Raw genomic sequence first — 93552 nt, 5'->3', positions numbered from 1 at the left:
AGGTCGATATTCTCACAGCGATTGTTGCCAATCGCCCGCAAGGACACCGCCGCCTACGCTTCTCTTCCCTCTCAACAATGTCAAAGAACAAGGGTCCGTCTCGAAAAAGACGAACACAGGAGTCTTGCCCACCCCGTCCGCTTGTCGCGCCAGGAGCAGGAAGGCCTCCATCCGGCCGCCACGTCAGTGGCCTGCCGTCGATGGGACTGATGTAGTCCCTGGCTCTGCCGCTGTCAACAGTCCCGCGAAAGATTTTCAAAGCTTTCGCGCGAGCCGCTCGAGATCTTCTTCGGCCTCTCCCAAGTAAAGGCAAAGCAATCCCGTTCGCAGAAACGCTGCCGCTTCTGCGCCGTCCGCGCCAAAGAGCCCAAAACTCTTCAGCCCATGCTGGAAAAAACCGCCAGAGGAGCCCAACGCACACGCCCGACACCCGCCGAACCCGCACCACGCTCATGGCCAAACCCAGACGATGCTAGGTCCATCCCGACACCGACGCACGACCCAGGCTAGGCATGTCTGCCTTACCCCGCACTCGCCAGATCTGTCTGGAAAACTGCTAACCGCTCACGCAAATCAGCAGAGAAGGCGCCGATATAAATGCTTCAAACCAAAATGCAAGAGGAGCTCGATCAAAGGCCGGCAAAATCCGCCGTTCACCCCGAGACGCCGCATTCGATTTCCGTACTGAGTCATATAGTTGCGTTCAGCGCGATTGCAAGGGCCGCCCATAGTCGGATGTGGCGCAATGCCAGGGTGGATTGCTAGGGTCCTGCACTGGTAGATCGTAGTCATCAATTGCTATGCTCTCCCGCCTACAGAGAGGTCTGAGTGTTACAAACTGGTTCCAAACCCGATCAAGGCTGCATCCAGGACAGGACTGCCGAGCTTCTCATCGACGCTGCCATGGACACTGCGTTCATCGTGCTCGACTCCAGCGGCGCGATCGCGAGCTGGAGCCGGGGCGCCGAGCACATCCATGGATGGAGCAGCGAGGAGGCGGTCGGTCGTTCCGCGTCCATTCTATACGTATCGGGCAATGGTCCCGACAGTCTTCGGCAGGATCTGCAATCCGCACGTGAAGGCGGGCGCCACGATGCTCAAGGTCTCCGCATGCGCAAGGACGGTTCGGCGTTCATGGCGAGGGTCACGATGACACCGCTCGCCGGCACGGACGCTGAGGCGGGCACTGCCATGATCATTCGGGACATCACCGAATGGGTCCTCGCCGAGGAGGCGCTGAGAACACGAGAGGCGCATCTAAGGTCGATCTTGGAAACCGTTCCCGACGCCATGGTGGTCATCGACGAGGAGGCGCGCATCCAGTCCTTCAGTGCGACGGCGGTGCGTCTCTTCGGCTACGAGCCGGATGAGGTGATCGGCGAGAATGTCAGGGTTCTCATGCCGCCTCCTTACCGCGAACAGCATGACGGCTACATGCTGCGCTACCGCAACACGGGCGAGCGACGGATCATCGGCGTTGGACGCGTGGTCGTCGGCCAGCGCAAGGACGGTTCGACTTTCCCGATGGAGCTGGCCGTGGGGGAGATGCATTCGGGAGGCATACGCTATTTCACTGGATTCATCCGCGATTTGACAGAGCGGCAAAGGACTGAAGCGCGCCTGCAGGAACTTCAATCCGAACTCGTTCACATGTCGCGTTTCACCGCTTTAGGAGAAATGGCCTCCACCCTGGCTCACGAGATCAACCAGCCTCTGACCGCGATCACCAATTATCTCAAGGGCTGCCGGAGAATTCTGGAGCGCATGGAAGGCGAAGCGGTTCCCATGCTCCGGGATGCAGTCAACGAGGCGGGCGAGCAGGCGCTGAGGGCCGGGCAGGTCATCCGTCACCTGCGCGAATTCGTTGCCCGCGGCGAGAGCGAGCGTCATATCGAAAATCTGCCCAAGCTCATCGAAGAAGCGAGCGCGCTCTCCCTCGTCGGGGCGAAGGAGCAAGGCGTCCGGGTCGTTTTCGACTTCGATCCGAATGCGCCCTTCGTGCTTGCCGATCGCATTCAGATCCAGCAGGTTCTGCTGAACCTCATTCGCAACGCCATCGAGGCTATGCAGGAAACATCGCGTCGGGAACTCAAAGTCGGTACCCGTACTGTGGATGACGGCCATGTGGAATTGTGCGTGGAAGATACCGGGCCTGGTCTCGCTCCTGAGGTGGCTGCTCAACTCTTCCAGCCGTTTGTGACCACCAAGAAGCATGGAATGGGCGTCGGCCTGTCGATCTGTCGGACCATCGTGGAGGCTCATGGCGGCAAGATCTGGGCCGAATCGAAGCAAGGCGTGGGAACCGCATTCCGGTTCACGTTGAGATCTGTCGGGCGGGAGGAGATAGCGCATGCAGAGTGAAGCTGCCGTGCATGTGGTTGATGACGACGTGGCGGTCCGGAAGTCGCTGGAGTTTCTGCTCGCTTCGGAAGGGCTCCCGGTTCGCCTGCACGAATCGGCCTTGGCTTTTCTCGACGATGCGGTCGGCATCGAGGCCGGCTGCATCGTGACCGACGTGCGCATGCCGGGCATCGACGGCATCGAACTGATCCGCCGTCTCAAGGTCCGCGGCATAACGCTCCCGGTCGTCGTGATGACCGGTCACGCGGATGTACCGATGGCCGTGGAGGCCATGAAGGAGGGAGCAGTCGATTTCCTCGAGAAGCCGTTCGGGGACGAAGCGTTTCTGGCGGCCGTGCGCTCGGCGTTAGCGCGTCAGGAAAGGAACAGTCATCATGGAAGTCAGATCGCAGAAGTTCAATGCCGTTTCGATGCCCTATCGGACCGCGAGCGGCAGGTTCTCGAGGGGCTCGTGGCCGGCAAAGCCAACAAAATGATTGCCTACGATCTCGGGATCAGTCCGCGAACCGTGGAGATCTACCGGGCCAATGTCATGACCAAGATGCAGGCCAAGAGCCTGTCGGAACTCGTCCGCCTCGCACTCCTGATCGAGACGAAATAGGCCTTTAAGGAATATTCCTGAGTAGGGGAATGGTGGCTTCGTGCATAATCCGCGGTGTCAGCCTGGGGCGCTTGCCTTTTGGCCAGGATCGAGGATTGCACAGGCTTTTGATGTCTCAGCCTCCGGGACCGGTCATCATCGTGGACGATGATGATGCGGTCAGGAACTCATTGAAGTTCGCTCTGGAACTTGAGGGGCTGACCGTGCGCCTGTTCAAGGATGGCGCCGAGCTTCTTGCTGTACAGCACCCGCCGCAGGATGCATGCTTCGTGATCGATTACAATATGCCTGGCATGACCGGAATCGAGCTGGTGGGTAAGTTGCGACAGCGCCGGATCGATTGCCCGGCTATCCTCATCGCGTCTCAGGTCAGCGATGATCTCTATGGCCGCACGGCTCAATCAGGCTTCCGGGGCGTTCTTGAGAAGCCGCTGCACGACAGCATTCACGCAGCCCTCGCGTAAGGTCGATTCCAAAGTGCCGTTGTGCCCTCTGTTGGCATTCTTTTCCTTTCAGATGCAACGAAACCCAATCGGCCCTGTCCGTGTAAGATGGCAGGGCTGATTGGGCAACAGGAACGAGTACTGCCAAGCAGACGATCGATGATCCTTAGCTACGCGTTCAGGCTTTCAAGGGCAACCCTGTTGCTCAGCACCACATGGCGAGCGGATGGAAGTTCGATAATTCCTTGCCGTTCAAGCTGTGTGAAGGAGCGCGAGACGGTCTCGATCGTCAGCCCAAGATGATCCGCGATATCCGTGCGCGACATGGGAAGGTCTAAGGCGCCGTCTTCGGCCGTCCGCTCGGCCATGTCGAGCAAGAAGGTCGCGATCTTCTCCAGGGCCGACTTGCGGCCGAGCAGCATCATGTGATTCTGGGCCCGGACCAGGGAGCGCATCATCCCCATGGTCATGTCCTGGGCGAGCTGGGCGTCGCTGCCGGTCATGGAGGCGAGATGGTTGCGGCGATAGGCTATGACGATGCAATCGCCGACGGATTCCGCGCTGAATCGATATTCCTCACCGGCCTCGATGCCGAAGATGTCGCCCGCCAGGTGGAAAGCGTCGATCTGCCGGCGTCCATCGCTCAGAAGCTTCGAGGTGCGCACCACACCCGAGTGGACCTTGTAGACGAAAGCGGCTCTGTCGCCCTCGGCGAAGATCTCCCCATCCTTGGCGAAGGACTGGACGGCGCCGACGCTCGGAGCGGCGGCATCCGTCGACTTGCGGAGCGGCGGGACTTCCAGAGAGAGCAAGGGAAGGGTCGAGGAAGAGGCTTTGGTGAGCAGCGCAGTATGCATCGGACCCTCGCGAATTCGTGAACATGACGATGGTCCATGGGTAGCGCTGCTGAGGCTGGGCTAAAATTCAGGTCTGATACCTAAGGGGTTTTCCTTAGGTCGCCTTTCAAGGGGCCTGGGGCAATTCCAGACCAGCCCGAGCGGCCTAGGCGAGGACGCCTGCTCCAACGGTCCCCAGGATCGCTCCGGTCAGCAATATGCCGTCATGGACAGCCAGGAGCCGTCGCGGAATTGGGCCGTTTCGATGGATCGAGAGCGTGGTGCCGAGCATGATCAGAGACCATCCGGCGCCGACGAAGGCGGCTCCGGCCGAGAAGCCGCCTACGGTGGCGGACAGCAGGAAGGCCGCCGCGCCAGCGACCAACAAAAGGCATCCTGCGGCGGATAGATGGCCCGGAAGGGCAAGCCGCGGAAAGAAAGCCACAACCAATGACGGAGCGTACATAGCCATGACATGCCATGCCACGGCGCCAACCGCAGCCTCCGATGACGCGCAGCCGATGATCGCCATGGGGGTTGCCCCCATCACGGCCGTCATCGTGACCCATCCAAGTGTCCCGATCGCGGTCGGCAGAAGGATGGAGCGCCATCTCAGTTCGCCTGTCGTCTTGGATTCCTGCCTTCCGCGCCTTCGGTAGGGGAGAGATGCCGTCGCAATGAGCGCTGTCACATGGGCCAGAGCGGCTGCGGCGGCCGTACCCGCAAAGACTCTCGGAGATGCCAGAGCCTCAGCCAAGCCGGCAATGGTCGGAGCGATCAGACCCGCCAGGGTTGCTGCGCCGAAGACGATCAGAACTGCGCTGGTTGCCTGGCCTCCCACCGGCCCCGCCGCATGACGATAGAACAGGCTGAAGCCGCCGGCGATCCCGAGCCAGAAGGCGCCGAGCACCAGGGCTCCAAAATGGAGGGATACGAGGGCCCAGACGAGGACAAGGCCGCCGGCGGCACCGAGGCTTGCCCCGAGGGAAAACGCCGCCCGGCGACCGAACGAGTCGAGCAGGAGCGACGCGGGAAGGCTCGCGAGAGCCGCGCCGATATAGAATGCCGCATAGGGAAGGGTGGCCAGGCCTCGGCCCGGTGCGAGCGCCAGCCCGGCCAGGGGCAGGATGCTGAGAGTCAGGACCTGGGCGAGAACGGAGAAGGCAAAGCCGGTTGCGAGGCACGTCGTTCCCCGGTTGTCGCCGGAGGCGTTGCCCAGCCCGCCCGATTCGCAGATGCACTCAAGTTGCCCCGCCCGGGGCATAGCGGCCAGAGTGATCATTTCCGGACGTCGTCGTCGGACAGGACGCGCACTGCGGCACCCTGCACATCGTCATATTGACCGCTCTTCAGCGACCACATGAAAGCCGCAAGCCCGGACAGGCCGAGCAGGAGGGCCATGGGGACGAGATAGATCAGAACTTCCATTGATCAGGCTCCTTGTGCCGCCGGAACGACGCGCGATGGGATTGGTTTGGCCTGCGGCATTGCCGGCGTGCGCCCGCGCGCGCGAAGGGCGTTGAGGGTCACGATGGTCGAGGAGCCCGACATGGCGAGGGCCGCAACCAGGGGCGTGACGTAGCCGAGGAAGGCGAGGGGCACCGCAATCAGGTTGTAGACGAGCGCGATGCTCAGGTTTTGGCGCATGAGCCTGTGCGCCCTGCGGGAAATCTCGATCGTGTCCTGCACGGGCTTCAATCGATCCCCGAGGAAGACCGCATCGGCATGAGCCTGGGTGAGGTCGGCTGCGCTGATCGGCGACAGGGACACGTGGGCTGCAGCCAGGGCTGGCGCATCGTTGAGGCCATCACCGACCATCAGCACCCTGCGGCCTTCGGCTTTGAGGGCATCAAGCGCTTCGATCTTGTCAGCAGGCTTGCAGCCGCCGCGCCAGGAGGCGATGTCAAGCGCCCGAGCGATAGGCGCTACGGCCTCCGGCCGATCCCCCGAAAGGATGCGGCAGTCGAAGCCCCGCTCGCGCAGGTCCGCGACGACGGCGACGGCATCCGGCCTCAGAGCTTGCCGCACGAGCAGAGCAGCCTGCTTGTCGGCCCAGGAAAAGGCGATGACGGATGCGTTCGGAGCGTCTGAGGTCGCCTTCTGGGCGAGGAACACAGCGTCGCAGAAGGTAGGACTGCCGAGACGCATCTCGCGGCCATCGACAATTGCCCGAACACCCCGACCGGGCTCCTCGATGACGTCGTCATAGGGACGCCGGTCCTGACCGATCTGCGCCACGGCAGCCGCGAGTGGGTGGTGGCTCGACAACGCCAAACGGCTCGCCGCCTCCAACAGGGCAGGCTCGATATCGCGGGCGTTGATGACGCTCATGGTCGGCAGCGTCAGGGTTCCGGTCTTGTCGAAGACGATCGTGTCCACCTTCGCCAGCCGCTCGAACACATCGCCTGTATTGAGAAACACGCCGGCGCGGAATAGGGCGCCGGAAGCGACCACCTGGACAACCGGAACGGCCAGCGCCAGCGCGCACGGGCAGGTGATGATCAGCACCGCGATGGCCGTGATCAAAGCGTCATGAACGGACGAGCCGTTCGCGATCCAGGTTAGAGCCGTGACTGCTGCTGCCGTATGCACGACCGGCGCATAGACCTTCGCCACCCGGTCGGCCAAACGCACGTAGCGCGATTTGGCTGCTGCGGCGTTCTCCAGCAGGCGCTCGACCTCGTCCAGGAGCGTACCCTTGCCGGCTGCGGTCACGAGGAGGGTCAGAGTACCATTGAAGTTCATGCTCCCCGCATAGACATGGCTGTCGGCTCTGACAGCGCGGTGAGCGGTCTCACCGGTCACGAGACTTTCGTCGAGCTCCGAAGAGCCGGAGATGACGAGCCCATCGACCGCGATGCGCTCGCCGGGGCGAACGAGAACCCGATCGCCGGCTTTCAGGGCAGCGGTGGGGACGAGGACAACCTCACCGTTATCCTCGACCCGATGAGCGACCTCGGCCCGGAACGAGGCCAGGTTGCTCGCCACCGCACGGGTCTTACGTCGCATGGCCTGGTCGAGATAGCGGCCGCAGAGCAGGAAGAAGAGCAGCATGACAACCGAGTCGAAATAGGTGTGCTCGGCTGAATTGATCGTCTCGGCCACCGACACGGTGAGCGCCAGCAGAACGCCGATGACGATCGGCACGTCCATGTTGGTGCGGCGGTTCCGCAAGGCATTCATGGCGCTCTGGAAGAAGGGCTGGCCGGCATAGGCCACAGCCGGCAGCGCAATGAGGGCAGCCAGCCAATGGAAGAAGTCGCGTGTCTCGGGCGTGATGTCGGTGACGTTGCCCGACCAGACGGACACCGCCAGCAGCATGATGTTCATGGAGGCAAAGCCTGCCACTGCGAGGCATTTCAGCAGCCACTGGGCCCGACGAGTCTCCTCTTCCTCCACCAGTCTGGACCGGAAGGGGTGCGCCCGGTAACCGAGCCGCTGCACTTCGTCCACGACCTGCGCCGGGGATAGGGTTCCGTCGCGCCATTCGACGGCAAGGCGATGGTTGGTATAGTTCAGCCGCGCATCCACGATGCCGGGCAGCCGGCACAAGCCGCCTTCGATCTCGTCGATGCAGGCGGCGCAGTCGATCCCCTCAATGGCGAGATCGAGATGAGACGTGCCATCGTCCTGACGTTTTACGAAGATGGACAGATCGAGCGCTTCGGTCATCGCGAATAGATCCTTAGAGCGAGATGCGGCTCTTGGAGCGGAAGACGGTTTCGGTCTCGCGCTTCAAAGCGATGACGAGATCCCACTGGCCCTCCGGCAGAGCGGTGAGACTTTTGAAATGGCCCGAATCCAGCTCGACGAATTCGAGCGGTACGTCCCGGCGTTTGTCGGTGGGGTGGGCTAATCGGATCTCGGGGGTGAGGCCTGAGAGGGCCTGACCCTGAGCGTCACGAGCCGTGATGGTCACACCGGCTGAATCGCCGCGCTGAAGGGAGGTCTCCACCGACCAGTGGCGCGCATCCTGAGCGTGAGCGGCCGCAACATCGTTCTTGAACGACAGGCCGGCCTTGTAGGCGCTCTCCGTCTCGACCCCGCTGAAGCTCGAGATGGCGACGCGCACCATATAGAAGTTCATGGCGAAGATGATGCCGAAAAACGAGACGAAGTAGAGCAGAACCGTACGTCCAGTGATCGGTCGTTCTGCCCGCTCTGAATGGGAGACTGTGGTGGACATGGCGCTTCTCCTCAAGGAGCCTTGAAATGGTCGTTCGTGGCGGCGGTATCCCCGTTGGCCAGATCGGTCAGCACGAACCGCAGTGGTGTCGAATCCTCGACTGTCGAGGTGGTGTCCGTGACGAGCACGCGGGCCTCCAGCGTCTGATCCGGCCCGACTGCGACGACGGAGCGGCCTTGCCCATCGACCTCTCCACCCACGACGTCGATTCCGGCCTCGGGAAGGCCTTCCACGCTGAGGGCATAGCGGCGCTCGTCGAGGTTCTTGTTGGAGACGCGGATCGTGAACCCGTTGCGGATCGAACCGTCGGAGAGGCGCACGAAGAGCGGGTTCCGGTCGTGCATGACGCTCAGGTAAAGGCTCTGGCGCATGGCAAGCGACGCGATCATGACTGAACCGACGACGGCGATGAGACCTGCATAGAAGAGGGTGCGCGGACGCACGATGCGGCGAACTTCAGGACGACCTTCCATGCGGGCTTGGACGTTCATGTCAGTATCGTATGCAATCAGACCTTGCGGGCGACCGATCTTGGTCATCACGCTGTCGCAAGCGTCCATGCACAGGCCGCATTGGATGCAATCGAGCTGCAGGCCCTTGCGGATGTCGACCCCAGTCGGACAGACGGCCACACATTGATCGCAGTCGATGCAATCGCCCGCCGGCAGGCCTTGCAGCTTCAGCGCCTCGTTCTTCTTTACCGAACCACGTGGCTCGCCGCGGTCGTAGCGATAGGTGACGTTCAGCGCGTATTCGTCGGTCAACGCCGCCTGAATGCGCGGCCAAGGGCACATATAGGTGCAGACCTGCTCGCGCATGAAGCCGGCGAGCGTATAGGTCGTGAAGGTCAGGATGCCGATCCAGAGATAGGCGATATACGAGGCCTGGAAGGTAGCCAACGCGTAAACCAAGCTCGGCGCATCGGCGAAATAGAGCACCCAGGCGCCGCCCGTCCACCAGGCGATCATGAGCCAGATCAAGTGCTTCAGCGCTTTCCGGCTGAAGACGGAGAGGGTGATCTTTTCCTTATCGTGGCGCATCCGCTCACGCCGGTCGCCCTCGACCCAGCGCTCGACGGCGTAGAATAGATCGGTCCAGACCGTCTGCGGGCAGAGATAGCCGCACCAGATCCGACCAGCGACCGCATTCATGAGAAAGAGCGCCAGAGCCGCCAAAACGAGGAGGCCGGTGATATAATAAACTTCCTGCGGCCAAATCTCGATGAAGAAGAAATAGAACCGGCTGTTCGCGAGGTCGACCAGGATGGCCTGATCCGGCGCGTTGGGGCCACGGTCCCAGCGAATGAAAGGCAGGAAATAATAGATGCCGAGGGTGACGGAGAGCACGACCCACTTGATCGTGCGGTAGCGGCCTTTCACGGCCTGAGGATAGATCTGCTTGCGCGGAGCGTAGAGCGGCGCGTCGTCGGCCGAGGCTCCAAGCGGATGAGGAAGGGGGGCATCAGCCATCGAATCTGTCGCAATCGTCTCGATCTGAATGACGATGGAATACGATGGGGTCAGCCAAGCCGCCTTGATCCAAATCAAGCAACGGCCGGAGGATGACAGCCGGCCGTTGCTCTGTCAGAGCAAGAGCAGTTTCAGGGCCTCTGATCGCCGCCCAGGGAATGGACGTAGAGGGTCAGGGCCTTGATCGTCGTATCATCGAGACGTCCATGCCAGGTCGGCATGACTCCGCCGCGCCCGTTCATGAGCCCCTCCACGATGGCCGCCTTGTCGGAACCGAAGAGCCAGATCTTGTCCGACAGGTTGGGCGCGCCGAGATCCTGGCTGCCTTGGCCTTTGTCGCCATGGCAGGCCGCGCAATTGTCCGCGTAGACCTTGGCGCCCGCGGCCGGATCAGCCCCCTTGTCCGTCGGCAGGCCCGACAGGGAGCGAACGTAGTCCGCCGCTTGGGAGATCTCCTCCCGCTTGAGCATCCCATCGCGTCCGAACGCTGGCATGGACCCGGAATGGCCCTGATCGCTCGTCGAGCGGGCGCCGTGGCGGATCGTCTGCTCGATCTGGGCGAGCGAGCCGCCCCAGAGCCAGTCGTCGTCGTTCAGGTTCGGATAGCCCTTGGCACCCGCGCCGCCGGCTCCATGGCAGGGGGCGCAGTTGTCGCCGAAGGCAGCCTTGCCCTGAGCCCGCGCGAAGGTGAACATTTCAGGATTCTGCCTGATCTCTTCCAGGGAGCTTCCAGCGAGCTTCGCCGTCATGCCCGAACGCTGCTGCTTGAGAGCGTCGAGGTCAACCACCACCGCATCCCGTGACTGCCAGCCGAGGGCGCCCTTCGTATAGGAGGACACCAGCGGCCAAGCCGGGTAGGCGATGCAATAGGCGATCGCCCAGGCGATGCTGGCATAGAAGGTCCACAGCCACCAGCGCGGCAGCGGATTGTTGAGCTCCTGGATGTCGTCCCAGCTGTGCCCGGTGGTGGCGACGCCCGAAATGGCATCGACCTGTTCATGCTTGTCATGGGCCATGGGATCAATCCTCCTGAAGAGGCATGCGGGAGGCCGCATCGAAGCGGTCTTTCCGCGAGGGAGCGAGGGCATAGATCTGCACCGCCAGGAAAACGGCGACGAAGTACAGGAGCCCCCAGGTCTGGGCAAATTCGGCGAAAAATTTGTATGCGGCTGGCATGATCTTGGTCCTCAGCGCACGTTGGCCTTGTTGTCGTAGAGCTTGAAGTCGACCTGCGTGCCCAGCATCTGCAGATAGGCGATCAGGGCATCGGCTTCCGTGACCTTCAGCGGATTGCCGTCGAAGGTGCGCGACTGGGCTTTCGGATAGCGTTTGGCCAGATCGACGGCATTCGGATCGTCGGCGTTGGCCTGGACGCGGATGTCGCTTTCTGCGTTCTTCAGCATTTCATCGCTGTAGGGCACGCCGAGCGTCGCCTGCACCTTCAGCTCCTGAGCGATGGAAGCCGTATCGAGCTCGGTCTTCTCGAGCCAGGGATAGCTCGGCATGATCGATCCGGGCACTACGGCGCGGGGATCCTTCAGGTGATCCTTGTGCCAGTCGTCGGAATACTTGTTGCCGAGGCGGGCGAGATCCGGGCCCGTGCGCTTGGAGCCCCACTGAAAAGGACGGTCGTACATGCTTTCGGCCGCCAGCGAGTAATGCCCATAACGCTCCACCTCGTCGCGCAGCGGACGAACCATCTGGCTATGGCAGTTGTAGCAGCCTTCGCGGACGTAGATGTTGCGCCCGGCGAGTTCGAGAGGGGTGTAGGGCCTGACGCCCTCCACCTTCTCGATGGTGCTCTTCAAGTAGAAGAGAGGCACGATCTCCACGAGGCCGCCGATGGAGATGACGATCAGCACGCCGAGGATGAGGATGATCGAGTTTGTCTCGAAGATCTTGTGGCGGGACCAGAATGACATGGTCGTTTCCTTTATTCCGCGGCGATGAGCACGGGCTGCATGGCTTGAGGAGCTTCCTCGACCGTCTCTCCGACGGAGATCGTCTTCCAGACGTTCCAGGCCATGATCAGGCTGCCGGCCACGAAGAACGCACCGCCGAGCGCGCGGATGACATAGAAGGGGTTCATCGCTTCCACGGTCTCGATGAAGGAGTATTCGAGGAAGCCGAGGCTGGTGTAGGCGCGCCACATGAGGCCCTGGAGTATGCCCGCGACCCACATGGAGGAGATGTACAGGACGATCCCGAGGGTGGAGATCCAGAAGTGCCAGGAGACGGCCTTCATGGAGTACAATTCCTTCTTGTTCCACAGCCACGGAACGAGGCAGTAGATCGCGCCGAAGGAGATGTAGGCGACCCAGCCCAGTGCGCCGGCATGGACGTGGCCGATGGTCCAGTCGGTGTAGTGCGACAAGGAATTCACGGCCTTCACGGACATGAGCGGGCCCTCGAACGTCGCCATGCCGTAGAAGGCGACCGACACGACCATGAGACGCAGGATTGGATCGGTGCGCAGCTTGTCCCAGGCCCCCGAAAGGGTCATGAGACCGTTGATCATGCCGCCCCAGGAGGGCATCCACAGCATGACCGAGAACACCATGCCGAGCGTTTGCGCCCAGTCGGGCAGAGCCGTGTAGTGCAGGTGGTGTGGGCCTGCCCAGATGTACATGAAGATCAGCGACCAGAAGTGGATGATCGACAAGCGGTAGGAATAGACCGGCCGCTCGGCCCTCTTAGGGATGAAGTAATACATGATGGCGAGAAAGCCCGCGGTAAGGAAGAAGCCGACCGCGTTATGGCCATACCACCACTGCACCAGGGCATCCTGCACGCCAGACCACACGATGTAGCTCTTGGGCGAGAAGAGCGAGACGGGAATCGATGCGTTGTTGCCGAGATGCAGGACCGCGATGGTCAGGATAAAGGCGAGGTAGAACCAGTTCGCCACATAGATATGGGGCTCCTTGCGGCGCATGACGGTGCCGAGAAAGACCAGGAAGTAGGTGACCCAGACGATGGTCAGGAAGAGGTCCGCATACCACTCGGGTTCGGCATATTCCTTGCCCTGCGTGATGCCGAGGAGATAGCCCGTGCCGGCGATCACGATGAAGAAGTTGTAGCCCAGCACCACGAACCACGGCGCGATGTCGCCGACCATCCTGGTGCGGCAGGTGCGTTGCACCACATAAAATGAGCTGGCGATGAGCACATTGCCGCCAAAGGCGAAGATCACCGCGGAGGTGTGCAGCGGCCGCATCCGGCCAAAGGATAGCCATGCGGTATCGAAGTTGAGTGCCGGAAAGGCAAGCTGGAGAGCGATCAGCAGGCCGATGGTGAAGCCGGCGATGCCCCAGACCACAGAGGCAATCGTGGCGAACTTCACCGGGCCCATGTTGTAGTTCGGCTTTCCGCCGATGGTCAGCGGGGGCAGGTCGGCTGGGCGTTCGTAGTACCGGTTCACGATGGCGAACACGGCAGCGACGCTGGCAGCGGCGAAGAGATAGGCATGAAAGGCGTATTCGGGCGTATAGGCCTTCGCCGCGATGATGATGCTGAGGAGAGCCAGTGCGGCGAAGGCAAGGGCTGAGCCCATTTCGCCGAAGGTCATTCCTTTTGAGGGTGCTACCGCTTGAGCCATAGGCTTCAACCTTTTGAGAACATCGGCGAGCCCGTGAGCTTCGCCGTCAGCAGACTCGTTTAAGAGGAGGGATGGGAAGGGGCATTGATGCAGATCAAACGGCCCCGGCCTGTCTGTCGCCTCACAAGGCACGGAAGTGGCGCTCGGCGCATGCGTTAAGGGTATAGGCGATGCCAACGGCCCATGTGCCGAAGCCGATCAGGGCCATAGCGTCCGTCCTGAAACGAGGCGCGGTGGGATAACTCGTGTAGCGTGGAACACGCTGGTCGTAGCGGGCGATGAGTTCCGGGAGCCTGCCCAGGCCTTGCATGGAAGTTCCGCGACCGGCGTTGACTTGAATCATAGGGCTGGCAGGTCTCTGGAATGAGATACCAAAAGAAGTGTCAACACCCTTCCATCAGGGCCAGGCGGCGTAGGAGTTTGTGTTGCCGACTCTCTGTGCCTTGGCACGACGGCGATAGCTGCCCGGCGGGACGCCTACATGCTTCTTGAAGAACCGATTGAAATAAGCCGGATCCTTGAAGCCGAGACTGAAAGCAATCTGTTCAATGGGCACGTCCATCTGCTGAAGACGCATGCAGGCATCCTGCACCATCCGGTCGAAGACGAGGGAGCGGGGAGGCCGGCCGGCATTGCGGACGCAGACGGCGTGAAGGCGATCTTCCGTAACGCCAAGAGCATCGGCATAGCGCTTGATGCTCCAGTGTTCACGGTACCGAAGCTCGACCAGCTGCCGGAACTGCTGAAGCACGTGATGGCCTGTGCCCCGGAGACCCGCTTCGGCGGATGCATCCGCCTGGGCCATGCGCCAGAGATGCAGGCAGATAAGCGTCACATGGGCCCCGATGATCGCCATGGAACCGCGGTCCGGGGCCCGCACCTCATGGGCGAGGGCCTGGAAGGAATGGCCGATTTCCTCGGCGCGACCCTGCAGGCGCTGGGCTGGAACAAGGGTGGTCCGGCTCGTGGTCGAGCGAAGCAGGGATCCTTCGGGGGTGCCGCTGACCGTTCGGTTCAGGAAATCGTCGTTCACCGACAGCATGTATCCCCTGGCCCCCGCATCAACCCGAACAGTCCATGCGCCGTGGCTTGGAAGCCAGAGGAGGGAGGGCGAGGGCAGCTCCGTGAGCTTCTCGCCCAGGAGGGTGCCTCCACGGGACAGGATGAGGAAGGCATGCGCGCGTTGCTCCTCCTGGCTTCGCGACAGGACCCATTCCCGCTCCGATAGGGAGGGAACGATCGGCTCGGCGTGAAGGGCGGCCGTCGGAGCAGACCACAGCATCTCCGGGCGGATAGAGGGCGGTTGGGCAGAAGCAGATTGGGGCTCGCGGCCTTTGGGCATGCCTGTCGAGTACAATCTTTCGCCAGATCTGTCCAATTTCCAGGATCGATGGCGGGCGTAAGCTTCGGCAATGAAGGGCCGGATCCAAACGAGAGCCCGATCACACTGCCTTGGAGGAAATCATGACCGTTCGTTTGACGCGGCGCCATGCCGCCGCCCTGCTGGCTGCCGCAGGCTGCCTTGTCGCCGGGGCCGCTGCCCAGGCCCAGAACTCGATCAAAATCGGATACGCGATCTCGAAGACCGGCCCGAATACGGGCGGGGCCAGCATCACGACGCTGCCGAACTACCAGCTCTGGGTGAAAGAGGTGAATGCGGCTGGTGGGATCATGCTGTCGGGCAAGCGGGTTCCAATCGAGATCGTCGAGTACGACGACCGCAGCAACTCGGAAGAGGCCGTGAAGGCGGTCGAGCGTCTCGCCACTCAGGACAAGGTCGACTTCATCCTGCCGCCCTGGAGCACCGGGCTCAACCTGGCGGTCGCCCCCATCATGAACCGCCTCGGGTATCCGCATCTCGCCGTCACGACCAATACCGACCGGGCGCCGGAGCTGGCCAAGCGGTGGCCGAACGCCTCGTTCTGGCTGGGGCTGCCGTCCGACATCTCCACCTCCTTCGTCGACCTGCTGACCAGGATGAAGGGCGAGGGCAAGATCGGCGCGAACGTGGCGATGATCAGCGTCTCCGACCAGTTCGGCATCGAACTGTCGACGGCGGCCCGCAACGCCCTCAAGAAGGGCGGCTTCAACCTCGTCTACGACAAGTCCTATCCCGCCGGCACCCAGGACGTGCAGCCGCTCCTAAAGGACGCGATGGCGGCCAATCCCGACACCTTCATCGCCTTCAGCTATCCGCCGGACACGCTCGGTGTGACGGACACCGCGAAGGTGCTCGGCTTCAACCCGAAGGTGTTCTTCGTCGGGGTCGGCACGGCGTTCCCGGTCTACAAGCAGCGCTTCGGCGCGAATGCCGACGGGGTTATGGGCATTGGCGGCTGGAACGCGGATTCACCGGCCCTCAAGGACTACTTCAAGCGCCATACCGACGCGGTCGGGCGGGAGCCGGACCGTTGGGCGAGTCCGATCACCTATGCCAGCCTGCAGGCCCTGCAGCAGGCCATCGAGCGCGTCGGCAAGATCGACCGCGCCGCCGTGATCAAGGAACTCCAGACCGGTACGTTCGACACCGTCATCGGCAAGGTGAAGCTCGAAGGCGGCCTGCTCAAGGACGTCTGGAGTGTCGGCCAGTGGCAGAACGGCGAGTTCTACGGCGTCGCGCCTGTGTCGAAGGAAGGGGCTCGCCCGGTCGTTGCTCCGAAGCCTGCCTGGAAGCAGTAACCGGCACCTCTGGAATCGTCATGCTGATCGTCGACATCATCCTCGGCGGGCTGATCCTTGGCGGCATGTATGCCCTTGTCGCCATGGGTCTCACGCTTCAATACGGCGTCGCGCGGATCATGAACCTCGCCTATGGCGAGGTTCTCATCGCCGCCGCCTTCGCGTCCTATGTGCTGTTCACGACCTTCGCGGTCAGTCCGCTCGTCGGGATGCTCCTGGTGCTGCCCGCGGGCTTCGCTGCCAGCTGGCTCATCTATCAGGGGCTGCTGATGCCTCTGGTTCGGCGCGCCAAGACGCGGGATGCCCTCGAGGTCGACTCCATCCTGGCGACGTTCGGCCTGCTCTTCGTCGTGCAGGGCATCGCCTTCGTGTTGTTCGGCGGGCAGTACTACAGCTATTCCTACCTTTCCGTCCCGATCACGATCGCCGGATCGACGATTGCCGTGAACCGGCTGATCGCCTTCGGTTTCGCGGTCGCCCTGAGCCTCATTCTCTACACGGTGCTGATGCGCACGCGGACGGGAACCGCGATCCGGGCCGTCGCCGTCGATCCCACGGCCGCGAGCCTCGTCGCCATCGATGTCCGCAGGATCGCCGGCCTCGCCTTCGCCCTCGGGGGCGCCATGTGCGCGGCCGGGGGCGTGCTGGTCAGCATGTTCCTGACCTTCAATGCGGCGATGGGCGTCGTCTTCACCATGAAGGCCCTGATCGTCGTCATCATGGGCGGGGTCGGCAATCTGCTCGGCGCTCTTGTCGCGGGCCTGCTGCTCGGCCTCGTCGAGACCGTCGTGGCGCGGCTCGTCGATCCCGGGCTGACGCTTGCCGCCACGTTCATCCTGTTCCTGACGGTGCTGCTCGTCTGGCCGACGGGCCTTTTCGGAAAGGCAGGCCGATGAAATCGAACACGATGCCCGTTCTCGTCGTTGCGGGCGCCCTGCTTGCGCTCGGCCTCGTGCCGTTCCTGGGCTCCAGCTATCATCTGGCCGTCGCCATCGGCATCCTGAGCCAGCTCGTGCTCGCGACCGCCTGGGCGCTCTTCTCCGGCACCACCCGCTATGTGTCGCTGGCGACCGTCGCCTTCTTCGGCATCGGCGCCTACACGGTCGCCGTGCTGGGCGAGGTGCTGCCCTGGGCGCTTGTCCTCGCCACCGCGACTGCCATCGGCACCGCGGTTGCCGTCCTGGTCGGCCTGTCGACCCTGCGGCTGTCGGGCGTCTACTTCGTCATCTTCAGCTTCGGCCTTGCCGAGCTCATCCGCCAGCTCGTCACCTGGTTCGAGGTGAATGTCAGCCAGTCCATGGGGCGCTACGTCTTCATCGATATCACGCAGGAATCGATCTTCTGGCACCTCTTTGCGCTGGCGGCACTCGTCTTCCTGGTCGGGTGGCTCATCCAGCGCTCGCGACTGGGCCTCGCCCTGCGCGTGATCGGCGACGACGAGACGGTCGCCCGTCATTGCGGCATCGACACGACCCGCGCCAAGTTCCTGCTCTTCGCGATCAGTGCTGCCTTCATGACCCTGACGGGCGCCATCATGGCGCCGCGCTGGACCTATCTCGATCCGACCATCGCGTTCAATCCGGTGGTTTCGTTCCAGGTCCTCATCATGGCCCTTCTGGGCGGAGCCCATCGCCTCTGGGGGCCGCTGCTCGGGGTGATCCCGTTGACGATTCTGTTCGAAGTACTCGGGGCGAACTTCCCGAACTATTTCAGCATTCTCCTCGGTCTCGTGTTCATGCTGATCGTCTATGGCGTGCCCAACGGGGTCGCCGGACTGATTGAGGGCACGAGGCTGAAGCCGCTCCTGCTCCAGACCAGGAGGCCCGCATGACCGAGCCTCTTCTCCAGGTGGAAGGCCTGACGCGCCGGTTCGGCGGCCTCGTGGCCGTGAACGGGTTGAGCATGAAGGTCGGGCCTTCCGAGATCGTCGGGCTGATCGGGCCGAACGGCTCCGGCAAGACGACGGCCCTCAATCTCCTGTCCGGCGCCCTGAAGCCGGACGCCGGGGCGATCCGGCTCGCCGGCAGGGCGATCGCCGGACTGCCGGCCTACAAGATCACCCGCCTGGGCCTCGCCCGCACATTCCAGCTCGTGCGCGTGCTCCCCTCGCTCGATTGCGTGGAGAACGTGAAGGCGGGATTGGCCTTCCGCGAAACCCCCGTCTGGGGCAAGGCCGCGACGGAGGAGGCGGTCCGGCTGCTGCGCCGGGTCGGTTTGGGCGGCAAGGTGGATCACGCCGCGTCTCAGCTGACCTATATCGATCAGAAGCGTCTCGAGCTGGCGCGGGCGCTTGCTCTCGCGCCGAAGCTGCTCCTGCTCGACGAATGGCTCGCCGGCCTCAACCCCTCGGAGCTGCAGGACGGCATCGCGCTGATCCATTCGCTGCGGGAGGAGGGGCTCGCGATCATCCTGGTGGAGCATGTCATGGACGCCATCCGCTCCCTGTGCGACCGATGCGTGGTGATGAACGCCGGAACCATGATCGCATCCGGTCCGCCGGCAGCCGTCCTGGTCGATCCCGAGGTCGTCCGGGCCTATCTGGGAGATCCCGATGCTTGAGGTCACGAATCTAACCGTCACCTACGGGCTTCATCGGGCCCTCGAGCAGGTCGACCTCCGCGTCGGCCGATCCGAGATCGTCGTCATCCTGGGAGCGAACGGAGCCGGCAAGTCTTCGCTCCTGAAGGCCATCGCCGGGATCGTGCCGTCGCTTCCGGGCAGGCGAATCACCCTGTCGGGTCAGGATCTCTCGTCCCTGCCGCCTTACCGCATCGTCGAGGCCGGGCTGGCGCTGGTGCCCGAAGGGCGCGGGATCTTCGGCGATCTCACGGTGCGGGAGAACCTGCGCCTCGGGGCCTATCCCGAGCGATCCCGAGCGAGCGAGAAGGCTATCCTCGAGCGCGTCCTCACCCTGTTTCCCCGCCTTGCCGAGCGTCTCGGTCAGACGGCGCGAACCATGAGCGGCGGTGAGCAGCAGATGGTGGCGATCGGTCGCGCGCTGATGTCGAAGCCGGACGTCCTGCTCCTCGACGAACCGTCGCTCGGCCTGTCGCCGCTCGTGTGCAAGGAACTGTTCGGCGCGCTCGGTCGCATTCGAGAGAGCGGCGTCAGCGTCCTGCTGGTCGAGCAGAACGCGCGCCAGAGCCTCGCCATCGCGGACCGGGGCTACCTCATCGAGACGGGCCGGATCGTCGGCGAAGGCCGCGCGGCGGATCTGCGTGACGACCCGGCGGTCCGCCGCGCCTATCTCGGCGGAGCGTCGAACGACGGCGGAGCCGGCGCGAGCCCTGTCACACCTTCATTCTTCCCATTGAGCTGAACGCGGAGCAGCAGACATGATGGACATCAATCTTCTCATCGATGGTCGCGAGATGGCGGCTTCCACGGGTGCCACTTTCGAGCGGCGGGATCCGATCTCCGGCGACGTGGCAAGCCGGGCCGCGGCCGCGAGCGTCGCCGATGCGCAGGCCGCCGCCGACGCAGCGGCTGCGGCGTTCCCGGCCTGGTCGAAGCTTGGGCCGAACGCCCGGCGGGCGATCCTCCTGAAGGCGGCCGATCTGCTCGAAGCCAGGGCTGCGGAATTCGTGAGCCTGATGGCCACGGAGATCGGCGCGACCGCCGGCTGGGCGGGTTTCAACGTGAAGCTCGCGGCCGGCATCCTCCGCGAAGCGGCTTCGCTGACGACCCAAATCACAGGCGAGATCATTCCCTCCGACAAGCCGGGCTGCGTGTCCATGGCGGTGCGCCAGCCGGCCGGCGTCGTTCTCGGCATCGCGCCGTGGAATGCCCCGGTCATTCTCGGCGTCCGGGCCATCGCGACACCGCTCGCCTGCGGCAACACGGTGGTGCTGAAGGCCTCCGAGATCTGTCCCGGAACCCATCACCTGATCGGGGCGGTCTTGCGGGAGGCCGGCCTGCCGGCAGGCGCGATCAACGTGATCACCAACGCGCCCGAGAATGCACCGGAGATCATCGAGGCCCTGATCGCCCACCCGGCGGTGCGCCGGATCAACTTCACCGGTTCGACCCGGGTCGGCCGCATCATCGCGGAAACGGCGGCGCGCTTCCTGAAGCCCGTGCTTCTGGAACTCGGAGGCAAGGCCTCGCTGGTCGTTCTCGACGACGCCGATCTCGATGCGGCGGTCGCGGCGTCGGCCTTCGGGGCGTTCATGAACCAGGGCCAAATCTGCATGTCGACCGAGCGCATCGTCGTCGACACTGCCGTGGCGGACGACTTCGTCGCCAAGCTCGCCACGAAGGCGGAATCGCTCCAGGCCGGCAATCCGCGCCACGGCAACTTCGCCCTCGGCTCGCTCGTGGGCGTGGAGGCGGCACAACGGATCAGCGGTTTGGTGGACGATGCCGTCTCCAAGGGCGCCAAGCTCCTCGCGGGCGGCCGGGTCGACGGCACGGTCATGTCGGCGACGGTGCTCGACCATGTCACCCCGGCGATGCGCCTCTACGGCGAGGAATCCTTCGGTCCGGTCGTCTGCGTCATCCGGGCGACAGGCGTCGAGGAGGCGATCCGGATCGCCAACGATACGGAATATGGCCTGTCGGCCGCTGTCTTCGGGCGCGACGTCACGCGGGCGCTGGACGTGGCGCACAGGATCGATTCCGGCATCTGCCACATCAACGGCGCCACGGTGCACGACGAGGCCCAGATGCCGTTCGGCGGCGTGAAGGCGAGCGGGTACGGCCGGTTCGGCGGCAAGGCCGGGATCAACGAATTCACGGAACTGCGCTGGATCACCATCGAGACGGGCCCGCAGCATTTTCCGATCTGAGGGACCGCCGGCATTACCTCTCCCCGGTGGGGAGAGGTCGAGCGCAGCGAGGGTGAGGGGAGAGCGCTCCCCGGAGAAGGCTGTAAACCCTCACCCGGACCTCTGGTCCGACCTCTCCCTAAGGGAGAGGTGAGCCAGCGTCTCATCCAACTATCGCTCATATCCTGACCCTTCCCAAAACGGAGCTCAGGCAGGCGAATTTTCCGGCCGCCCGCTCGTTTGCCCGCCCGCATGCGCTATCTGGCGCTCATGTCCCGATGCTACGGAGAGAATCCGTGAAGCCTGTCGTCATTGCCGTTGCGATCACCGGATCGGTCCCGCGCAAGAAGGACAATCCGGCGGTGCCGATCACCCCGGCCGAGCAGATCGAGTCGACCCAGCAGGCCTACGAGGCCGGCGCTACCCTCGTGCACATCCACGTGCGCAACGACGACGAGACGCCCTCGTCGGATCCGGAACGCTTCGCGGCCGTTCAGGCAGGGGTCGCCCGGCATTGCCCCGGCATGATCATCCAGTTCTCGACCGGCGGCCGGGGGCGGGATCCGGGCCAGCGCAGTTCGGCCCTCGGACTTCGTCCCGACATGGCCTCGCTCTCGACCGGCTCCGTGAATTTTCCCACCATCGTCTACGAGAACCACACGGTTCTGGTCGAGGAGATGGCGGGCAAGATGAAGGAGTTCGGCATCCGCGCGGAGATCGAAATCTTCGATCTCTCGCATCTGCATGGCGCAAGGCGCCTGGCCGACAAGGGATTGCTCGACGAGCAGCCGCATATCCAGTTCGTGATGGGCGTGCAGAATGCGCTGCCGGCCGAGGAGCGGCTGCTGGACATCCTCCTCAAGGAAGCCAAGCACCTCTTCCCGAACTGCACCTGGACGGCTGCCGGAATCGGACGGCACCAAGCGAAGGTGATGGATTGGGCGCTTACCCGTGGAGCGGACGCGGTGCGGACTGGGCTCGAGGACAACATCCGCATCACCAGGGAACGGCTCGCCTCCAGCAATGCGGAACTTGTGGAGCACGCGGTACTGGCCATCGAGCGGCACGGACATCGCATCGCGACGCCCGAGGAGGCGCGGGCCCTGCTGGGATGCCGGCCTGCGACAGCCTCTTAGAGCATATAGCGCAGTGACTCGCTCGCCGCGCTCAAGGCGGGCAGGAATCGCTCCCGCATCTCGTCGGCCGAGACGCGCCCCGCCTGGGCGCTGAGGTTGAGCGCGATCGTCACCTGTCCGTCCTTCTGGATCACCGGCACGGCAATGGAGCGCAGGCCGAACTCAAGCTCCTCGTTCACGAGGGCGTAGCCATGGGCACGCGTGGCTTCGAGAATAGCGCGGAACTCGGCCTTGTCGGTGACGGTCTTCGGCGTTCGCGCCTCCAGGCGCACGCGCTGGAGATAGGCATCGATCGCGGCGTCGGGCTGATAGGCCAGGATTGCCCGTCCCAGCGAGGTGCAATAGGCAGGGAGGCGGCTTCCGACGCCTAACCCGATGGACATGATGCGGCGCGTGGCGGAGCGGGCGATGTAGACGATGTCGTCGCCGTCCAGAATCGCGGCCGAACTCGACTCGCCAGTCGCCTCGGAGATCTGTTCGAGAAATGGCTGCACCCGCGTGGAGAGCGAGGCCGACGATAGATAGGCGTAGCCGAGCCGCAGGATTCGCGGGCTCAAAGAGAAGTACCGTCCGTCGAAATCCGCGTAGTTCAGCTTGGTCAGTGTGAGCAGGTAGCGGCGCGCCGCCGCGCGGGTGATGCCAGTGAGCTTGGCCACGTCGGACAGGGTCAGGCGCGGACGGCTGGCGTCGAACGCCTCGATCACGAGGAGGCCTTTCTCGAGACTCGCCACGAAGTCCCGGTCGCTGCCCTGATCCTCGATGTCTCCACCCTGCATCCTGGTCTCCGAAAGGGTATGCTGAACTTTGGTAGCCTTGACACCACCTCAGCAAATCGTACTACATGTGCGATATGGCTTTCAATGTTCGCGATGCGCACAAAAGGCTAGACGATAGGATAAGAAAACCACGATCCGCCACGTGAGATCGAGGCAGCTCAGAGGGAGGAACGGGATGAAGGTTTCTAAAAGAATTCTCGGAGCTGCCATCGGCGCTCTGCTGATGGGATCGGTCCCGGCCATGGCCGACACGATCAAGATCGGCATCATCGGGCCGTTTTCCGGACCCTTTGCGCTGCAGGGCAAGAACTTCCAGGCCGGCGTCGAGGCCTACATGGCGCTCAACGGCAAGTCCGTGAAAGGCCACGACATCGAGGTCATCTACCGCGACCTCCCGGCTGCCAACCCGGCGCAGTCCCGCGCCCTGGCGCAGGAGCTGGTGGTGAAGGAAAAGGTGCAATATCTCGGCGGCGTGTACTTCACGCCGGACGCCATGGCGATCACACCCCTGCTGAAGCAGGCGAACACGCCGCTCGTGATCTTCAACGCCGCGACCTCCGCCATCATGACCCAGTCGCCCCTGGTGGTGCGCACCTCCTTTACGACCGCGCAGACCACCTCGCCGCTGGGCAAGATCGCCACCGAGCGCGGGGTCAAGAAGGTGATCTCGGCGGTGAGCGATTACGGCCCTGGCGTCGATGCGGAAGCGGCGTTCAAGAAGGCCTTCGAGGCTGCCGGCGGACAGGTGGTGGAAGCGATCCGGATGCCTCTCAACACCACCGATTTCAGCCCGATCATGCAGCGCGTACGCGATTCCGGCGCCGAGGCGGTCTTCGCCTTCCTGCCCTCGGGCCCGACGACGCTCGGCTTCGTGAAAGCCTACAACGAGACAGGCCTGAAGCAGGCGGGGATCAAGTTCTTCGCGCCGGGCGACCTGACGCAGGAATCGGACCTGCCGGCCCTGGGCGACGGCGCTGTGGGCCTGCTCACCACGTTCCATTACGCGGTCTCGCACGACAGTCCCGAGAACAAGAAATTTGTCGAGGCGGCCACCAAGGCCATCGGCGGAGCCGATCAGCTCTCCTTCCCGTCGGTCGGCGCCTATGACGGAATGCACGTGATCTACAAGATGATCGAGGCGACGGACGGCAAGCAGGATGCCCAGAAGGCCGTGGACGCCGTGAAGGGCCTGTCGTGGACGAGCCCGCGCGGTCCCGTGAGCATCGACGCCGAGACCCGTCACATCACCGAGAACATCTATCTCCGCGAAGTGGTGAAAGGCCCGGACGGCAAGACCCTCAACAAGGAAATCCAGACCTTCCCGAACCAGAAGGATCCGGGCCTCGCCACCCAATAGGCGAGAAAGACCAACAATCCTGAAGACGCAGTCTCTCCAGGCCGCGTCTTCCCGTCAACCGATCAGCCACGGGTCCGGGATCCCCCATGCAGACCGTCCTCAGCATCGCGATCGACGCCTTTGCTTACGGCATGGCTCTGTTCATCATCTGCATCGGCCTGTCGCTCACGATGGGCCTGATGCGGGTGGTGAACCTGGCGCATGGCGCCTTCGCGATGATCGCCGGCTACATCGCCTCCTATGCGGCACGCGATCTCGGGCTGGGATATGCGATGGCCATCTTCCTGGCGATTATCGGCACGGTCATCATTTCGATTCCCTTGGAGCGCCTGCTCTTTCGCCGGATCTACGGCAGGCCGGAGCTGACCCAGGTGCTGATGACCATCGGCATCACCTTCTGCGTCATCGGCATCACCAACTACTTCTTCGGCCCGACCCTGAAGACCATCCCGCTGCCCGGCAGCCTGAGCCAGCCGGTGGATGTCGGATTCAAGACGATTGCCGCACACCGGCTCTTCGTCATGGCCTGCGGCGTCATCGTGGCGGGCGGGCTCTGGTACCTGATCGAGAGAACCGATTTCGGCATCAAGCTGAGGGCGACCGTCGACAACGCCGCTATGGCCGATGCGCTCGGGGTGCGAACGCAGGTCGTCTATGCGGTCAGCTTCGCCATCGCCATCGGGCTCGCCGCCCTGGGTGGCGTCGTCGGAGCCGAGTTCCTGCCCATCGAGCCCTATTATGCGCTGCGCTACATGGTGACCTTCCTGGTCGTCGTCTCGGTCGGTGGTGCGGGCTCGATTCCAGGTGCAGTCGTAGCCTGTCTTCTGCTCGGCGCGGTCGATACGACTGGACGCTACCTGATGCCCGAATTCGGCAACTTCTTCTTCTATGCCGCCGTGATCGCCATCGTGTGCGTGTTCCCGCGCGGCTTCTTCGGAAGGGCCCAGTAACGTGCAGGTCATCGCTCATACGGAGAGAGTTGCCGCCCCGTCGTCCGCCGGAAACCGATGGCTGCGGGACGCGATCGGCGTGAGCCTCATCGTCGCCGCAGGCCTTGCGGGATATTGGCTGTTTCCGGACAACTTGGCGCTCCTGACCCGCGTGATCGCGGTGGCGCTTCTCGTTCTCTCGATCGACCTCATCACCGGGTATTGCGGTGTAGCGACGCTGGGGCAGGCGGCGCTCTTCGGCGCCGGCGCCTATGCGGCCGGCATCGCGTGCGTGAGCGGCGTCACCGAGCCGCTGACGCTCATCACCATCGGAGCCGTCGCCGGATCTGCGGCGGGGCTCCTCATGGGCACGATCATGCTGCGCGCTCATGGCCTCGCCCAGCTCGTGCTCTCCATCGCCATCGTCCAGCTCTTCCACGAAGCCGCCAACAAGGCGTCGGCCTATACGGGCGGCAGCGACGGGTTGGCCGGCCTGATGGTCAGCCCCCTCTTCGGCGTGTTCGAATTCGACCTCTGGGGACAGACGGCCTATCTTTTCGGGCTTGCTCTCCTGGTCGTCGTGTTCGTCGTCCTGAAGTTCATCGTCTCCTCGCCCTTCGGGATGCTCTGCCGGGGCATCAAGCAGGACCCGATCCGTATCCGCGCCATGGGCTCCTTCGTCTTCCCGGTGCTTCTGAAGATGTTCGTAATCTCCGGCGCGGTGGCCGGCATGGGCGGAGCGCTGGCGGCCATCTCCACCCAGGTGGTCGGCCTCGACAGCGTCAGCTTCGAGCTGTCGGCGAACGCGCTGGTCATGCTGGTGCTCGGCGGACTCGGGACTCTCTACGGCGCCCTCGTCGGAACTGTCATCTTCATGGGCTTCGAGCACATCGTCTCGGCCATCAACCCGTTCCATTGGATGACGATGGTCGGAGCCTTGCTGATCGCCGTCGTGATCGCGGCTCCCGGTGGCCTGAGCGGCGTTCTCGAAAAAGTCTCCGGGTCCGGCAAGCGCGTAAAGACGGGAGGCCGGGCATGAGCGATCTGTTTCGCGTCGAGGGCCTGACCAAGAATTTCGGCGGCCTTGCGGTCAGCCGGAACATCTCGCTGGCCATGCCGGCCGGCGAGCGCCTCGCGCTCATCGGCCCGAACGGCGCCGGCAAGACCACCTTCGTCAATCTCGTGACCGGACAGCTCCAGCCGAGCGCCGGGCGTGTGGTTCTCAACGGAGAGGATGTGACGAGCCTTGGAGCCGTCCGGCGCGTCCGCAAGGGGCTGGTGCGCACGTTCCAGGTGACACGGCTCTTCTCCGAGATGACCCCTGAGGAGCATGTGACGCTCACGGTGCTGCAGCGGGAGGGAAAGGCATCCCGGATTCTCAGCCGCTTCACCGGCAATTCCGAAGTCGCAGGGGAGGTGGAGGGCATTCTCTCCACGTTGGGATTGCTGGACGTGGCACGGCGAAAGGTCGGCGAGATCGCCTATGGCCAGCAGCGCCTGCTGGAGATTGGCATCGCGCTCGCGCTCCGGCCGAAGGTTCTGCTGCTCGACGAACCCGCGGCCGGCGTGCCGTCGAGCGATACGCCGAGGATCGAACAGGCGCTGGAGCGACTGCCGCAGAGCCTCGCCGTGTTGATGATCGAGCACGACATGGATCTCGTCTTCCGGTTCGCCCGGCGGGTGGTCGTGCTGGCGGCCGGCGAGATCATCTTCGAGGGACTGCCCTCCCAAGTCGCCATGAACGAACGGGTCCGTGAGGCCTATCTGGGGAACTATGCCCATGCCCGCAGCGTCGCTTGAAGTCCGCGGATTGAGTGCGGGTTACGGCCCGACAATCGTCCTGGAGGACGTATCGTTCTCTGTGCCCTCCGGCGCGCGCCTGTCCATTCTCGGCCGCAACGGCATGGGCAAGACCACGTTGCTCTCGACGCTCATGGGCATGAACCGGCGCTACGGGGGCGAGATCCTGGTTGGTGGGGCCGATGTGTCGTCCCTGAAGAGCTCGGAGCGCGCCCGCAGGGGCATTGGTCTCGTGCCGCAGACGCGGGACATCTTCCGCTCGCTCACCGTGGAGGAGAACCTGATCGTCGGCGTGAAGGACCGGCCCCGGAGCGTCATCCAAGAGGCCTATGAAATGTTTCCCCGCCTGCACGAGCGGCGGAGCAATCTCGGCTGGCAATTGTCCGGCGGCGAGCAGCAGATGCTGTCGACCGCACGCACCATCCTCGGCCGTCCGGCCGTCCTGCTCCTGGACGAACCGCTTGAGGGCTTGGCGCCCGTGATCTGTGAGGAACTCATGGCGGCCTTCACGCGCCTTGCCTCCAGTGGCGAGATGACGATCCTGCTCGTCGAGCAGCGCCTGGAGAGCGCCCTCGATTTCGCGGAATCGGTCCTGATCCTGGAGCGTGGGCGGATCGCCTGGCAGGGGACGAGCGAGACCCTGCGCGGCGATCAGGGCCTGGTCGAGCACTATATCGGCGTCGGCTCGCTGCATTGAGGTGAGGCATGGCATTCGCGCGCATCAACGGAATCGTTCTGCACCATCAGGTCCTCGGGCAGGCTGATGGGCCGGGTCTGGTCTTCATCAACTCGCTCGGAAGCGACTTTCGCATCTGGCAGGAGATCGTGCCGGCCTTCACGGGCCGATTCCGGGTCGTTCTCTACGATAAGCGGGGACATGGCCTCTCGGATGCGCCGCCCGCGCCTTACTCCATCGACGACCATACGGACGATCTTCTGGCGCTCCTCGATCATCTGAAGATCGACAAGGCGGCTTTCATCGGCCTCTCGGTCGGCGGCATGATCGGGCAGCGCATCGCCGTGCGCGCTCCCAAGCGCGTTCAGGCGCTCGCACTCTGCTGCACCGCGGCGAAAATCGGAACGCCGGAACTCTGGGCCGAGCGGATCACGACAGTTGAGGATGGCGGCATCGAGCCCATTGCGGACAACGTCCTTCAGCGCTGGTTCACGCCGCTGTTTCGTGAAACGCGGCAGGATGACGTCGTGGGCTGGCGCAACATGCTGATTCGCACCCCGGATCATGGCTATGCCGGAACCTGCGCGGCGATCCGCGATGCTGACCTGAGGCCGGATGCTGGTCTGATCAGGGCTCCAACTCTCTGCGTCGCCGGCGATCAGGACGGCTCGACGCCGGCAGACGTGGTCAAGGGCACGGCGGATCTCATTCCCGGCGCACGCTTCGCGCTGATCGACGGGGCAGGGCACATCCCCTGCGTCGAGAAGCCGGACGTTCTGTCGAAACTCATCAGCCAGCATCTCCAGGAGGCCGGACTTGTCTGAAAACGAGCAAAGCGAACGCTTCAAGGCCGGCATGGCGGTGCGCCGTGAGGTGCTCGGCGATGCCCACGTGGATCGGGCGACCGCGCAGATGACCGAGTTCGACGCCGATTTCCAGACCTTCATCACCGAGGGTGCCTGGGGCTCCGTGTGGTCGCGGCCCGGCTTCACCAAGCGCGAGCGCTCCATCGTCACCATCGCGCTCCTGGCCGCCCTCGGCCAGGACGATGAGGTCGCCATGCATGTGCGCGCCACGCGCAACACGGGCGCGACCAAGGAGGACATCAAGGAGGCGCTGCTGCACGTGGCCGTCTATGCCGGCGTGCCGGCGGCGAACCACGCCATCAAGATCGTCAAGAAGACCTTCGCGGACATGGAAGCTGCGGAGCCGGGGCAGGAGAGCGGACCCAGGAGAAGCCAACATGAGTGACAACGGCCAATATTTTCAGCGTGACCGGACCTGGCATCCGCCGGCTTTCACACCCTCCTACAAGACCTCGGTGCTGCGCTCCCCGCAGCAGCCGCTCATCTCGCTCGAGAATACGCTCTCGGAGATGACTGGACCCGTGTTCGGCCATTCCAAGATCGGCCCGTTGGATAACGACCTCATCCGCAACTACGCGAAGACCGGCGAGGCCATTGGGCAGCGCATCGTGGTTTATGGCCGCGTGCTCGACGAGAACGACCGCCCCGTTCCGGGGGCTCTGGTCGAGTTCTGGCAGGCCAATGCGGGCGGGCGCTACCGTCACAAGAAGGAAACCTATCTCGCTGCCATCGACCCGAATTTCGGCGGCTGCGGACGCATGATCACCGATGTGGAAGGGCGCTACTGGTTCCGCACCATCAAGCCCGGTGCTTATCCGTGGCCCAACGGCGTCAACGACTGGCGACCGGCGCATATCCATTTCTCGGTCTTTGGGCATGCCTTCGCCCAGCGGCTGATCACCCAGATGTATTTCGAGGGCGATCCGATGATCTGGCAGGATCCGATCGCCATGACGGTGCCCGATAAGGCGGCCGTTGAGCAGCTCATCGCCGCGCTCGACCGACAGAACACCCTGCCGATGGATTCGCTCGCCTACAAATTCGACATCGTCCTGCGCGGTCGCCGCTCGACCATGTTCGAGAACCGCATGGAGGGGAACTGATGGTCCAGAAGCTCAATTTCCTGAAGGAATCACCCTCACAGACGGCAGGCCCCTACGTCCATATCGGCACGAACCCGAATTGGGTGGAGATCACCGGCGTCTGGAAAGAGGATCTCGGTCTGGTGCTCGTAGGTCCGGAGACCAAGGGCGAGCGCATCATCGTGAAGGGCCGCATCTTCGACGGCGCCGGCGATGTCCTGCGCGATGCCCTCGTGGAGATCTGGCAGGCCGATGCGGAAGGGCTCTACAACAGCCCCGAGGAGACCCGCGGCAAGGCCGACCCCAATTTCGTCGGGTGGGGACGCCAGCCCTGCGACGGCACGACCGGCGAGTACCGCTTCGAGACGATCAAGCCCGGCCGCGTGCCCTTCCGGGACGGGCGGATGATGGCGCCGCACATCACGGTCTGGATCGTGGCGCGCGGCATCAATATCGGGTTGCACACGCGCATGTATTTCTCCGACGAGGAGGCGGCCAATGCCGAGTGCCCCGTCCTGGCGCAGATCGCCCGCAAGTCGCGCATCCCGACTCTGATCGCCACCCGCGGCGAGGAGAACGGATTGCCGACCTACACCTTCGACATCCACCTGCAGGGTGAGAAGGAAACCGTGTTCTTCGATATCTGAGTGCCGATCCGAAAGCATATCATGGCCAAGTTCCAGAGCCTCAAAGAGGCCGTTGCCGAGAACCTGCGCGATGGCGACACCGTCGCCTTCGAGGGGTTCACCCACCTCATCCCCCATGCGGCCGCCCATGAGGTGATCCGCCAGGGGATCAAGGACCTCACCCTGATCCGCATGACCCCGGATATCATCTACGACCAGATGATCGGCATGGGTCTGGTGAAGAAGGTGATCTTCTCCTATGCGGGCAATCCCGGCGTCGGCCTGCTGCGCCGCATGCGCGATGCCATCGAGAACGGCTGGCCGCGCGCCATCGAGACGGTGGAGCACAGCCATGCGGCCATGGCCAACGCCTACGAGGCGGGCGCTGCGGGCCTGCCTTGCGCGGTGTTCCGCGGCTATCGAGGCGCGGGTCTCAAAGAAGTCAATCCGTCGATCAAAAGCGTCACCTGTCCCTTCACCGGAGAGGAGCTCGCCGCTGTTCCGGCGCATCGCCCGGACGTGGCCGTCATCCATGCCCAGAAGGCGAGCAGGCGTGGCGACGTGCTGGTGGAGGGGATCATCGGCGTGCAGAAGGAGGCGGTCCTGGCGGCCAAGCGCTCGGTGGTAACCGTCGAGGAGATCGTCGAGGATTTCGACGATCTGCACCCGAACCTCTGCGTGCTGCCGCATTGGACTGTGACGTCGATCGCGCACGTGCCGGGCGGGGCGCATCCGTCCTACACGCACGGCTATTACGACCGCGACAACGCCGCTTATCTCGAATGGGACAAGATCTCCGCCGACCGCGACCTCTTCACGGCCTGGATGAATGAGAACGTGCTCGACAAGGGTCCCGAGGTGTTCGCCGAGCGGGTGAAGGGATTGTAAGGATGACCAGCCTCTCAGACTTCACGCCCAACGAGATGATGACCATCGCGGCGGCCCGCGCATTGTCCAACGACGACGTCTGCTTCGTCGGCATCGGCGCGCCGTCGGCCGCCTGCAACGTAGCCCGGCTGACCCATGCGCCGGACATCACCCTGATCTACGAAAGCGGCACCATCGGCACGGCGCCGAACGTGCTGCCGCTCTCCATCGGCGACGGCGAGCTCTGCGAGACCGCCGTCACGACCGTCTCGGTGCCGGAGATGTTCCGCTACTGGCTGCAGGGCGGGCGGATCTCCATCGGCTTCCTGGGCGCCGCCCAGCTCGACCGCTTCGGCAACATCAACACCACGGTGATCGGCGATTATCACAAGCCCAAGGTGCGCCTGCCCGGCGGCGGCGGCGCGCCCGAGATCGCAACCTCCTGCAAGGAGGTGTTCATCACCATGAAGCAGGCGACCCGCGGCATGGTGGAGAAGATCGACTTCTATACCTCCTTCGGCCACGGCGAGGGCGGCAACCATCGCGAGCGCCTCGGCATCACCACCAAGGGCCCGACGCTCCTGATCACGGACTTGGCGATCTGGAAGCCTGATCCCGAGACCAAGGAATTCACCGTGGTGTCGATGCATCGCGGCGTGACCCGGGATAAGGTGCAGGAAACATGCGGCTGGAAGGTGCGATTCTCCGAACGCCTCGAGGAGACGCCTCCGCCGTCCGAACTCGAACTCACCACCCTGCGCGAGCTTCAGGCCCGGACCGAGAAAGCTCACGGCGGCAAGAAGGGGACTTGAGATGCGTGAAGCCTATATCTGCGCCCATGTGCGCACGCCCATCGGCCGCTATGGCGGCTCCCTGTCGAGCGTCCGCGCCGACGATCTCGCGGCGGTTCCGTTGAGAGCCCTGCGGGAACGTCTCCCTAACCTGGATTTCGAGGCGATCGACGACGTGATCTATGGCTGCGCCAACCAGGCAGGCGAGGACAACCGCAACGTCGCTCGCATGGCCGTGCTGCTGGCAGGCCTCCCCGGCTCGATCCCGGGCACCACCATGAACCGCCTCTGCGGCTCGGGCATGGACGCGGTCATTGCCGCGGCTCGCGCCATCAAGGCCGGCGAGGCGGAGATCATGATCGCGGGCGGCGTCGAGTCCATGTCGCGGGCTCCCTTCGTGATGCCGAAGGCGGACATGCCCTTCTCGCGCAATGCCGAGATCTACGACACCACCATCGGCTGGCGCTTCATCAATCCGCTGATCAAGAGCCAGTACGGCGTCGATTCCATGCCGGAGACCGGCGAGAACGTGGCAACCGACTTCAACGTCTCCCGCGAAGACCAGGACGCCTTCGCCCTGCGCTCCCAGAAGAAGGCGGCCGCCGCCCAGGCCAGCGGGCGGCTGGCGCAGGAGATCGTGCCGGTCACGATCCCGAAGCGGAAGGGCGATCCGGTGGTCGTGGACAAGGACGAGCATCCCCGCGGCGACACCACCATCGAGCAATTGGCAAAGCTGCCGACGCCGTTCCGCAAGGACGGCACCGTGACGGCCGGCAACGCGTCCGGCGTCAACGACGGCTCGGCGGCCCTGATCGTGGCCTCGGAGGAGGCTGTCCGGAAGTTCGGTCTTGAGCCGATCGCCCGCGTGGTCGGCGGTGCCACGGCGGGCGTTGCGCCGCGCATCATGGGCATCGGTCCGGCTCCGGCCACGAAGAAGCTCTGCGCTCGGCTCGGCCTCAAGCCCACGGATTTCGACGTGGTGGAGCTGAACGAAGCTTTCGCCAGCCAGGGCATCGCGGTCCTGCGGGAACTCGGTATCCCGGAGGACGCCGAGCATGTGAACCCGAATGGCGGCGCCATCGCGCTCGGCCATCCGCTCGGCATGTCAGGCGCCCGGATCACCGGCACGGCCGCCCTGGAGCTGAAACTCACGGGCAAAAAGCGCGCACTGGCCACCATGTGCATCGGTGTCGGGCAGGGCATCGCCGTTGCTCTCGAAGCCGTATAACGCGAGACTCGTGATGACGCAGACGCTCCCATATTTGGTCCTGCAAGCTCTCGTCGGCGACGAGGAGGTGGGGGCGTTCTTTTCCAACGAGGCCGAACTCTCGGCCATGCTGCGGGTCGAGGCCGCTCTTGCAGAAGCCGAGGCGAAGGTCGGGCTGATTGGTGAGGAGGCCGCACGGCGGATCGCCGAAATCTGTAGTGGATTTCAAGCCGATTGGACCAGGCTCTCTGAAGGTTTGGCCCGGGACGGCGTCATCGTCCCGGACTTCGTCAAGCAACTGCGAGCTGCTGTCGGCGAGCCTCATGCCAAATCGGTTCACCTGGGCGCCACCAGCCAGGACATCATCGATACGGCGCTCATCCTGCGCCTGAAAAGCGTTACCGAAATCCTCGGGCAGCGTCTTGATACGCTGATCCACTCCCTCAATGGATTGAAGCGCCGTGATGGCGGGGTGCGCCTCATGGCGCATACCCGAATGCAGCAGGCGCTTGCGTTCACGGCGGCCGATAAGATCGATACGTGGATCCAGCCCCTGGAGCGGCACAGGGAAGCCTTGCAGAACCTGGCGCCGCGCCTTCTCGTTCTCCAGCTCGGCGGCCCGATCGGGACGCGCGGCGGATTGAAGGATCATGGCGATGCCGTGGCCGATACCATGGCCAAGATCCTGGGTTTGGGCTTTGCTTCGTCCTGGCACTCGCAGCGGGACAGGATCGGAGAGTTCGGCTCCTTCCTCTCACTGCTCACCGGCGCCCTCGGCAAGATCGGGCAGGACATCGCCCTGATGGCGCAGAACGAGGTCGGTGAGGTGCGGTTGGCAACGGGCGGCGGCTCGTCGGCCATGCCGCATAAGTCGAACCCCGTTCCGGCCGAGGTCCTGGTGACGCTCGCCCGCTTCAATGCCGGGATGCTCGGCACCCTGCATCAGGCCCTGGTACATGAAAACGAGCGTTCCGGAGCGGCTTGGACGCTTGAGTGGATGGTGCTTCCGCAGATGGTCGTTTCCACAGCCGCAGCTTTGAGCCGCGCTCAGACCCTCGTCACGGGCATGAGCCTCGTGCCCGTGTCAGTGACGGACCACTAGCCTTCTCAGGCATCTCCGACGATGACGGTGACCCGACCGGAGCCTCCGCAATCCGGACATGGCTTCCGCCCGACGCTGCCGGACCCGTTGCAGGTCGAACAGATGTTCTCGCCGGTCTGTTTGGTGCCCGGCACATCCTCGTCGCCAGGATTTTTTCGGTCGGTGTCGGCCATGAGGTATCTCCTTCGGTCTGTAACGCCATGGAGCCGTTCGGGTTCGTCGGTCAGGCCATCGTGCTCTGCTGCATGGCCCGGAAGGCGAGAGGCGGGAGGCCTGTCCTCTGCTTGAAGAAGCGTGCGAAATAGGCCGGGTCCTCGAAGGCAAGGGCCAGCGCGATCTCCTTGGCGCTCAAGCTCGTGAAGGTCAGGTATCGCTTGGCCTCAAGAATGATGCGCTGATGGATGACCCCGAGCGCCGTGTCCCCAAGGTGCTCCCGGCAGATGCGGTTGAGGTGGGGTGGCGTCAGTCCCAGACTGCGGGCATAGGCCTCGATCGACTGGTTGCTGCGGAAATCCCGGTCGACGAGCTCGCGGAAGCGCAGCGCGTGTTGGAGGGCCCGCCGCCCGACGCTGCGATGGCTGGCACCCTGTCCCGCGCCATGAAGCCGATGAAGTGCGATCAGAATGAGCATCAGGCGAGCCTGAATGGCCTCCGAACGCCCGGGCCGGCGCCCGGCGAACTCGTCCGCAAGAGAGCCAATATCTGCGGCCAAGGTGCAGGCGGCATTCTCGTGTGCGTGGAGGCGGATCACCTGAACCGACCGAAAAGTCTCCCGCACGCCATCCATGTCGGCGAGAATGTGAGACAGGCGGCTGTCGAACAGGGTCAGGACCATTCCCTCGACGTCGGGCGAGAACCTGTAGCCGTGCACCGTCATCGGGGGCAGGGCCACGAGCGCGGGGGCGGTCAGGCTCATGCTGCGGCCGTCGAGAACGATCTCGGCCGTGCCGCTGGCGAGGTGCAGGATCTGGAACAGCTTCTCATGCCGGTGCGGCAAAATCCTGTAATTGTGCAAGCGACTGCGGGCCTGGATGGTCTCGCAATGGATCCAGTCCGCTGCGGGGTCGTCTCGGGTTTCACCATAAAGGGCAAAAGTTGGAATGTCGCCGATGGCCAAGATTAGTCAATCCGTCATGCATCATAAATGTTCGAATTGTCCAATCCGATGCTCGCTTTGTCTATTGGCCCTTCGACGGGCAGGGTTCATCCTGCAGCGAAATGAACAAGGCGGCCACGGCCGCTGTTTCGGAGGAGACCTAGCATGAGAACGAAGGTGGCCATCATCGGTGCGGGGCCCGCCGGGCTTCTGCTGGGGCGTCTCTTGGACAGGGCCGGAGTCGAAACCGTCATCCTCGAACGGCGCAGCCAGGAATACGTGCTCGGGCGCATCCGTGCCGGCGTCCTCGAACAGGGCACGGTGGAACTCCTGGAGAAGGCCGGCGTCAGCGAGAGGCTGCATGCGGACGGCTTGGTTCACGATGGCGTGGAACTATGCTTCGACGGCGAAAGGCACCGTTTCAATTTCCGCGAGCTGATCGGCAGGACAGTGACCGTCTACGGGCAGACGGAGGTCACCCGCGACCTCATGCAGGCGCGCGATGCCTCAGGCGCAACGACGATCTACCGAGCCGAGAACGTTTCGCTCCATGATTTCGACGGCGACAGGCCGACAGTGCGCTACGTCAAGGACGGTATCGAACACGAACTCGCATGCGACTTCATCGCCGGGTGCGACGGCTACCACGGTGCGTCCCGCGCCAGCGTGCCTGAAGGCTCCATCCGGACCTTCGAGCGGGTCTATCCCTTCGGCTGGCTCGGCCTCCTCGTCGACAGACCGCCGGTGGCAGAGGAGCTGATCTATGCGCATCACGAACGCGGCTTCGCTCTCTGCTCCATGCGCTCGCATACCCGCAGCCGCTACTACGTCCAGGTTCCGGCCAACGAAAAGGTCGAAGAATGGTCGGACGACCGGTTCTGGGACGAGCTGCGCCGGAGGGTCGACGCGGAAACCGCCGACAACCTGGTGACGGGTCCTTCCATCGAGAAATCCATTGCGCCGCTGAGGAGCTTCGTGGCCGAGCCGCTGCGCTTCGGGCGTCTCTTCCTGGCAGGCGATGCCGCTCATATCGTTCCGCCGACAGGTGCCAAGGGGCTGAACCTCGCGGCGAGCGATGTCGGTGCTTTGGCCGAAGCCCTCATCGAGTACTACGCCGAACGGTCTTCGGCAGGGATCGACGGCTATTCCGCCCGTGTGCTCTCGCGGATCTGGAAGGCCGAGCGGTTCTCCTGGTGGATGACCTCGATCCTTCACACCTTTCCGGACACCGATGCCTTCAGCCGCCGGATCCAGCGGGCGGAGTTCGACTATCTCAGAAGTTCGGACGCCGCCGCGCGGTCGCTGGCGGAGAACTATACGGGGCTTCCGATCTGACGTTCGCCGCTCCGCCCGTCATCACGGACCTTGTGCCGGTGATGACGGTTTGAAAAGCACGGCGTTCTTCTGATCGAGGTGGCCGGCACAAGGCTGGCCATGACGTGGAGGGTGTCATCCCAGGGAGCCTCTTACGTCCTGCCCGCTTTCGCGAAGCTCTCGTGCCGGTCGGCAATGGCATTCGCGAGAGAGCCGTCCAGTCCGAGTTCCTCGATCATGCGGCTGGCCTCGCGCATTTCCGCCGCGCGCCGGATACCATGCTGGCGCACGCGGGACATCATGACCTTGGCGACATTGTCCCAGTCCATACCGGGATAGGAGGCTTTCAGGCTAGCCAGAACAGCGGGCATGACGCCCGCCTTTTCCGAAGCCAGCGTGAAGTCGACCATGAGGGCTTCCATGCCTTTGATCACGATGCTGCGGCACAGCTTCGTGGCGGACGCGGTTCCGATCTCGGCGCTGACCGGCGTAATCTTCATGCCGAGGTCGTTGAGGCGTGTCGAAATCTCTTCGGCTTTCTCACCGCCGCTCAAAATCGGCACCTCGATTCCTGGCTCCCTGACAGGGGCCATCACGGCAAACTCGATGAAGTCCGCACCTTTTTCCCGAACGGGTTTCGCCACCCGCTCCTTGGTGGCGGGAGACACGGAGTTGAGGTCGATATAGACCTGGGACGCCTGAAGATGCGGAGCGACCTGTTCCGCGGCCGTGACGGCGGAATCGGCAGTCACGGCAGAGATCACGATATCGGCGCCGCGGCAGGCATCCGCTGCACCGTCGGCGGCATGAACACCCGCCTCCGACGCCCGCTGCCGCAGTCCCGACCCCTTCTGCGGATCGTCGAAGAGAATATCGTAGACCCTGATCCTCACGCCTGGTCTGTTCGCGAGCTGACGGGAGAAGAGCTGTCCGACTTCTCCATAGCCGATGAAGGCGATCTCAAGGCTCATGGGGTTCACCGCTCCTGATAAGGCTGACGAAGCCGTCAACCCTCATCCTTGTATTCGACATAGGTCAGGCCCGCATTCGCGAGCGGTTCGCGCATCTTGTAGAGGTCGAGGCCGAGAACGCCCGAGGCGAGCGTCTCGCGCTTCGATCCTTCGTTGGCCACGCGGGCTTCACCCGCTGTCGCAACGGCCTCGGCCTCCTTGCGCGGAACCACCACGACACCATCGTCATCGGCAACGATCACATCGCCTGGCTTCACCAGGGCGCCCGCGCAGACGACCGGCACGTTGACGGATCCGAGAGTGGCCTTCACCGTTCCCTTTGCCGAAATGGCACGGGACCAGACGGGAAAACCCATCTCCGTCAGGGTCTTCACGTCGCGCACGCCGGCGTCGATCACGAGGCCGACTACGCCGCGCGCCTTCAGGGAGGTTGCCAGCAGATCGCCGAACATGCCGTCCGTGTTGTCGGTCGTCACGCCGACGACCAGGATGTCGCCCGGTTTGCATTGCTCCACGGCCACGTGGATCATCCAGTTGTCGCCCGGCTGGGCCAGCACCGTCACGGCGCTGCCGGCAACCTGGGCTCCGGCCCAGATCGGCCGCATGTACGGCTTCATCAGGCCGACACGTCCCATAGCTTCATGGGTCGTTGCAGTGCCGAGTTCCGCGAGTCGGTCGACCACCGACTGGTCGATGCGCGGCGTGTTGGTGACGACGACGGGCTTCATGCCAGTTCCTCGACGATCTGGGGGAAGATGCGCTGGTAGGCTTCGCCATACGTCATGGCCCGCCCGGAATTGCGGCCGCCCTGCATGCCCCGGTTCAAGGCCACGCGGGTGTAGTACTCCCAAAGGTGCTTCTGGGCCGCCAGGATCTCGAAGGCCTTACGCTTCGTCTCCCACACGTCGTCGATGTTGAGGATCACGTTCGGCTTGTAGTTGCACTGCTCGGGCTGGTGCGGCTCGAACAGGAACACCGGCGGCGCGTTGTAGGTGAGGTCCGGGTTCGGCTTGTGTCCGGCGGCCTGCGCGATGATGCGCGCTTCCTGCGCAAAGCGTGTCGCCTCCGGATGGTCCACGTTGTACGGGTCCTCCAGGGAATGCGTGAGCACGAAGGATGGCCTGAGCTCGCGGTAGATGTCGACGAGCCGATCGAGCATCTCGGGCGTGGTGTGGAGCGGGTAGTCGCCGGCATCGAAGAATTCGATTTCGGCCCCGAGCGTCTCGGCGGCACGCTCGGCCTCCTCGCGCCGCTGTGCCTTCACGTCAGCAAGCGACACGTCGCCCTTCTTCCAGGCCCACTGACTCTCGCCGCGCTCGCCGAAGGAGAGGCAGACGATCTTCATGCGATAGCCCTTCTTGGCGTGCAGAGCGATGGCGCCGCCGGCGCGCCACACGAAGTCACCGGGATGGGCGGTGACGACAAGTCCGGTCTTTCCAGTACTCATGGTATCCTCGACAAGAAGAGTTGATCAGGCGGCGTTTCGCTCGGCCTCGAGCGAATGCGCCAGGGCGTCGTGCGCAAAGGCATAGCCCTCGAAGAGCAGGCGCGCGGTGCGCAGCAGACCCGCCTTCTCCACGACCGGGCTCTCTTCGGTTCCGCCGACTTCGATCACGACGCTGAACTCGCCAGTCGGATGCTCTACCGACAGCGTTTTTTCCCGCCCAGGCGGGATCTCGGCCACGCGAGCCGCCGGGGATCCCGGCAGCACGCAGGCGGTCGCCACCGTTACGGCGGCGAAGACGCCGATGGAGGCGTGGCATTCGTGGGGGATGAAGCTGCGGGTGCACACATGCCCGCCGGTCGCCGGCGGCGCGACCAGCGCCATCTTGGGGACGACCTTGGAGGAGACGTCTCCGAGCCCCATGAGACGGCCCGCCTCAAGGCGGATTTCCTCAAGGCGTGCTTTCAGTTCCGTATCCTTGTCGAGAACGTCGCGCGGCTCGTACCCCGTCCGGCCGACCGACGCGGCTTCGAGCACCACGACGGGCATGCCGTTGTCGATCAGGGTCACGTCGACACCAGCGACGCGGTCGACGGCATGTCCCGTCGGCAATAGTGAGCCACAGACGGAGCCTGCCGCATCCAGGAACTCGACGGCAATCGGCGCGGCCGTTCCCGGCACGCCGTCGATACGCGCATCGCCTCCGTATGCCACGTGCCCGTCAGGGGTCTGGACGCTCAGCTCGGCGATGGTTCCGGTGTTAACTGTATGGACGCGAACACGCGTCACAGGGCCTTGCACGGGAACAAGGCCGCGCTCGACGGCAAACGGCCCGATGCCCGCCAGGATGTTCCCGCAATTGGGCGTGACGTCCACCTTGGGCTTGTCGACGACGACTTGGCCGAACAGGAAGTCCACGTCGCAGTCCGGACGCTTCGATTTGGACACGATGGCGATCTTGCTCGTAAGCGGATGCGCGCCACCGATGCCGTCGATCTGGCGCGGATCCGGCGATCCCATGATCGACAGAAGAAGCGCGTCCCGCCGGACCGGATCGGACGGGAGATCGTCTGCGAGGAAGTAGGCGCCCTTGGAGGTGCCGCCCCGAAGGATCATGCAGGGAATGCGTGGCTGAATGGTCCGTCTCCCACCTGCTGGTGAATGGATTGCCGGCAGGGTGCATCAGCCCTATGGATGCATCAAATGGTTTGTTTATAAGCTTTCATGAATTTTTTTCATTCTGCTGACGGATCTCCCGCCGCGCTTCGCTGAGGATTTCTGCTTCGAATCGCCGAAGGTCTTCACGATGAGCTTGCGCAACTCGTCTGCAAGGGGCGAGAGGGGTGTGCCGCGCTTCGAAATGATTCCGAGTTGGCGAGTCACGCTGGGATTGCGCAGGGGGATCAGCTTGAGGCCACGCTCATCGACCGTGTCGAAGGCGAGGCTGGGAATCACCGTCAGGGCAACCCCCGCACGGACGAGTGCGACCGCCGTCTGAATGTGCTGGACCTCGAAGCGCCAGCTCAGCGTTTCCCGGCGACTTCCCAAGGCATCGTCGATGATGATCCTGTTTCCGGTCTGGGGACTGATCCGGATCAGAGGCTCCTCCGTGAGATCGGACCAACTCACGTCCGACTGGGCGGCCAAGGGGTGGTCTTCGGGGCAAACCAGCGTGAACGGGTCCTTGATCAGCATCTCGATGTCGAAATCCCACCGGTGCGCGGCCACCAAGGTGATGCCGAAGGCAATCGTGCCATCCTGAACCAGATTGCTGATCTCGGTGGCCGAGTTGTCGTAGATCCGGAGCACCACGTCCCGATGCCGCTCCTGGAACTGACGCAGGGCCCCCGGCAGGCGCCCGGAGGCGATGGTGGGAAGGCATCCGATCGACAAGGTCTCCTGACGGCTGCGCCCCTCGTGACGGAGTTCATCCAGGGAGCCCGCAAGGCTCTCGATGGTTTCCTTCACCTTGGGCAGAAGATTGAGCCCGGCCTGGGTCAGCGAGACCTCGCGGGTGGTCCGCGACAGGAGCTTCACGCCAAGATCTTCCTCTAGCTTGCGAATCCGGTGGCTCAATGCCGTCTGCGACAAGTTCAGATGCGCCGCCGCATGCTGGAAGCTGCCGCGCTCGGCAATGGCGACGAAGGCATGAAGGCCGAGAAAGTCGATGCGCATCGGGTCCATCCGCTCAGGCGCAGGCATGACTGCAGGTATCAGAATATATGAAGTATATTCATTAATCGCTAAAAACAAACCATTTGCTTCATTTGAACTCTGAAGCATTTCATGGGCGCCCGAAGCAGCTTCATGGAGGTCAGTTCGTTCGAATGACGCCAGCGCCGACAATCCCGCCGCCGCACCCCGATCCGCATGTTCCGCGTTTCAGGCTGCCACCGAAGGCCTGCGACACGCATTGCCACATCTTTGGGCCGAATGAGCTATATCCTTATGTGCCGGAGCGGCCCTACACGCCGCCGGATGCGCCGCTGGAGATGTTCCGCGCATTGCACGATCGTCTTGGCGTCGAGCGGGCGGTGATCGTGAATGCGACGCCGCACGGGCGCGATAACCGCGTCGTGACCGATGCCATCGCGCAGAGCAACGGGCGCTACAAGGGCGTCGCGAACGTGGACGAGACGTTCAGCGATCAGGACCTCCGGCGCCTCGCCGATGCAGGCATCACCGGATGCCGGTTCACCTTCCTCCCGCGCCTCGGAACGATGCCGGACATGTCGTCCTTCGACAGGATCGTGGAGCGCATCGCCGCCCTCGACTGGCATGTGGATCTCTATCTTCCCGCGTCCCTGCTTCCCGACTTCAGGCCCAGGCTGACGGCGTCGCCGGTTCCCTATGTGCTCGACCACATGGGCGTCGTCGATGCGAGCCTCGGCCTCGATCAACCCGGCTTCGTGGCGCTGCTGGATCTCGTGCGGAGCGACGAGAAATGCTGGGTCAAGGTCACATGCCCGGAGCGCATCTCACGGGCAGGGCCGCCCTTCCACGATGTCGCTCCCTTCGGCAGGGCCCTGATCGATGCGGCGCCCGATCGGGTCCTCTGGGGAACGGATTGGCCGCACCCGAACGTGCCGGTCATGCCGGACGACGGTGATCTGGTCGATCTCATCCCGCTTTATGCGCCGGATCCGACCATCCAGCACAAGCTTCTCGTCGAGAACCCGGCGCGCCTCTTCCGCTTCGTGGATTGAGACCAGCGATGGGCGACGTAGGGCGCCGCCCAACACGATATTTCAGAATGATCAGGGAGAAACACACCATGTTCGGAACGGCCACGAGACGGTCTCTGCTGGCGCTCGCCATGGCGGCAGGCTTCGGGACATTCGTTCCTGCGCTGGCGCAACCAGCTTATCCCACCCGCCCCGTGAAAGTGGTGGTTCCCTTCGGCGCCGGCGGCGTGGCCGACATCACGATCCGCATCGTGTCGGAGAAGTTGAGCGAGAAGCTCGGACAGCGCTTCATCGTCGAGAACATGCCAGGCGCCGGCGGCATCACGGCGGCCAGGGCGGCTCTCGCGGGTGCTCCCGACGGACACACCTTGACCATGCTCACGAACGGCACCGCGATCAGCGTGCCTCTGTTCGCGAAGCTTCCGTTCGACCCGCAGACCGACTTCGTCCCGATCTCGACCCTCGGCACGTTCGATTTTCTCTTCGTGGTCAACGCGAACTCGAACTTCAAGAGCCTCAAGGATTTCCTGCAGCAGGCCAAGGACAAGCCGGGAACCCTGAACGTGGCCACGGTCGCGGTGGGCAGCTCTCAGCACCTCTCTTCGGTCCTCTTCAAGCAGGAAACCGGGGCAGACCTGGTCCATGTGCCGTTCCGCAGCACGCCTGACGCGCTGGTCTCCCTGCTGAGGGACGACACCCATCTGCTCATCGATAGCCAGGCGGCAGTGAAGTCGGGCCTCGAGGGCAAGCAGGTGAGGGCGATTGCGTCCTCTGGCCCACGCCGCTCCGCCGCCATGCCTGACGTTCCGACCGCGCGGGAGGCCGGGATCGAGGGCTTCGACGTGACCTCGTGGAATGCGCTGTTCGCCCCCAAAGGAACGCCCCAACCGATCATCGATACCCTCAACAAGGCCCTGCAGAATATTCTGAAGGCGGAAGACGTGAAGGCTCGCCTTCTCGATCTCGGAATCGAGGCGCGGGGCGAAACTCCGGCCGAGCTCGGCGAGCGGCTTCGCTCGGACATCGAGAAGTGGCGGGCCGTGATTGAGAAGGCCGGCATCCCGAAGCAGTAGTTGCATGCTCATGAAGGATTTTCATCAATCCTTCAAAACAAACCATTTGCTTCATCTTTTGCCCCTGGCTCATCTTTGCCCGTGGGAGGAACAATAAAGCACCCATGAGCAAAAGGCCGATCATCCTGTTGCTGCCCGGGCTCCTCTGCGATGCCAGCATCTGGGAGGCGCAGAGGGCAGCTCTTGCGCCCTTCGCCGAGATCCGCATCGCGGATTTCTCGCAATTCGACTCCATCGAGGCGATGGCTCGTTCCGCACTGGCTCTTGCGGATGAGCCTCTGATCGCCATTGGGCATTCGATGGGTGCCCGCGTGGCCATGGAGATGATCCGCTTGGCTCCGGAGCGCATCGAGAAGCTTGTTCTGATCGATACCGGTGTCGACCCCCGGCGAGACGGTGAGGAGGCGAAGCGCCAGGTCATGATCGATCTGGCCTATGCGGAAGGCATGGGAGCCTTGGCCGACAGGTGGCTGCCGCCGATGCTTCATGAGGGTAGGGTCGAGGATCAGACGCTTCTTGCCCCCCTCAAGGCCATGGTCATGCGCGCCACCCCGGAGCAGCATCACAGGCAGCTTCAGGCGCTGCTGAACCGGCCGAATGTGCGTCCGCATCTTCCGAACATCGCCTGCCCGACCTTGGTGATGGTCGGTCGGCAGGATCGATGGAGCCCGCTTGCCCAGCACGAAGAGATGGCGTCCCTGATTCCGAATGCCGAACTCGTGGTGATCGAGGAGAGCGGTCACATGTCCCTGCTGGAACAATCCGAGCAGGTGTCTCGGGCGCTGCTCCGTTTCCTCGGGTTCGAGAACGACGAAACGAGCGCCGATGTCGCCGCAGGCGGGGAGGTCAACACGATGAGCGAGAATGGCTCGCCCGATCGTATCCCGGACACCCCGCTGTTCGACCGTAAACGGTCGCTTCGCGGTTACCGCATCAACAAGATGGCCATGGGGCTCGGCAACCCGGTCAACCGAGAGGCGTTCCGTGAAAACGAGAGCGCCTACCTCGATCGGTTCGGTCTCACGCCCGAGGAGAAGGAAGCGGTGATGACCCGCAACTGGCGTGAGATGGTACGTTTGGGTGGCAACCTCTTCTTCATTCTCAAGATCTCAGCCGTCGATCCGGTTCGCATCACGGAGATCGGCGCCCATCAGGCGGGCATGGAGCACGCGGATTTCCTGCGGGATCGTCTAGGGAAGAAATAGGAATGGCAAAACTCATCGGAGGCCTCGGAACATCCCATGTTCCTTCCATCGGCGCCGCCCTCGACAAAGGATTGCGCGATACGCCCGACTGGAAGCCGTTCTTCGACGGTTACATCCCCGGCCAGGAATGGGTGAGGGAGAACAAGCCCGACGTGGCCGTGGTGATCTTCAACGATCACGGCAACACCTTCTTCCTCGACAAGGTGCCGACCTTCGCGGTCGGCTGCGCGGAGGAATATCGCCCGGTCGACGAGGGGTGGGGCCCCCGCGCCATCGCTCCCTTCAAGGGAGCTGTGGATTTCTCCTGGCACTTCATCGACACACTCATCGAGAACCGTTTCGATCCGATGATCTGCCAGGAGATCGAGGTCGATCACGGGCTGCAGGTGCCGATGGAACTCTTCTGGGGCAAGCCGGACGAATGGCCGGTGAAGGTGGTCCCGATCTTCGTCAATGTCATCCAGTACCCGATCCCACTGCCGAGCCGTTGCTACGAGATGGGCCGCGTTCTGCGCCAAGCCATCGAGAGCTATGACAGCGACGAGCGTTTCGTTGTTCTCGGAACCGGCGGGCTTTCCCATCAACTCCAGGGCGCCCGCGCCGGCTTCGTCAACCCGGAAGCCGACCAAGCCTTTCTGAAAGATGTGGCCGACAATCCGGACAAGCTCGCGAACATGTCTCGCGAGCAGTACGTCGAGATGTTCGGCAGCGAAGGGGCGGAGCTCATGATGTGGCTCGTCATGCGCGGCGCCATGGATCCGGATGTGGTAGTTCGACACAAGCACTATTTCGTGCCGGCCTCCATGACGGGGGCGGGCATGATCGTCATGGAAAACCGGGCAGCCGTGGCCCGGATCGCGGCCGCGTGACGCCATGTACTGGCTCATGATCTGCCGTCACCGAGCTGACGCAACAGACCTGCGGGAGCAGCACCGGGACGCCCACCGCCAGCACGTCGCTACCGGCGGAGGCGGTGTCGCCAAGGTGCTGATCGGCAGCGCCTTGACGGATGACGACGGCGAGACACCGATCGGCAATTTTGGGGTGCTTGAGGCACCCTCCCGGGAAGCCGCCCAGGCGTTCGCGGAGAACGATCCGTTTGCCCTGGCGGGCCTCGTCGAGTCGATCGAGATCACGGCCTTGGCATCACGATTCCAGGCACACCGGATCGATCCCATGACACGCTAGCGGGCAGAAGGCCGATCGAGACCTTCATCAAGATTAGAAGCCAGAGGAAACGACATATGCACGACAAGACGCTCAGGGGACATGCTCACTCCACCGCCACTCGCCGTCAGATGCTTGTGGGAGCAGCTGCCTTGGGCCTGTCCGCCGGCGCTTCGATGCGGGTCGCCGCTCAGACCTACCCGAGTCAGAATATCCTGCTGGTCGTGCCTTTTACGCCCGGCGGATCGACCGACATTCTGGCACGGCTTCTCGGGCAGAGGCTTGAAGGCGCCCTGAAATATCCGGTGATCGTCGAGTCCCGTCCCGGTGCCGGCGGCTCTGTCGGTGTCGGATCGGTGGCCCGTGCAACCGCCGATGGACATACCATGGTGATGGGCCATATCGGCACGTTCGCCGTCAATCCAGCGCTCTATCCGAAGCTGCCGTATGACCCGACTAAGAGCTTCGAGCCCGTCAGTGGCATCGCCAACGTGCACAACATGCTCGTCGTTCATCCGGATGTGCCGGCCAAGTCTCTTCAGGAATTGATCGACTACGCCAAGCAGAATCCAGGCAAGCTGAACTACGCCTCCGGCGGCATCGGCAGTGCGGCGCATATCGCCATGGTGGCTCTCGCCGACCGGGCCGGGATCACGATGACCCACGTTCCTTATCGGGGTACGGCGCCGGCCGTGACGGATCTGCTCGGCGGGCGCGTGCAGCTCACCTTCACGGGTGCGCCCAACCTGCTTCAGCATGTGGAGGCTGGCTCGATGCAGGCTCTCGCCGTGTCCGGATCCTCGCGCCTCAAAAGTGCTCCCAATGTTCCCACGGTGGCAGAGTCCGGATTCCCAGGCTTCGAAGCCTCTCAATGGTACGGCATCCTGGTTCCGGCCGGCACGCCGAAGGCCGTGGTGGAGCGCCTCAACACCGAGATCAGAACCGCCATGGCCGCGCCCGAGATCGCCGAGCGGCTGTCGCTGGAGGGCGCCGAAGTTTGGACCAACACGCCGGCCGAGTTCCGGGATCACATCGCCAAGGAGATGGTGCGGTGGGGTGATCTCGTGAAGCGTGCAGGGATCAAGCCTGAATAGCGGAGGCTATCGACTTAAAGGATTTCCTTCCCTGGTTCCTGGCAAGAGGCCGAGAAGTGCCTGACGGAACGCCAGGGGAGGATTCAACCGGGAGGAAGGAAACATGTTGAGACGTACATTCCTAAGGGCCGCAGCCGTCCTGGCCCTGACTGGAGCGGCATCGGCCCAGGAGACGGTGAAGATCGGCCTGATCCTGCCGATGACGGGACCCTTCGCGTCGACGGGGCGCCAGATCGAGGCGGCCGCGAAGCTCTACATGCAGCAGAAGGGCGACACCGTCGCGGGCAAGAAGATCCAGCTCATCGTCAAGGACGACACCGGCACGGCGGATGTCACCAAACGCCTGGCGCAGGAGCTGATCGTCCAGGAGAAGGTCTCCGTACTCGCGGGCTTCGGCCTGACGCCGCTCGCTCTCGCAACTGCACCTCTGGCGACGCAGGCGAAGGTGCCGGAGGTAGTGATGGCGGCCGCCACGTCGATCATCCCGGAGCAATCGCCCTACATCGTGCGCTCCAGCTTCACGGCCGCGCAGGTCACGGTGCCGCTTGCGGATTGGGCCGCGAAGGAAGGTCTCAAACGGGTGGTGACCATCGTGTCGGATTACGGCCCTGGCATCGATGTGGAGAAGGCCTTCACCGAGACCTTCACCAAGGCGGGTGGGCAAGTAGAGAACCTACGAGTGCCGCTCGCCAATCCAGACTTCTCGCCCTTCCTGCAGAAGGTGGCCGATGCCAAGCCCGATGCCCTTCTGGCTTTCGTGCCTTCCGGCGTTGGTGCCCAGTTCATGAAGCAGTTCGTGGAGCGCGGCCTCGACAAAAGCGGCATCCGCTTCCTCGCAGAAGGCAGCGTTACGGACGACGATCTGCTCAACAATATCGGCGATGTGGCGCTTGGCGCCGTCACGTCTCATCACTACTCCGCCGCTCATGACAGTCCGGAGAACAAGGCGTTTGTCGACGCCTTCAAGAAGGCCAACAACGGCATGCGACCTAACTTCATGGCGGTCGGGGGCTACGACGGCATGCACCTGATCTACGAGGGCCTGAAGAAGACCAACGGGCAGGGCGGTCAGGCGCTGATCGATGCCATGAAGGGCATGAGCTGGACGAGCCCGCGCGGACCGGTGTCGATCGATCCTCAGACCCGCGACATCGTGCAGAACATCTATGTGCGCAAGGTCGAGCGCAAGGACGGGGAGCTCTACAACGTGGAGTTCGCCACGATCCCCAACGTCAAGGACCCGGTGAAAGCCGCCAAATCCAACTGATTGGGACGACTGCGGAGAGCGCCATCATTCGGTGGCGCTTTCTCTTTATGTATACAGGCTGAGCAGTACGACCGTAAAATATCGTGTCAGAAGACAATATATCCGCAAGTATAGTTGCTTTACGTCATTGTATGTATACAACTGTTTGAGGGAGAAAACCGATGACGCACGCCAAAGCCTTTCCTCTCAATGCTTGGTATGCCACAGCCTGGAGTCACGAGATCAGGCATGAACTCGCAGCCCGGACCATCTGCGACAAGGACATCGTTCTCTACCGGCGCACGGATGGCCAGATCGCTGCCCTGGAGGATGCCTGCTGGCATCGCCTGCTGCCGCTGTCGATGGGGCGCCTCGAAGGCGATCAGGTGATCTGCGGCTATCATGGACTTGTCTTCAACTCGGCCGGCCGGTGCACCTACATGCCGGCGCAGAAGACGATCAATCCGTCGGCCTGCGTCCGCGCCTATCCCGTGGCCGAACGGCATCGCCTGGTATGGATCTGGCCCGGTGATCCCGCGCTGGCGGATCCGGCCAAGATTCCGGACTTCCACTGGAACGACGGCACCGAATGGGTAGGCGAGGGTGGTACCTTCTACAGCTTGAAATGCGACTATCGTCTCGTGATCGACAATCTCATGGACCTGACGCATGAGACCTATGTGCACGCGGGCAGCATCGGCGACGAGGCGATCACCAGCGCGCCGTTCGACGTAACGCACACCGAGCGCACGGCGACGGTAACTCGCTGGATGATCAACATCGAGCCGCCGCCCTTCTGGGCCAGGCAGCTCGACAGGCCGGGCGAGCATGTCGACCGCTGGCAGATCATCTATTTTCAGGCGCCTTCTATCGTTGTGGGTGACGTGGGTGTCGCCGTGTCCGGGACAGGAGCTCCGCAGGGTGATCGCTCCCAAGGTGTCAACGGCGCCTTCCTCGCAGCCATCACGCCGGAAACGGACAAGACCTGCCATTACTTCTGGAACTTCGTGAGAACCTTCCGGAAAGACGACGAGCAGCTGACGAAGGATATCAACAAGGCCCACGTCAACGAAGGCAAAGGGGTCTATGACCAGGACCACGTGGTTCTCGAGGCGCAGCAGGTCGCCATCGACCGGAATCCGCGGATGCCGTTCTACAACCTCAACATCGATGCCGGCGCCCTCTGGGCGCGCAAGCTGATCGACCGGATGCTGGATGAGGAGTATGGTCCGCAGCCGCACGTGCCCAGCCAGGCGGCCGAGTAGGTCGGGCGATGGCTGAGCAACTCGACTGGCGGCCCGCGAAGCTGCTCCGGACCAGGGATCTCTCTCCCGACATCCGGCTCTTCGAGATTGAGTCTTCGGGAGACTTCGTTCACCCGACGCCCGGCAGCCATATCAACGTGACGGTGCAGATCGGCGAACGACCGGACGTGCGATCCTATTCCATTGTGGGACCCTGCACGGACGGCCTCTACCGAATCGCCGTGAAGCTCCTCGGCGACAGCCGGGGCGGCTCCGCCTATATGTGGAGCCTCAAGCCCGGAGCCCAGCTGACGATTTCGACTCCGGGCAATCATTTCGACCTCGGCCGAGGACGGCCGGAATATCTGCTCCTCGCCGGGGGCATCGGCATCACGCCGATCTTCACCATGGCACTTGCCCTTGCCGATATACAGGCAAATTTCCGGGTGCTGTACGCCTGCCGGCGCAGAGAGGACGCGGCTCTCGCCGACGATCTGCGCGAGCGCATCGGCGAGCGTCTGCAGATGTTCATTGACGAGGACGGGGGCAGGGTGGACCTGGGGGGCGAGATCGCGCGTCTCGCGCCCGGTGGCGAGTTGTATGTCTGCGGCCCCATCGGCATGCTGGAAGCGGCCAAGCGGGCCTGGCAGCAGAGCGGCCGTCCAGTCGACCAATTGCGGTTCGAGACCTTCGGCAACAGCGGGCGCTTCGCGTCCCAGCCCTTCAAGGTGAATATCCCCCGCCTCGACCTTGTCGTCGATGTCCCGCAGAACCAGACCATGCTGGATGCCCTGGAAGGCGCCGGCGTCGCGATGATCTCAGACTGCCGGCGCGGCGAGTGCGGCCTGTGCGCGCTCTATATCCTGGAGGTAGACGGCACAGTCGATCATCGCGACGTGTTCTTCAGCGACGAGGAAAAGGCGGCCAATACCAAACTCTGCACCTGCGTGTCTCGCGTCGCGGGTCACAGCATCACCATCGACACGGCGGATAGGGCGGCCTGATGAGCATCGAGAAAACCAGCGTCCGCTCGCTCTCGCAAACCGTGAAGGCACAGCTCGCCCTCCGCGAACTGGTTCTTCGGGGAGTGTTGAATCCCGGCGAGCGGGTGTCTGAGCTGCAAATGGTCGAGCGGCTCGGCGTATCGCGAACGCCGGTTCGGATGGCCCTCGTCAGGCTTGAGGAAGAGGGACTGCTGGAGGCCATTCCGTCCGGCGGCTTTTCCGTTAAGGCCTTTTCCGAGAAAGAGGTCTTCGTCTCCATCGAGATCCGAGGAACCCTCGAGGGCTTGGCCGCCCGCCTGGCCGCCGAGCACGGCGTCAGCCGATCGGCGCTCCTCGACGCTGCCGAATGTCTCGATGAGATCGATCACGTCATCCGTCGCGAGATGCTTGAGATCGACCTGTCGCAATATGTCGAGCTGAACGCCCGCTTTCACCGCATCCTCATCGATATGGCCGATTCTCCGCCTCTGGCACGCCAAATCGAACGGGCGAGCGCCTTGCCGTTCGCTTCGGCGAGCGCCCTGGTTCCCGTTCAGTCCCGCTCGCCGGAGCTCCATCACATCCTGACGGTGGCCCAGGATCAGCATCGTTGCGTGTTGACGGCGATCGAACGGCGGGAGGGGAGCCGGGCCGAGGCAATCATGCGCGAGCATGCACGCATCGCCCACCGCAATCTGGAAAGAGCGCTCACAAACCAGAGGGACATGGACCTTGTGCCGGGTTCCGCGCTCATCAAACGGCGAATCCGCGCCTAAATCGAACGACTAAAAAGCCAAAGAGGGAGTGAGGAAACATGTTGAGACGTACATTCCTAGGGGCCGCAGCCGTCCTGGCCCTGACTGGAGCGGCATCGGCCCAGGAGACGATAAAGATCGGCCTGATCCTGCCGATGACGGGACCCTTCGCGTCGACGGGGCGCCAGATCGAGGCGGCCGCGAAGCTCTACATGCAGCAGAAGGGCGACACCGTCGCGGGCAAGAAGATCCAGCTCATCGTCAAGGACGACACCGGCACGGCGGATGTCACCAAACGCCTGGCGCAGGAACTCATCGTCAACGACAAGATCGCCGTCATGGCGGGCTTCGGCCTGACGCCGCTCGCTCTCGCTCCGGCGCCACTTGCCACACAGGCGAAGGTACCCGCCGTCGTCATGGCGGCCGCGACGGCCACCATCACCGAGGCTTCGCCTTACATCGTGCGCACAAGCTTCACCCTGCCGCAGGCCACGGTGCCGATGGCCGATTGGGCTGCTCAGAACGGCATCAAGAAGGTCGCCACGCTCGTGTCCGATTACGGACCTGGCATCGATGCCGAGAAGGCGTTCACCACGGCCTTCACGGCCAAGGGCGGTCAGGTGGAGAATTTGCGGGTGCCGCTCGCCAACCCGGACTTCTCGCCCTTCCTGCAGAAGGTGGCCGATGCCAAGCCCGATGCGCTGTTCGTGTTCGTGCCATCCGGCATCGGTGCACAGTTCATGAAGCAATTCGTGGAGCGCGGCCTCGACAAAAGCGGCATCAAGCTGATCGGCCCCGGTGACGTGACCGATGACGATCTCCTGAACAACATGGGCGACGTGGCGCTCGGCGCGATCACGACCCAGCATTATTCTGCGGCCCATGACAGCCCGGAGAACAAGGCGTTTGTCGACGCCTTCAAGAAGGCCAACAACGGCATGCGACCTAACTTCATGGCGGTCGGGGGCTACGACGGCATGCACCTGATCTACGAGGGCCTGAAGAAGACCAACGGGCAGGGCGGGCAGGCTCTGATCGATGCCATGAAGGGCATGAGCTGGACGAGCCCGCGCGGACCGGTGTCGATCGATCCTCAGACCCGCGACATCGTGCAGAACATCTATGTGCGCAAGGTCGAGCGCAAGGACGGGGAGCTCTACAACGTGGAGTTCGCCACGATCCCCAACGTCAAGGACCCGGTCAAAGCCGCCAAGTCAAACTGATCAAGACTCTCAGCAGGCGCGGCCCAAGAGGCGGCGCCTGCCTCTCGTTTCCTGGAGAGAACGGTGCTGACCATCCTCTTTGACGGTATTGCCTATGGCATGCTTCTGTTCGTGCTGGCCTGCGGGCTGGCCGTGACGCTGGGGCTGATGAATTTCGTCAACCTGGCCCATGGCGCCTTCGCCATGGCGGGCGGCTACGTGACGGCCGTTCTGATGAACCGCTATGGCGTGCCGTTTCTCCTCACGCTTCCGTTGGCCTTCATCGTGCCGGCTCTCCTAGGGCTCGTGCTAGAGCGGACCCTCTACAAGCAGCTTTATGACCGTAGCCATCTCGATCAGGTGCTGTTCTCCATCGGCCTGGTCTTTATGGCGGTAGCCGCCGTCGACTATGCCATGGGCTCCCAGCAGCAGCTCATCCAGCTTCCGACCTGGCTGCAAGGACGCATCGACGTGCTCGGCATCCAGGTCGGCCTGTATCGGAGCTTCATCATCGCCGTCTGCGGCGTTCTCGTCGTCGCTCTCCAGTTCATCCTGACTCAAACCCGTTTCGGCAGCCGGCTGAGGGCCTCAGTGGACGATCCCCGCGTCGCCCGTGGGCTTGGCATCAACGTCAGCGTGATCTTCGCGACCACCTTCGCAGTCGGTTCCGGTCTGGCGGGCCTGGGTGGAGCCTTGGGTGCGGAGATCCTGGGGCTCGATCCCACTTTTCCACTCAAGTTCATGATTTACTTCCTGATCGTCGTCACCGTCGGCGGTACGACGAGCATCACCGGTCCCTTCCTGGCTTCGCTGCTCCTCGGGATCGCAGACGTGGCCGGCAAGTACTACGTGCCGAGCCTGGGTGCCTTCGTCATCTACACGCTCATGATCGTCGTGCTCGTTCTCCGCCCGCAAGGGCTGTTTGCCCGCGCGCGTTGAACTCGCTGAGGAAATGAACCGATGCAGCCCAATACTGCCGATAACATCAGGGCCGCCCTCAGCCGCAGGGGGCGATGGGGCTGGGGCGAGGTCGCCTTCTGGCTCGTGGCGGCCGCGACTCTGTTCTTCCTGCCCGAGCGCCATCTCATCTTGAACGAGATCGCCATCATCGGTCTGTTCGCCCTGTCTCTGGATCTCATTCTCGGATACGCCGGCATCGTATCCCTGGGCCACGCAGCGTTCTTCGGCCTCGGCGCCTATGCGGCCGGCATTCTCGCCAAGAATGGCATCGGCGATCCTCTTGTCGGCCTAGTCGTCGCGGCGATCGCTGCAGCTATTCTTGGCTTCGTCACCAGCTTCCTCGTCCTGCGCGGATCCGATCTGACGAAGCTCATGGTGACGCTGGGCGTCGCCCTTGTCCTTGGCGAATTGGCCAACCAGATGTCATGGCTCACGGGAGGCGCTGACGGTCTCCAGGGGATCACGATGGGGCCGATTCTCGGCCTGTTCGAGTTCGATATATTCGGGACGGTCGCCTACACCTACAGCCTCGTGGTGACGTTCGTATTGTTCGTTCTGGCGCGAAGGATCGTCGTGTCGCCCTACGGCCTGTCGCTCCGCTCGATCCGCGACAATCCCCTCCGCGCCCGTGCGGTCGGCATTCCGGTCAACCGCCGTCTCGTGGCGATCTATACGCTGGCAGGAGCCTATGCGGGCGTGGCCGGCGCCTTGCTGGCCCAGACGACGCAGTTCGTGTCCCTCGACGTGCTCGCCTTCCATCGCTCGGCCGATGTGATGCTGGTTCTGGTGATCGGAGGTGTGGGCTATCTCTATGGCGGGCTCATCGGTGCCGTCTTCTTCAAGGTGCTGCAGGACATTCTGTCCGCCTGGACACCGCAATATTGGCAGTTCTGGATCGGATTGATCCTCGTCCTGATCGTGCTGGCCGGGCGGGAGCGCCTGACGGATCGGGCCAGGGCGTTGTGGCCGCGGTCGAGGCGCAGTCTCGTGGCGGATTCTCAGCAGCCTCTGCCGTCGACGAAAACCCGGGAGGTCTGACATGGCGGCTGCTCTCGAAACAAGGGGCCTGATCAAACGCTTCGGCGGACTCGTGGCCACAGACAACGTGTCGTTCAAGCTGGAGCAGGGCGCACGTCATGCCCTCATCGGCCCCAACGGCGCAGGCAAGACGACGTTCATCAATCTTCTCACAGGCGTACTGACGCCAACCTCCGGGCAGATCCTGCTGGAAGGCGAGGACATCACCCGGCTACGGCCGGAATTGCGGGTCCAGGGCGGCCTCGCCCGTACCTTCCAGATCAACCAGCTCTTCCCGGCCATGACTCCGCTCGAAACCCTGGGCCTCGCCGTGTCCGAGCGCATGGGAGGAGGGCGCGACTGGTGGCGCGTGATCGGCAGCAAGCGCGAGATCATCGACGAGATCGTCGAGATCGCACAGCGCTTTCGCCTCACCGACGTTCTGGACGAGCGCACCTCGAACCTAGCTTACGGCAAGCAGCGACTCCTTGAGATCGCTGTGGCTTTTGCCTGCCGGCCCCGCGTGCTGCTCCTGGACGAGCCGGCCGCGGGCGTGCCGGAAGCGGAGCGGCACGAGTTGCTCGCCACTGTGGCGGCCTTGCCACGGGACGTCTCGGTCCTCCTGATCGAGCACGACATGGATCTGGTCTTCAGCTTTGCCGACCGGATCTCGGTCCTTGTCAACGGCGCCCTCTTCACGGACGGCAGCGTCGAGGAGGTCTCGACCGATCCCAGGGTCCGGGCCGTCTATCTCGGGGAGAGCGTCGATGAGTGACCTTTTGAAGCTCAGCCAAGTCTCCGCCGGTTATGGGGAGGCGGTCGTGATCTCGGAGGTCGACCTCTCACTCAAGCCTGGAGAGGCCCTGGCCGTGCTCGGCCGCAACGGAACCGGCAAGACGACCCTACTCAACACCATCATCGGCGTGACCCGCCATCGCGGCGGCACCATCACGCTCGATGGTCAGGACGTCACGAAGACTCGCCCCGACAAGCGGGCGCTTGCCGGGATTGGTTGGGTGCCGCAGGAGCGCAACATCTTCAAGTCGCTCACCGTGGAAGAAAATCTCACTGCCGTGGCGCGCCCCGGAGCGTGGAACGTCAGCCGGGTCTATGAGATGTTCCCACGCCTCAAGGAGCGGCGTAGCAACCTCGGAAACCAGCTCTCCGGCGGCGAGCAGCAGATGCTGGCGATCGCTCGGGCGCTCGTGCTCAATCCCAAGCTCATGTTGCTGGACGAGCCGACGGAGGGGCTTGCGCCCATCATCATCGAAGAGCTGCTGGCGGCTCTGAACCGGATCATCCGCGGGGAGGGCATGTCGGCCATCGTCGTGGAGCAGCACGCTCAGAAAATCCTGGGTGTAACCGACAATGCCGTCATTCTTGACCGCGGAACCATCGTCCATGCGGGTTCGAGCCGCGCGCTCATCGAAGATCCTGCAGCGCTCGAGCAGCACCTCGGGGTGACGGCGAAGAAAAAGCCGGCGCGGATGGCCGCGCGCTAGACCGATTTATCAGGAGGAAAAGCCATGCAACGCACCAAACCACCTTTCCGCGCCGACATGGTCGGCAGCCTGCTGCGGACCGCTGCCCTAAAGGAAGCACGCCATAAGCATCACGATGGCGAGATTTCCGATGAGGCCTTGAAGGAAATCGAGGATCGCGAAATCCGGGCTTTGATCAGGCGTCAAGAGGAGATCGGGTTGCAAGCGGTGACGGACGGTGAATTCCGTCGCGCTTACTGGCATTTCGACTTCCTTGAGCATCTCGACGGCGTTACTTCCGTGGAGGCCGATTCCGGCATGAACTTCAAGGGCGGCGTCGGCATCGCCAAGGCGCTGCGGATCACCGGAAAGGTGGGCTTCTCCGGCCGGCACCCGATGATCGATCACTTCCGCTTCGTGAAGGACAACACGGATCGGGTGGCGAAGATGACCATTCCGGGTCCGAGCATGCTTCACTACCGCGGCGGGCGGAAGATGATGAACATGGGTGTCTATCCGGAGATGGACGACTTCTACGGCGATGTCGGCCGGGCCTACAACAAGGCCGTGCACGCCTTCTATGACGCCGGCTGCCGCTATCTCCAACTCGACGACATCTCCTTCGCCTATCTCTGCGATCCAGAGCAGCGCGAGATGCTGCGTCAGCGTGGCGACGACCCGGAAAAGCAACCCGAGATCTACGCCGGCATGGTGCGCGAGGCGCTCAAGGACAAGCCGGATGATCTGACGATCACCATGCATCTGTGCCGCGGCAACTTCCGCTCGACCTTCATCGCATCCGGCGGCTACGAGCCGGTGGCGGAGGTCCTGTTTAACCGCATGCCGGTCGATGGCTACTTCATGGAATGGGATACGGACCGCGCCGGTGGTTTCGAGCCGCTGCGTTTCCTGCCCAAGGGCAAATCCGTCGTTTTGGGCCTCGTGACCTCCAAGACCGGAATCCTAGAGAAGAAGGACGAGATCAAGCGCCGGATCGACGAGGCGGCGAAATATGTTGATCTCGACCAGCTCTGCCTCTCGCCCCAATGCGGCTTCGCCTCGACCGAGGAGGGCAACACTCTCGCCGAGGACGAGCAGTGGGCGAAGCTGCGCATGATCGTCGAGATCGCTGAAGAGGTTTGGGGCAGCCCTGGCTCCGGGGCCAAGAAGGCGGCCTGATCGGGGAGGCGAGGGAACGAGGATTTCCCTCGCCACCATTGTTGCGCGCGAGAGACATCATGATCCAAGACGAACCGGTTCTCGACCTAGCCCATCTCGGCCATCTTGAGCTGCTCACGCCCGAGCCGGAGGAGAGCCTGCGCTTCTTCGTCGATGTGCTTGGCATGACGGAGATTGGACACCAAGGCGACTCGGTCTATCTCCGCGGATGGGACGATTACGAGCGTCACTCGCTCAAGCTCACGGCGTCGAGGAAGCCGGGTATGGGCCACATGGCGTTCCGCGCGCGCAGCCAAAAGGCGCTGGAGCGCCGCGTCGCTGCCCTGAAGGGCTCAGGCTATGAGATCGGCTGGAATGACGGCGATCTCGGTCACGGGCCCGCTTTCCTCTGCCGCGATCCGGATGGGCACGTCATCGAGCTCTATTACGAGACCGAGTGGTACCAGGCTCCGCCGGAGCTGAAGCCGGCCTTGAAGAACCAGGCCCAGCGCTTCCCGGCCCGGGGAGTTAACGTCCGCCGGCTCGACCACCTGAATTGCCTTGCCGCGGACATCCGGGCCAACCGGATCTTCTACGAGACCTATCTCGGCTGCCGTCTCACGGAGCAGATCGTCCTCAATGACGGTACCGAGGCGGGCATGTGGATGACGCTGACTAACAAGAGCTATGACTTCGCCTTCACGCGTGACCATACCGGCGCGAAGGGCCGGTTCCATCACCTGACCTACGCCCTCGACAGCCGCGAGGATGTCTTAAGAGCAGCTGACATCTTCCTGGAAGCCGGGGTGCCTATCGAATCCGGCCCGCACAAGCACGCGGTTCAGCAGACGTTCTTCCTCTATGTCTATGAACCTGGGGGGAATCGGGTCGAAGTATGCAATGCCGGCGCTCGCCTTATCCTGGCTCCAGACTGGAAGCCGATCGTCTGGACCGAGGAGGAGCGAAAGAAGGGTCAGGCCTGGGGCATGAAGACGGTCGAGTCATTCCATACCTATGGAACGCCACCCATCGACTATGACGATTGAAGCTGTTCACCGAGGATCTACCTCCGCCCGCCGTAGAGGCTTGAGGTCGGGTCCTCAACGCGAACAGGGCGGAATGTTAACTTTACCGAAACATTAACGCCTCTCTCAGCACAACATTGCGTTGACTCATAAGAAAATATTTCCGAATTCTAGTGTAGCTCTATGCAGATACTCATGGCGGATTGGGCGATCACTGAGGTGAGACCGACCCAAAGGCATGATGCCGCCCCGCCATACCGGTGAGAGCCCGGTATATTCCACCAAAGCCATCTTCAGTATTTTTTCGGCCGAAAGGCCATTGGTAGCGTTATGGATCGGTCCGCCGTTTCTTCCGCGGCACCATCGGTGGTGTCCGCCGGCCCTTGGCTGACACGCCCGTTCAGAGGTCTGATCGGCCGCTTCGGAATCATGTTCCTGATCCCGGTGGTCGAGGCAACCCTGCTCATCACCCTGCTGGCTTTGGCTCTCCCTGTCGCCCTGCTGCAGGTCTATGACCGTATCCTGCCGAACAAGGGCGTCGGCACCCTTGCGGTGCTCGCGACGACGGTCGCGATTGCAATTCTGATGGAGGCGCTGTTGCGCCATGTGCGCGGCCGGGTGCTGGCCCGCGTCGCAGCAACGTCCGAGGCTCAGGCGCATCGGCAGGCCATGCAGTGCCTGCTGAATGCCCCCCTGTCGGCTCTGGAGGCCCACGGCAATGGCTACTATGCCGAGCGTCTCTCGGCTATCGGCACTTTACGTGAAGCATGGTCGGGGCCTGCCCTGCAGGCAATGCTCGATCTTCCTTTCGCGCTGCTCTACCTCGTCGGCATCTGGTACCTAGCCGGCCCGCTTGTTCTGGTGCCACTGACGCTGCTGACGGGTGTCGCATTCCTGGCTGCGCTGACTGGCCGCCGCGTGCGCCGCGCCGCCCATGACCTCGCCCTCGCCGAGGAGCGCCGCTTCAACTTTCTTTTCGATACCTTGAGCTGCATCCATTCCATGAAGGTGCTGGGAGCCGAGCCCTTGCTTGAGCGCCGCTATGAGCGCCTCCAGAACGGCTCCGCCCAACTGCGCCGGAGACTGTCGCATGCGATCTCGGCCGGGCAGGAAGGCGGTATGCTGCTGGCCCAGGTTGCCACGGTGGGCGTGGCAGCCTTCGGCTGCCACATGGTCCTGAACGGGCAGCTCAGTGTCGGCGGCCTCGGCGCCTGCACCATGCTGGTCGGCCGTACGATGCAGCCTCTGCTCGGCGGAGTCGCCCTATGGTCTCGCCTGCAGTCGCTGAAAGAGAGCAAGAGGCGTGTGGCCGAGATCGGCGCGCTACCGCAGGAGCGCAGTCTCGAACGGAACTCGCTGCAGGTCTCGGCAGGGCACGTCTTTTTGCAGGACGTCCGCTTTCGGACGCCTCGCTACTCCGAATGGCTGTTCGACGGTCTCGATCTGGAGGCGCAGCCCGGTGAGATCGTCGGCATCACGGGTTCCAACGGATCCGGCCGTTCTGCGCTCTTGCGCCTGATCGCGGGTGATCTGAAAGCGACGGACGGACACGTCTATATCGACGGGCAGGATCTCGCCGAGGTCGATACCGGGCCGGCACGTCGGCTGGTCGCTCTGGTTCCACCGGATCCGGCATTGGTGCGTGGCACGCTGCTGCAGAATCTGACCATGCACCAGCCGCAGCGCGAAGCTCTGGCCTTACACTTGGCGACCGAGCTAGGTCTCGATCAGGTTGCCAGCGCCTTGCCAGGTGGCTGGCACACCCAAGTCGGCGTAGCCGCGACGCCCTTGCCGCGCGGCGCAGCCCAGCGCATCGGTGTCGTCCGCGCACTCGTCGAGGAACCGCGCATTCTGCTCCTCGACGACATCACCTCGCAGATCGACGGCGACAGCGACGCACGCCTTGCGCGCCTGCTGGCGGACTTGCGGGGCAGGGTGACGGTGATCATCGTCACCCACCGCCCATCCACCTTGAACATCGCAAATCGGGTCTATGCGATTCGCGACGGCCGATTGGAGCGCATGTCATGAGCCTGATCAGGGAAGACCGCTCGCACCGCCCGCTGGAATTGCCCGAGGATTTGCTGGCGCCTTCCGATCTCGCCCGCTGTCTGACGACCATGCTGTGGTTGATGGAATGGTCCGGCAGCGCAGACGACCTGCTGTCAGCCCTGCCGCATGTCAAGCCGGATATCGACCTCACGGACGTGCGGAATACCCTCGCCATCCTCGGTTATCCAACCCGCATGGAACGCCTCTCGCAGGGCGCCTTGGACCCGAGGCGATTGCCCGCCATCCTGCTTCCCTCCGGCGGCGCGGCCGCCATCGTCTATCGGGATGAAGAGGGCCGGGTCCTGCTGATCGACGGTGCGACCGGTGCGGTGCATCCCTGCGACCCCAAGGGCCTGCGTGGCACCATGATGCTGGTCATCGATACGGATGCCGGAGCGCCACGTCAGAGCTGGTTCAGCGGCATCGCACGAAGGTTCAGGGGCGATCTTCCGGCCCTGCTCGGCATCAGCGGGCTGATGGCGGTACTCGGGCTCGCTGTGCCCATCTTCACCATGGCGGTCTTCGACACGGTAATCGCCGGCTACAGCCCGGAAACTCTGCCGATGCTGGTTGCAGGCGCCGCAGCCGCCATCCTTCTGGAGGTCGCTTTCCGGGCCATCCGACAGCGGGCTCTGCTCAGCATCGCCGAGCGGCTTGATCGGCTTGTTCCAAGTGCTGTCTTCACGCAGCTGATGTCGCTGCCGACTGCACTGGTCGAACGGGCCGGAACGGCCTCTCAGGTATCACGTCTACGGGACTTTGCGGCTATTCGCGAATTCCTCACAGGCAGCTTTGCCGTCGCACTTCTCGACATGCCTTTCACGCTGCTCGTCATCATGCTCATGGTGGTGCTGGGAGGTTGGATCGCCGTAGTGCCGGTGGGCACGGCAGTGGGGTTCGTCATCCTCTACTTCATCTCACGCGGACCGATGCGGCTGGCGATCGAACAGGCGGCTCGCGCCAACCAGATGCGGGAGGCGCTGGCTGTGGAAGCCCTCGAAACCGTACGGACCCTGAAGCTCGTAGGCGCCGAGGAGCGCTGGATCGATCGTTATTCCAATGCGGCGGCGGCAGCGGCCGTATCCTCGGCACGGGTCAGCACCCTGTCGGGCTCGGTGCTTGCCACAGCTCAGGCTCTCGTGACGCTGTCTGGGCTGGCCGCAGTGGTGATCGGTGTCCTCTCGGTCCTGGGCGGAGCCATGACGGCTGGTGCGCTGATTGCCGGAATGATGCTGATCTGGCGTGTTCTGGGGCCCATGCAGACCTGCTTTGTGATGCTCTCCCGTTGGGAGCAGACGCAGGCCTCCATCCGTCAGGTTGACGGGCTGATGGCTCTGGAGACGGAGCGGCCTCCACCGCTCGAAGCCCGCATGGCGCCGCCGGAACAGGGGGGCATCGTGTTCCAGCGCGTGACCCTGCGCTACCTGCCGCAATCGGAACCTGTCCTGGCCGGCGCCAGCTTCTCCATCCAGCCTGGCCAAGTTGTGGCAGTGACAGGCGCCGAAGGAAGCGGCAAGTCGACCCTGTTGCTGCTCATTGCCGGTCTCTATAGGCCGCAAGGTGGATTGGTGCGCATCGACAGCCACGACGTGCGATCCTTCAATCCTGCCGTGCTCCGTCGCAGCATAGGCTGGGTGCCGCAATCGCCGGGACTTCTCTACGGCACCGTGGCGCAGAACCTGCGACTCGCCCGTCCCAGTGCGTCCGACGCGGATCTGCGCAATGCAGCCGCGGAGGCGGGCGTTCTGGAAGCCATCGAGGCCTTGCCCCAAGGCTTCGACACCCGCGTGGGTGACAACCAAAGTGGCCGCCTGCCGCGCAGCATCCTGCAGCGTATCGCTCTCGCGGCGGCTTTGCTGCGCGATGCGCCGATTCTGCTGCTCGACGAACCGGTTGCTGGGCTCGACGACGCGTGCGCCAAAGCCTTCACCGACGTCATTGCTTCGCGTCGCGGCCGCTGCACCATCCTCATGGCGACGCACCGGCCCAGCCACATCCGCCTTGCCGATCGCGTCCTGCGCCTGCGCGACGGGCAGGTGGAAGAACTCGACCAACAGACGGCTCCTCCCGTCGGTCCCCGCCCCACGCGAGCCCCGATCGGCTCCTCTGTGGCGAATGCCGCCTTCGGGAACCTGGCTGCCGCCAACAGCTCGAAAGTTGCATGATGAGCAAGACCGCCAGCATCAACGGCGAAATCCTTCCCGCGACGGTGGATCGTCCCAGTCTGCCGCGTGCCAGCCGCCAGCCGCGTCCGGACAGTCATGTGCTGGCGCTCGAAGAGCTGCGCGTCCGCGGACTGGAACGCACCGTTGTCCTCGGGGCCGGCTTTCTGGTAGCTGCAGGGCTTACCTGGGCGTCCCTGGCCCATGTGCCGGAAGTCGCCGTCAGCGTCGGTGAGATCGCCCCGGCGACTGCGCCTGCACCCGTCCAGCATCTCGAAGGCGGCATCGTCGCCGAAGTGCTCGTAAACGAGGGCGAAGCGGTCGAGGAAGGGCAGCCCCTCCTGCGCATGAACGATGCGGTGGCGCAGACCGAGCTGTCGCAGTCGCGGCATCGGCTCGAATCCCTGCAGCTGCAAGCGCAGCGCCTCGCGGCTGCTGCGGACGGCAATGTGGTCGCCATGGACACGCTCGGTCGCCAGGGGCCGACCGCCGGTATCATCGCACATGCGGGTGGGGATACGCAGAGCGTGCCGCCCCTGACCTCCGGTCTCTTCCTCGAGCCGCAGCGCGCGGCTCTGAATGCACGCCTGCGGGCGCTCGCTGACCGTGTTTCGGTTCTGCAGGAACAGGTGGCGCAGCGGCGCGGTGATCTGGCAACGCTGGCCGGGCAGATCTCCGCCGTGCAGGAGCAGATGGAACTGCACTCCAAGGAACTCGGGATCCGCGAGGACCTCGCTCGCAACGGCCTGACGACCCGCCTTTCCGTGTTGGAGGCGCAGCGTCTCTTCATGAGCGCGAAGGCTGAGCACGAGCGGTTGACCGGCCAGCGTGCCACGGCGCAGCGCAGTCTGGCCGAGGCTCAGGCCCGCGTTGCCGAGGCGCAATCCGCTGCGGTCGACGAGGCACGTCAGGAAGCCGCGCGGGTCGCGCTGGAGATTGCCGAGACGAAGGAGGTGGTCCGCAAGCTGGAGGATAGGGCAGAGCGCATCCAGCTGCGGGCACCGATCGGCGGTGTTGTGCGCGGCCTCGCCGTGCATCGTCCCGGAACCGTGCTGCCGCCTGGAGGCCTGGTGGCCGAGATCATGCCGCGGGATACGCAACTCGTGGCGGATGTGCGGCTGATGCCGCGGGATATCGGTTTCATCGAGGTCGGCCAGCCGGTCCATGTGAAGGTCCAAGCCTTCGATTATGCCCGCTTCGGCTCGGTCGAGGGAACGGTGGAGCGGGTTTCGGCCGGCACCTTCCTCGACGAGCAGCGGCAGCCCCATTACCGCGCGCGCATCGCGCTCAAGCAGCAGCATGTCGGCCAGGATCCGCGCCATGCGCAGCTCGTCGCCGGCATGACCGTCCAGGCTGACATCACCACGGGCACCAAGACAGTGCTGCAATACCTGCTGAAGCCGATCTATTCGGCCATGGCGGCATCCTTCCACGAGCGCTGAGCACATCCATGACGCAGCAACCGGATCTGACCATTCCCTTCGACGCCAGTGTCGTCGATGAGGAAGCCCTGCGCGCCCTCCGTGCTGTGCAGCGTGCGGTTCCCATCGGGGACGGCGGTGCCAGCGGCAATCTCGTCGGTGGAACGGAGGCTGTTGCAGCTTTCGGCATGGTGCCGGGCGCTCCATCGGGAGGCGCCTCAGCCCGGTCGAGCGGGATAACGTCTCTGCCTGCGGATCAGGCGCCTCGGACCGTTGACGTATCGCTTGAGAGTTTGGACGTTCCTCCTCCTTCACGCCCGTCGGCGGATTTGAATTCGGCATTGCCCGATATCCCTTCTGTCACTGCCTCAACAGCGCCTCATACTGCCCCGGCGTCGAGAACGGCAGCTTCAAGCGGGTCCTCCAGCGCTCCGCCTGCCATGACCGGTGCAGCCTTCGAGCCCGAGCGTGTGACGACAAGCACCCCGGATCCCGACGAGGGGGCTGTGGTTGCGCCACCGCGTGAGGATCAGCCGGCGCCCGAAGAGCCGCAGGATAGGGCGGCCGCTTCCCCGCTTGTGCAGGTCAGAGATGCGGATGGGCAGGAGGATCAGCCGATTGCTCTCGACCTTTCGGCAGTTCTTGCCGATACGGATGGATCGGAAGTTCTGTCGGTCAAGATCTTCGGCGTTCCCGAAGGCGCGTCTCTGACGCATGGCACGCGTCAGGCCGACGGCAGCTGGGACGTGTCTCCCGGCGATCTGCAGCATCTGGGCCTTATTCCACCACCGAACTTCTCAGGCACCCTCAACCTGACCCTGCGCGCCACCTCGCAGGAGGAGAATGGCGGGACAGCGATTGTCGATGCGACGCTCCAGGTACGGGTTCATGCGGTGGCCGATGCCCCCGGTGTGACGGTCACTGATGCCTATGGCCAGGAGGATGCCCCTGTAAGCCTCGCCGGTTTGGGCGGTGCATTGCGTGACACGGACGGCTCCGAGAGCCTCGGCTTCGTGCTGAGCGGTGTGCCCGCGGGCGCCACGCTGAGCGCCGGCACCGCGCTCGGCAACGGGCGATGGGCCTTAACGCCGGCGCAACTTGAAGGGCTGTTCCTGACCCCGCCGCCGCAGACGTCCGGATCGTTTACCCTGACTCTCACGGCCGTCGCGACGGAGAGCGAACCGGGTGTTCCCAGCGCGCGCACCTCCGCCACGTTCACGGTGACCGTCGATCCCGTTGCGGATGCCGGCTCCGTCACCGGTGCCAGCGCGGGATCGGAAGATGCGCCGATCCTGATCCGGCCGACTTTCATCACTCCAGATGCGGATGGTTCCGAGACATGGTCCGAGTTCACCCAAGTGGCCGGCCTGCCACCAGGGGCTTCTTTGAATCGCGGCTCCGAGATCGCACCGGGTGTGTGGCAGGTCTCGACGGCGGATCTGCAGGCCGGGCTTGTGTCCGTTCGGCCGGCCGAGCACAGCGACGACGATTTTACCCTCACCCTCACAACGACGCTGATCGATCATGCGAACGGCACGAACGTCAGCCGCGTCGTGACCGGAACCCATACCGTCACTGTCACGGCTGTGGCCGATTCTCCCGTGGTATCGGCCGCTGATGTGTCCGGGGACGAGGATCAGCCGATTCCGCTCGATCTCTCGGCCAATCTCGTCGATGCAGACGGTTCGGAGTTTCTTTCGGTGAGCATCCTCGGCGTGCCGGTCGGCGCGTCGCTCTCGCATGGTTCACGCCAGTCCGACGGCAGTTGGAGCGTGTCTCCCGCTGATCTCGCGCATCTTTCGGTCACACCGCCCAAGGACTTTTCCGGTACGATCAGCCTGACTCTTACGGCTACTGCGACCGAAAGCGAGGCGGGCGTTCCGAGTGCTCGCACGTCCACGACGTTCACCGTGCGCGTCGGTCCGGTCGCCGATGCTGGTACGGTGGCGGGCACAAGCGAAGGATCGGAAGATACCGCGATCCTTGTCCAGCCGACTTTCATCACGCCTGACGCGGATGGTTCGGAAACATGGGGTGAATTCACCCAAGTGGCAGGTCTGCCGTCCGGGGCTTCGCTCAATCGTGGCACCGAGGTTGGACCGGGTGTGTGGCAGGTATCGACCGCCGATCTGCGCGCCGGGCTCGTTATGGTCCGCCCGGCCGAGCACAGCGATCAGGATTTCACCCTGACACTGACGACGACCCTGACGGACAGCGCGAATGGTACGAATGGCAGCCGCGTGGTGACGGGGACCCATACGGTCGCCGTGGCAGCGGTTGCGGATGCTCCGCAAGTCTCGGCGGCGGACGTGTCGGGTGATGAGGATCAGCCGATTCCACTCGATCTCTCGGCCAATCTCGTCGACAGCGATGGATCGGAAATCCTGTCGGTGAGCATCCTTGGCGTGCCATCCGACGCCTCGCTTTCGCATGGCACGCGCCTGCCCGACGGCAGCTGGAGCGTCCCTCCCGCCGATCTGACTCATGTGACCATCACGGCGCCAAAGGATTTCTCGGGCACGATCGACCTGACCCTTCAGGCGACAGCCCGCGAAACCTCCAATGGCTCGACGACGACGCGGAGCACTGCGTTCCAGGTGAAGGTCGACAGCGTGTCCGACATGCCACTGGTCGGCGTCCATGACGCATCGGGCCATGAGGACAAGTGGACGCCCCTCGACCTCTCCGCCGCCCTGACCGATACCGACGGTTCGGAGAACCTGTCGGTGAGCATCATCGGTGTTCCCGCTGGCGCCTCGCTGTCGCACGGAAGCCGTGCATCGGATGGCAGCTGGCATGTCGATCTAAAGGATCTTGCCGATCTCTCCATCCTGCCGCCGGAGAACTTCTCCGGTACGATCGGTCTGACCCTGCGGGCCGTTTCGTTGAGTACGAACGGCGTGACGGCGACGACCGATGCTCCTTTCAAGGTGCACGTAGAGGCCGTGGCCGACGCTCCGGATGCCGGTGCCCACGACACGGCGACGAGGGAAGACCAGCCCATTGCGCTTGATCTCTCCGCGACGCTGACCGATACCGACAAGTCGGAAGTGCTCTCTGTCGTCATCGAAGGCCTGCCGAAGGGCGCGCAGCTGTCCGCGGGTGCCGACAACGGCGACGGCAGCTGGAGTCTCGCGCCATCGCAGCTCGCCGGGCTGACAGTGACGCCGCCCGCCGACTGGAGTGGCACCATGGAACTCACACTGGTGGCCCAGTCGCGGGAAACGTCGAACGGATCGACGGCGACGACCCGCGTCCCCTTCAAGGTCGAAGTCGAGGCAGTCGCCGATGCTCCGCAGATCGTTGCCCATGACGTCGCGGGTCTCGAGGATACGCCGGTTGCGCTCGACCTTTCGGTGGCGCTGAAGGACAAGGACGGATCGGAGCTGCTCTCGGTCACCATCTTCGGCGTGCCCGCCGAGGCCTCTCTGTCTCACGGTACACGCCAGCCGGACGGCAGCTGGACCGTCTCCCCGTCCGACGTGCAGCACCTGAAGCTCACGCCCCAGAAGGACTTCTCGGGACCGCTGAACCTGCGTATCGAGGCAACGTCGAAGGAGGGCAATGGCGATACGGAAACCAGCACGGCCGCCTTCCACGTGCAGGTCGGTGCGGTTGCCGATACCCCGGACGTGACGGTGGTGAACTTCTCCGGCCGCGAGGACGAGCCGGTTACTCTCAAAGGCCTAGGCGGAGCTTTGCGTGACCTCGATGGCTCAGAGAGTCTGAGCTTCCTGCTCACAGTGCCTGCCGGCGCGAAACTCAATGTTGGGATCAAACAGGCTGACGGTCGCTGGCTTCTCACGCCCGCCCAGCTCGACACTGTAGTCCTTACGCCGCCTGCGAATGTCTCCGGGCCCATCAGCCTGACCCTCACGGCCGTCGCCACGGAGAGCGACCCGAGCGCCCCCACAGCTCAGAGATCCGCGCCGTTTACCGTGAATCTCGATCCAGTGCTGGACAAGGGCACCATCAGCGGATCGATCACCGGCAACGAGGATACGTGGATCACGCTTCGTCCGACGTTCAATACCCCTGACAGAGACGGATCCGAAAAGTGGTCCGACACCACGCAGATCATTGGCGTTCCGGCCGGAGCGACGCTCAGCCGCGGGACGCTGGCGGACGGGGTCTGGACGGTCTCCACGGCGGATCTCCGGGCCGGGCGGGTGCAGATCAAGCCGCCGGTGAACAGCGATGAAGATTTCGCCCTGACGTTCAAAGCGACACTGAGCGACAGCGGCAACGGGAAGACCGTCAGCCAGGAGGTCACGGGATCCTACGGCGTCAAGGTTACGGCAATCACCGACGCTCCGAACGTGACCGCCATGGCCGTGTCCGGGAACGAGGATCAGGCGATTGCGCTCAACCTCTCGGCCTCGCTCGCCGACACGGACGGATCGGAAACCCTGACCGTCAGGATTCTCGGCGTACCAAGCGGAGCATCTCTCACGAAGGGTGTGCTCCAGTCCGACGGTTCCTGGCACGTGGATGCGAAGGATCTCCCGAGCGTCTCCATCAAGCCTCCGGCGGATTTTTCGGGCACGCTGAACCTGAAGATCGAGGCGACCGCGAAAGAGACCTCGACCGGCAAAACGGAAGTGCGGGAGGTGCCCTTCCAGGTTACGGTCGATGCCGTTGCCGACGCGCCGGGGCTTCGCGTTGCTCCAGCCGTGGGTGACGAGGACACCGCCATTCCCCTCAACATGGCGGCTTGGACCACCGACCGGGATGGTTCGGAGAAGATCGTCGTCTTCCGGATCACGTGCATTCCGAACGGCGCGGTGGTGCGGGCAGGCGGTGTGGAACTCGCCGTGGTCGACGGGAGCGTGACGGTCGATCCAGCCCTCGTGAACCGCCTCACCATCACGCCGCCTGCCAACTCCGACAAAGATTTCACGGTGACGGTCGTCGCCATTTCGGCGGAACCCAACGGCAGCAAGGCAGAGAGCCAGCCGCGAGACATTCCGGTGACGGTGCGGGCCGTGGCAGATGCTCCCGTCATGGACGTGACCGGCGCCAGCGGCTTCGAGGACAGCCCGATCGCTCTCAATCTCACAGCCACTCTGCCGGACAATGACGGCTCCGAGGCGCTCAGCTTCGTGATCAGGGGCGTGCCGGATGGCGCTACACTGTCCCACGGTACCTATCGGGGGCCGGGCGTCTGGTCCTTGACGGCCGACGAGGCCAAGGTGGTGACGTTGTCGCCGCCGGCCAACTTCTCGGGAACCATCAATCTCTCTGTGACGGCAATCTCGCAGGAGGAGCGGGGAGGCGACGAGGCAAAGACTCCGGTCAATTTCCCCGTCGAGGTGAAGGCGGTTGTGGATGCTCCCGCTGTCGGCGGTCTCGACGGGGCCTCCGGCAACTGGGGCACCATGCACGGAACCGAGGATCAGCCGATCGCGCTGCGCCTCAATCCGGGCCTTCGGGACAGCGACAACTCGGAGAAGGTTGTCGGCGACATTCTCATCAGCGGGGTTCCCGACGGCGCCGTGCTGCGTCTGGCGAACGGCACCGTCGTTACGGCCGATGGGAGTGGGATCTACAGGATCGCCGCAGCCAATATGACCGGTGTGACCCTCACCATGCCTCACGACAGCGACAGGGCTGCTACTCTGCGTGTCACGATGACGATCGAGGACAGCGGCGGCGTACGGGCTACGATCGGCGGGCAGATGGTGGTGGACCCGCTCGGGGACGCCGACACGCCCGTCCTGACGATAACGGGATCGAACGGCACGGGCCACAATAGCATAAACCCGGATGATGGCCGGATCCCACTCCACATCACGGCAGTTCCTGGCGATACGGATGGTTCCGAGACGCTGCATATTTGGGTGCGGAACGTGCCGAATGGGGCGACCCTGTCGGCTGGAATCCCCGCTGGCAACAACCTATGGCTGGTTCCAGTCGAGGCTCTTCCCACTCTCTCTATCCGTCCGCCTGCCGGATATACGGGAACCTTCAATCTGACGGTGACTGCAGTCGGGGTCGAACGCGAGGGTGACCAAGCCGCTCGGACCGAGTTGGTCCCGGTGACGGTCACGGCGCCCATCGGTGGAGGAACAGGTGGCGACGGGTCGGGTACGGTGCCCGGCGCAGCGCCGGTGGCGCAGGCTCCTGATCTGATCGTCAAAGACGCTAAGACGGACGAGGACGACAGCGTCGTTTTGACTATCAAGGCCAAAACCGATGACAAGGATCACGGTCGGGAAACCCTCGGCATCCGGATCGAAGGCGTGCCGGATGGCGCACGTCTGTCGGCCGGCGTGAAGGATCCGGAGACCGGAGCGTGGGTCCTGCGCCCTGATCAGCTGGATAAGTTGACCCTGACACCACCGGCGGATTTTTCGGGCACGATTAAACTCCATGTTGTGGCGATCTCGACAGAAGCGACAGGCAGCCAGACGAGCACAGCGTCCGATCTGAATGTGAACGTGGACGCCGTTGCCGACGGTGCCGTCATCAGCGCCAATCCGCCCGCGGGCATCGAGGATACGGGGGTGCCGCTGAATCTCTCCATTGCGGCCGGTGATCGGGATGGGAGCGAGACCGTCACGTCGATTGTCATCTCCGACCTTCCCAAAGGCTCCCGTCTTGAGGGGACAGGGCTCATCGAGCTCGGTGGCGGAAAGTGGCAGGTCGATCCGGCAAATCTCGCGAGCCTGCGCTTCGTGCCGCCTTCTGACGCCTACGGGACCTTCGTCCTGAAGGTCGAGGCCACGACACGGGAAGCGAGCAACGGCGACACGCAGGCGACGACCCGAACGGTTACCCTTTCGGTTGCACCTTCCGCCGACGCTCCCGTCGTCACGGTGAAAAACGCGACCGGTGATGAAGATGGCACGATCAAGCTCGATCTCACGGCCAGTCTCACGGATAAAGACGGCTCGGAAGTGCTCTCGGTGGTGATCGACGGATTGCCGGAAGGTGCGCGCCTCTCCAAGGGTATCAACAACGGCGACGGGAGCTGGACGCTCACGCCTTCGCAGCTCGCCGGATTGACCGTGACTCCACCCGCCGACTGGAGCGGGACCATGAATCTGACGATGCTGGCGCACGCACGGGAAACGTCCAATGGCTCTGTGGCCACAACCCAAGCCTCGTTCCAGGTGCAGGTGGATGCCGGTGCTGACGCGCCCGTCGTGAGCGCCCGCGACGTCTCAGGCCTGGAGGACCAACCGATTGCCCTGAACCTCTCGGCCATCCTGACGGACCGTGACGGCTCGGAGGTGCTGTCGGTGGTCGTCTCAGGTCTGCCGGCTGGGGCCACCCTCACGCATGGAACGCCTCAAGCGAACGGGACCTGGATCGTTTCCCCGTCCGATCTGCCGCGGCTCGCCGTGACTCCGCCGGAGAATTTCTCCGGCACGTTCTCGCTGACCATCCGTGCGACGTCTCAGGAGACGAATGGCGAGACTGCCGCGAGCGAAGCGACCTTCCGCGTGCAGGTCGATGCCGTGGCTGATGCGCCGGATGTGACGGTGGTGAATATCTTCGGCAATGAGGATACGACCATCTCCCTGGCGGGCTTGGGCGGCGCGTTGCGCGATACGGACGGCTCCGAGACCCTGACCTTCGTGCTCAGCGGGCTGCCGGCGGGCGCGAGCCTCAACGCCGGTACGAAGCAGGCCGATGGCAGCTGGCTGCTCACACCGGCGCAGCTCAACGGCCTGACCTTCACCCCGCCGGCGCAAGTATCCGGCTCATTCACCCTCACGCTGACCGGCATATCGACCGAGAGCTCCGGAAAGACCACGGCTCATACGGCCCGAGATTTCACCATCAGCCTTAATCCGGTGGCCGATGCGGGCACGATCAGCGGCGCAAGCACGGGGGACGAGGACACCAGCATCTTGCTGAACCCGACCTTCACGCTCCTGGACAAGGACGGATCCGAATCCTGGTCGGAGTTCGCCCAGGTGTCGGGGCTGCCGAACGGGGCCAGCCTGAACCGTGGTTCAAAGCTTCCGGATGGTACCTGGCACGTTGCGACCGCCGACCTGAGCGCCGGTCTCGTGAGGATCAACCTGTCGGAGCATAGCGATGCGGATTTCACGCTGACCGTGAAAGCAACCATCACGGACACCGGCAACGGCGTCACCGTGAGCCGGGAGGTAACCGGAACGCATGCGGTGACCGTGAATGCGGTTGCCGACGCGCCTGGGGTGATCGCCAACGATGTGGTGGGGCAGGAGGATCGTACGATTCAGCTGAACCTGTCCGCTGCCCTCGTGGATGCCGACGGTTCCGAGACTCTGTCGGTCAGCCTTCTTGGGATCCCCGCAGGCTTCAAGCTCTCGCACGGCGAGGCACTTGCCAACGGCGCGTGGAGGGTGCCTGCGGGCAGCCTAGCCGATCTGCAGCTCATTCCACCTCAGGACTGGAACGGCACCCTGAACCTCACCCTTCAGGCGACCAGCACCGAGGCCACCGGCCCAACCGCAACGAAGACGGTGCCCTTCGCCGTGACGATCGCTGCGGTGAACGATGCTCCGGAACTGGCGCTGACCGCGCCGGCCCATGCGGAAGCCGGCGCGCATCAGGCCGACGCGATCGGGCTCGCACAGGCCAGCGACATCGATAGTCCGCAGCTCGGCGGCGCCACGATCACCCTGACGGGAGGGCAGCCCAACGACCGGCTCGATTTCGAAGGCTACGTCCTGCATGCCGAGGACGGGCGCGTGATGATCGGAAACACGGGAATCGAGATCGTGGGCGGTGGATTTTCCGCCAGCTCGGGCACCCTGACCCTGAGCGGCCATGCGGCGCCTGGGACCTATGCGGCCGTGCTGCAGTCCCTGGTGCTCGAAAGCGAAAATGCATCCGGCCTCGCTGCCGGATCGCGCAGCATTTCGGTAACCCTGCGAGACAGCGACGGCGCAGTCTCGACACCGACTACCGTCGAAGTCGTCGTGGACGATCTGCCGCCGGGCCAAGCTCACGCCCCCGCGGCGGATTTCGGGACTACGCAGGATCTGGCCGGCTCCGACATTCTCCTGATGATGGCGGAGGGCGGAACCGACCCAGGTCATGCGGCAACCGGCACATGGACGGACCAGATCGGTGCTAATGATTCCACGTCGACGGCATCGCATCCTCCGGTGGATCTCCACCAACCTGCCTCGGACCATATCCAACCTATCGACGACCTCCAGATCGACACGGCCCGATCCCATTGGGCCTGAGGACGGGAAGGCACAAAGGAGGACGTCCGCCCGATAAATGGGCCGTCTCGGTTGACGCGTCCGGGCCGGCGGCCTTAGACAAGGCGGAGAGCCGGAGCGGATTTCTCCGTACCAGGAGGGGTGGCCGAGTGGTTTAAGGCAGCGGTCTTGAAAACCGCCGTGGGTGCAAGCCCACCGTGGGTTCGAATCCCACCCCCTCCGCCATAGCCGGATTGGGCCGAGTCACAAGCAATTATTCGTTAACCAAATCCTCTCAAAATCAGGCTGTGAGTCGGGCAAGAGGGTTGGTTCAACTGGTTAAGCTGCGCTGCAGGCTGCCTCAATCGGACTTTTCCTGAATATTATCCGCTAAAATGCTGATTTAGCTGAACAATTTATCTGATCAGCTTGAGTGGCTGCTTCCTGGCCGGAACTTGCTGGGCAGACGGATGTCGTCACCGCGACCTGCTTTTGCTTAATGCAAAACTTAAATGGATCATTATAACTTTTTGCTTATAAGGCCATTTTTCAGATTCGAAATATTGTTATTCGTTTCTGAGCTTTGCCATTGACAAGCGCGGCCGTTTAACTTCCCTTTAAGGACCCGAAAGCACTTTGGTTTGATGTTCGGTCATGGGGCGATGCCATGCACTGTACAGACGATAGGATGCGAGACGACATGCCTTGTGATCGCGCTGAAGCGAAAAACGGTCCGAAGGGGGATGTCTCTTCCTTCAACCAATGGACTCTCCTCCGCATTGCAGGCGTGACCGCGATTGCCCTTACGGCAGCCAATTGCTCCTCGAACGTCAGAGGCGGCATCGATCCCAAATATGGCGTCGCCCCGAGCCCGAAGGTCGTCGCCGACGGTCAGCCGATTCCGAAGGGCGGCGGCCGCCAGATAGTGGGCAAGCCCTATACGGTTGCCGGCCGTACCTACGTTCCGGACGAGACGCCCCGGGCAAGCGAGGGGCTGGCCTCCTGGTATGGATCCAACTTCCACGGCCGCATGACGGCCAACGGCGAGGTCTTTGATCGCGATTCGATCGCGGCCGCCCATACGACCATGCCTCTGCCGAGCTATGCCCGCGTCACGAATCTGCAGAACGGCCACTCGATGATCGTCCGTGTGAACGATCGTGGTCCCTTCCATGGAAACCGGGTCATCGACGTGTCTGAGCGGGCCGCAGCGGCCCTCGGCTTTCGGCAGTCCGGGACGGCGCGTGTGCGCGTCGAGTATGTCGGCCGCGCATCCACCAATGGCAGCGACGACCGGATCCTCCTGGCCAGTCTGAGGACCGACGGCACACCGGCTGCTCTGACCGGTTCGGCACCGACGATGATCGCCCAGGCCGCGCCGCAGCCGAACGCGCCTCGCCAGGCCATCGCCCTCCGCACCTACGAACCTGACGACGAGGCCTATCCGACCCCGTCGCGCGCAATGCAGCCCGCCGGTTCGGGCGCCGTTGCGAGCAACGTGCCGCTTCCACCGGAGCGGCCGTTCGACCTCGGGACGATCCCCGGCGCGGCGAGCCCGGTTGCCCGGGTCAGCTCAGCGACCCCTGGGACGGTTGCCGCATCGCGTCCGGTGGTGGCGAGCCTCTCCGAGGCGCCCGCCGGCGCTGCGCAGTCCGGCTTCCAGAGGAGCGGCGCCTATACGGCAGCCACTCCGTCGAAGTTCGTCCTGCGCTAGTGCAGGGTATCCACTCCACCTGATCCCGGTGACATCGCGCACAGCCCACCGTGGCCGGGCGTTGATTTGTTGTTGACGCGCCACAGATTCGGGGTCTCCTAGGGGAAGATCCTGGAGAAGTTGACGATGCGTCACGTTAAGGCCGCCCGGTGCTTTGCGGCGATTGGGTTTGTTTGGGGTGCCATCTCCCTTGCGTCCGCCTGGCCGCAAGCAGCGCAGGCACAGAATTTTCAGACCAGCGCGCCCACAGCCCTCCTGATGGATGCCGGCAGCCATGCGGTTCTCTTCGAGAAGAATGCCGATGAATTGACGGCGCCGGCCAGCATGGCCAAGACCATGACCGCCGAAGTGGTCTTCAACGAGATCAAGAACGGCCGTCTGAACTTCGACAGCGAGTTCGTGATCTCTGAGAACGCCTGGCGAAAAGGGGGCGGCGGCTCGGGCGGCTCGTCCATGTTCGCCAAGGTGAATACCCCTGTGCGGCTCGAGGATCTTCTGCGGGGCCTCATCGTCCAATCCGGCAACGATGCGGCCATCGCCATCGCCGAGGGCATTGCCGGCACGGAAGAGAATTTTGCCCGCATGATGAACGAGCGGGCAAAGCAGATCGGTCTGACGAAATCGACCTTCCGCAACGCGACCGGCTATGGACATCCCGAGCAGAAGACTACGGTTCGGGATCTGTCCAAGCTCGCCCTCCACATCATCGAGACATATCCTGATCTCTACAAGATCTTCGGCGAACGTGAGTTCACCTGGAACAAGATCCGCCAGCAGAACCGCAATCCGTTGCTGTTCCTCGATATCGGAGCGGATGGGCTCAAGACGGGCAATATCGATGAATCGGGCTATGGCTTGATCGGCTCCGCGGTTCAGAACGATCAGAGACTCATCGTGGTCGTGAACGGTCTCAAGACGGCCAAGGATCGGGCTGCCGAATCCCGGAAGCTCCTCGATTGGGGCTTCAGGGCCTTCGAAACCCAGCAGCTTTTCGCCGACGGGCAGGTCGTTGGCGAAGCTCAGGTTTTCGGTGGGAGCAAACGGTCGCTGCCGCTTGTGTCCAAGAAGCCTGTTCGTGTACTTGTGCCCCGTGGAGAAGGCGAGCGGGTCACCGCCCGCATCATCTATACCGGCCCGCTGAAGGCTCCTGTTCAGAAGGGAGCGGAGGTGGCCCGGCTCCAGGTCAATCGCGGGGACATGCAGGCTCTCGACATGCCGCTTTACGCCAACGAGGACATCCAGGAGGGGACGCTGAGCCAGCGGGCCTTGGATGGTCTGCTGGAATTCAGTACTGGCTGGGTCCGCCGCGCTTTCACGAGCGTGATCGAAGGCATTTGATGGCAGGCTGCTTCATAACGTTCGAAGGCGGGGAGGGCGCAGGCAAATCGACCCAGATCGGGAGGCTTAAGACCCGGCTGGAACAGCTTGGCCAGCCCGTTCTCGTGACCCGCGAGCCCGGCGGCTCCCCACATGCCGAGGAGGTCCGTGCCTTCATCCTGGGAGGGCATGCCAAGCACCTCGGGCCCTTTGCCGAGGCCTTGCTGTTCGCAGCGGCCCGTATCGACCACCTGGACAAGACCATCATACCGGCCCTCAGAAGCGGGACTCATGTGCTGTGCGACCGTTTCGCGGACTCGACCCGCGCCTATCAGGGCTCCGTGAGCAATCTCGACAAAGGCTTGATCGACCAGCTCGAGACGGTCACCCTCCGGGGCGTAAAGCCCGATCTGACCTTCATCCTCGATCTGCCAGCTGAGACGGGGCTCGCCAGAGCTGGAGCGAGGCAGGCAGGGAAGGGGGAGGGAGCGGATCGGTTCGAGAAGGAGGATCTCTCCTTCCACCAGTCTCTCCGTCAGGCCTATCTTTCCATTGCCCGGGCCGAACCGAGGAGGTGCGTCGTGATCAACGCGGACCAGGCTTCGGAAGAGGTCGAAACTGCAATCTGGGCGGCTCTGCGCGAGCGCCTGCCCCAGATGGTCCAAGCCGCCGTGAGGCCCCTCGATGTCGCGTGACGATCAGGATGCAGCCGAACCGGACCAGCTCGAGGGCACGAGGCATCCCCGGGGTCAGTTTGCCTTCTTCGGTCATCGGGAGGGCGAGGAGGCTTTCCTGGAAGGGTTGCGCAGCGGTCGCCTTCATCATGCCTGGCTGATCGGCGGGCCCCAGGGGATCGGCAAGGCTACCCTGGCCTACCGGGTTGCCCGTACCGTTCTTGATCCGCAGAAGAGCAGGGACCGGGCCATTTCGCGGCTGGACGTGCCCAGCGACTCGAATGTTGCGCGTCAGGTGGCGGCCCTGTCCCACCCCAATCTCTCGGTTCTGAGAAGGGCTCCTGCCACGGACAAGAAGGGCGCGTCGGCGACCATTCCGGTCGATGCGGTCCGTCGGGCGCTCGGGATGTTCGGCTCGACGGCGGCGGACGGGGGATACAGGGTCTGCATCGTCGACAGCGCAGAGGATCTGACGATTTCGAGCGCCAATGCCCTTCTGAAGGTGATCGAGGAGCCGCCGCCGCGCTCGCTGTTCCTTATCGTCAGCCATGCGCCCCAGAGGGTTCTTCCCACCATCCGCTCCCGCTGCCGGCGTCTTCTGCTCCGCCCCCTGGAGGATCAGGACATCAAGGCGGCGGTCGCTTCTCTCGGCTCTCCCTGGACCGATGTTCCGGGGGATGTAGTGGATCAGGCGCTGCGATACGGCGAAGGCTCGGTCCGGCGCACCTTGGAACTGCTGGATGCCGACAAGGTCGCGTTCATCGACCAGGTCACCCGACTCTTGGACGGGTTGCCGAAAACCGACGCCAAGCAGGTCCTTGCGCTCGCAGAGGCTCTCTCCCGCCGGGATGCGGATGACAGCTACGAGCTGACCCTGGAAACCGTACAGCGCTGGGTTTCCGATCGGCTCCACGAGCGGGCCGGGCTCGGCGCCTCCCGGCTTGCGCCTTTGGTGGAGGTATGTGAGAAGATCGGCCACTCGGCGCGTGAGATCGACGTGTTCAACCTCGACCGCCGGCCCTTCATCCTGACGATGTTCGACGATCTCGCCGACGCGGTTCGGCGGGCGGCCTGAAGCCTCGTCGCCGAAGGATTTTTGGTTTCAAGGCTTAGGATTCGACATGGCCGACAAGCAGAAATTCTATATCACCACGGCTATCTCGTACCCGAATGGGGCTCCCCATATCGGCCATGCCTACGAGGTCGTCGCGTCCGATGCGATCGCGCGCTTCAAGCGCATCGACGGCTATGACGTGTTCTTCATGACGGGCACGGACGAGCACGGCTTGAAGATCCAGCAGACGGCCGACAAGAGCGGCACGACGCCGAAAGCCTTCGTCGACGAAATGGCGGCGAAGTTCAAGGCAATGGCCGACCGGCTCGATTGCTCCTACGACCGCTTCATCCGCACCACGGATGCCGACCACCTGCCTTCCACCCAGGAACTGTGGCGACGGATGCAGGAGAAGGGCGATATCTATCTCTCCAAGTATTCCGGCTGGTATTCGGTGCGGGATGAGGCCTATTACGACGAGAGCGAGCTGACGAAGCAGCCCGACGGCAGCTGGCGCGCGCCGACGGGCACGCCGGTCGAGTGGATCGAGGAAGAGAGCTATTTCTTCCGTCTCTCGGCCTATCAGGATCGGCTGCTGGCCCATTACCAGGCCAATCCGGACTTCGTCAGCCCGGAGACCCGCCGCAACGAGATCACGAGCTTCGTCCGATCCGGCCTGCAGGATCTCTCGATCAGCCGTACGACCTTCAACTGGGGTCTTCCGGTACCGGGTGATCCGAAGCACGTCATGTATGTGTGGATCGACGCCCTCAACAATTACGTGACCGGCTGCGGCTTCCCGAATGAGAACGATCCTCGCTGGCACTATTGGCCGGCGGACGTGCATATCATCGGCAAGGACATCGTGCGCTTCCATACGGTTTACTGGCCGGCCTTCCTCATGTCGGCCGAGCTGCCGCTGCCGAAGCGCGTGTTCGGGCACGGATTCCTGCTCAACAAGGGCGAGAAGATGTCCAAGTCGGTCGGTAACGTGGTCGATCCGTTCGACCTGGCCGACACCTACGGCGTCGACCAGATCCGGTACTTCTTCATGCGTGAAGTACCCTTTGGCCAGGACGGGAATTACTCCCACGAGGCGATCGTCAACCGCATCAATGCTGATTTGGCCAATGACCTGGGCAACCTCGCACAGCGCTCCCTGTCCATGATCGCGAAGAACTGCGACGCCGCCGTGCCGCAGCCTGGAGAGTTCACGCAGGCCGATCAGGACATTCTGTGGCTGGCCGATGCCTTGCCGGGGAAGGCGAGGGCGGCCATGAAGGACTTCGCTGTCCATGCCGCCTTGGCGGAGATATGGGCCGTGGTGGCAGAAGCCAATCGCTATTTCGCCTCTCAGGAGCCCTGGGTGCTGCGCAAGAGCGATCCGGCTCGCATGAACACGGTGCTTTATGTGACCGCCGAAGTCCTGCGGGCCGTCGGCATCCTGGCCCAGCCTTTCGTTCCGACAGCTGCCGCCAAGCTGCTCGACCTGTTGGCCGTTCCGCCGGAGGGCAGGGTGATTGCGGCGGTCGGGCGCGAGCATCGTCTCGCGGCCGGAACGGCTCTCCCGCAACCTGGGCCGATTTTCCCGCGTTATATCGAGGCGGAGGCGTCCTGACGCGTCCGCTTTGAACGGCCCTGAGGGCCCTCAGCGGAAGCGCGCGATGTACACCACCTTCATGTTCGCGACCGGGATCGAGAACAGCATCCCGACGATCAACAATGGCCGCACCCGCATCGATCAGATGGAGAAGTGCGGCCATTACGCCCATTGGCAGACCGACTTCGACCTTCTGAAGGACCTGGACATCCAGGTTCTGCGGTATGGTCCGCCTCTTCATAAGACCTTCATCGGCCCGGGGCGCTACGACTGGTCGTTCGCCGACATGACCTTCGGCGAGATCCTCCATCGCAACATCATCCCCATCGTCGATCTGTGCCACTTCGGCGTGCCGGATTGGATCGGCAATTTCCAAAACCCGGATTTTCCAGAGCTTTTCGGCGCTTACGCCGAAGACTTCGCGCGCCGCTTTCCCTGGGTTCAGCTCTATACCCCGATCAACGAGATGTTCATCTGCGCCCAGTTCTCCGCCGCCTATGGCTGGTGGAACGAGCAACTGACCAGCGATCAGAGTTTCGTGACTGCCCTCAAGCACCTCGTGAAAGCCAATGTCCTGGCCATGGAGCGGATCCTCAAGGTTCGTCCAGATGCCCTGTTCATCCAGAGCGAGTCATCCGAGTACTTTCATGCGGACAACCCGGCGGCGATCAAGCCGGCCGAGATCATGAACGCCCGGCGCTTCCTCTCTCTGGACCTGAATTACGGCCGGCGCATCGATTCCGAGATGTATGAGTTCCTGATGGATAGCGGCATGACCCGGGACGAGTATCATTTCTTCCTCAGCCGCTCGTCGCTGCGCCACCACTGCATTATGGGAAACGACTATTATCTCACTAACGAGCATCGTGTTCAGGCAGATGGCAACACGAGGGCAGCCGGGGATATCTTTGGTTACGACGAAATCACCCGGCAATACTATGATCGGTACCGCTTGCCGGTGATGCACACCGAGACAAACCTGATGGAGGGTCCCAACGGCGACGAGGCCGTCAATTGGCTTTGGAAGCAATGGGCGAACGTCCTACGGGTGCGTAACACTGGCGTGCCGATCGTCGGCTTTACATGGTATTCGCTCACCGACCAGATGGACTGGGACACGGCGCTCCGCGAGGAGAACAACCGCGTCACCCCGGTGGGCCTCTATGACCTGAACCGCAACATCCGCCCAGTGGGACGCTGCTACAAGCAGCTGATCCAGGACTGGTGCAATGTCCTTCCAGCCCAGAGCGTGTGCCTCGCGGTGCCTGTGGTCCGGCCGCAGGAATGCGACGAGGCTCCGGTCTACAGGCACCAGGAGCGCTTGCGGCAGATGCGCCGCAAGGAAACGAAAGAGGATGACGAGCCGGTGGTGACCGCCCAAGGGGCACGTCGGTAGACGAAGGCCGGGATCCGATTTATGCAGCCTGTGCCGTTAGCTGCCGCAGAGGAGGGCGCCTTCGCCGATGTTGGTCGATAGTCACTGTCACCTGGACTTCCCGGATTTTCAGACCCGCCTCCCCGAGGTTCTGGCCGCGGCCACGGCCGCAGGCGTCGGCCGAATGGTGACGATTTCGACCCATGTGGCGCGCTTCGACACGTACCGCGCCCTGGCCGAGGCGCATGAGAGCATCTTCTGCACCGTCGGCACGCACCCCCACAACGCGGCCGCCGAACCGGATGTGCCGGCCGAGCGGCTCATCGCGCTCTCGCGGCATCCGCGCTGCGTCGCCATCGGCGAAGCCGGCCTCGACTATCACTATGACAAGAGCCCGCACGACGTGCAGCAACGGGTCTTCCGCACGCATATCGAGGCGGCACGGGAAACCGGTCTGCCCCTGGTCATCCATGCCCGCGACGCCGACGCGGACATGATCCGGATCCTGTCCGAGGAGATGAGGCGAGGGCGCTTCGATGCGGTTCTCCACTGCTTCTCGTCCGGCGAGAAGCTGGCCCAGGTCGGTGTCGAGCTCGGGCTCTTCGTTTCCTTCTCGGGCATATTGACCTTCCGGAACTCGGAGGAGATCCGCCGGATTGCCGCGGCTGTTCCCCATGACCGGCTGCTCGTGGAGACGGATGCGCCCTATCTCGCCCCCGTTCCGCACCGTGGAAAGACCAACGAGCCGGCCTATGTGGCTCATACGGCCCACGTCCTCGCGGAGGTCGTCGGGATGACCGATCAGGACGTCGCGGCTTTGACCACGGCCAACTTCTACCGGCTGTTTTCCAAGGCGGCAGCCGCCGATGCGGCATCCGGGCAGGCTCTCGCGTCATGACGTTGAGGTTGACGATCCTGGGCTGCGGATCCTCCGCCGGCGTGCCGCGCGTTGGCGTCGGCTGGGGTGCGTGCGACCCGTCGAATCCCAAGAACAGGCGCCGGCGCTGTTCCATTCTGGTCGAAAGCCTCGGGCCAGACGGCGTCACCACGGTTCTGGTCGATACCGGACCGGATTTGCGCGACCAGCTTCTTGAGGCCGATGTCCGGCACCTGGACGCCGTTCTCATCACCCATGAGCACGCCGACCATATTCACGGGATCGACGACCTGCGTCCGCTCGCCATCGTCCAGCATCAGCGGATTCCGGTCTATGCCGACCGGATGACGAGCGAGCTGCTTCAGATTCGGTTCGGCTATTGTTTCGAGACCCCGGCCGGCAGCAGCTATCCGCCGATCCTGAAGATGCGCGCCTTGCAGCCTGGCGTGATGGTCGCGGTTTCTGGCGCCGGTGGCACCGTCGAGGCCTTGCCGTTCAGGATGGTCCACGGCGATATCGATGCCTTGGGATTCCGGTTCGGCAGCATCGCGTACGCACCGGACGTGAGCCGCATGCCCGAGGAGAGCCTGCCGGCCCTGGAAGGCCTGGACGTCCTGATCCTGGATGCTTTGCGCTACACGCCGCATCCGACGCATTTTTCGCTGTCGGAAGCCTTGGAGCTGATCGCCAGAGTCGAACCGAAGCGCGCGATCCTGACGAACCTGCACACGGACCTGGATTACGAGACATTGCGCCGCGAACTGCCGCCGCACATCGAACCGGCCTATGACGGGCTTCAGATCGAACAGCGCTGAAGCTCAACCCGAAGAGGCCGAGGAGCCGAAATCTCGGCAGAAGCACCCGTAGGCACGCCTCCCTATGGGACGTACAGATTTAAGTTCCATAATATATCTTATGCGAATTTCGTATATGGCTGCTATTGGCCGAAAGCGGCCCTCGCCTTCAGCGGTGTCCATTTCCTGACCGCTCGACGGATGCGCTATACGGCTGGTCTATGTCAGTCATCCGATTCAGGCAGGCACAACCGGACCAGTGGACGGAGGCCAGCTCGCCCCGAGGGCAACCTCTCCCTTTCCGATGGCCGGCGATGCCCGTCCGACCAGACGGCAAAGCCCGAGATCAATAAATCGCATCCAGGCTGATAAGGCCCAGCAGCGCCGCAGACGACGGTTCCAACTCCAGTGTGGGACCGTGACGCCGTAAGGTCGTTTCCGACGAGATCCGGGCAAGTCAAGTCCGACAGACCGGGCGGATGGTTGTCAGGCCGCCACAATGGCGGAGCAAGTCCAAAACCCTCCGGGTTAAGGTGCAAACACAGATCAGCCTTAGGCCAGCCGTGCTCTTGTGCCTCGGACGCGTTAATACGGCGGAGTAGCCGTCAGCGACCCCTCTGTCCGTAAGAACATGCACTGGGGTAATTCACAATAGCTGAAGTCTGACGCTTGTTATTGTCAAGCAACGGAACCAACATGCTCACCAACAAGCATAGTAATACCTGACAAGTGTTCGGTCTGTTCCGGTTCAACACTCAAACGTAACGGGTTTATTCCCAGATGGCGAAATTGGAAGACGCAGCGTGCTGTTGACGCGCCGCCGAGAGGCGTGGGGGTTCGAGGCCCTCTCTGGGAGCCATCTTCTTCGTAAGTGTCATGCACATTGCCGCCTCGCCCGCGTCGAACAGACGTCAGCCGAGACTTATTCTGCTGCATTGGCCCGGAATGCGGCGATGAAAGCTGGTGCGGCCTCTGCGACGGCCGCAAGCGAATACCCGCCTTCCTGAACGATCAGGGTCGGCAGGTCGATCTTGCCCCAGATCTCTCCAATCCTGGCAAAGGCGTCGGACGTGATGTTAAGCTTCGACAGCGGATCGTCCTGATGGGCGTCCCAACCGGCCGACAGAACCAGCGCCTCGGCCCCATGGGCTTGGACGGCCAATGCCAGACGCTGGTTGGCATCAATGAAGGCTTCGTCGTCAGCCCCCGGTTCAAGCGGCAGATTGAGGTTCGCCCCTTCGCCCGGCCCTGCCCCGGCTTCGTCCGCGTAGCCGGCGTAGTGCGGGTAATAGGACGACGGATCGGTGTGCACGGAGCCATAGAAGACGTCCTGGCGCGTATAGAAGATCGCCTGGGTGCCGTCGCCGTGATGCGTATCGAAATCGACGATCGCCACCTTCGGAAAATGGCTACGCAGCACAACGGCCGCGATGGCGGCATTGTTGAAGAAGCAGAACCCTGAGGCCCGGTCCGCATAGGCGTGATGTCCTGGCGGACGGCAGAGCGCGAACGAGGCGCGCTCTCCGGCCAGCACCGCTTCCGCGCCGGCGATCGCCGCCTGCGCTGAGGCGTAGGCCGCCTGGAACGTCCACTCCATGATGGCACAGGACATGTCGCCGATATACCAGCCTGATTGGCCGAGAATTCCCGTGGTGCGCGGTTTGCCGCGTTCCTCCAGATCGAGGCCGGATCCTCGGTACGGATGGACGTTCGGCAGCACCTCGGGGCCATGGTTGGGCAGTGTCAGGAAGCGCTCATAGGCATCCTCGATGAAGGACACGTAATGACCGGCATGAACAGCCTGGATGGCGTCACGGCCGAAATCGCCCGGATCTGTCCTGGCCAGACCCTGGGCTTCCAGAGCCTCAAGGAGCGTGGTGGCGCGCTCGGGATTTTCGAACGGATCCACAATCCGCCCGTGCACCATGTACTGCTTGGGTCGATGCGCCAGTTGGGCTTCCGAGAAGAACAGCTTCATGATCGTGGCCCCGGATATGGGAGGGTTCAGGAGGAGGCGGCCTCCGTCTCCTCAGCCTCGTCGATTGCCGACCAAGAATGGGTGATCTTGGCAACGGCCCCAAGCATGATCGAGGCAGAACAGTACTTTTCCTTGGACAGTTCGATGGCTCGTTCGACCTTGGCCGGTGCGAGGCCCCTGCCCTTAACGCGGTAATCGATATGGATCGAGGTAAAGACCTTGGGATCTGTCTCGGCGCGTTCCGCAGTGACCTCTACCTCGCAGTCGGTAACCTTCTCGCGGCCCTTTCTGAGGATCTGGACCACATCGAAGGCCGTACAGCCGCCCAACCCGATGAGAAGCATCTCCATGGGACGAATGCCGATGTTGCGGCCGCCATATTCGGGCGCTCCGTCCATGACCACGGCGTGCCCGCTGCCGGATTCGCCCACGAACATCATGCCATCGACCAGTTTGACCCGCGCTCTCATTTCGTCCCGTCCTCAATTGTGCCCGAAGCAGCCTGCTCATCCATATACCGCTAACGCAGGGAAATGGCGCAAATCCAGCTAGCCGGGCGTCTTGTCCTCAGGCTATGACACCCACGCAGCGATCAGGGATTTCATCATGAGGCCTTCCACGGATATTCACCGGCTCATCGAGATCATGGCGGCCCTGCGTACCCCGGGCACCGGCTGCCCCTGGGATCTGGAGCAGGATTTCGCATCGATTGCGCCATACACTCTCGAGGAAGCCTATGAGGTCGTGGATGCCATCGAGCGCGGCGATCTGGCTGACCTGCGGGACGAACTTGGGGATCTGCTGCTTCAGGTCGTGTTTCACGCCCGCATGGCGGAAGAGCAGGGTGCGTTTGCCTTTCCCGACGTGGTCGAGGCCATCACGCGCAAGCTCATCCGACGGCACCCTCATGTTTTCGGCGACATCAAGAATCTGTCGCCCGAAGAGGTGAAAAGCCTCTGGGATTCGATCAAGGCCGAGGAGAAGGCGGAGCGGCAGGCGGACCGTGAGAAGATGGGACAACGGCCTGAGGCTCACGAGGCGGGATTTCTCGGCGGGATTCCGACGGCCCTGCCCGCTCTGACCCGCGCCCAGAAGCTGACGGCGAAGGCCGCAAAGGTCGGCTTCGACTGGCCGGAGGCCGTTCAGGTCATCGACAAGATTCACGAGGAGCTGGAAGAGGTTAAAGAAGCTTCTTCATCTGGTGCGCAAGACAGGATCGAGGACGAGATCGGCGATCTTCTGTTCTCCGTCACCAATCTCGCACGTCATTTCGGTATCGACTCCGAGCGTGCCCTGCGGCGGACGAATGCGAAGTTCGAACGGCGCTTTAAGGCGATTGAGCAGGCTCTCGAAGAGCAGGACAGGAACCTGGAAGAGGCCTCGCTTGAGGAAATGGAGCAACTCTGGGTCGCGGCGAAACGGGCGGAACGGGAGCCCGGCTCCTTATAGAACGCGCGCTTCCGGGAAGCGGTTGAGGAACCGAGGTTCCTTGCCGGATACGAGGCGGATCTGAAGGATGGTATGGCCGTTGTCCTTCGTTTCGCGATTCAGAATCTCCGTATTCTCATGGAGCCAGGCGAGCCCCTGGCCGTCCTCCGGAGCCACGTCGACCTCGTAGGTCAGGCGCCCCATGGCCAAATGCTGCTCGATGGTGGCGAGGAGTTCGGGAATGCCGTCACCCGTCAGGGCAGAGATGAGGATCGGCCGCCTCTCCTCCCCGGCTCGATGGGATGCGGTGGCAAGCCGTTCGCGATCCTGGGGCGACAGGAGATCCGCTTTGTTCCAGACCTCGATAATGCGCCTCGTGTCGTCAGGATCGATGCCGAGCTCTCGCAGGACGACTGCGACGTCCCCAGCCTGAGCCTCGGTTTCACCGTGCGACACATCGCGGACGTGGAGCAGAACGTCGGCCTCGACCACATCCTCCAGGGTCGCCCGGAAGGCCGCCACCAGCATGGTCGGCAGATCGGAGATGAAGCCGACCGTGTCCGACAGAATGGCCTTTTCGCCGTGCGGGAGCTCGATGGCGCGGGATGTCGGATCGAGGGTCGCAAACAGCATGTTCTCGGCCAGGACGTCGGCCTGGGTCATGCGGTTGAACAGGGTCGATTTCCCGGCATTGGTGTAGCCCACAAGAGCGATGATCGGATAGGGCACGCGCCGCCGGCTCGTCCGGTGAAGGGAGCGTGTCTTCACGACGCCCTCCAGATCCCGTTCGATCCGGTTCATGCGTTCCTGAATCAGGCGCCGATCGGCCTCGATCTGTGTTTCACCCGGCCCGCCGAGGAAGCCGAAGCCGCCCCGCTGGCGCTCCAAGTGGGTCCAGGAGCGGACCAGCCGGCCCTTCTGATAGGAAAGATGAGCCAGTTCGACCTGGAGAGTGCCCTCTTTCGTACGAGCCCGCCGCCCGAAGATTTCAAGGATCAGGCCGGTGCGGTCGATGACCTTGGCCCCCCAGGCCTTCTCAAGGTTGCGCTGCTGAACGGGGCTGAGCGCGCAATCCATGACCACGAGGCCGATTTCCTCGGCTCGGATCAGGCCGGCCAGTTCTTCGACCTTGCCGCTGCCGATGAAAGTGGCCGGGCGAGGCGAGGACAGGGGCGCTATCAGCGATTGCACAATGGTCAGATCGATCGCGAGGGCCAGGCCGGTGATTTCATCGAGCCTGGCTTCCGGAGGGCGGGGATTAACGCCCTCCCCGTCGGATTCCGCTGAGCCGCGCCGCCTGCGGGTCAGGTACGGACCGATCACAAGCGTACGAGTGCCGGCCGCAACCTCTTTCTCAGGTTCGGCCAGTTGAGCGAGACGTTCTTCCCCCGGACTGCGTGGTTCCGTCACCTCAAGCCTTCTCGCCAGCCTCGTCGACTTGGTCGAACAACTGGACGGGCTGTCCTGGCATGATGGTGGAAATGGCGTGTTTGTAAACCAGTTGGGAATGACCATCCCTGCGCAGAAGGACGCAGAAGTTGTCGAACCAGGTGACGACGCCCTGAAGCTTTACCCCATTCACGAGAAAGATCGTCAGGGGGATTTTCTGCTTCCGGACATAGTTCAGAAAGGTGTCCTGAAGATTCTGCGCGCGATCGCCCGCCATTGAAGTTGCCTCGCCAGCCCATCGCCGCCGGTCTTGGCTATGGGGCCGCTTGGATATGGTTGTCCGCTTTCGTGCGGTCGGTGACCGGCAGATCTATTACAGGGCGAACGGCAGCGTTCGGCAAGGGGTGCGCAACGGTTCTACCTCCTCGGAGCATATTTTCCCGTGGATTGTAGGCTTCCGTTCTTTCCGGCACGAAAAAGATCCGCGCTCTAGCCTCTGCCGGTGGAGCGGATCACCCCCCGATCCCGAGGGATTTCAGCTTCCGGTGCAGGGCCGAGCGTTCCATGCCGATGAATTCCGCCGTTCTGGAGATGTTGCCGCTGAAGCGCGCGATCTGCGCCAGGAGGTACTCGCGTTCGAAGATCTCACGGGCCTCACGCAGGGGAAGACTCATGAGCTTCTCTCCCCCTGCCCCGCCAGGCGTGCTCGGAACAAGGGCGCCGATCTCCGACGGCAGCATGTCGGCCGTGATCTCAGCATCGGGATCCCCGGACGTGAGAATCATCAGCCGTTCAACGTTGTTGCGCAGCTGCCGCACGTTGCCGGGCCAATCATGAGACTGCAGGACCGCCATGGCGTCTTCGGCAATGTGCCGCTTCGGCAGGCCCGTTGTGGATGAGATCTGCTCCATGAAGAATTCGATCAGTTCCGGGACATCCTCGCGCCGCTCGGCGAGGGACGGCACCCGAATCGGGATCACGCCGAGCCGATGGAACAGATCCTCCCGGAACTGGCCCGCAGCAATGGCTGCGGGTAGGTCACGGCTGGATGACGACACAATGCGCACATCCACATGGACCCGGGTGGTTCCGCCCACGCGCTGGAAGTTCTGATCGACCAGGACGCGCAGGATCCGGTTCTGCGTCTCCCGCGGCATATCGGCGATTTCGTCGATATAGAGGGTGCCGCCATGAGCCTCCTCGAGCGCCCCGACGCGACGCCCTCCGCCGGCGCCGCCTTCGGTGCCGAAAAGCTCGGCCTCCATGGTCTCAGGCGTGATCGTCGCGGCCGAGAGGACGACGAACGGGCCGTTGGCGCGGGTGGAGAGACTGTGAACGGTCCGGGCCGTCAGCTCCTTGCCCGAACCGGGAGCTCCCGTGATCAGGATGCGGGCATTGGTCGGTGCCGCCCGCTCTACCGCCTGCCGGAGCTGGTTGATGACGATCGACTTGCCTGCGATGCGGCTGGCCTGAACCGAACGCGAGCGCAGGTCGCGGACTTCGCGCTTCAGGCGCGACGCCTCGAGGGCACGTTCGGCAACAAGGACGAGCCGATCCGCCTTGAACGGCTTCTCGATGAAATCGTAAGCGCCTGCCTTGATCGCCGAGACGGCCGTTTCGATATTGCCGTGGCCGGAGATCATCACAACCGGCAGATCCGGGTGCTGGGCCTTGACGATCTCCAGAACCTGAAGCCCGTCGAGCCGACTCCCCTGCAGCCAGATGTCGAGGAACACCAGGTGAGGACGCCGGGTTTCGATGGCCGCCAGGGCCTCGTCGGAGGTGCCGGCCGTGCGGGTTCGGTGTCCTTCATCCTCAAGAATGCCGGCCACCAGCTCACGAATGTCGACCTCGTCGTCGACCACGAGAATATCAGCGCTCATAGGCTTGCCTTGCGAGGGTCATGACGGCTGGAAGCGGCCAATGTCTCTTCCGATGCAACGTGCTTCGTCTTTGGGATCCACATGCGAACCTGCCCACCCTTGCCAGCGGGATTGTCGGCCAGTTCCATGCCACCTCCATGGTCTTCCAGAATCTTTGCAACGATCGGCAGACCCAGTCCGGTTCCACCCTCACGCGTGGTCATGTACGGTTCCAGGAGGCGCTGCCGGCCTTCAACAGGGAATCCCTTGCCGTTATCGCTCACGGCCAGGATCAGATAATCCGGATGGGTATCGTCGAGCAGCACCGATATCTGCCCCTGCCCTCGCTCATCCTCCGGCACCGCCGCAATGGCTTCGGTGGCGTTCTTGACGATATTCGTCACCGCTTGCGAGACGAGTCGACGGTCGAAGGGTGCGATGAGGGAGCCGGCCGGAACCTGATCGATGAACTCGATCTCGGGATGGGCGATCTTCATCATGAAGATGACCTGGCGGATCGTCTCGGCGAGATCCTCGTTGCCGATGGTCGGTTTCGGCATGCGGGCGAAGGACGAGAATTCGTCGACCATGCGCTTGATGTCGTCGACCTGCCGCACGATGGTGTCCGTGCATTGATCGAACACTTCCCGGTCCGTGGTGATCACCTTGCCGTACTTCCGGCGGATGCGCTCGGCCGACAGCTGGATCGGTGTCAGGGGGTTCTTGATCTCGTGCGCGATGCGCCGCGCCACGTCGGCCCAGGCGGAGGTCCGCTGCGCCAGCACGAGATCAGTGATGTCGTCGAGGGTGATGACGAGGTCCCTCTGACCGCCGCGCGCCTGCTCGCTGGTCACGCGCACGTTGATGGTGCGCTCCTTGCCCCGCCGTGAGATGTGGATCTGCTGCTGCATGAGGCGCTGACGCCCCTGGCTCATTTCCTCGACCAGAGGTGCCACCTCCGGCAGAACCATGGTGATCGGCTGGCCGAGCAGTTCCTTGTGCGAGGTGCCGAGCAGGGCCTCCGTGGACGGGTTGACGATGGTGATCTGCCCTTTGGCATTGACGCCGATGACGCCAGCCGAAACGCCCGCGAGAACCGCCTCGGTGAACCGCCGTCGACGATCCATGAGATCGCTGGCGGCCGTCAGCCCATCGTGCTGGCGGCGCAGCTCCGAGGTCATCTTGTTGAAGGTCTCGCCCAGATGCCCGAGGTCGCCTTCGCCCCGGCGAACAGGGACCTGAACATAGAAATTGCCCGTCGCCACCTGGTCGGTCGCATGGATGAGGCGCCGGATGGGGGCAACGAGACGGTTGGCGAAGTTCAGCCCGAACCATACGGCCGAGAGCAGCACGATCAGCGCAATCAGCGTGAACATGGACGCGAAGGCGATCTGGATGCCGGCCTTCTTCTGGTCCAGGGCCTCATAGAAAGCGACGCCCGCTTCCGCGACCTGAGGGAACTCGAGCGCACGCGGGTCGACCTCCCTGGCGACGTAGAGGACCCGTCCACCGTGGGCATCAAGCTTCAAGGCGGAGCGGAAGATGTTGCCGGATTTCGGAAAGAGGCACAGAGCCTCCCGATTGCTGGCCTCCTGGAGATCGGCTTCGGTCGGCGTGGGGACGTTTTCGAGCTTCTTGGCCTCGATCCGCTCCACCACCGAGCCGTCCATATCCACGATCATCGCGAGAGGAAAGCCGAGGAAGACGGCCCGGGAGTTCATGAACTCCCGGAAAAGGTTGCGGTCCGCGTCGAAGAGAACCTTGGCGCGATTGAGATCGGCCGCCATGAGTTGGGTTTCCCGCGCGAGCGTCCGGCACTGCATCTCGCGATAGGATCGGGCGATGGAGACCGTGTTGGTCATCAGATCCTTGAGCGCGCCGGTAAACCAGGGATCGAGGCCGCGCTCCAGGGTGACCGTCGCCACGGCGGCCACGAGGATGGCGGGGAGAACAGCGACGAGGCTGAACAGCCCGACGATCCTGACGTGGAGACCGGCCGCCGCCGCCCCTGCCCGGCGTTCGCGCACCAGCTTACGGGTCTGCCAAGCGACGATCCCGAGAAGCAGGGCGATCAGCACGCCGTTGAGCAGGAAAACCCAGATCACGACGTTGTGGGTCGGGAGCAGCGGGGTCGCGCCGGCGAGGATCAGGAAGGTGGCCAGGGCGGAGGCCAGAGCCGACAGCACGGCGCCATAGCCCAGCCAGCCGAGACTGCTCTGGGACGGCTCCGTCGCCTGTCGTTGTGCAATCGTGTCCTGTTCGATCAAGACTGGGGCCCCGCCAATCGGGCGCTTTCGATTCAGCGCCCCGTCAGTGGGTGATGCACCAACACAACACTGTGGTCAAATTATTACAGCAGATGTTGCTCAGCTCCGGTTGGAGCGGACCACCATGAGTTCAAGATCCCGCACCTTCTTGCGGAGGGTGTTGCGATTGACCCCCAGAAGCTCAGCCGCCCGGATCTGATTTCCCCTTGTCGCTGCCAGGGCCGCCCCGATGAGCGGGCCTTCGATTTCGCGCAGGACTCGGTGATAGAGGCCGGGGGGCGGGAGCGTGTCCCGGAAGCCGGAAAAGTACTCGTTCAGATGCCGCTCGACCGCATCGGACAAACCCTCCGAGTTCTGGTGAGACGGCTGGGACGCCTTTCCAACGGGCTGGGGCGGCAGCAGAGGCTGGGAATCGAGCTCCGCATCGATGATGGTGCCCGTAATGGTGTCCTGAGGGTAAAGGGCTGCCAAACGTCGCACCAGGTTCTCCAGCTCGCGGACATTGCCCGGCCAGCGGTAGCGCTTCAGCCGGTCCATGGCGTCTACGTCGAGCTGCTTGCGCGCAAGGCCCTCTTTCTCCACCAGCATGAAGAAGTGGCGCACCAGGTCCGGGATATCCTCGACGCGCTCCCGCAGAGGCGGAAGGCGCAAAGGCACGACGTTGAGCCGGAAATAGAGATCCTCGCGGAAGAGCCCCTGCTGGATCAGGATACGCAGGTCCTTGTTCGTCGCCGCCACGATGCGGACATTGGTCTTGATCGGCACCCGGCCGCCGACGGTCGTGTATTCGCCCTGCTGGAGAACGCGCAGGAGGCGGGTCTGAGCCTCCATGGGCATGTCGCCGATCTCATCGAGGAACAGCGTGCCGCCCTCGGCCTGCTCGAAACGTCCCGTGCTGCGAGCGGTCGCACCGGTGAACGCCCCCTTCTCGTGGCCGAACAGCTCGGATTCGATCAGTTCCCGCGGGATCGCCGCCATGTTCACGGCCACGAACGGACCCTGCCGGCGCTTGCCGTAATCGTGCAGCGCCTTCGCCACCAGTTCCTTGCCGGTGCCGGATTCGCCCGTGATCATCACCGTCAGGTCGGTGGGCATCAGGCGGGCGAGGGCTCGGTAGATCTCCTGCATGGCCTGGGAGCGGCCCACGAGCGGAATGTCCTCGTTTTCCGGCGACGGGTTGGCTCCCGTGGGAACGTTCCGGGGCCGGGACAAGGCTCGGCCGACGACCGCAACGAGCTCCTTGAGATCGAAGGGCTTGGGCAGGTATTCGTAGGCGCCGCGCTCGGAGGCCTTGATGGCGGTCATGAACGTGTTCTGCGCGCTCATGACGATGATCGGCAGCTCCGGCCGCACCTTCTTGATGCGCGGGAGCAGGTCGAAGGCGTTCTCGTCGGGCATCATCACGTCGGTGATGACCAGATCGCCCTCCCCCTGGGATACCCATCTCCACAGAGTCGCGGCGTTGCTGGTGGAGCGAACCTCGTATCCGGCCCGGGACAGGGCCTGGTTCAGGACGGTCCGGATGGCTGCATCGTCATCGGCGAGAAGAATCTGTCCGCTGGGCATTGGTTAATCTCACAAATCGGCCCCGCGGCCGTCATCGGCGCGGTGCATAGGCAGGAGAATTCGGAAGGTGGTTCGCCTGGGTGCCGGCTCGCATTCCACGATGCCGCCGTGATCGCCGACGATCTTCGCGACGAGGGCCAGCCCTAGTCCGCTGCCCTGGACCTTGGTCGTCACGAAAGGATCGAAGAGATCGCTCATTAGATCGGGAGGGATGCCGGGGCCGTTGTCGATGACGCTCAGCTCGATCGGAAGGCTGACCCGTTCCTGGGAACCCGGAACTTGAAGCCGGACACCGGTCCGAAAGGCGGTCGACAGGATGATCTCGCCGTCAGGGGCATCGATACCCACCGCCTCGGCGGCATTCTTCACCAGGTTCAAAATGACCTGAATCAGCTGGTCCCGGTTGCCCAGCACCGGCGGAAGCGAAGGGTCGTAGTTCTCGACGAAACGGATATGGCGAGCAAAGCCCGATTGCGCGAGGCGCTTCACATGGTCCAGCACCCCGTGAATGTTCACCGGCCCCCTTTCGACCGGCCTCTCCTCGCCGAACAGCTCCATGCGCTCCACGAGCTTCACGATCCGGTCCGTTTCGTCGCAGATGAGACGCGTCAGCAGCCGGTCGTCCTCGCTTGCCGATTGCTCGAGGAGCTGCGCCGCTCCCCGGATGCCGGACAGGGGATTCTTGATTTCGTGCGCCAGCAGGGCTCCCAGCGCCGTGATCGACCGAGCTGCTCCGCGATGGGTCAACTGGCGGTTCATCTTGTCGGCGATGGTCCGCTCCTGCAGCATGACGATCACGTTGTCACCGTCGTCGCCGAGAGGACTGGCCGAGACGTCGACGATGCGCTCCGCACCAAGGCGTGGGCTGCCGATGTCGACCCGATGCTCGCTGACGCTCGAGCCCCGCTGGCGAACGTCCTCCACCAGGGCCATCACCGGCGAACCGAAAGGCAGAAAGTCGCTGAGCTTCTGGCGCAGCATCATGCGCAGGCTCATTTCGAAGAAGGATTCGGCCGCCGCATTGGCGTGCAGGATCCTGTGCTCCGGCCCGACGGTCAGCACCGGGATCGGAAGCGCGTTCATAATGAGATCGTTCATA

Annotated in this window: 82 protein-coding genes and 2 tRNA genes (1 of these 84 only partly in view); 56 read left to right on the top strand and 28 right to left on the bottom strand. The window is 63.5% G+C overall.

Going from position 1 to position 93552, the window contains the following annotated elements; translation table 11 throughout:
* Positions 1-903: 903 nt before the first annotated feature.
* From VB672_RS18670 to VB672_RS18660, 3 genes are read left to right on the top strand one after another with little or no spacing between them, the layout of a single operon-like run.
* Positions 904-2361: a PAS domain-containing sensor histidine kinase gene (locus tag VB672_RS18670; RefSeq protein WP_329785702.1), complete on the top strand. Its 1458-nt coding sequence runs from the start codon at positions 904-906 to the stop codon at positions 2359-2361.
* Complete coding sequence (fixJ, locus tag VB672_RS18665; protein ID WP_329785701.1) at positions 2351-2962, top strand: response regulator FixJ; 612 nt, start codon at positions 2351-2353, stop codon at positions 2960-2962. Before VB672_RS18670 ends, fixJ begins: the two co-directional genes overlap by 11 nt.
* Before the next feature lie 29 nt (positions 2963-2991).
* The gene (locus VB672_RS18660) at positions 2992-3426 is read left to right on the top strand and encodes a response regulator (RefSeq protein ID WP_329785700.1); all 435 of its coding nucleotides are present in this window, start codon (positions 2992-2994) and stop codon (positions 3424-3426) included.
* A gap of 149 nt (positions 3427-3575) precedes the next feature.
* Here the strand turns inward: VB672_RS18660 and VB672_RS18655 are convergent, their stop codons facing one another.
* The 12 genes from VB672_RS18655 to VB672_RS18600 all read right to left on the bottom strand — a co-directional run bounded on the left by VB672_RS18655 (position 3576) and on the right by VB672_RS18600 (position 14776).
* Complete coding sequence (locus VB672_RS18655; RefSeq protein WP_329785699.1) at positions 3576-4262, bottom strand: helix-turn-helix domain-containing protein; 687 nt, start codon at positions 4260-4262, stop codon at positions 3576-3578.
* Between the two features lie 145 nt (positions 4263-4407).
* Entirely contained in the window at positions 4408-5523 is a 1116-nt protein-coding gene (locus VB672_RS18650) for a hypothetical protein (RefSeq protein WP_329785698.1), read from the bottom strand.
* Complete coding sequence (gene ccoS / locus VB672_RS18645) at positions 5520-5669, bottom strand: cbb3-type cytochrome oxidase assembly protein CcoS (protein ID WP_173948324.1); 150 nt, start codon at positions 5667-5669, stop codon at positions 5520-5522. Before ccoS ends, VB672_RS18650 begins: the two co-directional genes overlap by 4 nt.
* Positions 5670-5672: 3 nt before the next feature.
* Positions 5673-7913, bottom strand: coding sequence for a heavy metal translocating P-type ATPase (locus VB672_RS18640; RefSeq protein WP_329785697.1), 2241 nt, complete (start codon positions 7911-7913; stop codon positions 5673-5675).
* A gap of 13 nt (positions 7914-7926) precedes the next feature.
* Positions 7927-8427: a FixH family protein gene (locus tag VB672_RS18635; RefSeq protein WP_329785696.1), complete on the bottom strand. Its 501-nt coding sequence runs from the start codon at positions 8425-8427 to the stop codon at positions 7927-7929.
* An 11-nt stretch (positions 8428-8438) separates the two neighbouring features.
* Positions 8439-9896: a cytochrome c oxidase accessory protein CcoG gene (gene ccoG / locus VB672_RS18630; RefSeq protein WP_329785695.1), complete on the bottom strand. Its 1458-nt coding sequence runs from the start codon at positions 9894-9896 to the stop codon at positions 8439-8441.
* A gap of 131 nt (positions 9897-10027) precedes the next feature.
* Entirely contained in the window at positions 10028-10912 is an 885-nt protein-coding gene (gene ccoP, locus VB672_RS18625; protein WP_329785694.1) for a cytochrome-c oxidase, cbb3-type subunit III, read from the bottom strand.
* Positions 10913-10916: 4 nt separating this feature from the next.
* Entirely contained in the window at positions 10917-11072 is a 156-nt protein-coding gene (locus VB672_RS18620) for a cbb3-type cytochrome c oxidase subunit 3 (RefSeq protein ID WP_329785693.1), read from the bottom strand.
* An 11-nt stretch (positions 11073-11083) separates the two neighbouring features.
* Positions 11084-11818, bottom strand: a complete 735-nt coding sequence (ccoO, locus tag VB672_RS18615; protein ID WP_329785692.1) for a cytochrome-c oxidase, cbb3-type subunit II — start codon at positions 11816-11818, stop codon at positions 11084-11086.
* Positions 11819-11829: 11 nt separating this feature from the next.
* A complete protein-coding gene (ccoN, locus tag VB672_RS18610) occupies positions 11830-13494 on the bottom strand; it encodes a cytochrome-c oxidase, cbb3-type subunit I (protein WP_329785691.1) in 1665 nt (554 codons plus the stop codon).
* A 121-nt stretch (positions 13495-13615) separates the two neighbouring features.
* Complete coding sequence (locus tag VB672_RS18605) at positions 13616-13804, bottom strand: hypothetical protein (RefSeq protein WP_329785690.1); 189 nt, start codon at positions 13802-13804, stop codon at positions 13616-13618.
* 87 nt (positions 13805-13891) lie between these two features.
* Positions 13892-14776 (bottom strand): helix-turn-helix domain-containing protein, encoded by an 885-nt coding sequence (locus tag VB672_RS18600; protein ID WP_329785689.1) that lies wholly within the window; start codon positions 14774-14776, stop codon positions 13892-13894.
* Between the two features lie 182 nt (positions 14777-14958).
* Between VB672_RS18600 and VB672_RS18595 the strand changes: the two genes are divergently transcribed.
* The 7 genes from VB672_RS18595 (at position 14959) to VB672_RS18565 (ending at position 22075) form a co-directional block, all read left to right on the top strand.
* On the top strand, positions 14959-16173 hold the full coding sequence (locus tag VB672_RS18595; RefSeq protein ID WP_329785688.1) for an amino acid ABC transporter substrate-binding protein: 1215 nt from the start codon (positions 14959-14961) through the stop codon (positions 16171-16173).
* Between the two features lie 20 nt (positions 16174-16193).
* A complete protein-coding gene (locus VB672_RS18590) occupies positions 16194-17069 on the top strand; it encodes a branched-chain amino acid ABC transporter permease (RefSeq protein ID WP_329785687.1) in 876 nt (291 codons plus the stop codon).
* Positions 17066-18004, top strand: a complete 939-nt coding sequence (locus tag VB672_RS18585; RefSeq protein WP_329785686.1) for a branched-chain amino acid ABC transporter permease — start codon at positions 17066-17068, stop codon at positions 18002-18004. The genes VB672_RS18590 and VB672_RS18585 overlap by 4 nt, the downstream gene beginning before the upstream one ends.
* Positions 18001-18732, top strand: a complete 732-nt coding sequence (locus tag VB672_RS18580; protein WP_329785685.1) for an ABC transporter ATP-binding protein — start codon at positions 18001-18003, stop codon at positions 18730-18732. Before VB672_RS18585 ends, VB672_RS18580 begins: the two co-directional genes overlap by 4 nt.
* A complete protein-coding gene (locus VB672_RS18575; RefSeq protein WP_329785684.1) occupies positions 18725-19492 on the top strand; it encodes an ABC transporter ATP-binding protein in 768 nt (255 codons plus the stop codon). Before VB672_RS18580 ends, VB672_RS18575 begins: the two co-directional genes overlap by 8 nt.
* A 19-nt stretch (positions 19493-19511) precedes the next feature.
* Positions 19512-20960, top strand: coding sequence for an aldehyde dehydrogenase (locus VB672_RS18570; protein WP_329785713.1), 1449 nt, complete (start codon positions 19512-19514; stop codon positions 20958-20960).
* Between the two features lie 257 nt (positions 20961-21217).
* Positions 21218-22075 carry a 3-keto-5-aminohexanoate cleavage protein gene (locus VB672_RS18565; RefSeq protein WP_329785683.1) on the top strand — a complete coding sequence of 286 codons (858 nt, stop codon included), beginning with the start codon at positions 21218-21220 and terminating at the stop codon, positions 22073-22075.
* On the opposite strand, the gene VB672_RS18560 is transcribed toward VB672_RS18565, so the two are convergent.
* A complete protein-coding gene (locus VB672_RS18560) occupies positions 22072-22851 on the bottom strand; it encodes an IclR family transcriptional regulator (protein WP_329785682.1) in 780 nt (259 codons plus the stop codon). The two genes, VB672_RS18565 and VB672_RS18560, sit on opposite strands and share 4 nt — an antisense overlap.
* Before the next feature lie 175 nt (positions 22852-23026).
* Between VB672_RS18560 and VB672_RS18555 the strand changes: the two genes are divergently transcribed.
* The 13 genes from VB672_RS18555 (at position 23027) to VB672_RS18495 (ending at position 34154) form a co-directional block, all read left to right on the top strand.
* Complete coding sequence (locus VB672_RS18555; RefSeq protein ID WP_329785681.1) at positions 23027-24208, top strand: ABC transporter substrate-binding protein; 1182 nt, start codon at positions 23027-23029, stop codon at positions 24206-24208.
* 86 nt (positions 24209-24294) lie between these two features.
* Positions 24295-25158, top strand: a complete 864-nt coding sequence (locus VB672_RS18550; RefSeq protein WP_329785680.1) for a branched-chain amino acid ABC transporter permease — start codon at positions 24295-24297, stop codon at positions 25156-25158.
* A gap of 1 nt (position 25159) precedes the next feature.
* Positions 25160-26176: a branched-chain amino acid ABC transporter permease gene (locus tag VB672_RS18545; protein ID WP_442932106.1), complete on the top strand. Its 1017-nt coding sequence runs from the start codon at positions 25160-25162 to the stop codon at positions 26174-26176.
* Entirely contained in the window at positions 26173-26937 is a 765-nt protein-coding gene (locus VB672_RS18540; RefSeq protein WP_329785679.1) for an ABC transporter ATP-binding protein, read from the top strand. The genes VB672_RS18545 and VB672_RS18540 overlap by 4 nt, the downstream gene beginning before the upstream one ends.
* Entirely contained in the window at positions 26918-27634 is a 717-nt protein-coding gene (locus tag VB672_RS18535; protein WP_329785678.1) for an ABC transporter ATP-binding protein, read from the top strand. Before VB672_RS18540 ends, VB672_RS18535 begins: the two co-directional genes overlap by 20 nt.
* An 8-nt stretch (positions 27635-27642) precedes the next feature.
* Positions 27643-28437, top strand: coding sequence for a 3-oxoadipate enol-lactonase (gene pcaD, locus VB672_RS18530; RefSeq protein ID WP_329785677.1), 795 nt, complete (start codon positions 27643-27645; stop codon positions 28435-28437).
* 31 nt (positions 28438-28468) lie between these two features.
* Positions 28469-28864, top strand: coding sequence for a 4-carboxymuconolactone decarboxylase (gene pcaC, locus VB672_RS18525; protein WP_329785711.1), 396 nt, complete (start codon positions 28469-28471; stop codon positions 28862-28864).
* Positions 28857-29582, top strand: a complete 726-nt coding sequence (gene pcaH / locus VB672_RS18520; protein ID WP_329785676.1) for a protocatechuate 3,4-dioxygenase subunit beta — start codon at positions 28857-28859, stop codon at positions 29580-29582. The genes pcaC and pcaH overlap by 8 nt, the downstream gene beginning before the upstream one ends.
* The gene (gene pcaG / locus VB672_RS18515) at positions 29582-30208 is read left to right on the top strand and encodes a protocatechuate 3,4-dioxygenase subunit alpha (protein ID WP_329785675.1); all 627 of its coding nucleotides are present in this window, start codon (positions 29582-29584) and stop codon (positions 30206-30208) included. Before pcaH ends, pcaG begins: the two co-directional genes overlap by 1 nt.
* 21 nt (positions 30209-30229) lie before the next feature.
* Entirely contained in the window at positions 30230-31075 is an 846-nt protein-coding gene (locus VB672_RS18510; RefSeq protein WP_329785674.1) for a CoA transferase subunit A, read from the top strand.
* A 2-nt stretch (positions 31076-31077) separates the two neighbouring features.
* Entirely contained in the window at positions 31078-31866 is a 789-nt protein-coding gene (locus tag VB672_RS18505; RefSeq protein ID WP_329785673.1) for a CoA-transferase subunit beta, read from the top strand.
* 1 nt (position 31867) lies between these two features.
* Positions 31868-33073 (top strand): 3-oxoadipyl-CoA thiolase, encoded by a 1206-nt coding sequence (gene pcaF, locus VB672_RS18500; RefSeq protein WP_329785672.1) that lies wholly within the window; start codon positions 31868-31870, stop codon positions 33071-33073.
* 13 nt (positions 33074-33086) lie between these two features.
* Positions 33087-34154, top strand: coding sequence for a 3-carboxy-cis,cis-muconate cycloisomerase (locus VB672_RS18495; protein WP_329785671.1), 1068 nt, complete (start codon positions 33087-33089; stop codon positions 34152-34154).
* Between the two features lie 5 nt (positions 34155-34159).
* Here VB672_RS18495 and VB672_RS18490 read toward each other — a convergent pair whose 3' ends face one another.
* Together VB672_RS18490 and VB672_RS18485 are read right to left on the bottom strand one after the other, a co-directional pair.
* Positions 34160-34327, bottom strand: coding sequence for a hypothetical protein (locus VB672_RS18490; RefSeq protein ID WP_329785670.1), 168 nt, complete (start codon positions 34325-34327; stop codon positions 34160-34162).
* Positions 34328-34377: 50 nt separating this feature from the next.
* Positions 34378-35271, bottom strand: coding sequence for a helix-turn-helix domain-containing protein (locus VB672_RS18485; RefSeq protein ID WP_329785669.1), 894 nt, complete (start codon positions 35269-35271; stop codon positions 34378-34380).
* Positions 35272-35415: 144 nt separating this feature from the next.
* Between VB672_RS18485 and pobA the strand changes: the two genes are divergently transcribed.
* Entirely contained in the window at positions 35416-36585 is a 1170-nt protein-coding gene (gene pobA, locus VB672_RS18480; RefSeq protein WP_329785668.1) for a 4-hydroxybenzoate 3-monooxygenase, read from the top strand.
* Positions 36586-36716: 131 nt separating this feature from the next.
* On the opposite strand, the gene VB672_RS18475 is transcribed toward pobA, so the two are convergent.
* From VB672_RS18475 to VB672_RS18455, 5 genes are all read right to left on the bottom strand, one after another.
* Entirely contained in the window at positions 36717-37535 is an 819-nt protein-coding gene (locus tag VB672_RS18475; protein ID WP_329785667.1) for a DUF1932 domain-containing protein, read from the bottom strand.
* Positions 37536-37570: 35 nt separating this feature from the next.
* Complete coding sequence (locus tag VB672_RS18470) at positions 37571-38263, bottom strand: 4-carboxy-4-hydroxy-2-oxoadipate aldolase/oxaloacetate decarboxylase (protein ID WP_329785666.1); 693 nt, start codon at positions 38261-38263, stop codon at positions 37571-37573.
* Positions 38260-38982 carry a PIG-L deacetylase family protein gene (locus VB672_RS18465; RefSeq protein WP_329785665.1) on the bottom strand — a complete coding sequence of 241 codons (723 nt, stop codon included), beginning with the start codon at positions 38980-38982 and terminating at the stop codon, positions 38260-38262. Before VB672_RS18465 ends, VB672_RS18470 begins: the two co-directional genes overlap by 4 nt.
* A gap of 24 nt (positions 38983-39006) precedes the next feature.
* Positions 39007-40095, bottom strand: coding sequence for a 4-oxalomesaconate tautomerase (locus tag VB672_RS18460; protein ID WP_442932103.1), 1089 nt, complete (start codon positions 40093-40095; stop codon positions 39007-39009).
* 96 nt (positions 40096-40191) lie between these two features.
* Positions 40192-41325, bottom strand: coding sequence for a LysR family transcriptional regulator (locus VB672_RS18455; RefSeq protein ID WP_329785664.1), 1134 nt, complete (start codon positions 41323-41325; stop codon positions 40192-40194).
* Here VB672_RS18455 and VB672_RS18450 point away from each other — a divergent pair.
* The 31 genes from VB672_RS18450 (at position 41307) to VB672_RS18300 (ending at position 82822) form a co-directional block, all read left to right on the top strand.
* Positions 41307-42185: an amidohydrolase family protein gene (locus tag VB672_RS18450; RefSeq protein WP_329785663.1), complete on the top strand. Its 879-nt coding sequence runs from the start codon at positions 41307-41309 to the stop codon at positions 42183-42185. The genes VB672_RS18455 and VB672_RS18450 overlap by 19 nt on opposite strands.
* Positions 42186-42232: 47 nt before the next feature.
* The gene (locus VB672_RS18445) at positions 42233-43237 is read left to right on the top strand and encodes a Bug family tripartite tricarboxylate transporter substrate binding protein (RefSeq protein ID WP_329785662.1); all 1005 of its coding nucleotides are present in this window, start codon (positions 42233-42235) and stop codon (positions 43235-43237) included.
* Between the two features lie 104 nt (positions 43238-43341).
* Positions 43342-44442: an alpha/beta fold hydrolase gene (locus tag VB672_RS18440; RefSeq protein WP_329785661.1), complete on the top strand. Its 1101-nt coding sequence runs from the start codon at positions 43342-43344 to the stop codon at positions 44440-44442.
* 2 nt (positions 44443-44444) lie between these two features.
* Positions 44445-45311 (top strand): class III extradiol dioxygenase family protein, encoded by an 867-nt coding sequence (locus VB672_RS18435; protein WP_329785660.1) that lies wholly within the window; start codon positions 44445-44447, stop codon positions 45309-45311.
* A gap of 4 nt (positions 45312-45315) precedes the next feature.
* Entirely contained in the window at positions 45316-45630 is a 315-nt protein-coding gene (locus VB672_RS18430) for a YciI family protein (protein ID WP_329785659.1), read from the top strand.
* Positions 45631-45686: 56 nt separating this feature from the next.
* Positions 45687-46703, top strand: coding sequence for a Bug family tripartite tricarboxylate transporter substrate binding protein (locus VB672_RS18425; protein WP_329785658.1), 1017 nt, complete (start codon positions 45687-45689; stop codon positions 46701-46703).
* A 103-nt stretch (positions 46704-46806) separates the two neighbouring features.
* Entirely contained in the window at positions 46807-47970 is a 1164-nt protein-coding gene (locus tag VB672_RS18420) for an ABC transporter substrate-binding protein (RefSeq protein WP_329785657.1), read from the top strand.
* A 161-nt stretch (positions 47971-48131) separates the two neighbouring features.
* Complete coding sequence (locus tag VB672_RS18415; protein ID WP_329785656.1) at positions 48132-49214, top strand: aromatic ring-hydroxylating dioxygenase subunit alpha; 1083 nt, start codon at positions 48132-48134, stop codon at positions 49212-49214.
* 8 nt (positions 49215-49222) lie between these two features.
* Positions 49223-50197 (top strand): PDR/VanB family oxidoreductase, encoded by a 975-nt coding sequence (locus VB672_RS18410; protein ID WP_329785655.1) that lies wholly within the window; start codon positions 49223-49225, stop codon positions 50195-50197.
* Positions 50197-50952, top strand: coding sequence for a GntR family transcriptional regulator (locus VB672_RS18405; RefSeq protein ID WP_329785654.1), 756 nt, complete (start codon positions 50197-50199; stop codon positions 50950-50952). The genes VB672_RS18410 and VB672_RS18405 overlap by 1 nt, the downstream gene beginning before the upstream one ends.
* A gap of 38 nt (positions 50953-50990) precedes the next feature.
* Positions 50991-52154 (top strand): ABC transporter substrate-binding protein, encoded by a 1164-nt coding sequence (locus VB672_RS18400; RefSeq protein ID WP_329785653.1) that lies wholly within the window; start codon positions 50991-50993, stop codon positions 52152-52154.
* 63 nt (positions 52155-52217) lie between these two features.
* Complete coding sequence (locus VB672_RS18395) at positions 52218-53072, top strand: branched-chain amino acid ABC transporter permease (RefSeq protein WP_329785652.1); 855 nt, start codon at positions 52218-52220, stop codon at positions 53070-53072.
* 21 nt (positions 53073-53093) lie between these two features.
* Complete coding sequence (locus VB672_RS18390; protein WP_329785651.1) at positions 53094-54131, top strand: branched-chain amino acid ABC transporter permease; 1038 nt, start codon at positions 53094-53096, stop codon at positions 54129-54131.
* 1 nt (position 54132) lies between these two features.
* Complete coding sequence (locus VB672_RS18385; protein ID WP_329785650.1) at positions 54133-54885, top strand: ABC transporter ATP-binding protein; 753 nt, start codon at positions 54133-54135, stop codon at positions 54883-54885.
* Positions 54878-55612 carry an ABC transporter ATP-binding protein gene (locus VB672_RS18380; RefSeq protein WP_329785649.1) on the top strand — a complete coding sequence of 245 codons (735 nt, stop codon included), beginning with the start codon at positions 54878-54880 and terminating at the stop codon, positions 55610-55612. The genes VB672_RS18385 and VB672_RS18380 overlap by 8 nt, the downstream gene beginning before the upstream one ends.
* A gap of 24 nt (positions 55613-55636) precedes the next feature.
* Positions 55637-56770 carry a 5-methyltetrahydropteroyltriglutamate--homocysteine S-methyltransferase gene (locus VB672_RS18375; RefSeq protein ID WP_329785648.1) on the top strand — a complete coding sequence of 378 codons (1134 nt, stop codon included), beginning with the start codon at positions 55637-55639 and terminating at the stop codon, positions 56768-56770.
* 62 nt (positions 56771-56832) lie between these two features.
* A complete protein-coding gene (locus tag VB672_RS18370; RefSeq protein WP_329785709.1) occupies positions 56833-57795 on the top strand; it encodes a catechol 2,3-dioxygenase in 963 nt (320 codons plus the stop codon).
* 408 nt (positions 57796-58203) lie between these two features.
* On the top strand, positions 58204-59805 hold the full coding sequence (locus VB672_RS18365; RefSeq protein WP_329785647.1) for a peptidase domain-containing ABC transporter: 1602 nt from the start codon (positions 58204-58206) through the stop codon (positions 59803-59805).
* Positions 59802-61991: a peptidase domain-containing ABC transporter gene (locus VB672_RS18360; RefSeq protein ID WP_329785646.1), complete on the top strand. Its 2190-nt coding sequence runs from the start codon at positions 59802-59804 to the stop codon at positions 61989-61991. The genes VB672_RS18365 and VB672_RS18360 overlap by 4 nt, the downstream gene beginning before the upstream one ends.
* Entirely contained in the window at positions 61988-63430 is a 1443-nt protein-coding gene (locus VB672_RS18355) for an HlyD family type I secretion periplasmic adaptor subunit (RefSeq protein WP_329785645.1), read from the top strand. The genes VB672_RS18360 and VB672_RS18355 overlap by 4 nt, the downstream gene beginning before the upstream one ends.
* Positions 63431-63849: 419 nt before the next feature.
* A complete protein-coding gene (locus tag VB672_RS18350; RefSeq protein ID WP_329785644.1) occupies positions 63850-72600 on the top strand; it encodes an Ig-like domain-containing protein in 8751 nt (2916 codons plus the stop codon).
* A 114-nt stretch (positions 72601-72714) separates the two neighbouring features.
* Positions 72715-72804 (top strand) — tRNA-Ser (locus VB672_RS18345).
* 541 nt (positions 72805-73345) lie between these two features.
* Positions 73346-74272 (top strand): septal ring lytic transglycosylase RlpA family protein, encoded by a 927-nt coding sequence (locus VB672_RS18340; RefSeq protein WP_329785643.1) that lies wholly within the window; start codon positions 73346-73348, stop codon positions 74270-74272.
* A 126-nt stretch (positions 74273-74398) separates the two neighbouring features.
* The gene (locus VB672_RS18335; RefSeq protein ID WP_329785642.1) at positions 74399-75610 is read left to right on the top strand and encodes a D-alanyl-D-alanine carboxypeptidase family protein; all 1212 of its coding nucleotides are present in this window, start codon (positions 74399-74401) and stop codon (positions 75608-75610) included.
* Positions 75610-76284, top strand: coding sequence for a dTMP kinase (gene tmk, locus VB672_RS18330; RefSeq protein WP_329785641.1), 675 nt, complete (start codon positions 75610-75612; stop codon positions 76282-76284). The genes VB672_RS18335 and tmk overlap by 1 nt, the downstream gene beginning before the upstream one ends.
* A complete protein-coding gene (locus VB672_RS18325; protein ID WP_329785640.1) occupies positions 76274-77338 on the top strand; it encodes a DNA polymerase III subunit delta' in 1065 nt (354 codons plus the stop codon). The genes tmk and VB672_RS18325 overlap by 11 nt, the downstream gene beginning before the upstream one ends.
* A gap of 46 nt (positions 77339-77384) precedes the next feature.
* Positions 77385-78935 carry a methionine--tRNA ligase gene (gene metG, locus VB672_RS18320; RefSeq protein ID WP_329785639.1) on the top strand — a complete coding sequence of 517 codons (1551 nt, stop codon included), beginning with the start codon at positions 77385-77387 and terminating at the stop codon, positions 78933-78935.
* 46 nt (positions 78936-78981) lie between these two features.
* Entirely contained in the window at positions 78982-80313 is a 1332-nt protein-coding gene (locus tag VB672_RS18315; RefSeq protein WP_329785638.1) for a family 1 glycosylhydrolase, read from the top strand.
* A gap of 67 nt (positions 80314-80380) precedes the next feature.
* Positions 80381-81190: a TatD family hydrolase gene (locus tag VB672_RS18310; protein ID WP_329785637.1), complete on the top strand. Its 810-nt coding sequence runs from the start codon at positions 80381-80383 to the stop codon at positions 81188-81190.
* Positions 81187-81984, top strand: coding sequence for an MBL fold metallo-hydrolase (locus tag VB672_RS18305; RefSeq protein WP_329785636.1), 798 nt, complete (start codon positions 81187-81189; stop codon positions 81982-81984). Before VB672_RS18310 ends, VB672_RS18305 begins: the two co-directional genes overlap by 4 nt.
* A 753-nt stretch (positions 81985-82737) precedes the next feature.
* A tRNA-Asn gene (locus tag VB672_RS18300) sits at positions 82738-82822 on the top strand.
* Positions 82823-82885: 63 nt separating this feature from the next.
* Here VB672_RS18300 and VB672_RS18295 read toward each other — a convergent pair.
* The gene (locus VB672_RS18295) at positions 82886-83941 is read right to left on the bottom strand and encodes a histone deacetylase family protein (protein ID WP_329785635.1); all 1056 of its coding nucleotides are present in this window, start codon (positions 83939-83941) and stop codon (positions 82886-82888) included.
* A 26-nt stretch (positions 83942-83967) separates the two neighbouring features.
* On the bottom strand, positions 83968-84411 hold the full coding sequence (locus tag VB672_RS18290) for an OsmC family protein (protein WP_329785634.1): 444 nt from the start codon (positions 84409-84411) through the stop codon (positions 83968-83970).
* A 136-nt stretch (positions 84412-84547) separates the two neighbouring features.
* On the opposite strand from VB672_RS18290, the gene mazG reads away from it, so the two are divergent.
* On the top strand, positions 84548-85390 hold the full coding sequence (gene mazG / locus VB672_RS18285) for a nucleoside triphosphate pyrophosphohydrolase (protein ID WP_329785633.1): 843 nt from the start codon (positions 84548-84550) through the stop codon (positions 85388-85390).
* Here the strand turns inward: mazG and hflX are convergent.
* The 6 genes from hflX to VB672_RS18255 all read right to left on the bottom strand — a co-directional run.
* A complete protein-coding gene (hflX, locus tag VB672_RS18280) occupies positions 85385-86779 on the bottom strand; it encodes a GTPase HflX (protein WP_329785632.1) in 1395 nt (464 codons plus the stop codon). The genes mazG and hflX overlap by 6 nt on opposite strands.
* A 1-nt stretch (position 86780) precedes the next feature.
* Complete coding sequence (gene hfq, locus VB672_RS18275; protein WP_329785631.1) at positions 86781-87035, bottom strand: RNA chaperone Hfq; 255 nt, start codon at positions 87033-87035, stop codon at positions 86781-86783.
* Between the two features lie 235 nt (positions 87036-87270).
* Positions 87271-88641, bottom strand: coding sequence for a nitrogen assimilation response regulator NtrX (ntrX, locus tag VB672_RS18270; RefSeq protein WP_329785630.1), 1371 nt, complete (start codon positions 88639-88641; stop codon positions 87271-87273).
* Entirely contained in the window at positions 88638-90887 is a 2250-nt protein-coding gene (locus VB672_RS18265) for a sensor histidine kinase NtrY-like (protein ID WP_329785629.1), read from the bottom strand. The genes ntrX and VB672_RS18265 overlap by 4 nt, the downstream gene beginning before the upstream one ends.
* Before the next feature lie 99 nt (positions 90888-90986).
* Positions 90987-92453 carry a nitrogen regulation protein NR(I) gene (gene ntrC, locus VB672_RS18260; protein WP_329785628.1) on the bottom strand — a complete coding sequence of 489 codons (1467 nt, stop codon included), beginning with the start codon at positions 92451-92453 and terminating at the stop codon, positions 90987-90989.
* A gap of 9 nt (positions 92454-92462) precedes the next feature.
* On the bottom strand, positions 92463-93552 hold the 3' portion of the coding sequence (locus tag VB672_RS18255; RefSeq protein WP_329785708.1) for a two-component system sensor histidine kinase NtrB. 8 nt of this gene lie beyond the right edge of the window; only the last 1090 of its 1098 coding nucleotides appear in the window; its start codon lies beyond the right edge, outside the window; it ends in the stop codon at positions 92463-92465.

The organism is Microvirga sp. CF3016 (assembly GCF_036314085.1).
In the GTDB taxonomy this organism is placed as follows: Bacteria; Pseudomonadota; Alphaproteobacteria; order Rhizobiales; family Beijerinckiaceae; genus Microvirga.
The sequence above is the reverse complement of the archived record's forward strand: the minus strand, read 5'-3'. Positions and strand labels throughout refer to the sequence as shown.

Coding starts and splice junctions, on each gene's coding strand:
- VB672_RS18670 (WP_329785702.1), top strand. CDS start 904: ATGGACACTGCGTTCATCGTGCTCGACTCCAGCGGCGCGATCGCGAGC.
- fixJ (WP_329785701.1), top strand. CDS start 2,351: ATGCAGAGTGAAGCTGCCGTGCATGTGGTTGATGACGACGTGGCGGTC.
- VB672_RS18660 (WP_329785700.1), top strand. CDS start 2,992: ATGGTGGCTTCGTGCATAATCCGCGGTGTCAGCCTGGGGCGCTTGCCT.
- VB672_RS18655 (WP_329785699.1), bottom strand. CDS start 4,262: ATGCATACTGCGCTGCTCACCAAAGCCTCTTCCTCGACCCTTCCCTTG.
- VB672_RS18650 (WP_329785698.1), bottom strand. CDS start 5,523: ATGATCACTCTGGCCGCTATGCCCCGGGCGGGGCAACTTGAGTGCATC.
- ccoS (WP_173948324.1), bottom strand. CDS start 5,669: ATGGAAGTTCTGATCTATCTCGTCCCCATGGCCCTCCTGCTCGGCCTG.
- VB672_RS18640 (WP_329785697.1), bottom strand. CDS start 7,913: ATGACCGAAGCGCTCGATCTGTCCATCTTCGTAAAACGTCAGGACGAT.
- VB672_RS18635 (WP_329785696.1), bottom strand. CDS start 8,427: ATGTCCACCACAGTCTCCCATTCAGAGCGGGCAGAACGACCGATCACT.
- ccoG (WP_329785695.1), bottom strand. CDS start 9,896: ATGGCTGATGCCCCCCTTCCTCATCCGCTTGGAGCCTCGGCCGACGAC.
- ccoP (WP_329785694.1), bottom strand. CDS start 10,912: ATGGCCCATGACAAGCATGAACAGGTCGATGCCATTTCGGGCGTCGCC.
- VB672_RS18620 (WP_329785693.1), bottom strand. CDS start 11,072: ATGCCAGCCGCATACAAATTTTTCGCCGAATTTGCCCAGACCTGGGGG.
- ccoO (WP_329785692.1), bottom strand. CDS start 11,818: ATGTCATTCTGGTCCCGCCACAAGATCTTCGAGACAAACTCGATCATC.
- ccoN (WP_329785691.1), bottom strand. CDS start 13,494: ATGGCTCAAGCGGTAGCACCCTCAAAAGGAATGACCTTCGGCGAAATG.
- VB672_RS18605 (WP_329785690.1), bottom strand. CDS start 13,804: ATGCAAGGCCTGGGCAGGCTCCCGGAACTCATCGCCCGCTACGACCAG.
- VB672_RS18600 (WP_329785689.1), bottom strand. CDS start 14,776: ATGCTGTGGTCTGCTCCGACGGCCGCCCTTCACGCCGAGCCGATCGTT.
- VB672_RS18595 (WP_329785688.1), top strand. CDS start 14,959: ATGACCGTTCGTTTGACGCGGCGCCATGCCGCCGCCCTGCTGGCTGCC.
- VB672_RS18590 (WP_329785687.1), top strand. CDS start 16,194: ATGCTGATCGTCGACATCATCCTCGGCGGGCTGATCCTTGGCGGCATG.
- VB672_RS18585 (WP_329785686.1), top strand. CDS start 17,066: ATGAAATCGAACACGATGCCCGTTCTCGTCGTTGCGGGCGCCCTGCTT.
- VB672_RS18580 (WP_329785685.1), top strand. CDS start 18,001: ATGACCGAGCCTCTTCTCCAGGTGGAAGGCCTGACGCGCCGGTTCGGC.
- VB672_RS18575 (WP_329785684.1), top strand. CDS start 18,725: ATGCTTGAGGTCACGAATCTAACCGTCACCTACGGGCTTCATCGGGCC.
- VB672_RS18570 (WP_329785713.1), top strand. CDS start 19,512: ATGGACATCAATCTTCTCATCGATGGTCGCGAGATGGCGGCTTCCACG.
- VB672_RS18565 (WP_329785683.1), top strand. CDS start 21,218: ATGCTACGGAGAGAATCCGTGAAGCCTGTCGTCATTGCCGTTGCGATC.
- VB672_RS18560 (WP_329785682.1), bottom strand. CDS start 22,851: ATGCAGGGTGGAGACATCGAGGATCAGGGCAGCGACCGGGACTTCGTG.
- VB672_RS18555 (WP_329785681.1), top strand. CDS start 23,027: ATGAAGGTTTCTAAAAGAATTCTCGGAGCTGCCATCGGCGCTCTGCTG.
- VB672_RS18550 (WP_329785680.1), top strand. CDS start 24,295: ATGCAGACCGTCCTCAGCATCGCGATCGACGCCTTTGCTTACGGCATG.
- VB672_RS18540 (WP_329785679.1), top strand. CDS start 26,173: ATGAGCGATCTGTTTCGCGTCGAGGGCCTGACCAAGAATTTCGGCGGC.
- VB672_RS18535 (WP_329785678.1), top strand. CDS start 26,918: ATGCCCGCAGCGTCGCTTGAAGTCCGCGGATTGAGTGCGGGTTACGGC.
- pcaD (WP_329785677.1), top strand. CDS start 27,643: ATGGCATTCGCGCGCATCAACGGAATCGTTCTGCACCATCAGGTCCTC.
- pcaC (WP_329785711.1), top strand. CDS start 28,469: ATGGCGGTGCGCCGTGAGGTGCTCGGCGATGCCCACGTGGATCGGGCG.
- pcaH (WP_329785676.1), top strand. CDS start 28,857: ATGAGTGACAACGGCCAATATTTTCAGCGTGACCGGACCTGGCATCCG.
- pcaG (WP_329785675.1), top strand. CDS start 29,582: ATGGTCCAGAAGCTCAATTTCCTGAAGGAATCACCCTCACAGACGGCA.
- VB672_RS18510 (WP_329785674.1), top strand. CDS start 30,230: ATGGCCAAGTTCCAGAGCCTCAAAGAGGCCGTTGCCGAGAACCTGCGC.
- VB672_RS18505 (WP_329785673.1), top strand. CDS start 31,078: ATGACCAGCCTCTCAGACTTCACGCCCAACGAGATGATGACCATCGCG.
- pcaF (WP_329785672.1), top strand. CDS start 31,868: ATGCGTGAAGCCTATATCTGCGCCCATGTGCGCACGCCCATCGGCCGC.
- VB672_RS18495 (WP_329785671.1), top strand. CDS start 33,087: ATGACGCAGACGCTCCCATATTTGGTCCTGCAAGCTCTCGTCGGCGAC.
- VB672_RS18490 (WP_329785670.1), bottom strand. CDS start 34,327: ATGGCCGACACCGACCGAAAAAATCCTGGCGACGAGGATGTGCCGGGC.
- pobA (WP_329785668.1), top strand. CDS start 35,416: ATGAGAACGAAGGTGGCCATCATCGGTGCGGGGCCCGCCGGGCTTCTG.
- VB672_RS18475 (WP_329785667.1), bottom strand. CDS start 37,535: ATGAGCCTTGAGATCGCCTTCATCGGCTATGGAGAAGTCGGACAGCTC.
- VB672_RS18470 (WP_329785666.1), bottom strand. CDS start 38,263: ATGAAGCCCGTCGTCGTCACCAACACGCCGCGCATCGACCAGTCGGTG.
- VB672_RS18465 (WP_329785665.1), bottom strand. CDS start 38,982: ATGAGTACTGGAAAGACCGGACTTGTCGTCACCGCCCATCCCGGTGAC.
- VB672_RS18460 (WP_442932103.1), bottom strand. CDS start 40,095: ATGATCCTTCGGGGCGGCACCTCCAAGGGCGCCTACTTCCTCGCAGAC.
- VB672_RS18450 (WP_329785663.1), top strand. CDS start 41,307: ATGACGCCAGCGCCGACAATCCCGCCGCCGCACCCCGATCCGCATGTT.
- VB672_RS18445 (WP_329785662.1), top strand. CDS start 42,233: ATGATCAGGGAGAAACACACCATGTTCGGAACGGCCACGAGACGGTCT.
- VB672_RS18440 (WP_329785661.1), top strand. CDS start 43,342: ATGAGCAAAAGGCCGATCATCCTGTTGCTGCCCGGGCTCCTCTGCGAT.
- VB672_RS18435 (WP_329785660.1), top strand. CDS start 44,445: ATGGCAAAACTCATCGGAGGCCTCGGAACATCCCATGTTCCTTCCATC.
- VB672_RS18430 (WP_329785659.1), top strand. CDS start 45,316: ATGTACTGGCTCATGATCTGCCGTCACCGAGCTGACGCAACAGACCTG.
- VB672_RS18425 (WP_329785658.1), top strand. CDS start 45,687: ATGCACGACAAGACGCTCAGGGGACATGCTCACTCCACCGCCACTCGC.
- VB672_RS18420 (WP_329785657.1), top strand. CDS start 46,807: ATGTTGAGACGTACATTCCTAAGGGCCGCAGCCGTCCTGGCCCTGACT.
- VB672_RS18415 (WP_329785656.1), top strand. CDS start 48,132: ATGACGCACGCCAAAGCCTTTCCTCTCAATGCTTGGTATGCCACAGCC.
- VB672_RS18410 (WP_329785655.1), top strand. CDS start 49,223: ATGGCTGAGCAACTCGACTGGCGGCCCGCGAAGCTGCTCCGGACCAGG.
- VB672_RS18405 (WP_329785654.1), top strand. CDS start 50,197: ATGAGCATCGAGAAAACCAGCGTCCGCTCGCTCTCGCAAACCGTGAAG.
- VB672_RS18400 (WP_329785653.1), top strand. CDS start 50,991: ATGTTGAGACGTACATTCCTAGGGGCCGCAGCCGTCCTGGCCCTGACT.
- VB672_RS18390 (WP_329785651.1), top strand. CDS start 53,094: ATGCAGCCCAATACTGCCGATAACATCAGGGCCGCCCTCAGCCGCAGG.
- VB672_RS18385 (WP_329785650.1), top strand. CDS start 54,133: ATGGCGGCTGCTCTCGAAACAAGGGGCCTGATCAAACGCTTCGGCGGA.
- VB672_RS18380 (WP_329785649.1), top strand. CDS start 54,878: ATGAGTGACCTTTTGAAGCTCAGCCAAGTCTCCGCCGGTTATGGGGAG.
- VB672_RS18375 (WP_329785648.1), top strand. CDS start 55,637: ATGCAACGCACCAAACCACCTTTCCGCGCCGACATGGTCGGCAGCCTG.
- VB672_RS18365 (WP_329785647.1), top strand. CDS start 58,204: ATGTTCCTGATCCCGGTGGTCGAGGCAACCCTGCTCATCACCCTGCTG.
- VB672_RS18360 (WP_329785646.1), top strand. CDS start 59,802: ATGAGCCTGATCAGGGAAGACCGCTCGCACCGCCCGCTGGAATTGCCC.
- VB672_RS18355 (WP_329785645.1), top strand. CDS start 61,988: ATGATGAGCAAGACCGCCAGCATCAACGGCGAAATCCTTCCCGCGACG.
- VB672_RS18350 (WP_329785644.1), top strand. CDS start 63,850: ATGACCGGTGCAGCCTTCGAGCCCGAGCGTGTGACGACAAGCACCCCG.
- VB672_RS18335 (WP_329785642.1), top strand. CDS start 74,399: ATGCGTCACGTTAAGGCCGCCCGGTGCTTTGCGGCGATTGGGTTTGTT.
- tmk (WP_329785641.1), top strand. CDS start 75,610: ATGGCAGGCTGCTTCATAACGTTCGAAGGCGGGGAGGGCGCAGGCAAA.
- VB672_RS18325 (WP_329785640.1), top strand. CDS start 76,274: ATGTCGCGTGACGATCAGGATGCAGCCGAACCGGACCAGCTCGAGGGC.
- metG (WP_329785639.1), top strand. CDS start 77,385: ATGGCCGACAAGCAGAAATTCTATATCACCACGGCTATCTCGTACCCG.
- VB672_RS18315 (WP_329785638.1), top strand. CDS start 78,982: ATGTACACCACCTTCATGTTCGCGACCGGGATCGAGAACAGCATCCCG.
- VB672_RS18310 (WP_329785637.1), top strand. CDS start 80,381: ATGTTGGTCGATAGTCACTGTCACCTGGACTTCCCGGATTTTCAGACC.
- VB672_RS18305 (WP_329785636.1), top strand. CDS start 81,187: ATGACGTTGAGGTTGACGATCCTGGGCTGCGGATCCTCCGCCGGCGTG.
- VB672_RS18295 (WP_329785635.1), bottom strand. CDS start 83,941: ATGAAGCTGTTCTTCTCGGAAGCCCAACTGGCGCATCGACCCAAGCAG.
- VB672_RS18290 (WP_329785634.1), bottom strand. CDS start 84,411: ATGAGAGCGCGGGTCAAACTGGTCGATGGCATGATGTTCGTGGGCGAA.
- mazG (WP_329785633.1), top strand. CDS start 84,548: ATGAGGCCTTCCACGGATATTCACCGGCTCATCGAGATCATGGCGGCC.
- hfq (WP_329785631.1), bottom strand. CDS start 87,035: ATGGCGGGCGATCGCGCGCAGAATCTTCAGGACACCTTTCTGAACTAT.
- ntrX (WP_329785630.1), bottom strand. CDS start 88,641: ATGAGCGCTGATATTCTCGTGGTCGACGACGAGGTCGACATTCGTGAG.
- ntrC (WP_329785628.1), bottom strand. CDS start 92,453: ATGCCCAGCGGACAGATTCTTCTCGCCGATGACGATGCAGCCATCCGG.